Raw genomic sequence first — 114,800 nt, forward strand, 5'->3', positions numbered from 1 at the left:
GTTCTCGCTCCAGTGTCACGCCTCATGCCCAGGCGGTCTGCGCAGAGCATGCGTCAGCCTCCACGGCTTCCGAGGCATCAGCCGCGCCTGCCGCAGCAGCTGCATCAAGCGAGGTCTTCTCGCTGCTGGCGCGCATGGAGGTCGGCGAGCTGACCCCGGAGCAGCATGCCGAGGTCGCGCGTCGCTGTCGCTGGCCTGACTGGCAGTCGCGCCAGATGAGCGCCAGCCAGGCCGCCGAACTGATTCACGATGGCATGACGGTGGGCATGAGTGGCTTCACGCGGGCGGGGGAGGCCAAGGCTCTGCCGCTGGCGCTGGTCGAGAAGGCGCGCCGCGAGCCGTTCTCCATCACGCTGATGACCGGTGCCTCGCTGGGCAATGACCTCGACGGCCAGATGGCGGATGCCCACATGCTGGCACGGCGCATGCCGTTTCAGGTCGACCCGGTGCTGCGCCGTGCCATCAATGCCGGCGAAGTGATGTTCATGGACCAGCATCTGTCCGAGACGGTGGAGCTGTTGCGCAATCACCAGCTGAGCGACATGAATGTCGCGGTGATCGAGGCCAGCGCCATCACCGCCGATGGCGGCATCGTGCCGACCACCTCGGTGGGCAACTCGGCCAGCTATGCGATTCTCGCCGACAAGGTGATCATCGAGCTCAATCTCGAGTCGCCGGCGGCGCTTGAAGGGCTGCACGACATCTACATTCCGCAGATGCGCCCCAGCCGCCAGCCGATTCCGGTGGTCGCGCCGGATTCGCGCATCGGCACGCCGTATATCCCGATGGACCCCGCCAGAATCGCCGCCATCGTGCTGACCCGCGGCAGTGACAGCCCCTCGACCTGCACGCCGCCGGATGACGGCACCCAACGCATGGCGGGCCATCTGGTCGAACTGCTCAAGCAGGAAGTCGCGCTGGGGCGTCTGACACCGGCATTGCTGCCGCTGCAGGCGGGCATCGGCAGCATGGCCAACGCGGTGATGAGTGGCTTGAAGGAAGGGCCCTTCGAGCACCTGACCATGTACTCGGAGGTGCTGCAGGATTCCACCTTCGATCTGCTGGATGCCGGCAAGCTCGATTTCGCCTCCGGCTCCTCCATCACGGTCACCGAGGAGCGTGGCCGCACGCTGTGGAAGGACCTCGAGCGCTATCGTGATCGCCTGATCCTGCGCCCACAGGAATTGTCCAATCATCCGGGCATCGTGCGGCGCCTCGGCGTGATCGCGGTCAATACGGCGCTGGAATTCGACATCTATGGCAACGTCAATTCCACCCACGTCTGCGGCACGCGGATGATGAATGGTATCGGCGGTTCCGGCGATTTCGCGCGCAATGCCCAGCTGTCGGTGTTCATCACCAAGTCACTGGCCAAGGGCGGTGATATCTCGAGCGTGGTGCCGTTCGCCAGCCACGTGGACCACACCGAGCATGATGTCGATATCCTGGTCACCGAGCATGGGCTGGCGGATCTGCGCGGCCTGGCACCGCGCGAGCGGGCGGTGCAGGTGATCGAGAACTGCTCGGACCCGAGCTATCGCCCTGCGCTGCGCGCCTACTTCGAGGAGGCGTGCCAGCGTGGCGGCCACACCCCACATTGTCTGGAGCAGGCGCTGAGCTGGCATCGCGAGGTAGAGGTGAAAGGGCATATGCGCGCCATGCGCACGGCACCCGAGTCAAGTCTTGAAGAGGCGGCCCCGTCGCTGCCGGATGCCACTGCCTGATCGCACGCCAGGCAGGGCGCTCTCAGGCAGGGTGTTTGGGAGAAACAACCAGGACGAGCGCTGGAAGGCGGCCTACTGATCGAGGCCGTTTTCCAGGCGCTCGTCTTCGCATTCGGGGCTACCCATCTCGTAATCGCGGCACAGCTGCGGGCGGCGGTCGTAGATGGTGCACATCAGCGTCTCGCGGTCGACGGCGGCACACCAGCCATCGTCGAGGCGGCGCATGACTTCGCCGCCCCATTCATCCTCGTCGATCAGGTAGTCCGGCACGCCGGTATCGGTGAGCAGGATGACCTCAAGCCGGCAGCAGCAGGCCTGGCAGTTGCTGCAGGCGATCTCGTGATTGGCGGGTGTCGCAGCGCCGGCAGTGGCCGGCGAGACGTCGGTAATCGGAATATTCATCGGGTCAGGGTCAGCCACAGTGAGTCAGGCGCCAACATCGGCACGCTTCAGCCGGCAGTGAAACACACTCACGCACGGATTACTTGTAGACCTTGTCGATGCCTTCCCAGTAAGTCTCGGGATCACGATCGCGCGTCATGTCATACAGCTGATAACGGCGGTTGAGGCGTGCGCCACCATCACGGGTCAGCGGTGCCCAGGCAAAGCCGGTGCTGCCCTTGCTGGAGGCGGTGAAGAAGGCATCCAGCGGGATGCTGACGTAGAGCCCCTTGTCGAAGCTACCCTCGCCGTAGTCATCGCCGGCATCGGTCAGGGTCGCCCAGGCGCCGACGCTGACCCCGTTGGAGAAGCTGCGCGACAGGTCCAGCGTCGCGCCGACATCACCGGCCAGATAGCGCCCCACCGAGCCCTTGACCAGCACATCGTGCCAGCCGGACTGCCAGTAGGCGGTGGCGTGACCGGTGGTGACCGAGTAGTCACGCAGACCGAATTGCTGGTCGAACTCGCGCTGGCGGACGCGGTTGATGTCCAGCCCCAGCGCCAGCGAGCTGTTCATCGGGCGATAGAGCAGCTCGGCGCCGACCCCGGCATACATCATCTCGAGAATGCCGCCGTAGGCCTGGGCGTACCAGTCGCGCCCGAACTGGTGGGTGCGGTTGTACTGCAGGCTGGTGATGCCCAGGTCGGTTTCCTTGATGTATTCCCCGACGTAGGTACGTACGCGCGGCAGCTCGGAATCGGCGATGTACTCGTAGCTGTCGAAGTTGTCGGCGAGCTGATAGGTCGCCACGCCGGTGAACCAGCCATTGCGGTCGGTGCGCCACAGGGCATCCAGCTGCAGGTTGAGCTGATAGAGGTAGCCATCGGGGCCGCCGAAGTTCTGCTTGAGACTCGGCGAGAAGCCCCAGCTGAAGCCGAACGGCTTGCGTGCCAGCTTGACGCCATCCCCTGTCGCCTGGCGTGTCTCTTCGTCTGAGCTATGAGGCGAGGCGGCATGGGCGGTGATGGAGTGCTCGTATTCGGCGCCGAAGCGACGGTCATTGGCGGCGGCCACGAAGGGCTGGCGCGGATGCTCATCTTCACGCAGCGCCAGACCATTGCTGCTCAGGCGATAGCGGAAGGTGGTGATCTCGGCGGGCAGGCGGTTATGCAGCACGCGGTTGGCGCGGCCTTCGGCCTGCAGGTCATCACGGAAGCGCGTCGCCTCGGCCTCGACGATCAGGGTGTCGCCCTCGACCCGCAGCTGTGACACCTCAAGGCCGCTCTGGGCGCGCAGGGTATCGGCCAGCGCGTCCCAGTCGACGTCGGCAAGGCGCGGGAGATCTTCTGCCTCTGGGCCGTCAGTCGCGCCCGGCTCGAGCGGGGAGTCCGCGGGCGCGCCGCCGAACGAGTCGAGTGTCAGCAGACGGCCTTGCTGATCCTTATTCGCTGACGGCTTCTTACTTGCTGAAGGCTCTCCATGCGCTGATGGCTTTCTGTTCGCTGACGGCTCTTCATGGGCCGACGGCTCTGCAGCCACGCCTGCCGGTTGGGCCGTGCTGGCGGTGGAGGGCGCCGTGCCCGAGGAGGCGTCCGCATTGAGCGAGCGCACGCGGAAGGCCTCGGGTGTCTGGTCGTTGCGATAACGGCTGTGGGTGCTGGGGGCGACCGCTTCCGGCGTGCCGTCGTCCTTGGCCTGGGCGAGCCCGGCCAGATTGGTCGACAGTGACAGCCCCAGCATGGCGGTGTTGCCTCGCTCCCAGCCGCCATGCAGCGACAGGTTGTCATTGACCTTGACGGTCGCGCCCAGATTGACCGGCGAGTCCTGCTCGATCTCCACCGTCAGTGGCTCGTCGGAGTAGTCGTTGCCTTCGTATTCCAGCATCAGGGTCAGCGGGTCCCAGGGCGTCTGGTATTCGATGCCGCCGAAGACGGCCGGGCTGCCGCTGAACATGCTGCCGAGCTGGAAGTCGCCGCCGTCATCGCTGGTCGAGTCACTGCGCGTCTCGAGACTGCTTCTCACCACTGCCAGCGGATTGCTGAAGTCGCCACGCGTACCCAGATAGCCCCAGCCGAGGCCCAGGCTGAAGTCGAGGTCGCCGTAGCGCTTGCTGGCGACCAGATACTCGGAGCTGAACAGGCCCGTACCGCCGAGATCTCGCAGGCCCACCGCGACTTCGGGCTGATAGCGGCCTTCCTGCAGCAGGCGGAACTTGGTGTCGAAGGATTTATCCAGGTAGTCGCGGTCCGGGGCGGCCGCGCCATAGCTGACGGTTTCCACCGAGACATAGCGAAAGCCCAGCTCCATCCAGTCGAAGGGCGCCGCATTGACGCTGAAGCGCTTGTAGGGCTGGGTGCGGCTGTAGGTGAAGCTCAATTCGCCCTGGGGCGCAAAACGCGCCGTGGGCGTCTGCATCAGGCCCACACCACCGAAGTCGCTCTGGGATTCGCCGGTCGCCGCATGGGCGATCTGCGCGCCCAGCAATCCGCCCGCCATGCCGAGTGCCAGCCAGCCATTGCGTGCCAGGGCGGGGCGCTGCTCGGGGCGTGAGTGCGTAACGTGATTGGCAGGGCGAAAAGGACTCGACATGGGCGTCTCGCATGCACGCAAGCCAGCGGCTCACGTACGTGAATAAGGGATTGGGTTCGCGGTCAGGCGCAGTGTGCTGCGCCGGGGCAGCCTCGCCGGCTAGCGCGGGGACGTCGGCAGCTTTGCGGCGTCCAGCTGCCAGCTCTGGCAGGCATGGCCCGGCAGGCGGCTGGCAAGCCAGGCCGGTAGCGCCTCGTTCACCCACTGCTGCGCGGTGTCGATGCCCGGCGTGCTGATCACCACGCTGGCGCCGGGGGCAACGGGCAGGTCGGCATCGCCGCTGGTCAGACGATTCCAGCTCGCCACCGGGCGGGTCAGCACCTGGCCCTGTGGCGTCACCAGGCTGGCCTCGACGGCTGGCCCGATGCCGCCGGCAGCGGCGCGCTCATTGATCAGCGCGTCCAGACTGAGATTCGGCGTCCACTTGCGCTCGTGAACGCCGGTGGCGTCCAGAATCACCACGCTGCGCGGCGCCTGGCAGGCACCGACCACCATGCCCGGGGCGATGCGAATCGCTTGCGGGCCATCGCGCATGTCGCGGCGCGGGTCGAGCTGACCGGGCAGGCGTGCCACCACGGCGTCAGTGTCCGGCGCGCGGCCCTGCTCGACATAGGCCTGCCAGGCCTGCAATGCCTCGGCGTAACGCGCCTGAGGGCTGTCGTCCTTCGCGCCGACGGCGTAGCGCGCCGCGATCAGTTCGAGCTCGGCGCTGACGCGGTTGGCCCGCGCGGCCATCTGCTGGCGAATCAGCGGCGTGCTGACGAAGCTGTAACGCCAATCCAGCGCCTTTGACGGCGCCAGGCCATCCCATTGCGCCTGCAGTACCTGACTGGCCAGCGGCGTGCTCGCGGCACTGAACGGCAGCGGGGTGTCAGCAGCGCTCGCCAGGGGCGCGGCGCTCAGCCCGAGCGGCAGCAGGAGGGCGGCGCTGTTCAGACGGGCCAGTGATGACAGACGGGCCAGTGATGAGAAGACGGGGATCACCATGCCTTGGCGACCTCCCAACCGAACCGCGGACCATCGGGCCAGGCCGTCATGTCGGCCGCCCAGACGCGATTCTCGTCGCGCCACAGGTCATTGCGCGTGGTGCTGCCGTCGTCCCAGCTCAGAATCTCGCGGCAGTGCTGCAGCGGCAGTTCTGCCAGCGGCAGCGAATAGGGGGCGGCGGCCTCGCATTCGAGTCGCGCCGTGGCCTCGTGTATCTGCATCACGGCGACGTCGTCCTGGCGCTGGCTGCCGGTGGAGGCGGCGTCCTGACGTTCCAGCCGACGCGGGTAGGGGGACAACGCACTGACACTGACCTGATAGGTCGTGCCACTGGCCATCAACCAGGCCGGACGCGCCAGAGCGCGCCCGGTAGTACTTTGCTCACGCCTGTCTGCCACATCACGCGCAAAGCCTGAAGTGGCGGACAGGACGCCATCGCGCAATTCGAGGATGCCGCGGTCGCGACTCTCGAAACGCGCGATGCGCCCATTGCCTTCCAGCGTCGCCAGAACCACCAGCGCGGTGCTGTTGGCATGCTTCAGCTTGAGAGAGGCATAGGGCAGCTCGCTGGCACGTGTGGCGTCAAACTCGTCCTTGCCCATCACGTCACCGAGCGAGCTCGAGACGATCTGGGCACAGCCGGAAAGCGACACCAGGCACGCGAGGGTGCCGAATGCCGCCAACGACCTGCTGCGCAGAGCACGGGAGACCACCGAGGTAGCCGCCGCGCCCCACGCAGGGCTTGAGAACGTGAAGCGTTGCGTCGCACGTGCCGTCTTCATCAGCGAGTCCCGGTTGAACCAGTGGTGCCGGTTGTCCCGGTGGTACCGGTCGTGCCAGTGCCGCCGCCGACGGTGCCGGTGGCCGCACCTGCAGCGACGCTGCCGCTGCTGGCGCTCGGCGTCACGCTGCCGGTGGCATTCTGGCTGGCAGTGCCGGTGCCGGCTGCGCTACCTGTCGGCACAGTGCCGGTAGTCCCAGTGGTGCCAGTTGTACCGGTGGTACCAGTAGTCCCAGTCGTGCCGGTAGTCCCGGTGGTGCCGGTAGTGCCAGTCGTGCCGGTAGTCCCAGTCGTACCAGTCGTACCAGTTGTGCCGGTAGTCCCAGTCGTGCCGGTCGCACCCTGAGGCGCTTCTTCTTCCGCGATGGCATTGCCAGCGAGAAGCAGGGCACCTGTCAGGCCGATGATGGCTCCGAGATGTGTCTTGCGCATGGATAACTCTCCTTGATGAGCATTGTCGGCGGTCAGCCGACCAGGAAGGGATGTCAGACCACGACGTGATGACTCAAGGACTGAGGCATCGGCGTCGAGGCTGCCAGCAGATGCTGGCGATCATCCAACCTGCTGCTGAAGATATCGATAGAGGAGAAGAGCGCCGTCCCTGACACCATCCCTGGCATCCTCCGTGGCGCGACCTCGTCCTGAGGTGTTCCTGTCATGACCGTATTCCCTGGTCATGCGCTTGCCGAAATTCATCGTTGCGCCTTGCTGTCTGCGTCTGACAGTCCTGTCAGGTGTCAGCCGCTGAGCGGTTGATGCAGGAAGTCCTTCTCCGCACAGACACAAAGCCGATGAGTCGTGGCAAAGCGAGGCTCATGTTAACGAGAATATGTGAACTGTCTAGCGTGAAGCCTTGCGTATTATTCGCGTTGATCGCTTGAGGATTATTTATGTAAAAAAGAGTAATCGGGGTGTGGATGATTGGCGACGTGGCTGTCGATGTTCCACCGGGCGCTACGCCAGATGGGGCCCGCGTGGCGACTGGAATCCTGCGCTTGAGTGTGTCGCATTGCCGACGAAATGGGGCTTGGGGTGTCTGTAATCGGCAACGCGTCTTTCGTGGAAGTGGCGACATCGAGCGTACTTGCGGTGCTACAAACCAATGTTTTTATTGGATTTTTGTAACAGGGCGCTGATTGGCGGGAGACGTGTATCAGGTAAAATGCACGGCAGACAGGGTTTGGTCACCTTGCCAAAAACGCCACGAATGGCGTGATCCAATGCACGGCGATGCCACGGCATTGGCATTACTGATTCAGCGGCAAATCTTCTGGCAGCTCCATGGGTCGTGGGCTGCGGTCGAAAGAGGTGTGCCGCATTTCGGTAAAAAAACTACAGAAAGTTTGCTCTGCAATGGCGCTGAAGATATTGCCCGAATGACAGCAAGAGTGGCATGAAGGCCGCCATGCAGAGAGTGGTGTCAGAGCCGCAAGTGGAAAGCGCATTGAATGCACCTGCCGTCTGAGCATCGTCGGTTGCGGTTCAGGGTCGTGTTCTGAGCATCTTGAACGATACGCCTACATTCTGACTGGGGATGACGGCGGGATATGACAAGCCATGTGCATGATTCATATGGCGGAAATATCGCTGTAAGCGTTGCGGATCACACTGGCGCAGCGTGAATGAGATCGCAGCAGCCAGTCGAAAAACGCAAGACGCAAGACGCAAGACGCCGAGACCGCCAGGGTCCGGTACCTAAATGCACGAGGGCCCACCCTCGGCAGCCGCGTGACAGCCAGGCAAGGCCGGCGACACGCATGACGCAGCAGGAACTGAAGACGTTATCGAATCCATCCCGGCGGCCATGTGCGGCGGGGGAAGGCGCGATGATCATGGCACTGGGGTGCCGGGTCATCGGGCCTGTCGACTCAACGGACTTCAGATGAAAAATGCACTGATAGCACGACTTCTGGGCGCCAGCTTGAGCATCGGCGCCCTCACCGGGCTCGCCGGGTGCGTCTTCGCCCCCGGTGGCAACATCGACTACGACACCAGCGCTGCGCCGGTGGACGACATCGTCGATGTGGAACCGATCACCTTTGGCCTGATCAAGGCCCAGGCGCGCGCAGACGCCGAATCACGCCAGTCCAGTGGCGATGACAAGCAGCGTCGTGAGCTTGAAAAGGCGCTGGCCCAGGAGCTCAACAGCAGCACGCGCGCCAGTCTGGCACCGGACTATCAGTACCGTGTCGGCCCCGGCGACATCCTGACCATCATCGTCTATGACCATCCCGAGCTGACCTTGCCGACCGGTTCCGAGCGCAGTGCGCAGGAAGCCGGCAACGTCGTGCACGCCGATGGCACGCTGTTCTATCCCTATGTCGGTCGCGTCAAGGTCAGTGGCATGACGCTGGACCAGATTCGCCGTGATCTCGGCGAGAAGCTGCAGCCCTACCTCAATGCGCCGCAGATCGACGTCAAGGTCGCCGCCTTCCGCAGCCAGAAGGTGCGGATCACCGGCGAGGTCCAGTCTCCCGGCGTGCAACCGATCAGCGATGTGCCGCTGAGCCTGCTGGACGCCATCGCGGCGGCGGGCGGTCTGTCCGAAGACGCCGATTGGCACAACGTGGTGCTCAAGCGCAATGGCGAAGAGACCACCATCTCCCTCTATGAGCTGCTGGCCGAGCGCAATGGCGCCAACGACGAGGCAGGCAATGATCGACTGCTCAAGGATGGCGACACCCTCTACGTGCCGGACGTCGGTACCCAGAAGGTGTTCGTGATGGGCGAGGTGGACAAGTCCATCAGCCTGCCGCTGGGCAGAAGCCCGATCTCGCTGACCGATGCCATCGCGCGTGCCGGCGGCATCAAGGAAAACTCCGCCGATGCGTCGGGCATCTTCGTCATCCGTCGTGATCGTGAAGACCCCGAGAAGCTGGCCACCGTCTATCAGCTGGATGCGCGCAATTCCACGGCGCTGATTCTGGGCGCGGACTTCGGCCTCAAGCCGCAGGACGTCGTCTATGTCACCGCCGCACCGGTCTCGCGCTGGAACCGTGTGATTACCCAGCTGCTGCCGACGGTGAGTTCCATCTACTACAGCACCGAAATCCAGGACAACCTCGATACCCTCGGCCAGTAAGGCGAGGGGTCGTCAAGGCGTCCCTGCCCGGCACCGCCGTGGCCGGGCAGGACACCAGGAGAGTGACCCAACGATGTCGAACCGCAATTCCCACACCACGCGTCAGGCCTTGGCCAGCGAGTCGTCAAGCGTGCCCGCGCGCACCAGTCTTGATCTCGGCCGCATGCTGGGCCAGCTGTATGACAGCCGTCTGACGCTGGCGCTGATCACCGGCACCTTCACCGTGCTGGCGGTGCTCTACGCGCTGCTGGCCACTCCGATCTACAAGGCCGATGCGCTGGTGCAGGTCGAGGAGGGCGGCGGCAACATGAACCCGCTGCGTGATGTCTCCAGCCTGCTGCGTGGCGAGGCGCCGCCGTCCGAGTCCGAGATCCAGATCATCACCTCACGCCTGGTGCTGGGCGAGACGGTCAAGAAGGAGCAGCTGGATCTGGTGGTCAAGCCGTATCAGTACCCGCTGATCGGCACCTTCCTGCGCACCCACGAATTCGCGCGTCCGAGCTGGCTTGCCGGTTCCAGCATGGTCTGGGCAGGCGAGTCGATCGACGTGGCCAGCCTGGAGGTGCCGGCGGCCTGGGATGATGTGCCGCTGACGCTGGTGTCGCTGGGAGAGGGTGGTGAGTACGAATTGCAGTACGACGGCGATGCGCTGGGCACCGGTGTGGTCGGCGAAGCCTCACGCTTCGATGGCCCGCTGGGCGAGGTGACGCTCAAGGTCAGCGCACTGGACGCGGCCAGGGGCGCTGAATTCACGCTGATGCATCAGTCGACCCTGGAAGCGACCAACGCGCTGCGTTCGCGCTTCGCGGTGGCCGAGATGGGCAAGGAAACCGGGGTGCTGGGTCTGGCGCTGGTCGGCGAGGACCCGCTGCGCACCCAGCAGACCCTGCAGCGCATCACCGATACCTACCAGCAGCAGAACATCGAGCGTCAGTCCGCCGAAGCCGAGAAGTCGCTCGAGTTTCTCAAGAAGCAGGTGCCGACGGTGCGTGAGCGCCTCGAAGTGGCCGAGAACCGTCTCAATGCCTATCGCGGCAAGAGCGATAGTGTGAATCTGGATCTCGAGACCAAGTCGGTGCTCGAGCAGCTGGTCAATATCGACAATCAGATCAACGAGACCCAGCTGGAAGAAGCGGAGCTGTCCGGCAAGTTCAACCCCAGTCACCCCAACTACGTGGCGCTGCGCAAGAAGCGTGCGGACCTGCAGCGCACCCGCAAGGAGCTGGAGAAGCAGGTCGGTGATCTGCCGGACACCCAGCAGGAAATCCTGCGTCTGGAGCGTGAAGTCGAGGTCAATCAGCAGATCTACGTGCAGCTGCTCAACAAGACCCAGGAAATGAACATCGCCCAGGCCAGCACCATCGGCAATATCCGCATTCTGGACGAGGCTGTCGCACAGCCGCATCCGATCAGCCCGCGCAAGGCGATGATCGTGGTGATCGCGACTTTGCTGGGCGGCATGCTCGGAGTGGTCTTCGTGCTGCTGCGCTCCATGCTGCATCGCGGTATCGAGACGCCGTCGGAGCTTTCCGACCTGGGTCTCAATGTCCACGCGACCCTGCCGCTCTCCGAAGAGCAGGCCCGCCTCAACCGTCGTCTGGCGCGTGGCTTCAAGCGCTTCACCGGGCGCGGTGTCGCCGCAGCGGCCAATGACAACGTCGCGCCGGGTCTGCTGGCGATCCGCAATCCGGCGGATCTTTCCATCGAGGGCCTGCGCGGTCTGCGCACCAGCCTGCACTTCGCGATGATGGAAGCCCCCGACAATCGCCTGATGATCTGTGGCCCGAGCCCGGGCATCGGCAAGAGCTTCGTGTCCGCCAACCTGGCCGCCGTCTGTGCCCAGGCCGGCAACCGGGTGCTGGTCATCGATGCCGACATGCGCCGCGGCCATGTCCACCAGAGCATGGCGGGTGTCCAGCACAGCGACGCCGCACCGGGCCTGAGCGACTTCCTGCTCGGCAAGGCCGACCGCGACAGCATCGTGCGTGGCATCACTGATCCGAGTCTGGCGATGTCCGAGACCGCCGCTGCGGCGCTTGGCGAAGGGGTGGCCGCCAATGGCGCGCCGAGCAACCTGTGCTATGTGGCACGCGGCACCTCGCCCTCCAATCCGTCGGAGCTGCTGCTGCAGTCACGCTTCAGCGACCTGCTGACGTGGGCCAGCGCCAACTTCGACATGGTCATCGTTGATACGCCGCCGATCCTGGCCGTCACCGATGCCGCCATCGTCGGCAAGCAGTGCGGTGTCAGCGTGATGGTGACGCGCTTCATGCATAACTCGCCCAAGGAAATCGAAGCGGCGCTGGAGCGCTTCGCCTCCAGTGGCGTGCACGTCGATGGCGCGATTCTCAATGCGGTCGAGCGCAAGGCCACCACGACCTACAGCTACGGCTACAGCTATCACGATTATCAGTACCAGGGTGGCGCCAAGGGTTAGCGGCCACTTGTATTAGAGCCCGCGAACCCGATGTCTGAGACTGCGTGCCTCGTTGGCAGTGGGGATCGGCAGTCGAGGCGAGAGCCGAGGCAGTACGGGTGAAGCATCGGGTAGCACGCCGTCGAGCGACGGCACCAGCGGCTCCGAGCGTGATGAACGGAACCACAACACGAACGCAAGCCAAGGGGGTAACGGCATATGAATACCACGACGAACCATGCAAGCTCCGGGCTGGAAGGGCGTCAGCGCCACTCCCGCATGTACGAGCGACTGATGTTCAACTCGCTGTGTCAGGCCATCGTCGGTCTGATTCTGGCAGTGGGTGTCCCGCTGCTGCTGATCAATGGCCTGCGCCCGTGGGTCAGCGATATGCGCATGCACAGCGTCATCGCCGCCAGCGGCGGCTTCCTGCTCGCATTGCAGGCGATTCGTCACATGTCGCGCTACCCCGGCGCCAAGGCCTTCGCCTATGTGCTGCCGGCCATCACCATCAGCTATCTGCTGGCGATGAGCGTGCTGATCGCGCTGGATCTGCGCTTCAGCCGCATCGTGCTCGGCAGCTCCTGGCTGGCGGCGATGCTGATCTGCTCCATCGGCTTCTGGGCCGAGCAGCGCACCCGCATCCGCAAGCTGGCCGTGGTGCCCTTCGGTGACTATCGCAGCCTGTTCACCACCCGTGGGGCACGCTGGAACCTGATGCGCGCGCCGGATCTCGGCGAAGAACGCTACAACGGCGTGGTCGCCGATCTGGAAGCCGACATGCCGGCAGAATGGCAGCGTTTCCTGGCCAACTGCGTGCTGCATCGCATCCCGGTCTATGACGCCAGCGAAGTCCGCGAGTCGCTGACCGGCCGTGTGGAGCTGGATCAGGTGCGTGAGAACAGTTTCGGTCAGCTGGCCCCCAACAGTGAATATGAGCTGTTCAAGCGTCTGTTCGACATGCTGGCCGTGCTCGCCGTGGCACCGTTCGTGCTGCCGATCTGCCTGGTGACCGCCGTGCTGATCCGTCTCGATTCGCCGGGTGGCGTGTTCTTCGTCCAGGAACGTGTCGGCCAGGGCGGTCGTCCGTATCGCATGTTCAAGTTCCGCAGCATGTGCCACGACAGCGAGAAGACCGGCGCCCAGTTCGCCCAGGCCAATGACATGCGCGTGACCCGCATCGGTCGCGTGATCCGCAAGACCCGCATCGATGAGCTGCCGCAGTTCATCAACGTGCTCAAGGGCGAGATGAGCCTGATCGGCCCGCGTCCGGAGCAGGTCAAGTTCGTGAATGAATTCGCCGAACAGATTCCGTTCTACAACTACCGTCACGTGGTCCGTCCGGGCATCACCGGCTGGGCACAGGTCACTCAGGGCTATGCCTCTGACGCCGACGAGACCCGCGAGAAGCTCGAGCACGACTTCTACTACATCAAGCGCTTCTCCGTGTGGCTCGACCTGCTGATCGTCGGCCGTACCATCAAGACCATGCTGACCGGCTTCGGGGCACGCTGAGCATGCTGACCGTCAGTGGCTATTACGTCGGCTTCATGGCCCTGCTGGTGGCAATCCTGCCGCTGGCCGCCAACGAGCGCACCCGCATGGTGGGTGCCTGGTTGGCCGGTGGGCTGTGTCTGGCGTTCATGGCATTGCGTTACGACGCAGGGTACGACTACTTCTCGTACCGCCAGATGGCCACCTGGCAGGTCGACCTGAGCTTTCTCGAGCCCGCACCTGCTGCCCTGGCACGCATGGCGCGGGCCTGGGGCGAGCCGCAGCTGTTCTTTATCATTACCGCCATCCTCTACGTGTCCTGTTTCGTCTCGGCACTGGTGATGAGCCGTCGCAATCTGGCCTGGTGCCTGCTGTTCTTCGTCTGCCTGCCGCTGATCTATCTGTCGGCCTTCGGGTTCGTGAAGCAGCACGTGGCGATTGCGCTGTTCATGCTGGCGATGGCGTGTCTGGAGCGTGGCATGCGGCTGCCCGCGCTGGTGCTGATGCTCGTCGGCACCAGCTTCCACTACACCCTGGCACTCTATCTGCCCCTGCTGGTGATCTATCCGCTGCTGCGCCGTGCCTACCCGTTCTGGCTCTACCTGGGGCTGCTGCCACTGTGTTTCGTGGCCGGGCCGCTGGCCAAGAGCATTCTCAGTGCGCTGGGCCTCTATGCGCATTATTTCGAGGATTTCTCCGGCGGTGGCGAGAAGCTCTACGTCATCTACCTGTTGATCTGCCTGGGCACCCTGGTGCTGTGGAAGCACTTCCGCCTGTCACTGGACCCCTGGGCCTTCAACCTGATGTTCATCGGCGTGGCGCTCTACACCCTGTTCATCACCTACGGTGAGCATGTGGCACGTGCCAGCTATTATTTCCTGCCGTTCGCCATCTTCGTTATCTGTGACGTGATCGAGCATTTCCGCGACAAGCTGTTGCCCAGCCTGATCAGCGGCGTGCTGATGATGGCGCTGTTCTTCATGTCGCTGAAGGTGGCGGCCGGCAATCAGGACCACGATTTCTTGAACAACTACGAGTTCTATTTCCTCAGCGATGAAGCCCTGGTCGTCGGCAACGGAGGCCAGTCATGAGCGAAGCGCTGATCTTCTCGCTGTTCAATCTGATGGCGCGCGGCCTGTCCTCCGCCGCGGGCCTGCTGCTGGCGCGTGCCGTGGCGCCGGAGGCCTTCGGTGAATACGCGCTGGCCCTCAACTACGCGGTACTGCTGGGCGTACTGGCGCGCATGGGCGGCAACGAGGTGTTGCTGGTCACCCGCGACGGTGCCAGCGCGTCGGCACTGCGCCGCTGGATGGGCGTCGGCATCTCGATGTATGCCTTGCTGGCGATCGGCTTCGCCGTCGGCATCGCGCCGCTGCTGGGCCTGTCGGCCTTCATCTTCGCCTTCTGTGCGCTGCGCGCCGCGGCGGAGCAGGTCGGCCTGCAGATGATCAACTCGCGCCTGCAGCGTCAGGAGCGCCTGGGTCGCGTCAATCTGATGACGGTGCTGATCTCGCTGGCGGTGGCGATCGCCGTCGCCTGCGCCGCGGGCCCGGCGCTCTATCATCAGGGCGTCGAGCTTGTGACCGGCGCCGAGTTCAGCGCTGACCTGACCACCCCCGCCGGCATGTTCGGCCTGGCGCCGGTGCCGACCTTCGTGATGGTCAGCGCCATCGCGCTGGTCATCGTGATGGCGCTGGGCATGTGGCTGTCGCGTGATGCGCTGGCGGATGCCCGGGCCGAGGCCGACGCGGCGGCTGGCCAAGAGGGCGTGGGCCAAGAGGGCGCGGGCCAGCGTCGTCTGCCGAGCAAGGCCGATTTCGCACGCGGTCGCGGCTTTCTCTACAACAACCTGATGTCGTTCGCCTACCTGCAGGCGTGGGTGATTCTGGCCGGGCTGGCGTTTGCGCCCGCTCAGGTGGCCAGTGTCTCGGTGGTGACCTCCATCGTGTTCGCGCTCTATGTGTTCCCCACCAGCCTGTATCGCTACTACCTGCCCAAGCTGACCCACGGTGATGCGCGCCTCAAGGAGTACCTGGTCATCGCCAGTGGCTTCGCGCTGCCGGTGGCGGGAGGACTGGCGCTGATCGCGCCGTGGCTGGCGGAACACTTCCTGAGCGGCGCCTACCCGCGCCTGACCCTGACGCTGCGCGCCTTCGCGCTGGTCTATCTGGTGCACGCCTTCGTCACCTGCGCCTTCACGCGCCTGGCCGCGCTGCGCCTCAACGGCAAGCGCCTGCTGTGCCAGAGCACCGGCGCCACGTTGGTAGTCGGCGGGGGCCTTGCGATCGCGGCGCTCAACCACTCGCTGGGCAACGCGTCCGGTGACACCGGCAGCCTCCTGGGCGTCGATCTCTACAGCCTCTTCCTGTGTGTGCCGGTCGCCGCCGAAGTGGTGATGCTGGCGATGGCGATCCTCTTCCAGCCATCCCTCTCCCGCGGGGGCAAGGCACACGAAGACAACGCTGCGGCGAGTGCCTGAGCCTGACCGGGCTTCACGAGCGCAGCAGGAATCGGAAGGTCAGCATCTGTGCCTTCCGGTTGATGACATGACGGCGATGCCGGGCATGCAGACACAGCCCTCAGGCATCGCGCGTTCGAATCGCGACATTACGGACAGAAGGACGAACAGCATGGCCAAGATATGCATGACGCACGGATGGCATGACGACAACAAGGGCGACTCCGCCATCCTGATGGGCACCATCGACTTCCTCGATCAGCTGATCGATGCCGAACAGGGCCGCAGCGATGTCTCCGGCGCCGGTGTGGCCAAGGCCGAAGGCCACCGCATCGACATCCTGCCCATTGATGATCAGGTGTTCGCCACCGAGCGCGGCCCGTTCCGCCATATCCGTCGCCGCTACCGTGAGCGCGTCACCGTCGGCCAGCCGCTGATGCCGCCGATGCGTGACAAGCTGCGCTTCGTGACCTCGCTGCTTGGCCTGGGCGCCAAGATGATGTTCGGCAAGCAGGGCAAGAGTGGCAACGACATCATCGACGCCGCGGACCTGGTGGTCGTCAAGGGCGGTCATATCTTCCACAACGGCAGCTTCAAGAAGACGTTGTCCTCGTGGCTGGCGCTGATCGGCTATCTGGCGCCGGTGATGCTGGCCCGCAAGGCCGGCAAGCGCGTCTTGCTGCTGGGTCACTCCTTCGGCCCGTTCAAGACCCCGGCCCAGGAGCGCTTCTTCCTGCGCACCCTGAGCGATTGCCTGGTGGTGTCGCGTGAGGAAATCACCCACGCCATGACCCAGAAGGCCGACCCGAAGCTGCCGCACGCGCTGCTGGGCACCGACATGGCCTTCGCCATGGCCCCGCGCGCCAGCGACGAGCATGCCGCGGTCAAGGCGCCGAATGGCGTGGCCTCGCCGTACGCCGTGATCACCCTGCGCGACTGGTGGGGTCTGGATCAGCAAGCCTTCGCCGAGCGTGTCGAGGTGCTGTCGCGCTCACTGCTGGAATCCCGCGAGCGTCTGGGCATCGAGCGCCTGCTGGTGGTACCGCACGTGCTGGGCCCGACCGATATCGAGAATGACCAGCGCATCTCCCAGCTGGTGTTCGATCATCTGCAGAAGGCCTTGGCCTCGGCGGGCGGTGAAGACCTCGCCACGCGTATCGAGCTGGTGCAGGGCGACCCGAGCCCGGACGCGCTGGTCGATCTCTACCGCGATGCCCAGTTCCTGGTCGGCACCCGCTTCCACTCGGTCATCTTCGCGCTGATGTCCGGCACGCCGGTCTACGCGCTGTCCTACTGCGGTCCCAAGGCGCCGGGCATCATGCGTGACTTCGGTCTCGGCGACAGCGTGCAGGACATCGAGAACTTCGACCCGGCGCGCATCGTGGCCGATATCGAACAGCTGGTCGCCGACAAGGCCTTCCCGGCGCTGGCCGAGAAGGTCATCGCCGAGAAGCTGGCGATCACCGCCGATATCACGCGCGACTTCCTGCGTCGTGCACCGGGACGTGCCGGCGTCTGGGGCCAGCGTGAATTGAAGCTCAATGACGCTGCCTTCCCGGCACCGGTGGCACCCAAATCAGCCACTGCTGAGGCGGCGGCCGCTGCCGTGGCAGCGGATGCGCCTGCCGGCGACAACAGCGCAACTGCCGCTCATGACAGCGAGCCTGTCGTGCGAGGAGCCTGATATGGCACATGTCGCTCTGTTGATTCAGGACATCAGTGCCTGTGGTGGCGTCGAGAAGGTGATGCATGGTCTGGCGCGGGACCTGAGCGCCAGCCATCGGGTCACGCTGGTCTCGGTGCGCGAAGGCGAGCCCTACTGGGGGCGTCTGGAGGGTGTCGAATATCGCACCCTCGGGCTGCCGGCCACCGGCACGCGCCAGAACTTCCGCCATTGGGTGACGCATCTGCGTCGCCTGATGCTGGAGGAGCGGATCGAGGTGATGGTCAGCGGCTATTTCGCCTTCCATCTGGCGGCGCAGCTGGCGGCACGCGGTACCGGTGGCGTCGATGGCGAGGGGCGCCCGCGTCCGCGCACGCGCATCATCGCCCAGGAGCACAGCGCCTATCATCACGACCGCCGTGCCAAGCGCATCGTCAAGCAGCTGGCCTATCGCCACCTCGACGTGCTGCAGGTGCTCAATGAGGTCGATGCCGAATGCTGGCGTCGCCGCGGCCTCACGCCGACGGTGATTCCCAATTATCTGGATGACCAGCGGGCGGACGAGGCACGCAGCGGCTGCGAGCATCAGGTCGATGTGGTGATGGTCGGGCGTCTGGCGCCGATCAAGCGCCTCGATCTGGCGATTCGTGCCTTCGCGGATTCCGGCTATCGTCGCGGTCGCCTGGTGGTGGTCGGTGACGGCCCGGAGCGTGAACGTCTGCTGGTGCTGTGCAACGAGCTGGGCCTGCGCGTCTTCCAGGGCGCCAACGACAGCACGGTGCCTGCCGGCACTCAGGTGCTGTTCACCGGCGCGCTCAGGGATGTCTCCCACGAGCTGCGGCGTGCACGCCTGTTGCTGCTGACCTCGGAGCGCGAATGCCTGCCGATGAACGTGATCGAGGCCAAGCGTGAGGGGCTGCCGTGCCTGTCGCGCCCGGTACGTTCCGGCCCGCTGGCGCTGATCGAGCATGGCCGTGACGGGATGCTCAGCGCGGAAGCGGATGGCAGTGAGGATGCCGCCATCATCGCGGAGCTTGCCCACGAGCTGGCGCGCCTCGAGTTCGATGACGAGCTTCTGCTGCGTCTCTCGAACGGTGCCTGGCAGAGCTTTGACCGCTACAGCGCGCACGCGGTGCTGCCGCAATATCAGCGTCTGATCTCGCGTCTCGCGCCGCCGACGCCCGGCGATGCGGCGACTACCGAGCAAGCGCGTCAGGACTCATCCGCCGACACGCGCCCAGACACACACTCGCGTCGCGTTCAGCGACAGCCGCTTGAGGAGAAGGCCCATGGCTGATGTCTCCGTCATCATGCCCAACTACGGCTATGACCGCCGCCTGCACGCCGCCGTCGACTCGGTACTGGCCCAGAGCGAGCCGGTACGCGAGATCCTGATCAGCGACGATGCCTCGCCGGATGGTGCCGCCAGTCGTCTGCGTGACGACTTCGCGGCGCTGGACACCGCTGGCGTCGAGATCCGCGTGCTGGAAACCGACACCAACGGTGGCCCGGGCCGGGCACGCAACCGTGCCATCGCCGAGGCCAAGGGCCGCTACATCGCCTTTCTGGATGCCGACGATGCCTGGCTGCCCGAGAAGATCGAACGTCAGATCGCCTTCATGCAGGACACCGGCGCCGGGCTTTCCTACACCGGCTACGAGATGGTCGACGAGCAGGGCGAGCACGTCTCGTACTTCGCGCCGCCCGAGCGCCTGACGCGTGACGACATGCTGCGCTCCAACTCCATCGGCTGCCTGACCGCCATCTATGATGCCGGTCGCTACGGGCGCTTCTACATGCCGACGATCCGCAAGCGTCAGGACCTGGCGCTGTGGCTGATCATCATCGGTCAGCTGGGCCCGGCGCAGGGCATGCCGGAACCGCTGGCGCGCTATACGCGTCGCGAGAGCAGCGTGTCGTCCAACAAGTTCAAGGCCGCCGCCTATCAGTGGCGTCTGTATCGTGAGGTGCTGGGGATGGATGTGATCAGCGCCAGTCGCAACTTTGTCCATTACGCGGTGAACGGTTATGCAAAACATCGTTGAACAGGATGTCGCGGCGTCCGCGACACCTTCCACCGAGTCCACGGCGGCTTCCCGCCATGCCGATGCAAGCGCGCAGCCGACCCTCGATTCGCGCCCGCGCGTGCTGGTCGGGGCACGCCAGGTGGATGACAGCGCGCGTCGCCAGGTGCCGGAGCTGACCTTCCTGATCTCGACCCTGGATGACGGCCTCTACAGCGTGCCGCGTCATGATGCGCTGCCCGGGGCGCGCTTTCTGATCGTGCATCAGCTGTCAGACCCCGCGCGCCGCGAGCAATACCGCGAGTACGCGCTGGCCAATTTCGATAGCCGTTTCGAGTACCTGGCGATCGACGGGCGGGGCCTGTCGAAGAGTCGCAACACGGCACTGGCTGCCTGTGCCACGCGCTACGCCTATGTGCTGGATGACGACATCGAGCTGCATCCCCAGGCTGTCGCGCTGGTGATGGAAGCCTTCACCTGCACCGAAGCGGCCGCGATCAGCTTCCCCCACGTCAATGCCTTCCCGCTGCATGAGCGGGACCCGGATCGGCCCGCGCCGCCGGTGTCCTTCAAGACCCACAGCCTGATGTCACTGGCGCGCGTGCGCTCGGTCGACATGGCGCTGGATCTCTGCCAGTTCCATGCACGCTTCGATGAGCAGTTCGGCCTGGGCACCGATCAGCCCTCCGGCGAGGAGTTCATCGTGCTGAGCGATGCGCGTCGTCAGGGCGCGCGTCTGATGCGTGCCAATCTGGGCATCGTCGCCCATTCGGGGGTCACCTCCGGCAGCGACTTCTACAGCACGCCGGCCAAGGCGCGTACCAAGGGGCGCATGTTTGCCCGCGCCACCGGCAGTCGTTTCTCGCCGTTGTCATTGGCCTTTTTCCTGCGCAAGGCGCCGGTCGCCATGAAGCATGGCCACCTGGCGACCTTCGCGAAGCATTACTTTCGCTGATGGCTGCCGCGCCGCTGATGGCTCTCATTGACTGATGGCTCTGATTTGATGATGACTCTAGCGCGAAGGCATGGCCGCCCATGAGGTGGCCATTGCCGCCCGGGTAGTCAATTGATCAAGCGGCATATCAGAGAAGTTGCGACAGGCAGGATCAGAAAGATAAGTCACAAGTTATATAGGGTCATGTTTTGGATCATATTGCGCCCGACAGGATGACTTTTCACGAAGTTGCTTTATAACAGAGCCACACTTCGGGCAGCGATGATTGCCCGTCACTGACTCAAGCGGCGCGTCTTTTCCCTGCGAGCTACCTGCAGTCTACCTGCAATCACCTGCGAGCCTTCTGGCCCGTGGGTTGGGTAACCTCGCGCCGCTGTCACGAAATATCGCTGTTCAATGGGGGTGGATCCTCTTGCGCAGGACATTGTCGGCATTTCATTTTCGGCCAATGAAGGCGGGAAATTCCGCCTTGGAAGATATCTCTTGAGAGAGATCCTAGGCAGTCTCGAGGGAGTCATGAGGGAGTCTTGAGGGAACAGAACTTTACGGCGAAATGCCCTGGAGTCCGCCTCGATTGCCGCTGAAAAGCCGTCAGATGTGCACGAGATTCTGCCGCCATTGCCTCGTTTCACTTTGAGTATCACGACACGATCTGGCGACAAGGCCAGCAAGGATGACATCAATGAAGATCACGATTTTTGGAAGCGGTTATGTCGGTCTGGTCACGGGTACCTGCCTGGCCGACGTCGGCCACGACGTAGTGTGCATGGATGTGGACGCCGCCAAGATCGAGGGTCTCAAGCAGGGCGAGATTCCCATCTATGAGCCGGGCCTGGAAGGCATGTTGCTGCGCAACGTGGAAGCCGGTCGCCTGAGCTTCACCACCGACGCGCGTGAAGCCGTCGAGCATGGCGTGCTGCAGTTCATCGCCGTGGGCACGCCGCCGGATGAAGACGGCAGCGCCGACCTCAAGTACGTGCTGTCCGTCGCCACCACCATCGGCGAGCACATGAATGACTACAAGGTCATCATCGACAAGTCCACCGTGCCGGTGGGCACGGCGGACCGCGTCAAGGCGCGGGTCAAGGACGTGCTCAAGGACCGTGGTGCAAGCGTCGATTTCGATGTCTGTTCCAATCCGGAATTCCTCAAGGAAGGCGCGGCGCTGGACGACTTCACGCGTGGCGCGCGCATCGTGGTCGGCACCGATTCCGAAGCGGTGCGTGAGCGCATGCGCGAATGCTACGCCCCCTACAACCGCAACCATGAAAAGCTGATGTTCATGGATGTGCGCGCCGCCGAGCTGACCAAGTACGCCGCCAACGCCATGCTGGCGACCAAGATCAGCTTCATGAACGAGATCTCCAACCTGGCCGAGCGCCTGGGTGCGGACATCGAGGAAGTGCGTCGCGGCATCGGCAGTGATCCGCGCATCGGTTACCACTTCATCTATCCGGGCTGTGGCTATGGTGGCTCCTGCTTCCCGAAGGACGTCCAGGCGCTGGCACGTACTGCCAGCCAGATCGGCTATGAAGCCGAGCTGCTGACCGCCGTGGAATCCGTCAACAAGCGCCAGAAGGTCACGCTGTTCGACAAGCTGTCACGCGCCTTCGATGGCGACCTCAAGGGCAAGACCATCGCCGTCTGGGGTCTGGCCTTCAAACCCAATACCGATGACATGCGCGATGCGCCGAGCCGCACGCTGATGGAAGCGCTGTGGGCCGCTGGCGCGACCGTGCAGGCCTATGACCCGGAAGCGATGAAGGAATGCCGCCGCATCTACGGCGAGCGCGATGAGCTGGTACTGGTCGCGGACCGTCAGCAGGCGGTCAAGGGTGCCGATGCGCTGGTGATCTGCACCGAGTGGAAGGAATTCCGCACCCTGGATGGCGAGTGGCTGAAGTCCCAGCTCGGCTTCCCGGTAGTGGTCGATGGCCGCAACCTGTTCGAGCCCGCCGCCATGAAGGCCGCCGGCCTGATGTACTACGCGGTCGGTCGCGGTGACACCCTGCTGCTGAATCAGGCATGAGCTTGCGGCTTGGCACCACAGCCCAGTCGTCACTGCTCAAACGTCAATGCTCAAGCGTCAGTGCTCAGCCATCAAGGCTCCAGCAGGCATTGAACGTCACTGAAAGATTCAGCACGCGTACCTGATCTGCGTACGCACTCCCTGAAAGACATCCATTCAGTCGTGCCACGCTCTCCATGAGGGTGGCACGCAGTAGAGGAATTTCTCATGTGTGGCATCGTTGCCGGTCTGGCTCAGCGTGATATCAGCAAGATTCTGATCGAGGGGCTGCATCGCCTCGAATACCGCGGGTATGACTCCGCCGGCGTGGCGGTCATCGACCCTGCCGGAGAACTGCGTCGTGCGCGTGCCGTGGGCAAGGTGCGTGCGTTGGAAGACGAGCTGCGTGAGGCGCCGCTGTCCGGCGCCATCGGCGTGGCGCACACCCGTTGGGCGACCCACGGGCGGCCTGCCCAGCACAATGCGCACCCGCATCTCTCCAGTGAGCGGGTCGCCGTGGTGCACAACGGCATCATCGAGAACCACGAAGCGCTGCGTGGCGAGCTGGAAGCTGCCGGTTATGTCTTCACTTCCGAGACCGACACCGAGGTGGTCGCGCACCTGGTCGATCGCGAACTGTGCAGCGGTCTGGCACTGCCGGAAGCCGTCAACGCGGTCACCGCGCGTCTCGATGGCGCCTTCGCGCTGGCGGTCATGGAGCAGCGCAACCCCGAACTGCTGGTCGGCGCCCGTCAGGGCAGCCCGTTGGTGGTCGGCGTGGGGATCGATGAGCACTTCATCGCCTCTGACCCGCTGGCGCTGCTGCCGGTCACCGATCGCTTCATCTATCTCGATGAAGGCGACATGGTCGCCATCACGCCGGCAGGTATCCAGGTGCTGGAACGTACCGGCGACCGCGATGAGCTGACGCCGGTCACGCGTGAAGTGGTGCGTTACGAACACAGCGTCGAAGCCGCCGGCAAGGGCGAGTATCGCCACTTCATGATGAAGGAGATCATGGAGCAGCCGCGCGTGCTGTCGCGCACGTTGGCCGAGCGACTGGACCCGCAGGGCGTGCGTCTGGAGGCCTTCGATGTCTCGCGCCACTCCTTCCTCGCAGCAGACAATGGGGCTGAGAAAGGCAAGCAGGTCGTGGATGTGGCGCGCCTGACGCAGCTGTTCGCCGATGTGCGTCAGGTACAGATCATCGCCTGTGGTACCAGCTATCACGCCGGCATGGTGGCGCGTTATTGGCTGGAAGAGGTCGCGGGCATTCCGGCTCAGGTCGAGGTGGCCTCGGAATTCCGTTATCGCGAGCGGGTCGCGGCGCCGGGGACACTGTTCCTGACTCTGTCCCAGTCCGGCGAGACCGCCGATACGCTGGCGGCGCTGCGTGACATCCAGAAGCTCAACCGTGAAGGCCCGCAGGCCGGTCACTATCTGGCAAGCCTTGCCATCTGCAACGTGGCGGGCAGCTCGCTGGTGCGTGAATCCGACCTGTCACTGCTGACCCATGCCGGGCCGGAAATCGGGGTTGCCTCCACCAAGGCCTTCACCACCCAGCTGGTAGCGCTGATGCTGACCACCCTGGCGCTGCGTCAGGCCAAGGGCGATGGTCAGACGGATGACCTGCTGAGCCGTCAGCTGCTGATGCGTCTCAAGGACCTGCCGCACGTGATCGAGCAATCCCTGGCGCTGGATGGGGAAATCGCGCAGCTGGCGGAGAAGTTCATGCACCGTCACCACACCCTGTTCCTCGGGCGTGGCAGCCAGTATCCCATCGCCATGGAAGGGGCGCTCAAGCTCAAGGAAATCTCCTACATCCACGCCGAAGCCTACGCGGCCGGAGAGCTCAAGCACGGCCCGCTGGCGTTGATCGACGAAGACATGCCGGTGGTCGCGGTCGCGCCGATGGATGACCTGATGGAGAAGCTGAAATCCAACCTGCAGGAAGTTCGCGCCCGCGGCGGTCAGCTGTTCGTGTTCGCGGATCCGGAAGTCAGCCTCAAGGCCGGTGAGGGCGTTCACGTCGTCACCGTGCCGGGCGTGTGTCGCTTCCTCGCACCGATCGTCTACGCGGTGCCGCTGCAGCTGCTCTCCTATCACGTCGCCGTGCTCAAGGGCACCGACGTCGATCAGCCGCGCAATCTGGCCAAGAGTGTCACGGTGGAGTGATCGACTGCGCTTGAGGCCATGAAGCAAACGAAAGGGACTGCCCATGGGCAGTCCCTTTCTTGTTGCAGGCTATATGGAGGGCTTTATCGCGAGCTTTCTCGAGGGCTTGGCCTCGGGAAATCCCGTCAGCGCTTTACATGAGCCAGCAGACGCTGCCAGCAGCGAATCATCAGCGACTGGCGATGCATGTCAGCGTCTGGCTCGGGCGCGTCATCAGAGTCTTCATCAGTCTCTTCAACAAGGGTTGGGCCGGAATGACGAATGCAGAAGCGCTCCCCCGACGGTGCCATCATCTAGCGTGAGCTGCCCGCAGGAAGGCGTCCCGCCTGCACGTCCTCATCGAGCTTTCTGCCCGCTGCCTTGATGGCGTCAATCGTGCTCTTTGAGAGTTCGATGAAGCCTTCATCTCCCGTTGGATCAGCCGCGTCATGGGCTGGTGGGGGCTGAGACATCAGATCAGGCCCTTGATGATCAGATTGACGCTCGAGACCAGCAGAATGGCATAGGCGACCTGACGCAGACGATTGTCACTCAAGGGCGGTGGGAAGCGACGCGCCAGCTCGGTGAAGAGCATCACGACGAGGGCGCCCGACAGACCCACGAGCAGCAGCTGGGGCAGGGTGTCGCCGATACGCCCCGGGGCCGCGATGCTGAGGGCCATGCGCACGATGCCGGTGACGATGAAGACACCGAACAGCGTGCAGCGAATGGCGATCAGGGTCATCGGCTGACGATAGAGCACGACCACCAGAGGCGGGCCATTGGCCGCGAACAATCCCCCCATCAGGCCTGACAGCACACCGGCGGTATGAAAGTGCCAGCGTGGCGATGTCGTGGCACGCGGGCCCGGTTGAGCCAGCAGGGCGAGACAGGCGATCAGGATGACGATGCCCAGCAACATGCCCAGCAGAGGGGCTCTTTCACTGCCCAGCCAGATGGCCAGGAAATAGCCCACCGGCAACATTGGCAGGCTGGTGACCAGCAGGCGGCGTGCCAGGCGCGGATTGATCTCTCGCCAGTGCCCGCGCATGGCCATCCCGTTGTTGAACAGGCCCAGCAGAGTACACAGCAATGCGGCGCTCTCGATGGGCAGCACATCGAGGGTCGCCAGCAGGCCCATCACGATCAATCCGAAGGCGAAACCGGTCAGGGTCTGGATATAGCTGGCGAGTGCCAGACTCATCATGATGGCGATAAGTTGCCAAGGCTCCATGAAGTCTCCGTGGGCAAGGGGGGATAGAACAGAAAGGGCAGGGCGGCGCTGGCTTCAACATGCGCGAGGCCTGGCGATGGCAGGCAAGGGAGCTTGAGAGTGGGCGCCGTGCGCGTACGGGGAGGCCGACCAATGTCTGCCATCATAGCCTGCATCGCGCTCTGGCAGTATGACACTCGCGCAAAGTGCTCACGTTGATGTGCGTCACTAAGGCCGCGGGCATGATGGCTTTGATCGCGTTGGCTCAATTGGCTCAGTGGGCGGGGCGTATTTAAGTAGTCACTGATTCTCAGTATCTGGCATGAGTTGCCGGAGGATTGGCGCATAAACGCTCATGATTTCGGCTTTTGGCGACAGCGCAGCTTGTTTGGGCTGGGGGGGATTATTAGTCTGTGGTCAACGGCGGGGCAGGAAGTGTCGCCATTTGCTGCCACTTTCTGCCACTTTCTGCCACTTTCTGCCACTACCTTTCTCACGAGCGGACATCCCGCCAGTGTCCACTCCTCAGGGTGACGTCGCTCACCTGTCATCTTCAGTCCAGGATCAGCTTCTGGCGGATGAACGGGACTCAAGCACTAAAATATAAGAAATTGCGAATAAAAGTCAGTCGCAAGAACTGACCCACTCTTCAGTGCAGTGTGTGCTCTGCTTCGAGGGCGCTGGTCGGCTGTGCTGGTCAATGACAGTGAACAATAAAGAAGGCAGGGCATGGAACGCTATACAGGGAAGTCGCCTTACTTTTCCATCGTGACGCCAAATCACAATTCAGGGGATGGTCTTGCGCGCTGTATCAACAGCTTGCGTGACAACCAGGCATCCTATGAACACATCATCATTGATGATTGCTCGACGGATGATGGGTTCCTGTGGGCTGAGCGACAGGCGCAGCAGCAAATGGAGCAGCAATCCTCAATGTCCACACCGCCCGGCGAGACGCCTGACATCCCCGGGCGGCTGGTTCTGCGCCGCAACCCTCACAACATGGGGCCGGGTGGCACGCGCAATCATGGTCTGAGCCTGGTCAGTGGCCGCTATGTGCTGTTCTGTGACGCTGATGATCATTTCGCGCCCGGCGCGCTGGATATTCTGCAGGCCCGCATCGAGGCGTTCGACTCGCCCGAGGCGGTGGTCTTCCGCTACTGCCTGCAAGGCCCCAAGGGCGATCACGACAGCCTGGCATTCTGCCAGCAGGCCGAAGAGCGCCCGCTGGCCCGGGCCTTTCGTGACTTCATGCATGACACCATCGTGTCGTCTCCCTGGGGCAAGGCGATCCGCGCCGATCTGGCCTGCTCGCTGAGCTTCCCTGATCTGCCCGTGTCGCAGGATGGCCTCTATAACCTGGATCTGTTCGGACGCGCAGAGCGCGTACTGTATCTGCCCGAGGTGCTGTATTACTTCGACAAGCGCAGTGACGGCTCTCTGACGCGCAAGCCGTTCAGCAACCAGGAACTGGACAAGTTCCACCGCAGCTGGCGGGTCTTCGCGGAGCATTATCGTGAGCATTTCGCCGCGACGCACGGCATGGCCCTGCTGGAAATCCGCGGCCTGCGGTTCGTCGGTGTCAGCTTCATCATGCGCCAGGCGATCAACAAGACGGCGGATGATTCGCGGGTGCGCAAGGTCGTGCTCGACCAGGTGCGACAAGCGTCCTGGTCATCTCTGCGCCAGCTCTCGCTGAAGGAGCAGGCGCTGTTGATGAGCTATGCAGTGAGCCCGGCATTGTCCCGGCAACTTGTCCGCCGGAGCCAATACGCCTCATGAGTACTCATAAACATATCCTGTTCTATACAGGTGCCCAGTCACGCACCGGCGGCACCGAACGTGCCTGCGCCGATACCGCCAACATGCTGGCCGCCAGTGGCGATTATCAGGTCGAGATACTCAGCGAATATGGCCCGGCGGAGAGTCCCTATCCGCTACATGACGATATCGTGCACGAATCACTCTATCCCGAGCGCTCGCATCTGGGCGCCGTGCGTGGCCTGTGGTTGTTCATGCGACTGCTGTGGGTGGTGGTGCGCAAGCGCCCGGACGTGGTGGTGGTGGTCGAGAGCATCGGCTTCCTGCCCTTCCTGCTGCCGACGCTGCTCTGTCGCCGCACGCGCTATCTGTGCTGGGAGCACTTCAATGCCACCTCGGATCTCGGCATTGCTCGCCGTGATACGGCGCGGCGTCTGGCGGCGCATCGCGCCGACCGCATCGTGGTGCTGTCGCATGAAGACCGCCACTACTGGGAGCGTCTGCATCCAGCCGCGCGCGAGCGACTCAGCGTGGTCCCCAACCTCAATCCGCTGGAGCATGTCGTTGCCGAGCGTCAGGCGCATCAGAGCCGTGAGAGCAGTGCTGAGCAGGTGGCGGACTTGCGAGACGCCAGGTCGCCCAGGGTGGCGGTGGCCGTCGGCCGCCTCGAGCCGCAGAAGGGCTTCGATCTGCTGCTTGAGGCCTGGGCGGCGTTGCCTGAGGCGACCCGTGATGGCTGGGTCTTGCGCATCGTCGGCGAGGGTGCAGAGCGTGGCGCCCTGATGGCGCAGGCCGAGCGCCTGAAGATCACCCATCAGCTGCAGATGCCGGGCCAATGCCGGGACATTCGGCGCGAATACGCCGCGGCGGACCTGTTCGTGCTCTCGTCGCGCTTCGAGGGCTTTGGTCTGGTGCTGGTCGAGGCGCTGAGCTGTGGCGTGCCCTGTGTCAGCTTCGCGTGCCCGGCCGGGCCGGGCGAGATCATCAAGCATGGCGTCAATGGCTATCTGGTCGCGCAGGGCGATGTGGAAGCCATGACCCGTCAGCTTGATGAGGTGCTGGGGGATGAGGCGGTGCTCGACAGGTTGCGCGCCAATGTGGATTACGGTCTGGACCGCTTCTCGCGCAATACCGTCGAGGCCAGCTGGCGCACGATGCTTGAGGGACTGGAAGCCCCGGCGCTGTTGAAGGTGATCTGATCGGCATGGCGACCGCCTGGATGACGGTGGTAAGCAAGGCAAGACAGTTAGTGGACAGACAAGTGAGGGCAGCCGCCCTCACTTTTTTCATGAACGACAGCAGGAGGCTATCGCCGTGAGAATCATGCATGTCATCTCGACTCCCGCCTCTGGCGGCGCCGAGGTCTACGTCAAGGACCTGAGTCTGGCGATGGTGGCCGCTGGCCACAGTGTGCATATCACCTTTCTGGAAACCGCCGCGGAATGTGGCCGTGACCTCGAATACGAGCATCGCTTTCTGAGCCAGCTGAGTGCCGGCAATGTCAGCTACTCGTTTCTGGGCATCGAGACACGCCGCCGCCCGTGGCGAGGCGTGACGAGGCTGCGCAGGGAAGTGACGCGCTTCGCGCCGGATGTGGTGCACTGCCACCTGTATTACGCACTGATGTTCGCCTTTGGATTGCCGCGTCAGTTGCCGGTGATGATGACGGTGCACAGCATCGAGCTGGGCGCGCCGGCCTGGATGTTCCGGCTGTTTGATCGTCGCGTGACGGCCTACGTCGGTATCTGTCGCGCCTGCACCGACAAGCTGGCGCCGATTGCGGCGCGTCCGGTGGTACAGATCGACAACGCCGTCTCCGGCGCGCGTCTCAAGGCCAGTGGCTGGCGGGAGGCGAATCAGCAGGCCCCGGTACAGTTGGCGGCGATCGGTCGTCTGACCGATGCCAAGCAATACCCCCTGATGCTGGAAAGCTGCGCCAGACTCAAGGCGCAGGGCCTGGCGTTCACGCTCAGGATCGCCGGCGAGGGGCCGCACAAGGCACAGCTGATGGCGCAGATCGAGGCGCTCGGGCTCCATGATGAGGTCAGCTTGCTGGGCAATATCTCGGATGTGGCGGGGCTGCTGGCCAGCGCCGATGCCTTCATCATGTCATCCGCCTGGGAAGGGCTGCCGATCTCGCTGCTGGAGGCGACGCTCAGTGGCCTGCCGGTGCTGGTCACCGATGTCGGTGGCTGTGCCGAGGTGGTGCATCGGGTCGGCAACGGCCTGGTGGTTGATCAGCACACGCCTGAGCGCTACGCCGAGGCGTTGGGGCGACTGGTGGGGGATGCTGAATTGCGGCGTGCCTTCGCCCGGAACGCGCGTCGTTACGGGGCCAGTTACCACATCGATACCGCCCTGAGCGGGCATCTGGCGCTGTATGGCAGCCACCAACCGGCGCAGGACACCTCGGGGCTGGAGGTGACGCCCTGAGTGTCCGCGGCGGACACCGAAGTGACGGAAAGGCATGTTCAGGAAAGGCATGTTCAGGAAAGCCGGCCACGTCGCGTCGCTCATGATCGCCATTGGAAAGGCCAGGGGGTGTCGCTGACACTCCCTGGCCTTTTCGTCCTTGGGGCGTGTCCAGGCGTGGTAGAGGCATCTGCGCGGTATCTGCTAAACGTTTGCGGGGCGTATCCAGGGGTCTGCGGAGCGTATGTGGGGCCTGTGCAAAGTGCGATTGGGATTTCTCATTCTGCAAAGATGAGTCAGATGATGAGTTGTTGCTAAATTAAAGTAGTTTGATTTCGCAATTCGCATTAGATGCGCTAAGGGTAATCTGTCGTCTGTCAGGTACCTGACTGCCAATGATGAGGATTAGGGGAAGCAGCTTAAAGTTATCACCGCCAGTACAATCGTCTCGACGACCCGACAAGTCCTTGCTGTTGAAGTCAATTGATTTATTATCAGCCTTGTTGAAGAGGGGACAGTAATGTCGCTTATTGGCGAATCAGACGTCGCCGGTAAAGCGCCAGGTTCTCTTCGCTGCGACGTGCGTCATGTCACGGCCTATCGAGGTCGCCGGGCATGGCCGAGGCATGCAGACAGCATGCGCAGGAGTCGAGCGACACAAGCGCGATACAAGCACGAGACAAGAGCAGGCCGGGCCTCGCAGATGGGCAGTCAGGCGGGTAGAGGTACCGCTCCAGCGTGCGACACCGGGTACGGCGAAATGCCTCATGAGAAGGCATCAAGTCCCGGGGTCGAGTCTGGGGTCGGGGTCATTGCCGCCGGGTGGTCAGTCAGACCCGAGCTTGCCACAGACGTACAGGATAGTGCGTCAGCTCAGGCAGAGAATGTCAGTAACACATTGTATTAAATGGATTTGATATATTGGACGTGATTGACGAAGCCGTCGGTGCCTTACGCGCCAGCGGCTGTGTCCCTTGCCTTGCGGGGCATTGGGCGGTCGCCTCATTCGAGGCCGCGCCACCTGCCAGGTCGGGCAGATGGCGCAGGCGCAACCGGGCGATCGAGCGTTGCACCTCAATCATCGCACCTCTCCATGGAATGCATGCGGGCATGAATTCTCATCCCGTTCTGACGCTGCCGTGCCAGCTGACTCGCCAACGAGATCGTCAGGTCTCGCCTGCTTGAAGGGGCTGCACAAAGCTTCCGTCGACAGTGGTCCTGACAGGTTCAAGCAACGAGTCGCTTGAACAGAAATGTCAATAAAAGTGCAAGAAAGAAGTAATCAGTAATGTTGGCGCGATCAATCTTATAAGTATCGGTTAATCAAATGAGTCATGTTGTCTTGATCGATGAGAAAGTCGATCAATGCAATATGTTTCATGTGTTAGATGCCTGGTAGTGAATTACTAAAATACTAATAAACGTTCCATTTCGGAGTTCGGTCATGGGCATGTGTCATGGACACATGCCTGACGTGTGTCCGGGGATATCGCAGGGGTATCGAAGGGCAGGCGTGACCACTCCATGACAGATGACATGTACGCCAATAGGGCGCCGCTATCGGCAGCAGGGGAGAACGCCAGTTCCTCGGGGCGGTAGCGTGCCGAAACAGCGCCTGGCGGTATCGGTCAGGATCACAGGGGAAGAGACAGGATATGGATATACCGGTCAGAACGACGCTCCGGGCGTTCTCATTTGCCGCCGTGGTATTGGCGATGAGCGGGTGTGCCTTCGCGCCCGGTGGGCACATGGATTATGAAGCCGAGGTCGCGCCGCTGACCGACCAGGTGGAAGTCACGCCGATCACCCCCGGGCTGATCTCCAACTATCGCGCACGCCCCGCCCAGACCGCTCCCGCGCCGCCTGAGCTGGTCGATGACATCAAGCAGTACGTCTACCGCGTGGGCGGCGGCGACATCCTGGCCATCAACCTGAGCACGCCGCTGGACCTGGCTCAGGAAAGCGGTGTGCAGCGTCAGACGGTCGAGGCGCTGACCTACATCGTCCAGCCGGATGGCACGCTGTTCTACCCCTATGTCGGTCGCATCAACATTCGCGACATGACAGTGGATGAGGTGCGCGCCGCGCTGGTCGCGGGGCTGTCCCGTTACATCACCGAGCCGCAGGTCAATGTCTCGGTGGCGCAATTCCGCTCCAAACGCGTCTATCTGAGTGGCGCCGTGACCGAGCCAGGCTTCGTGCCGGTCACGGATGTTCCGCTGACCCTGATCGATGCCATCAGTGCCAGCGGTGGGGTCACGGCACTGGCCAACACCCACAACATCACGCTGACGCGCGACGGCCAGCAGGAGCATCTGAGTCTCTATCAGCTGCTGCAGCAGGGCGACATGCGTCAGAACCGTCTGCTCAAGGATGGCGACGTGATCAATATACCGGTGGCGGAAGACCAGAACGTCTTCGTGCTCGGTCAGGTACTCAAGCCCGGCAACATGCCGGTGGGCAATGAACGTCTGAGCCTCACCGATGCGCTGTCGCGAGCCGGCGGGGTCGATGAGGACCGCGCCAATCCGTCAGGCGTCTTCGTGGTGCGTGAAAATTCGCCGGAGTCCGACAAGCTGGCCACGGTCTTCATTCTCGATATCTCGGATGCGACCTCGCTGATGCTGGGCGCGCGCTTCCCGCTGCAACCGCGTGATGTGGTCTACGTGACCGCCGCACCGGTCAGCCGCTGGAACCGTGTGCTGAGCCAGCTGCTGCCGTCCGTGACCAGTACCGGGGCCTTCGTCTCGGTCATCGATGACATCGAGGATTGAGGTCATGTCCCACTCCCGCATGGCAGGTCGCGTCGCGACCTGCCGTATCACCTGCCTGCCGGGCCTGAATCGTTTACTCAAGGCGGCGTCATGAATCAGTACACCTCTCCCATGCCATCCTTTTCTGCACAGCCTGGCAAGGACACCACGCGCCGACTCGATTTCAGCACCATTCTCGCCTTGCTCTGGCATCGACGCTGGTGGCTGATCGGCAGCACGCTGCTGTTCACCCTCTTGGGCATCTATCTCGTCGGTAGCCAGCAACGCATCTACCTGGCCGATTCCCTGATCCAGATCGAGGACAAGGGCGGCAGCGCCAGCCTGCTGGGGCCGCTGGCCGGTCAGGCGACCGGCAGCGACGAGAGCAGCACCAGCGATGAGCTGGAAATTCTCGCCTCACGACTGGTATTGGGCCAGGCCGTAGACCGCGAGCGCCTCAATATCGTGGTCTCTCCGGTGCGTTACCCGGTCATCGGTGACTGGCTCTCCAACCGCCACCTGCGCCTGCCGGCCAGTCTCGGCGGGCAGGACTACGCCTGGGGCGATGACACCCTCAAGGTCACCACGCTCGAGCTGAGTGGCCCATGGCAACAGCAGACGCTGACCCTCGAGGCCCTGGGCGATGAGCGCTACCGCCTGCTGGATGCCGAGGGGCAGGTGATCGTCGATGGCAAGGTGGGCGAGAACGCGCTGGCGGAGGGCATCAAGGTCTTCGTGCGCGAGTTGTCAGCCGAGCCGGGGGCGCGCTTCACGCTGACCAGCATCTCGGACCTGAGCGCCATCAATTCGCTCAAGTCGCGCTTCACCGCCGTGCGCAATGGCACCGACACCGGGGTGGTCACGCTGAGCCTGTCCGGCAGTGACCAGACCGCCATCGTCAACACCCTGGACACCATCACCAATGTCTTCCTGCAGCAGAACATCGAGCGGGAATCCGCCGAGGCGGACAATCAGCTCGGCTTTCTGGGCGACCAGATCCCGACGCTGCGTGGCCAGCTCGATGAGGCCGAATCGGCACTCAACGACTATCGCCGTCGTCGCGACTCGGTCGATCTGACCGCCGAGAGTCAGCAGGTGATGGAGAATCTCGTCGGGCTGGACAATCAGCTGACCGAGATCAAGCTGCGCCTGGCCGAGCTGTCACGTGCCTACACCAGCGAGCACCCGGCCTATCGGGCGCTGGTGGCACGTCGTGATTCGCTCAATCAGGAGAAGGCGCGCGTGCAGAAGCAGGCCGAGCAACTGCCGGCCGCCCAGCGCGAAGCGCTCAACCTGAACCGCAATGTCACCGTCAGCCAGGAAATCTATGTCGCGCTGCTCAACAAGCGCGAGGAAGTGCGCCTCAAGAAGGCCGGCACCGTCGGCAATGTGCGTATCCTGGACCCCGCGGTGCTGCAGCCAGTGCCCATCTCGCCGAAAACGTCCCTGATGCTGGCCGTGTTCTGCATGATCGGCCTGATGCTGGGCACGCTGGCCGCGCTGCTGCGTCATGCGATGCGCAAGGGCATCGACACCGCCGAGCAGATCGAGGCGCTGGACCTGCCTGTCTACGCGACGGTGCCGCTGTCGCCGCAGCAGCACAACATGATGCGCCGCGTGCGCCTCAAGGGCGAGAAGGGCGGCCGCGAGATCTATCAGGGGGTGCTGGCCACCTCCCAGCCGTCGGACATCAGTATCGAGGCCCTGCGCAGCCTGCGTACCAGCCTGCACTTCGCCCTGCTCGACAATCGCCGCAAGTCGGTGATGTTCACCGGGCCGAGCCCGGGCATCGGCAAGAGCTTCGTCAGCCTCAATCTGGCGGCGGTGAGCGCCGAGGCCGGTCAGCGCGTGCTGCTGATCGATGCCGACATGCGCCGCGGCCACCTGCATCACGCCTTCCAGCGTACCTCCGAGCAGGGCGGTCTGTCGGATGTTCTCAGCGGTGCCAGTCCGCTGGACAGCGTGCTGTATCACTCGCGCATCGACAATCTTGATTTCCTGGGCCGTGGCGTCGCGCCGCCCAACCCGTCGGAGCTGTTGATGCAGCCCAATTTCGCCGAGCTGCTGGAGCAACTCGGTGAGCGTTACGACCTGATCATCATCGACACGCCGCCGGTACTGGCCGTGACCGAAGCGCTGATCATCGGTCGTCACGTCGGCGCCAGTCTGATGGTGGCGCGCTTTGGCATGAACCAGGTGCGCGAACTCGAGCATGCACGCAAGAAGCTCGAGAACAATGGCATTCACGTCAAGGGCGCCATCCTGAATGCCATCGAACCGCAAGCTGGCGACAAGCATGGCTACGGTTATTACAACTACAGCTACGCCTGACATCGTCTCGCTTGGCAGCTCTCATGACGCTTGAATCACGGAGGAGGTAAGCACGATGAGCGGTATACCCTTGTCGATGGAGCACCAGCGGCGTTACTCGCATCACTACGAGCGCTTGCTGGCCAGCAAGCGATTGCAGCTGATCTTCGGGATGCTGGTGGTGGTCATCGCGCCGGCACTGTACCAGGCAGGGTTGAACCAGCTGATGCAGGGGGACACCCACTGGTGGCTGACCAGCGATGATCAGTGGCATGCCCTGTTGGGCACCGGCGTGGCGTACACCCTGTCGGTGACGGCGGTCAATCGCCTGTCCCGCCTGCCGGGCACGCGCTCCTACCTCTATGTCGTGCCGGCGATCGTCATTTCCTATCTGACCTTGATGATGGTGCTGGGCGTGCTGGGGCTTGAGTATTCGCGTCACCAGGTCGGCCTGTCCTTCCTGCTCGCGGTGAGCCTGTGCACGGCCTACTACTACATCGATACCCGACTGCGCCGGATGCGCTTCGCGGTGGTGCCCTACGGCAAGGCGCCGAGTCTGTGCACCCGCCCGGGCGTCGAGTGGCTGTCGTTGCGCGGGCCTGATCTGGTCGGCCTGCCGCGTATCGATGGCGTGGTGGCGGACCTGCGCGGTGAGCTGCCCAGCGAGTGGGAGAGCTTCCTGGCCGACTGCACCATCCACCGTATTCCGGTCTATCACGCGACCCATGCCCACGAGATGATCACCGGTCGCGTGCTGCTGGATCACCTCTACGCCAACGAGTTCGGCTCGCTGACGCCGCGGGAGGACTATGAGGTCATCAAGCGCTGGATGGACTTCACCGTCGCCGCGCTCATGCTCCCGCTGCTGGCGCCGGTCATGTTGCTGACGGCGCTGGCGATCCGCCTCGACAGTCCCGGGCCGGTGATCTTCCGCCAGCCGCGCATGGGCTTTCACTGCCGCCCCTTCACCGTCTACAAGTTCCGCAGCATGTATGACGGCATGAAGGGCGCGGGCTTCACCCAGGAAGGCAGTGATCCGCGCATCACGCGAGTCGGGCGCTTCATCCGCAAGTGCCGTCTCGATGAGCTGCCCCAGCTGTTCAACGTGCTCAAGGGCGACATGAGCCTGATCGGCCCGCGCCCCGAGTCGATGAATCTGGCCGACTGGTATCGCAAGGACGTGCCGTTCTTCCACTACCGCCATGTCGTGCGCCCGGGCATCACCGGCTGGGCGCAGGTCGAGCAGGGTTACGCCGCTGAAGTGGAAGGCATGATCCGCAAGCTGGAATACGACTTCTTCTACATCAAGCACTTTTCCTTCTGGCTCGATCTGCTGGTGGTGATTCGCACCATCAAGATCGTGATCAGCGGCAACGGCTCGCGCTGAGCGGGCCTGCACTATCTATAGACGTCTGTAGACGAGTGTCTCCGCAGGCGAGTGTGCGGCACTTCTCTGAAACGTGTAGCGAGTCGCTGCCAGAGGAACCCGGCAGCGAACGCGCTGCACCGGCACTCGTCTGCTGTCAGAGCCAACCTTCATCTGATGTACGAAAGGAGTCGATATCATGATTACGGTGACGCGTCCCTACTTCCCGGAGCGGGAGAATTTCGACCGCTATGTGGATTCCATCTTCGAGGGGCGCTGGTTGACCAACCACGGCCCGCTCGAGCAGGAGCTCACTCGGCGTCTGGAAACCTACCTGGGCGTCGAGAACCTGCTGCTGGTCAGCAATGGCACCCTGGCGCTGCAGATCGCCTATCGCGCGCTGGGCATCGCCCAGATGCCGGGCCAGTACGAATCGGCGGAGGTCATCACCACGCCCTTCACCTTCATCGCCACCGCCAGCAGCCTGAAGTGGGAGGGCATGCAGCCGGTCTTCACGGATATTGACCCCGACACCCTGTGTCTGGACCCGGCGCGCATCGAGTCGGCCATCACGCCACGCACCCGTGCCATCGTGCCGGTGCACGTGTTCGGCAATGCCTGTGATGTCGAGGCCATCGATGCGCTGGGCGAGGCGCATGATCTGAAGGTCATCTATGACGGTGCCCACGCCTTCGGCGTGACCTATCGCGGCAACAGCCTGCTGTCACATGGCGATGCCAGCACCCTGAGCTTCCACGCCACCAAGCTGTTCCACAGCATTGAAGGCGGCGCGATCATCTTCAAGCGCAAGGAAGACCTGGAGCGCGCCCGCAAGTTGATCAACTTCGGCATCACCGGCCCGGAGTGCATCGAGGAGCTGGGCATCAACGCCAAGATGAACGAATTCCAGGCGGCGATGGGGCTGTGCGTGCTGGATGAGATCGAAGGCAATCTGGAGAGCCGGGCGCTGGTCTGGCATGCCTATGCCCAGGCGCTGCGCGGCAATGTCCAGCTGCAGACCCGCCAGACCGGCGCCAGCCTGAATTACGCCTACTTCCCGATCATTCTCGAAAGCGAAAGCATGCTGCTCGAGGTGATGCAGCGTCTGCAGCAGGAAGGCTATCTGGCACGACGTTACTTCTGCCCGTCGCTGGAATCGCTGTCCTTCCTCGGGCGACCCGCCGCCGAGTTGCAGGACGAGGATGTCATCACCCCGCAGATCGTGCATTCCACCGATATCGCCAGTCGTATCCTGTGTCTGCCGCTCTACTCGGGGCTTGAGGTCAGCGAGATCCTCGGGGCGGTGCGCATCATCGTCAATCGCCACGTCAAGGCCGCCTGATCATGAACATCGCGATCATGCAGCCCTATCTGTTCCCGCATATCGGCTATTTCCAGCTGATGCATGCCTGTGACGAGTTTCTCGTCTATGACGATGTCGCCTTCATTCCGCGTGGCTATATCCATCGCAACAATGTGCTGCTGGGCGGCAAGGCGCATCGCTTCACGCTGTCGGTACCCAAGGCATCGCCCAACCGCTTGATCAGCGAACTCGTCTTCGGCCCGACACCGGACAGCCTGCTGACCACGCTGCATCACGCTTATGCCAAGGCGCCGTATTACGCACAGGTCATGCCGCTGCTGCAGGCGGTGTTCCAGCATGAAGACCGCCGCATCGGGGCGCTGTGCAAGTACAGCTTCGAGCGGGTGTGTGACTACCTGGGGCTGGAGTGTCGCTTTCTGCTGACCAGTGAGCTTGAGCACGACCGCAGTCTCAAGGCCCAGGACCGTCTGATCGAGATGTCACTGATGCGCGGGGCCGAGGGTTACATCAACAGCATCGGCGGCCGCAAGCTCTACCAGGCGGCGCCCTTTGCGGCCAATGGCATCACGCTGTCATTCCTCGCAAGCCAGCCGAGTGACTACTGCCAGACACCGCTTGATTCGCGTCGCTCGGGGCGTAAGGCGGACTTCGTCGCCGGCCTGTCGATCATCGATATGCTGATGTGGTGCTCACCGGGCGAGGTACGCGACAGACTCGCCGAGTACCAGCTGCTGCCGGAAGACCTGGAGCTGCTGCGCGCCGCGGGCAATGTTGCGGGTGATACGGCGTCTGTGCCGGGGCCGCTGGCGCGCGATGTCTCGGCCCACCCGGTTCAGGGAGGCCTCGCCTCGTGTCACTGAGCAACAAGACCGCCATCGGCATTCTGTGGAATTTCTCCGATCAGCTATTGCGGCGTGGCATGGCCAGTCTGGTCACGCTGCTGCTGGCGCGGCTGCTGGTGCCGGAAGATTTCGGGTTGCTGGCGATGGTGCTGGTCTTTCTGACCATCGCCTCGGCCATGATGGACTCCGGTCTTCAGCAAGCCATTCTGCGCATGCCGACCCTCGGGCCGCGTGATGCCAGCACCGCCTTCTTCAGCAATATCGCCTTCGGGGTGCTGGCTTACGGCCTGCTCTATGCCAGCGCTCCCCTGATCGCCGACTTCTATGCCGAGCCACGCCTGATCGTGCTGGTGCGTATCGGCGGCATCGTGGTGCTGATCAACTCCTTCGAGGTCATTCAGGGCGCGATGCTCAACCGTGCGCTGGATTTTCGCACGCGCATGAAGGCTGGCATTCCCGGCAGCGTGGTGTCGGGCGGGGTGGCAGTGCTGCTGGGCTGGCTGGGCTTCGGGGTCTGGGCACTGGTGGGGCAGATGTTGACGGCGGCGCTGGTCACTACCGCCCTGATGTGGTGGTGGGGCAGCTGGCGGCCGCGGCTGGAATTCGACGTGGTGTCGTTCAAGGCGATGTTCCGCTTCGGCTACAAGATGTTCCTGTCACGCATGCTGGATGTGCTGTTCGTCAATCTCTATGTGCTGCTGATCGCCAAGCTGTTCTCCGCTTCGGTGGCGGGGCTGTTCTTCTTCGCCGAGCGTCTCAAGGAGCTGGTGATCAATCAGCTGGTGACGGCGGTGCAGAACGTGACCTTCCCGGCGCTGGCGAGCATCCAGGCGGATCCCGTACGCCTCAAGAGTGCCTATCGTCAGATCCTGCAGGTCATGGTCTATCTGCTGTTCCCGGCGATGCTGTTGCTGGCGGCGCTGGCCGAGCCGCTGTTCCTGACGCTATTGCCCGAGCGGTGGCTGGCGGCGGTGCCTTATCTGCAGCTGATGTGCATCGCGGCCGTCATGTATCCCCTGAGCACGCTCAATCTCAATGTGCTCAAGGTCAAGGGGCGCTCGGACCTGTTCCTCGGGCTCGAGATCGTCAAGAAGGTATTGATCTGTGCGGTGCTGGCGGTGACCTGGCGCCATGGCGTGATGGCGATCCTGATTGGGCAGATCGTGGTGGCGGTGGTGTCCTACATCCCCAATGCCTGGTTCTCGCGGGACTTGATCAACTACAGCATCCGCGAGCAGCTGGCCGACTTCCTGCCGGCTCTGCTGCTGGCCAGTGCGGTGGCGGGCACGACCTGGTGGGCCGTGCCTGCGCTGTTGGCCATCTGGCCGGCGCCGGTGGTGCTGGTGGTATCAGGCCTGCTGGCAGGGGCGGCCTATCTGTTGCTGTCCTGCTGGCTGCGCTTCGCGGCCTGGCAGTACGGCGCCGGCTGGATCCAGGAGCGTCTTTCACAACGGAAAGTGGGGAATACTGCATGTTAGAACTGAGTTATGCCCGGGCACTCGCGACGCCCCTCATGGATGGCACACCGCAGTCAGGCCCCTTGCCTGTACCGCCGGCGCCCGCCGAGGAAGCCGCCATCATGGCCGAGTGGGAGGGCGATCTCAGCGCCCCGCGCGTCTCGGTGATGTGCTTCGCCTTCAATCATGGCGACTACATTCGCATGGCGCTGGATGGCTTTCTGATGCAGCGCACGCGTTTTCCGTTCGAGATCGTCGTGCATGACGATGTCTCGACGGATGGCACGCGGGAAATCATCGAGGAATATGCGGCCCGTTATCCGAACATCGTGCGGCCGATCCTGCAGGACGTGAACCAGTACTCGCAACATATCTGGCCGATCACCTTCTGCATGCCGGTGATGCGTGGCGACATCATTGCCTATTGCGAAGGCGATGATTACTGGATCAAACCCGACAAGCTGGCCCGTCAGGTCGCCTTGTTCGACGCCTATCCCGAGGCGACGGTCTGCTTCCACCCGGCGCTGGAATTCAATGAAGCCACCGGCGAGCATTCGCTCATCTGCCGCTATGCCGATAGCGTGAAGAAGATCTCTGCCGAGGCGGTGATCGGGCTGCGCGGCGCCTCCATTCCGTCACCGGCCTTCAGCTTCCGACGCGTCGATGCCACCGTCGACGCGATGATGGCGTCCTATCGCGGCGCCCCGATCATGGACTTCTTCCTGCAGTCCTACATGGCACTGCAAGGCGAGACTCTCTATTACGAAGATGCTGCCTGTGTCTATCGCCGCAATGCCAAGGGTTCCTGGACATCGCAGCAGCAGGAAAGCGAGGCCGAACAGCGCTATCAACGCGACATGATCTCCGCCATCGACGTCTTTCATGCCAATACCCGGCATATGCCGCATTCCGACAGCCTGTATATCCCGCTCTATCACTACTTCAAGCAGTACGTGATGGCGCCCGCGAGCCCCATGCAGCGCCTGGCCAACTTCCGCCAGGGGGTCGCGCTGCTCTCGCACATGGACCGCAGTCGGCTGCTGCGCCTCGTGCGCCAGGATGTGATGACCAAATTGATAGGCACTCGTCGCCGTCGTGTGACATCCGACAGCGCAGTGCAGAAGCGTAAAAGCGCCTGAATGCCCCCGATTATCGGGGGGATGAGGGCGAGAGAAGCGTTTGATGACAGGACGTCGTCAATAACATCAAAAAAGCGCTGCAACACACAAAAGCGCGAAGGATATCGGCCTTGGGCCGTCGTGAGTCGCAAGGGGACCGCAACATGAATTATCGCAGTTACGCCGACCTGAGTTCGGATATCGCCAGACAGTTGTCGCGCCTGCAGGCCGGGAATTTCGATCTGATCGTCGGGATCCCGCGCAGTGGAATGGTGCCGGCCTACATGATCAGCGCCATGCTCAATCGGGCCTGCACGGATCTCGACACCTTCATCGCCAACGGCTCGCCCGGCAAGGGAATGACGCGCAAGGTCCGGGGGGCGGCGCAGAGCGCCTGGGAAAATCAGCGTGTGCTGCTGGTCGACGACAGTTTCAACAGTGGGGCCTCGCTCAAGGCCTCCCTGGCGCGCATTCCGCAAGAATGCCCCTGTGACATCACCACCTGCGTCATCTATGCCAACCCGGCTCCGGTGGTGGGGGTGGACATGTATCTGGTCGAGCTGGAGCACCCGCGTGCCTTCCAGTGGAATCTGTTCCATCACCCGGCGCTGGCCAATAGCTGCCTGGATATCGATGGCGTGCTGTGCCTCGATCCGACGCCTGAGCAGAACGATGACGGCCCGCGCTATCGCGACTTCCTGACCAACGCGGCGCCTCTGCATATCCCGACCTACCGAGTGCACTCGCTGGTCACCAATCGGCTGGAAAAATATCGTCCCGAGACGACCGCCTGGCTGGCCCGGCACGGTGTCGAGTATGACCACCTGATCATGCTCGACCTGCCCAGCAAGGAAGAGCGCCTGCGTCAGAATCGCCATTCGAGTCACAAGGCGGATTACTACCGTGACTCCGGCTGTCGCCTGTTCATCGAAAGCGAGGTGGGGCAGGCCACCAACATCACGCGCATGACCGGCAGGCCCGTCTATTGCGTGGACGCCCACCAGATGATGACTCCCGAGTGGGCCTCGATGTCAGCGCAGAAGAAGGGCCAGGTGCTGGTGTGCACGTTCAAGCGCATGGCGCGCCGGGTCGTGACCTGGTTGCCGGCGCCGCTGGCCCGCCAGGCGCGCAGTGTCTATCAGCGCCTGGCCTGAACGCACCGAAGGAAGTGGGGCTGACGATGACCACCATGCGCAGATGGCATGGCGGTCATCGTGAATTGACTCGATCAAGCCTGGCTCAAGGCTAACACTGGCGAAGGAGTGGCAATGAAGACGCATCGGATGGCGCTTTTGGTCGTGGCACGGCAGATGACCCTCGAGACTCGCCAGATGCTGGCGTTGGCGGCGGGGCTGACGCGCCTGGGTCACGAGGTGGACCTCATCGTGCCCCAGGCCCATGAGGAGTTGATCGAAGGTCTGGCACATGGGGTGCGGCTGGTAGAGCTGGGCGTGCACACTGAGTTGACGGGCGTGCTGGCCCTGACGCGCTATCTGGCGCGTCATCGCCCATGTGTCCTGTTGTCCAGTGGTCTGGAAGCCAACCTCAATGCGCTCAAGGCGCGCCGTCTGGATCGTTGGCGCGTGCCGGTGATTGCGCACCATGCCGTGACACCGGCCAGTGAACTGGTGGCGGCGGGCAGCAAGGCGCGGGGCCTGAGGCGCCGGATGGCGCTCAAGTATCCGCATGCGGCACTGGTGCTGGTCGAAAGCGATGAAGCCGGCTGCCAGGCACGCCACGAGGGCGGAATCGAGGCAGCGCGCGTCGTGACGTTGCCGTTGGCCCCTGATGAGGAGACGGGCGCGCTGAGCGAGCATCAATTGATGCAGTGCCTGTCGCTGATGCTGTCGGCAGCCGAGGTCGAGGGCGCGTCACCCTTCTCGTCCCGAAGCTGGCAGGTCAGCAGTGGGGGAGCTGCGGCTGGCCTCGCGCAGTCCTCGCCGTCCCTCGATACCTCTGGCGTGGTGAGTCGGCAGGCCACCAGCGCTGATACCGGCGCGTCCGCGCCCCTCATGTCATCCGCCAGTCTGCAGGCCGAACTGGCCAACAGCGGCGCACGAGAATAAGTCTTTCCATGGAACACATTCTGCTCGACCTGCCCAACCTGCTCGTCTGTCTGGTACTGGTGATGGTGGGCTTTCTGCGCGGTTGGGTGACGCGCAATGTCGCGATCATCCTGAGTCTGAGCAGTGCGGTGCCGTACCTGTTGAACAATGTGCTGTTCGATGCCGAGTACATGCCGGACCAGTTCCGCTACTGGGAGCAGGTATTGGCCATGCGCAGCATGGACTGGGGAGCGATGGACCACTCCCTGACCGTCTCGGTCTCGTCGGGATTTCTGGCGCTGTTGCCGTTGCCGCTGGCGGAAACCATCACCAGCCTGGGTTTCTTCAACAAGTTCCTCTATATCGGCGCGCTGATGGTGCTGATTCGCCGCGGCATCATCTCCCACGCGGTACTGCTGTTCGTGCTGTGCTACCCGAGCCTGGTGCTCTACAGCTCACTGAGCCTGCGCGACACCCTGGTCACCGGCTTCATGCTCGGCAGCTTCCTGCTGGCCATCGAACGTCGGCCGATGTGGGCGCTGATCTTCCTGTTGCCGTTATGGATCATCAAGTTCCAGAACGCTCTGATCATGCTGATCTTCCTCGGCATCTACCTCCTCTACGACGTCAGCCGTCAGGGCCTGTCGACCAAGCGATTCTGCTGGTTGCTGGTCGGGCTGGCCGCCAGTGTGCTGGTCATCTATCCGCTGGCGGTGGACCAGATCAACTTCTTCCGCGCGGCCATGTATCTGGAGGATGGCGGCAAGATCGAGGATGTAGAGGTCATTCAGGGCTTCGGGGACTTCGTGGTGACGGGGATCCAGGGCGCGCTCTATTTCCTGATCAAGCCATTGCCCTGGGAAGCCGCCAATGCGCTGCAGTTGATCCAGTCGGGAGAGAACCTGCTGGTGGTCGCCTTCCTTGTCTGGCTGACCCTCAAGTGCTGGCAGGTCCAGCGCGAGAAGACGCTCTTCTGGCTGCTGTATCTGATCGGCGCCTTCACCATCTATGGACTGGTCGTCTTCAACTACGGCACCGCGGTGCGCTATCGCTTCCCGTTCCTGGTCATCTATGTGGTGTGCATGGCGCATGACACAGGGCTGGTGCGGCTGTGGCAGCAGCAGCGCCGGCCTGCGTTGCTGGACTGAGCTGCTGGAACGAGTTTCTGGACTGGGTTTCTGGACTGGGTTTCTGGACTGGGTTTCTGGACCGAATTGCTGGACCGAGTTGCCGGCCCGAGCCGCGACGTCTTTCCTTTCGCGCTGGTGTCGCTTCTCGATCGTCTCTCTCGTCGATGGCTCCCCTTATTCAAGGTTTCTCTCCCGGATGCTTCCGGTCGCGCGGGCTCATGCTCGCGCATGTTCTTCTTCGCATGACACGCAAGGAATGCCCCATGCCAACACGTGACGCACAGCCCTCCACGGTGGTGCTGGTCTCCAACTCGTCGTTCTTTCTCTACAACTTCCATCGCGGCGTCATCGAAGGGCTGCGTGACTCGGGGTATCGCGTGGTGTGCCTTGCGCCCACCGATGCGCATAGCGCGTACCTGGTGGATGAGCTCAGGGTCGAGCATCGTGCGCTGGGCATGGAAGGCAAGGGCACCTCGCTGATCGGTGAGGGCAAGAGTCTGCTGGCACTGCTGGGGACATTGCTGAAACTCAAGCCACGCTATGTTCTCAACTTCACCATCAAGGCCAATGTCTATTCGGGACTGGCCTGTCGGCTGCTCAAGATTCCCTATACCAACAACGTCTCGGGGTTGGGCACCGCCTTCATACACGACAGCTGGCTGTTTCGTCGGGTACGGGCGCTGTATGGCTTCGCCAACCGTGGCGCGCGTTGCGTGTTCTTCGAGAACCGCGATGACCAACGCCTGTTCATGCGCCTCGGGCTGCAGAAGTCCACGCCGTCTGTCGTGCTGCCCGGCGCCGGTATCGACCCGCAACGCTTCGCCTTTGCGCCGCAACCGCAGACGCCACCGCTGACCTTCGTGATGGTCGCACGCCTGATCGGCGACAAGGGGGTGCGGGAATACGTGACGGCGGCCGAGCGTCTGCATGAGCGTTATCCGCAGGCACGCTTCTGGTTGATCGGCCCGTCGGGAATCAGCAATCGCACCGCGATCAGCGATGAGGAAATCGCTGCCTGGCGCGAGCGCGGCATATTGCACTACCTGGGCGAACAGCGGGATGTACGCCCCTTCCTGGCCGAGGCCAATGTGCTGGTGCTGCCGTCGTATCGGGAAGGCATGCCGCGCACGGTACTGGAGGCGGCCTCGATGGGGCGTCCGGCGATCGTCAGTGATGTGCCGGGCTGTCGCAGCTCGGTCAATCCCGGCGTCACGGGTTGGCTGTGCGAAGCGGCCAATGTCGAGTCTCTTGAGCAGCAGATGCAGGGCTGTCTGGACATGCCGCATGCGGCATTGATGGAGGCGGGGCAGGCGGCACGCGTGCGTATCGAGCGTGAATTTGATCAGCAGATCGTGGTGCGTGCCTATCTGGGCTGTCTGCAGCACACACTGGATATCGAGTTGCGTAAGTCAGTACTCGCTACCGCCTGAGGCGGGACGCTAACATATTGACACCGTTGGATTTTCGTCAGGAAGATGAAGAAAATCGTTCTCGACAGTTGGGCAAATATCAGGAACTGCTGCTGGATTTAACGCGCATAATGGCCCCGCGAGTGAGAGTGACAGGCGCCTGCCTGGAGAGCTCAATCGGTCGGGACAGTGCCTCTTCTGGCAATGACACACCGCGTGTCGCTGAACAGGCCGACTCGCTGGAACGCGATCGATCGTCATCAAAGGGAAGGATGCCCGTGAACACCATCAACAGAGAGCAGAATGTCGTCATGAGTGGATATCGTTTCTGCGCCCAATGCGGGGGCGCCAGCGTACATCGCGTAAAACGCCATTGGTGGCAGCGACTGGCCGGCAAGGCGCCGCTCTATCACTGTGAAGACTGCGGCATCATCCATCGCGTCTCGACTGAAGCCATCACTGCCAGCCGGACGAGCCAGCAGGACACTGAGTCGTCGCACCCGATGGCTGGCCGCTGATCCTGTCTTCAGGTGCCAGCATTGAGCTATTGAGCTATTGAGCTATTGAGCTGAGCATGGCGCGCCGGCATTGGATTTATCTTTTCATCACCCATGCCACGGCGCGCGTTGTACGCTCACCATGATTCAGGACAAGCGTGCTTCTTAGAAGGCGGGGGGCAAGACGCGTTTAGCTGGCATCTCGCATGATGCCTGGCAGTGTTCGTTCAGCGCTCAGGCCGCTTGCTACTCTTGCTTTTCGAACTCGCTTTTCGAACTCGCTTTCCGTACTAGCTCCCCGTGCCCGCTTACCGCACACGATCCTCTTGCCGTTCTGTCTTGCTGACGCGCTGTCTTGCTGGCGCGTTTTCTTTCTAAATGTGCTGTCTTTCTGACGTACCGTCCGTCTTTCCAAAAAATTGCCTGAGGCATTGTTCTTCATGAAGCGGTAAAGACGTGGTGGCCGCCGCTCGTCTTGCTGTCAGCCGTTTTGCGCGACCGTTCCTGCGCTAGCATTCTGCGCTAGATCGCACCGCTTCATGTCATACCCCCTATCTCCCGCCATCGACCCTCGTCGGTGGCGGGTTTTTTCTGCGCCGCAGTTGAGCATTTCGATCAAGCAAGGCGATATCTCGCCAGCGGTCGGGTGCCTCGCGGCGAGCATTTCCCTGTGGAGCGCATGAGCCAATGAAGATTCTGTTTGTCGTCGGTAATCTTTCCAGCGACGGAGGCACGGAACGTGTCACATGCGAAATCGCCAGCGGACTGGCGCGCACGGGTCATGAGGTGATGATCGCGAGTCTGTTCGGGCCAGCGACCAGCTCGTTTTCCCTGGAGGACAGCGTCACGACCTGTTGCCTGAATCTGAAGGAAGCCAGAGGCGGGGCCCGGCGTTCGCTGGGCATCAGTTCGGCGTTGCTGACCAAGGTCCGTCACCAACAGGCCGATGTGGTGGTACTGGTGGATTCGATCCTGTTTGCCTTCTGTGCGCCTTGGGCCCCATTCCAGCGCGCCCGGATCATCTGCTGGGAGCATTTCAATCTCGCCACCGATCATGGTTCACGCCTGCGTTCGGTGGGCCGCTCGACCGCCGTGCGCCTGGCCGACGCCATCGTGGTGCTCACCGAGCGGGATGCCGAGGCCTGGCGAGCGCGCTATCGCATCCGCGACAAGGTCGGCGCGATCTGGAATCCGGTGCCGCACTTCCCCAAGCCCAGCGAAGAGGACGCAGCGTCGCGTACCGTGCTTGCCGTCGGGCGCCTGACGGAGCAGAAGGGCTTCGATGTGCTGCTGAACGCCTGGCACAAGGTCGTGTCGGTCCACCCTGACTGGCGACTGCGCATCGTCGGCTGGGGCGAAGATGAAAATGACCTCAAGGCCCAGGCATGGACATTGGGCCTGAGTGACAGCGTCGTCTTCGTGGGCCGCACCTCACAGGTGGAAAAGGAGTATCAACGCGCGGCGTTGTACGTGATGAGCTCACGCTGGGAGGGACTGCCGATGACCCTGCTGGAAGCGCAATCCTTCGGCTTGCCGGTAGTCTCGACAGACTGTGAGACCGGGCCTGCCGAAATCCTGGCCGGCGGCAGCGGCGTGCTGGTGGATGTCGAGGACGATGAGGCACTGGCGCGCGAGATCCGTGACCTGATCACGGATGAAGCTCGCCGCAGCGAGATGTCCCTGCTGGCACGCGACAATGCCGCGCGCTTTGATGCGGACACCCTGTGCGGCGAGTGGCAGCAGCTGCTGGAGCGCCTGACCTCCGGTCGAACCCGCATCGCGGATGCCTCGTGAATCCTCCCAGAGTGTCAAAATCGAGCCGCAGAGCAGGGCGTGATCCACTCTGGTGAGCCTTTGGCTAAACATTCGCTGACCAGGCGCCCAGTCACGCCTGCCAGTGTCACCCCGATATGCTGATGGCCAAAGGCATGGATCACGCGTGGCTCATTGGGTGACGGGCCGATCACCGGTACGGAGTCGGGCAGGGTGGGGCGAAAGCCCAGCCAGCGCCGGGCCACCGGGGCATCAATGCCCAGCACCTTGCGCACCCGGCTTTCCAGATAGTCGAAACGGGCCGGGTTGGCCGGCCCCGCAAGCGAGCTCAGCTCCACGGTGCCGGCCACGCGCAGGCGCGCACCCTCGGCACTGTGCAGTGGCGTCATGTAGAAGGCGCTTTCCACCGGGCAGGTCGGGCGGTTGAGCGGTGATTGCTCGAGATCGAATTCGATGTGATAGCCACGCTCGGTATCCAGCGGAATCCTGTCGCCGATCTGGCGCGCCAGCTGTGCCGACCAGGCCCCGGCTGCCAGCACCACTCTGTCCGCCATGAGTCGCCGGCCATCGGCGTACTCCAGCAGCATGCCGGAGGCCTGACGGCTCAGGCGGGTGACCTCGGCGTTGACGATCCGGCCTTCTTCGCGCAGCGGGGTGGCCAGGGTGTCGATGAACACCTGCGGGTCATCGAGGTGACAGGAGGAGGGGAACAGCACGCCACCCGCGGTGTGGCCTTCCATGGCGGGTTCCAGCGCGATCAGCTCGTCCGCCGTCAGCACCTGCTGGTGGATGCCGAGCTGGTCGCGCAGTCGGATATCGCCCTGTGCGGCCTGCAGGTTCTCGGCCTTGCCGTAGGCATACAGACAGCCCTTGCGCTGAATCATCGCGGCGGCAGCGGGGGTATCGTCCAGCAGCGGCTGGTAGTCCGTGTAGGTATGGCTGAGCAGCTGGGCCAGCATCTCGCTGTTGGCGCGAAAGCGAGTGGCGTTGCACTGGCCCATGAAGCGCATCAACCAGGGCGAGAGCCTGGGCAGGCATTTCCAGTCGATGACGAAAGGCGAGTCAGGTGACAGCAGCAGCGACGGCATGCTGCGCCAGATTTCCGGACGGGCGATGGGCAGGCAGCCGTAATCCGCCAGGGTACTGGCATTGCCGAAGGAGGTGCCGCTGGCGATGCCTTCACGTTCGATCATCGTCACCTCGTGGCCGCTGCGCCGCAGCCACAGGGCGCAGGCGACTCCCACGGCGCCTGCACCGATCACCGCCACTTCCGTGTGTTCGCTATCACTCATTGATCACTCACCTTGTGGTCATCTTGTTGTTATCGAGGTGTTGTTATCGAGGTGTTGTTATCGAGGTGTTGCCATCCTGGCGTCGATATCGAAGCGTCGTCATCGAGGTATTCGCGCCGCAATGACGCACGCCCCGGGGGGAGGGCCGGGGCGCAGCAGGTGGCCTTTCGAGCATGCCTCGCGGGCGACAGCTCGGCAAGCGCGCTGTCACCGGGCGTGCGTGTCGTACTCAAGCGTTCCGGGCGTGGCGCAATCCAGGCCCTTCAAGACACGCGTTTCAAGATCGGCTCGGCTCCTCGAAGGGCAGCGGGATGTCATCACCGCGCCGGACGGCGAAGACATTCAGCGTCATCGCCACCAGGGCGTAATAGCCCAGCACCCCGATCAGCTCCACCACCACGGTTTCGCCGAACATCGCGACGGCCTCGCCGTACAGGCCATCATCGACGCGCCGCTCGGCGTAGAGGGCGCGGGTGACGCGATAGATCAGCCGCTCATCGTCTTGTTCAAACGCGGGTTCACGCTCCTCGCGCAGCGCCGTGATGACCTCTGGCGCGAGGCCGGCCTGCTCGGCAATCGGCGCGTGAATCTGCCATTCAGCCTGTGATTTCCACCACACCGCCGTGGTGAGAATCGCCAGCTCGCTGAGACGCAGCTCGAGGCCGGTGGCGTAGCGGCAGAAGGCACCGAGGCGCTGGGCATGACTGGCAAGCTCGGGGCTGTGGATCCAGGCCAGGAAAGGGCCGTCCAGATTGCCGCGCGGGCCGCTGAGAATCTCGGCCAGTACCTCGCGCTGAGCCGCGCTCATGCTGGCGTCATCCAGTTCGGTCAGGCGCGATGTGATCGCCATGAAAGTCACTCCATTCAAATCCATTCAAAGATCGTTAGGTAGGCAATGCGCCTGCAGCTGAGCCGTCACAGGCTGGCGAGGGTAGTGTCGATGGCACGCCCCAGCTTGGCGGTGATCTCGTCCAGATGCGACTCCTGCAGAATGAACGGCGGTGCCAGCAGGATGTGATCGCCCTGGCGGCCATCGAGGGTGCCGCCCATCGGATAGCACATCAGGCCTTCGGCCATGGCGGCCTTCTTGAGTCGCGCGTGCAGCTTGAGGGCCGGATCGAAGGGGCGCTTGCTGTCGCGGTCCGCCACCAGTTCCAGCCCCTGGAAGAGGCCACGACCGCGGATGTCGCCCACATGGGGATGCTGCGCGAAGCGCTCGTTCAGACGCGCCATGAGTCCCTCGCCGAGGACGTTGACACGCGTGAGCAGGTCGCGGGATTCGATGGTCCGCTGGACGGCAAGGGCCGCGGCGCAGGCAGTGGCATGGCCGATGTAGGTATGGCCGTGCTGGAAGAAACCGGAGCCATTGGCGATGGCATCACGGATGCGCTGGCTGACCAGGGTCGCGCCGATCGGCTGGTAGCCGGCGCCCAGTCCCTTGGCGATGGTGATCAGGTCCGCCGCGACACCTTCCTGTTCGGCGGCGAACAGGCTGCCGGTGCGCCCCATGCCGCACATCACCTCGTCGAGAATCAGCAGCACGCCGTAGCGGTCACAGACCTCACGGATGCGCGTGAAGTAGCCCGGCACCGCCGTGACGGCGCCCAGGGTGGCACCCACCACGGGTTCTGCCACGAAGGCCATCACGTTGTCGGCGCCCAGGCGCAGGATTTCCTCTTCAAGCTCGGCGGCGAGACGCACCCCCATCGCTTCGGGCGTCTCGCCGGGCTGCTGGTCCCGATAGGCGTAGCAGGGGCTGACGTGGCTGACGTTGATCAACAGCGGCTCGAACTGCTGACGGCGCCAGGCGTTGCCGCCGGTGGCCAGTGCGCCCAGGGTGTTGCCATGATAGCTCTGGCGCCGCGCGATCAGGTGCTTGCGCTGCGGCTGACCGATCTCGACGAAATACTGACGGGCCAGCTTGAGTGCTGCCTCGACCGCTTCCGAGCCGCCGGAGACTAAGTAGACGGAGTCGAGCCCTGCGGGGGCGCGTTCGATGAGGAAGTCGGCCAGCTGCTCCATCGGGTCGCTGGTGAAAAACGAGGTGTGCGCGTAGGCCAGTTGGCTGACCTGGTCCTTGATGGCCTGCGCCACCGCCTCGTCGCTGTGCCCCAGGCATGACACGGCTGCGCCACCGCTGGCATCCAGATAACGGCGACCCTCGCGATCGACGATGTAGGGGCCATCGCCCTTCACGGCGGTGGGATACTCCTGATTGAGGTTGCGATGCAGTACGTGGCTCATGCGGGCTCCGTGGCGGCAGGGGTGCGAAGGCGTAATGCAAATATGTAGTGCATTTTCAGTTTGTGCAATAAATAATTGCATATGGTCGCTTGTGCCTTCGGAATCGACCGGCCAGAGATGCTACCGTTGCCGCCATCTGTCCTGTCCCTTGCCAAGGAGGTATCCCATGCCCCCATCCTCCCGAGCCCCCGGGCCCGCATCCCCTGACTCGCCGCCGGAGACCCTGGAGGGGTTGAAGCAGTTGCTGGCGGCGATCGATCGTCGTGAGGTGGAGATTCGTCTCGGCGCGAGTTCCCGGCGCGTGCTGGCGGTGCTGATCGAGTCCCCGCAACGTACGGCGGTGTCTTCCATCAGCCAGCTGGCGGAGTTGACCGGCGTGAATGCCTCGACCTTCTCGCGTCTGGCCCGGCGGCTGGGCTACGAGGGCTTCAGCAGGTTTCAGGATGTCTTTCGCCAGGCGGTGACGGATGGCGAGCATTTCTACAGCCAGCAGGCCTCGCAGCTGCTGGCGCGAGACGCCGATAGCAGCGCCATGGCCCAGCTTGCGCGGCTGGGGCGTCAGGAGAGCGCCAACATCCTCAGCATGCTGGAGAGGGTGGACGCCGCGGCCTTCGAAGCCGCGACCACCTTGCTGGCCGAGGCGCCGCGCGTGCGCCTGCACGGCATGCGTCAGTTCAATTCCCTGGCACTGTTCATGGCCTATGGGCTGGGCATGCTGCGCCCGGACGTGGCACCGCTGGATGCCAGTCGTCAGGGCGTGGCCGATGCACTGGCCCAGCTGTCGGCCGGCGACGTACTGGTGGTGGCCAGTTGCTTCCCCTATACCCCAAGCGTGGTGGCCTGCGCCGAGGTGGCGGTCAAGCGTGGAGTCGAGGTGATCGCGCTGACCGATTCGGCCAGCTCTCCGCTGGAGCCGCTGGCGCGCTATAGCTTCCATGTGCCCAATCACAGCCTCTTCTACAGCAACAGCATGAGTGCCTTCATGTTTCTCGCCGAAGGCCTGCTCAGTGAGGTGGCCAGCAAGCTGGGCGATGCGGGTGTGGCTTCACTCAAGCAGCGCGAGGCGATCATCACGGAGTTGGGGGGCGCACGCGGCTGATGCCCGCGACGCACTGCACCGAGCGTGAACGCGGTCATGCACCACGGTGGTGCGGGCGCAGACCTACGTAATGCGGCTTCAAGGCGCATGCAGGACCAAAGAGGCATGGAGGGAGATTGGCGTGATTCCTGCAAAACGACTGATATGAAATGACATCCGTCAGGGCAAGGAATTTCCCATGAGCCGCGAGTACCGTTACACCCTGGGCAGTCAGGTCCATCGTTTTGCCAATCTGGCCGAGCTGATGGCCAAGGCGACGCCCGCCCGCTCCGGAGATCGTCTTGCTGGCGTGATCGCGGAAACCGCCGAGGAGCGAGTCGTCGCTCAGCTGTGTCTGGCGGAATTGCCCCTCAAGACCTTCCTCGAAGACGTGCTGATTCCCTACGAACAGGACGACATCACCCGCCTGATCATCGATGAGCATGATCCGGTGGCGTTCCTGCCGATCGCCCATCTCACCGTCGGCGACTTCCGCAACTGGCTGCTGAGTGACCTCGCGACCCCCGCGGTGCTGGCGCAGGTGCGCGCCGGCATCACCCCCGAAATGGCCGCCGCGGTCAGCAAGTTGATGCGCAATCAGGACCTGATTCTGGTCGCGAAGAAGTGCGAGGTGGTCACCGCCTTTCGCAATACCATCGGCAAGAGCGGCCATCTCTCGACCCGCCTGCAGCCCAACCATCCCACCGATGACGTCACCGGCATCGCGGCGAGCATTCTCGATGGCCTGCTCTACGGCAACGGCGACGCCGTGATCGGCATCAATCCGGCCACCGACAACGTGGCCCAGAGCATCAAGCTGATGCGTCTGATGGATGAGGTGATCCAGAAGTACGCGATCCCCACCCAGTCCTGCGTGCTGACCCACGTCACCAATACCCTCGAGTGCATCGAGCAGGGTGCCCCGGTGGATCTTGTCTTCCAGTCCATCGGCGGCACCCAGGCCACCAACGAGAGCTTCGGGGTCGAGCTTTCCGTGCTGGCGGAGGCGCAGCAGGCCGCGCTGTCGCTCAAGCGCGGCACGGTGGGCGACAACGTGATGTATTTCGAGACCGGCCAGGGCAGTGCGCTGTCCGCCGATGCCCATCACTGCCTGGACCAGCAGACCTGCGAGGCGCGCGCCTATGCGGTGGCGCGCAAGTACTCGCCGCTGCTGGTCAATACCGTGGTCGGCTTCATCGGCCCCGAGTACCTGTTCAATGGCAAGGAGATCATCCGTGCCGGCCTCGAGGACCACTTCTGCGGCAAGCTGCTGGGTCTGCCGATGGGCTGTGACATCTGCTACACCAATCATGCCGATGCCGATCAGAACGACATGGATACCCTGCTGACGCTGCTCGGGGTGGCGGGCTGCAACTTCATCATGGGCATCCCCGGGTCGGATGACATCATGCTCAATTATCAGACCACCTCCTTCCACGATGCTCTCTATGCACGGCGGGTGCTGGGCCTGGGGCCGGCACCGGAATTCGCCGCCTGGCTCGAGGAGATGCAGATCTTCACCGATGTCGCCACCCAGGCATTGCCAAGCGAAATGCCCGACCGCTTCGCCAATTCACTGCGTCAGGTGACAGGAGGTGACGCATGAACCCTGACCAGCCTTCTGCTGACGCGGTCTCGCGCAGCCTCGAACCCGATGCCATCGTCACGCCCAATCCCTGGCAGCGGCTTGGCCAGTTCACGGATGCGCGCATCGGCCTTGGCCGTGCCGGTATCAGCCTGCCGACCAATCGTTCGCTGGAATTCCAGCTGGCGCACGCCCGCGCCCAGGACGCCGTCCACCTGCCGCTGGAGATTCCTCGACTGATCGAGGACCTCAACCAGCTCGCGGCGCTCGAGCATGCTCCGCAGATCCAGCGACTGCACAGTCGCGCCGTGGATCGCACCACCTACCTGCAGCGCCCCGATTACGGCCGGCGCCTCGATGAGGATTCGCGTGAGCAGTTGTCCGCCCTCGACGCCCAGCCTGCCGATCTGGCCATCGTGGTCGTCGATGGGCTCTCGTCTCTGGCGGTGCAGAACAATGCCGCGCCCTTCATCGCGGCACTGCTGGAGACGCTTGCCGAAGACGGGCCGGATGCCTGGTCCTTGGCGCCGATCAGCGTGGTGGAGCAGGGGCGGGTCGCGATCGGCGATGAAGTCGGTGAGCTGCTCAAGGCCCGTGCAGTGCTGGTGATGGTCGGCGAGCGTCCCGGCCTCAGCTCTCCGGACAGCCTCGGGCTCTATCTGACCTGGCAGCCGCGCGTCGGCCTGAGCGATGCCAGCCGCAACTGCATCTCCAATGTGCGTCCGGCAGGGCTCGACTTCGCGATGGCCGCCCAGCGTCTGCACTACCTGCTGCGTGAGGCACGCAAGCTCGGCCTCACCGGCGTGGGTCTCAAGGACAGAAGCGGCGAGACGGCGCTGGAAGGCGGCACCGGTATCCAGAACTTTCTGCTGTCCTGATGGGACGGCAGCGCAGCAGCGGGTATCTCCCGATCCAACAATGACAAATGCCTGAGGCATACAAGGCGGCACCATGACTCGCGACACGAATCACGACACGAATGAACAGGACTATCTGGCCAGGCGCCAATTGAAGAAAGGGACGGCAGGTTGGGTCCTGCTGGCGGGCCTCGGGGTCTCCTACGTGATTTCCGGCGATTTCGCCGGCTGGAATTTCGGCATCGGCGAGGCGGGCTGGGGCGGCTTCGCGATCGCCGCTCTCTTGATGGGCATCATGTACCTGGCACTCGTGCTGTCGCTGGCGGAAATGTCAGCGGCCATTCCGGCTGCCGGCGGCGGTTACAGCTTCGCCCGCCAGGCGATGGGGCCGGCAGGCGGCTACCTCACCGGTCTTGCCGTGCTGATCGAATATGCGCTGGCCCCCGCGGCCATCGTCATCTTCATCGGCAGCGCGGTGTAATCGTTGCTGGGCATCAATGGCCCGATCATCTACGCCATCTTCTATCTGGTGTTCATCGGCATCCACTTGGCGGGGGTTGGCGAGGCGCTCAAGGTGATGATGGTGATCAGCGGCCTGGCCGTGTTCGCGATCATCGCCACCGCCGTCGCGCTGATCGGTGATTTCGACAGCAGTCGCCTGTTCGACATCGCTCCGACCGATGCCTGGGGGGCAAGCGACTTCATGCCCAATGGCTGGTATGGCATCTGGGCGGCGCTGCCCTTCGGCATGTGGCTGTTTCTGGCCGTGGAAGGGGTGCCGCTGGCGGCGGAGGAATCACGCAACCCGGCCCGTGATGTCCCGCGCGGCATCATCGGCGCCATGCTGTTTCTGATGTTCACCGCCGTGCTGGTCGTCTTCCTGCTGGCCGGCGCTGCGGGTGCCGAAGCAATCGGCAGCAGCGCCGTGCCGCTGGTGGATGCCCTCAAGGCCACCGGCAGCGAGGGGCTGGCGACACTGGTCAATGTGCTGGCTCTGGCGGGGCTGGTGGCGTCGTTCTTCTCGATCATCTATGGCTACAGCCGTCTGGTCTTCGCGCTGTCGCGGGCGGGGTATCTGCCCAAGACGCTGTCGCTGACCAGCAAGCGCAAGGCGCCGACCTGGGCGCTGGTGGTGCCGGGCATCTTCGGGTTCCTGGTCTCGCTGACCGGCGAGGGCGATCTGATCCTGGGCATGGCGGTGGTGGGGGCGACAGTCTCCTACGCGCTGATGGCGGCCAGCCATATCCTGCTGCGCCTGCGTCAACCGGCGCTGGCACGTCCCTATCGCACGCCGGGCGGCATCGTGACGTCCGCCATCGCGCTGGTGCTCTCGCTGATCGCGCTGACCGGGGTCTATGCCTTCGATCCGCGTGCCTTCAATTACACCCTGATGCTGTTCGTGGTGGGCATCGCCTACTACGCCATCTTCAGCCGTCATCGGCTGGTGGCGAAGACCGCCGAGGAGGAGTTCGCGCTGGTGGCGAATGCCGAGAGTGACCTTGCGACCAGCTGATCCGCTCAATCAGCTCAATCAGCGCAGTTAGCAAAGACGACAACGCCCGCCATGGCTGACCATGGCGGGCGTTGTCGTGACTGGCGGGCTCAGTTCAGTTCAGATCAGAAAGGATACTGCGCCAGGAATTGCTGGGCGGCCGCGGCGGGGTCTTCGGCACTGCACAGCGCCGAGACGACGGCGAGGCCGTCGGTGCCGCTGGTCATGACTTCGCCGGCATTGGCCAGCGAGATGCCGCCGATGGCGACCGTCGGCAGCGGGCTTGAGCGTACGAGTTGCGTAAGCCCCTCGATGCCCAGCGGCGCGGCATGATCCGGCTTGGTCGGGGTGGCATATACCGGGCCGAGGCCGAGGTAGTCGATGCGCTCGACATCGACGGCCTTGAGCTGCTCAAGCGTCTGTACCGACAGGCCGATCAAGGCGTCCTCGCCGAGACGGCGACGCGCCTCGACCGGGTCGCCATCGCTCTGACCGATGTGCAGGCCATCGGCGCCACTGGCCAGCGCGACCTCGATGCGGTCATTGATGATCAGCGGCACCTCGTACTCGTCCAGCAGCGCCTTGAGGCGGATGGCCTGGGCGATCATCTCCTCGTCGCTGGCATGCTTGTCGCGCAGCTGCACGACACTGACGCCGCCGCGCACGGCGGCCATCACGGTGGCTTCCAGGCCGCGCTCTGCGCACAGCGCGGGGTCGGTGACCAGGTAAAGGGATAGATCAAGTGACATCGGTCAGCTCCAGACGGGAGGCTAGCGGGGTGGAATCGGCGTCGAGAGTATACAGGGCATCCATGAAGCGTGGCACGAAGCTGCCCGGGCCTTGCGCCGACTGGCCCGCCGTCTCACCGGCCTCGGCGTAGCAGGCCAGCGCGGCGGCGGTGGCGTGCAGGGTGTCGTCATGCCCGGCGAGGGAGGCGGCGAGGAAGGCGGCGACCACACTGCTCAGCGCGCAGCCCATGGCAGTGACGCGGCCCATCAGCGCATGGCCGCCCTGAACCGTGATTTGCCGCTGGCCATCGGTGACGACATCGACACGGCCGGTCATCGCCACCACGCAGTTCTGCGTGCGCGCCAGCGCGACGGCGGCCCGACTGGCGCGCTCCAGCGCATCCTCACCGTCATCGCCGCTGTCCACGCCGCGTCCCTGATTCATCTCACCGGCCAGCGCCAGCACTTCGGAGGCATTGGCGCGAATCACGCTAGGGCGATATTCCAGCAGCGCGCGGCACGCATACTGGCGCAGGCTGGAGGCGCCGATGCCGACGGGGTCCAGCACCCAGGGTTTGCCATCGCGGTGGGCGCACATCGCGGCCAGTTGCATGGCCTCGATCCAGCTGGGTGACAGCGTGCCGATATTGATCGACAGCGCCGCACTGATGGCGGAGATCTCCTGGACTTCCTGCTGCGCATGCGCCATCAGCGGCGAGGCACCGATGGCCAGCAGGGTATTGGCGGTCGGCGTCATCGCGACATGATTGGTGATGTTGTGCACCAGCGGGGTGGTCTGGCGCAGGTGATTCAGCAGGCTGCCGGGAGAAAGGGGCGACGATGGGGTCATGGGAGCTCGTGACTGGAGAAAGGAAGCATCAGCGCTCGAGAGTAAAAGCTGGCGCTGAAAGGTCAAGTGGGAAGGTCCGGCGCTGACGGTGGCGTGACGCGCTAGCTCTCTGTCATCTATCAAGAGTCGCGCAAAGGGTAATAAATAATATCTTGGTTCTATAAACCTTGACGACAAGTCCATAAGATACAGTATCTTACGGTCTTTTGTGTACGAGTCATCAGTCAAGGGTCACGCAGTGATACGGATAGGTCAGCGCGGTAGCGTCAGCAATACGAGCAGTAGTCACCTGGATATCGCTGGCAACAGCAGCACAAGTAGCACGAGCTACAACAGCAAGCTCCCGCGCGGCCGGCAGCCATCTGGCGGTTCTCGACTTGAGCACATCGCCAGAAGGGTAGTGATGGCGCTGACAGTGCCCGTGCTGTTGGGCGCTGCGGCCAGCAGTCAGGCGGATGCGGTGATCGCCAGCTGGAATCTCAAGCATGCCGGCTGGAACAACGGCAAGCATCTCGAGCAGGTCGCGGCGGTGGCGAGCCATATGGACCTGATCGGCCTGCAGGAGGTGATGAAGGAGGAGGTCGTCAGCGAGCTCGAGCAGCAGCTTGAGGCCCTGACCGGCGATGAGTGGGACAGTCTGGTCAGCCATGCGGTCGGGCGCAGCACCTATACCGAGCGTTACGCCTATCTGTATCGCGACAAGACGATCGCCTATCAGGGCGGGGCTACCGTCTATCTCGACCCCGAGGATGTGTTCTCGCGTGAGCCGCTGCTGGCCACCTTCGTCGAGAAGGACAGCGGGCGGGCCTTCAGCGCCGCCAACGTGCATATCGTCTATGGCGACAGCAAGGCGGATCGCGCGCCGGAAATCCGTGCGCTGGCGGATATCTACGACCTGATGAAGGAAATCTCGCCCGGCACTCCGGCGATCATCATGGGCGACTTCAACATGGCACCGACCGAGCCTGCCTGGGGAGACCTGCGTACCCTCGGCCTGCGCCCGCTGATCACCGAAGGGGCGACGACGCTCTCCAAGACCGATGGCCGCTATGCCTCGCTCTACGACAATATCTGGTATGTGCCGAGCGAATGGCCCAGCGCCAGCGGCGATGTGTTCCGCTTCCCGGACTATCTGGGTATCAGTCATGAGGCGGCGCGTGCCGATGTCTCCGATCACGCCCCGATCTATCTGTCGGTGACCGGCGAGACACTGGCGTTGCTGCCGCTGGACGGCGGCCAGCCGCAGGCGGCGGGCACAGAGGTGGCCAGTCGTGTATCCAACGCCTCCAGTTCGGCGAGTCAGACCTGTATCGACCTCAATACCGCCAACGCCGATCAGCTGGATCGCCTGCCCAATATCGGGCCGGCACGCGCCGCCGATATCATTCGTCAGCGTCCGTGGAGTTCCAGCGGTCAACTGACCCGCATCAGCGGCATCGGCAAGGGCACGCTCAGCGAGATCGTCGCCAGCGGCATGCTGTGCAGCTGAGCTGTTTTTAGAGCGGGTCTGTTCAACAGGTCAGTCTGAACTGATCAGGCCTGAGCCTGAAGAGATCAGTCTCGGTCTCACTCGAAAATGACGAAGCCAGCCATCACGGGGATAGCGTGATGGCTGGCTTCGTTGCCTTGAGGCTGGCTGGCCGTCTTCCTGGTGCCGCCTGAGGTCAGCTCAGATACTTCTCGAACCAGGCAAGGGTTCTGTCCCAGGCGAGCTTGGCGGCCTCTTCGTCATAGCGCGGGGTGGAGTCGTTGTGGAAGCCGTGGTGGGTGTCCGGGTAGATGTAGGCCTCATAGACCTTGTCGTGTTCCTTCAGCGCGGCTTCATAGGCGGGCCAGCCGGCATTGACGCGCTCATCGTGCTCCGCATAGTGCAGCAACAGCGGGGCCTTGATGGCGGCGACTTCCTCGGCGCGCGGCTGGCGGCCATAGAAGGGCACGGCACAGGCAAGCTCCGGATAGGCCACGGCGGCGGCATTGGAGACGCCCCCGCCATAGCAGAAGCCGGTGATGCCGATCTTGCCGGTGGTGCGGTCCTCGCTCATCAGGTAATCGATGGCGGCGAAGAAGTCGTTCATCAGCTTTTCAGGGTCTACCTGTGCCTGCAGCTCCTTGCCCCTGGGGTCATTGCCCGGATAGCCGCCCACCGAGCTCAGCCCATCCGGGGCCAGCGCGATATAGCCGGCCTTGGCCACGCGGCGCGCCACGTCCTCGATATAGGGGTTGAGGCCACGATTCTCATGCACCACCACCACGCCCGGCAGCGGGCCGCTGGCCTTGGCGGGTTTCACCAGATAGGCGCGCACCTCGCCGTGGCCCTCGGGGGACGGGTAGGTGATGTATTCGGCGACGATGTCGGGGTCGGTGAACTCGACCTGGGAAGCCAGCGCGTAGTCGGGGCTCAGGCTTGCCAGAATCGAGGTGGCCGTCATGCCCGCAACGGCAAAGGCCGCCGCGCGATCCAGAAACTGGCGGCGAGTGATGTTGCCATGCACATATCCGTCGTACAGCTCCAGCAACTCGGGAGCAAAATCCTTTGCAGTGAGGCGGGCCATGTCAGACTCCTGGGCAAGAGAAGGGGCGAGCGAGTCTTGAACATAGCAACCCACCATGACGCTACCAAGTTTTTGCCGGCCTGTTCACCGAGTCTGTCATTTTCCGGGTATGACATTGGCTGTGTCAGGTATTTGCCGAGTCAGATATTTGCCGAAGCGTGCGTGAGCCGGACGTGAGCCGGACGTGAGCCGGACGTGAGCCGGACGTGAGCCGGATTTGAACAGGGCAGGCGTGAGCAGGGCGGGTGTGGGAAGCACTGGTGTAGGAAGGCCTGGCGGCGCCGCCTGGCTGGGTTGAATGGACGTGAGCCGGGGCGCGCCAGTCGCCAGTCGCGGCCGTGCGCATTGTGACTGCAGGCGTCAATCATTATCATCTGCGCATGATTCATGCTGATAGCCGAGCTGCCTGGCGGCTCCGGTGGGCCCTGATGCATGGAAGTTCACTTCCTCCTCCTAGTGGCAGACCTTGCTGGTGATTGAAAAAAGTCCGATGTCTCCCCCCGCGCACGCTCAGGCCTCAGCGCCTGAGTCGTCGCCTACGCTCGCCCAGCAATACCGGCGCTTCGCCTGGAAACGTGTGGTGATTCTCGCCGCGCTGGGCCTGGCTCTGCTGTTGGCCATCCTTGGCGACATCATGACCGGCCCTGCCGATCTCGCGCTGTCTGATCTGCTGGGCGAACTCATCAATCCCGGCTCGCACGGGCCGATCAATGAAGCCATCGTCTGGCAGATTCGTCTTCCGACGGCGGTGATGGCGGCGCTGGTCGGTGCAGCTCTGGGGCTTGCGGGCGCCGAGATGCAGACCGTGCTCAACAACGCCCTGGCCAGCCCCTTCACGCTGGGCGTGGGCGCCGCGGCGACGCTTGGTGCCTCGCTGGTCATCATCCTGGATGTCGCCTTGCCGGGGCTGCCGCCCAGCTACACCATCGCGCTGATGGCCTTCGTGTTCGCGGCGCTGTCGATTCTGGCCATTGATGCCGTGGCCTCGCTGTATGGCGCCAGTCGCGAGGTCATCGTGCTGTTCGGCATCGCGCTGGTCTTCGTGCTCAACGCCGTCAATGCGCTGGTGCAGTTCGTGGCCAGTCCCGATGCGCTGCAACAGCTGGTGTTCTGGACCATGGGCAGCCTGTCGGAAGCCTCATGGGAGCGAGTCGCGATCATCGCAAGCGTCTTGGTCGTCTGCCTGCCCTTCGCCATGCGGCGTGCCTGGGCGCTGACAGCGCTGCGTGCCGGGGAAGACCATGCGCGCAGCTTCGGCGTGCCGGTCACCCGCCTGCGCCGCACGGCGCTGTTGCGCGTCAGCCTGCTGGCGGCAGTGGCAGTGGCCTTTGTCGGCACCATCGGCTTCATCGGTCTGGTCGGGCCGCACATGGCGCGTCTGGCGCTGGGGGAAGACCATCGCTTCTATCTGCCCGGCAGTGCGCTGGCGGGGGCGCTGGTGCTGTCCCTGGCCGCGACGGCCAGTGAGTCGCTGGTACCCGGACTGGTGCTGCCGGTGGGGATCGTGACCTCGTTGATCGGTATCCCCTGTTTCCTCGCCTTGCTGCTCGGTCAGCGCAGGGGGCAGGGATGAGCCATCACGTCTTTGATTCGCAAGCATCCTTGAGGATCTCGCAGCTGACCACCGGCTATCAGCGGCGCATGATCTTCGATCAACTCGATCTGCCACCGCTGCCGGCGGGCTCACTGGTCGGTGTGCTCGGGCCGAATGCGGTCGGCAAGTCGACCTTCCTCAAGGCGATTGCCGGCATGCGTCCGGCCAAGGGCGACATCCACCTCGGCGAGCTGGCGCTGTCGTCGCTGCACGGGGCGAATCGCATGCGCCATGTCGGCTACCTGCCGCAGACGTTGCCGCAGCCGACCAGTCTGGTCGCCTATGAAGCCGTGGCCAGCGCCTGTCGTGCGGCGCGTGCCGAACTGAGCCGCGAGGCCACGGATTCGCTGGTCGAGCAGGTCTTCGCGCGCCTGTCGCTGCATTCGCTGGCCTTCCGGCGCATGGACACGCTCTCCGGTGGCCAGCGTCAGATGGTCGGTCTCGCCCAGGCGCTGGTGCGCCAGCCACAACTGCTGCTGCTGGATGAGCCGACCAGCGCGCTGGACCTGCGCTGGCAGCTGGCCTTGATCGAAGGCGTGCGCGGTGTGGTGCAGGAGCAGCAGGCCATCTGCCTGATCGCGCTGCATGACATCAATCTGGCGCTGCGTTTCTGTGATCAGATCATCCTGTTCGCGCCCTCCGGCCTGCTGGCCACCGGGGCCCCGCGGGAGGTGATCACTGCCGAGCATCTGCGTGAGGCCTATGGCATCGAGGCGCGTATCGAGAGCTGCTCGCTGGGCCATCCGGTGGTGCTCACCGACCGCGTCGCCGACTCGGCCCACGCCGACATTGGCCATATCACGCGCGATGTCGGAGCCAGACGATGATGGCGGTGCGCAAGACTGAGCCCAGAAGCGAGCCCAGAAGACTGGCAGGCGCTTGCCTGCTGGCACTCGCCACTGTCTTCGCTGGCGCCTTCTCGAACGCACCGGGCAACCTTGCCCATGCCGCCGAGCCGGTCGCCAAGGGGCAGACCCAGGCCAGCTTTCCGCGTCAGGTCACGGATCTCGCCGGGCGCGAGGTGACGCTTGCGGCCTCACCGCAGCGCATCTTCCTGGCCCAGCCGCGCCAGCTGTATGCGCTGCTGACGCTGCTGGATGCGCCGCTTGAGCGCATCGTCGGCTGGGCCTACCCCCTGGCGGTGTTTGATCCCGCGATGACCGAGCGTCTCGAGACGCGCTGGCCGCAACTTGCCACGCTGCCAGCGCTGAGTCGCGCCTCGACCCCGAGCCTTGAGGGCGAGGCCCTGCTGGCGCTGACGCCGGACCTGGTGCTGTTCGATCTCTCCCAGCGCTCGCGTATCGAAGGCTCGCCGCTGGCGGCGCTGCTGGACGAGGTCGGCACTCCCTATCTTTATGTCGAGTTCAATCACCATCCGCTGCAGGATGCTCCGGTCAGCGTGCGCCTGTTGGGCGAGGTGCTCGGTGTCGAGGCGCGTGCCCGCGAGGTGGATGACACCATCGCGGCGCATCTGGCGCTGATTGACGAACGTCTGGCGACGATTGCCGAGCGGCCGCGTGTGCTGATCAACATCGCACCGGGCGTGAAGGTGGATTGCTGTCGTACCAATCTGCACAACGGCGTGGCGGACCTGGTCACGCGGGCCGGCGGGCGCAATCTGGCCGCTGAACTGGCGCCGGTCAGCGGTGCCACCCTCAGCAAGGAGTGGGTGCTGGCACACCCGCCCGAGGCGATTCTCAATACCGGCGGCCAGTGGGCCAAGGGCGATGGACTGCGTGCCGGCATCGGCATCTCGGGGGAGGATATCCAGCACGACCTGGAACGCATGGTGCAGACACTGCCCGGCTGGCAGTCACTGGATGCCGTCAAGCAGGGCCGGGTGATGGCGCTGTGGCATGGCTTCCACCAGGGGCCCTATGCCATCGTCGCGCTGGAGGCCATCGCGCGCTGGTTGCACCCCGAGACCTTTGCCGATCTCGACCCCATGGCCACCTTTGGCTACCTGATGAATGACCCGACGCTGTCGCGCAGCAGCGGCCACTTCTGGGGCCAGCTGGCGCTTGAGGCGCCTGACACGCCCCAATGAGCTGATCGGGGCTGGTGCCTGCAGGTGCTCGGGGACGGAAGTCGTATTTTCTACTTGAGGCTTTCCTGAAACGATGGGGCGACGTTGTCATCGTCCCATGATGTTATCGCTCGGCTAGTCATCGTCCGACGATGGCATCGCCCGAGGGTGTCATCGCCTGATGAAGACATCGGGCCAGCGACGGGAGGCCGCATGTCAGAGCAGGATGACCGCAAGCCCACAGCGACGGTCAGTCCGGTGCGCAGTGCGCAGCTGGTGGCAATCGTCCTGGCGCTGATCGAGCTGTTCCAGGGAGATTGGCAGGGCGCCCTGCTGCTGGGCGGGATAGGTTGGGTGATCGGGCTTTTCAAGCATCCGCGCTGATAGGCGGCGCGAATGGTACGTCTTTTCCGTGACAGGAAATCAGGGGGTAATGTGGCCAAGACACGCATGGTGACCCAGTTCGGCATGGGCACCTCCATTCGCAGCCAGAGCTACACCGAGGCGGCGGCACGTGGCATCCGCGATGCCCTGTGGCACAACTCGCTCAACGTGGCGGACGCCTTCGGCTTCCCCAAGGAGGCGATGCTGATCGAGGTCGAGATCGGCGTGCAGCAGCCCGACAAGGTCGACAGTGACGCCCTGCTGGGCATCTTTCCCTACGGTCAGCCCAGTGTGCGCGTGGTCAAGGGCGGGCTGGACGTCGCCAAGCCGGATGGCAGCGGGGTCAGCGTGATCGCCAATGTCGCCATCATCGTGTCATTCGACATGGCGGCCGCCGGCGTGGCGCCCACTTCTTCCGCGTCCGGGCAGTCGGCAGGAGGTCAGGCATGAGCGAGCAACGCATCATTCTCGAGATGGGCACCGGCAATGACCTCTATGGCATGGACTACACCAAGGCCGCCTGCCGTGCGGTACATGATGCCCTGCATCATTCCTCCATCGTGATGTTCCAGTCACTCGGCATCGATCACCACCAGATGCGCGTCGAGGTCACCATCGCGGTGCAGGAGCCGGACGCCGTGGATGCAGACGCGGTGGCGCGCGAGCTTCCCCGTGGGCGCGCCGAGGTGACGGTGGTGCAGGGCGGTCTCAATGTGCATGACGAGGCCAGTGGCCAGACGCATGTCATCGCCTCGGCCGCCATCGCCGCCATGCTCGATATCGACCACGACGCCTGGCAGCTGTGTCAGTCGTAGGCGAGCGCGCTGACTGAGGTCGTGTCGGCCAACGAAGAAAGCCCCCGTGCGTCAGTGACGCACGGGGGCTTTGCGGTTCAGGCCAGGTGGCGCAGGCGCTGATTACAGCGAGCTGATGCGTAGTACCGGCTTGACGGTCAGACCTGATTTCGAATCCGCGAAGGCCTGTTCGATGTCATCGAAGTCATACATCTGGATCAGCTTGTCGAAGGGGAAGCGGCCTTCCTTGTAGTAGCCGACCAGGCGCGGGATGAAGACGCGCGGCACGGCGTCGCCTTCGATCACGCCGATCATCGACTTGCCTTCCGCCATCAGGTCGTGGTGCACGTCCAGGGTCACATCGTGGGTCAGGCCGACGATGGCAGAGGTGCCCAGCGGACGCAGCACCTGCAGGGAGCTGCGCACCAGCATCGGTACTCCGGTGGTCTCGAGGGAGAATTCGCTGCCGCCATCGGTGATGCGCTTGATCTCGCCGACCAGGTCCTCGGTCTTGCCGTTGACGCTGTGGGTCGCGCCCAGCTCATGGGCCAGCTCCAGACGGCTCTCGTGCAGGTCGACCGCGATGATGTTCTTGCAGCCGGCGATTTTGGCCGCCATCACGGCACTCAGGCCCACGGCGCCACAGCCGAACACGACGAGACTGTCACCGAAGCCCGGCTTGAGGCGATTGAGGATGGTGCCGGCGCCAGTCTGGATGCCGCAACCCAGCGGGCCCAGCAGGGCGAGATCGACATCGCTGTCGACCTTGACGGCATTGCGCTCGCTGACCACGGCGTGAGTGGCGAAGGACGACTGGCCGAAGAAGGTGGCGACGTCATGGCCGTCACAGCTCAGGCGCTTGCCGCCATCATCCATCACACCGCCGAAGTTGAGCTCACCGCCACGCTCGCAGACGGTCGGGTGTCCGGTCAGGCAGTGGCTGCAATGGCCACAGTGCGCGAAGGACAGCACCACATGGTCGCCCACTTCCATGTCGCGGACATTGTCACCGATCTGCTCGACCACACCGGCACCTTCATGGCCGAGCACGATCGGATAGGGGGCGATGCCCAGGTCGCGTGCGGCGGCATCGGTATGGCAGACCCCGGTGGCCACGACACGTACCAGAATCTCGTCACCCTTGGGGGACGCCAGTTCGACGTCCTTGAGGTCAAAGGGCTGGCCTTGGGTGGCGGTGACGGCGGCGCGAATTTTCATGGTGCTGATCCCTTTGATGATCGAGTGATGGCGTAGCGGCAACCTTCAGGGGCGTCGTTGGGCGGCGTGCCGTTCGGGGCTGCTCTCTTGACTGCTTCAGGGCTGTCGCAAGTCGTTCAGGACTGTCTAGCCTCGTTCAGGACTGTCTAGCCTCGTTCAGGACTGTCGCAAGGCGCTCAGGGCTGCTAGGTCGTGACATGGGCGATCACTGACATGCCGATGCGTACCTTGTCGAAGTCGGGCTGGTTCGGGTCGAACACGATCTTGACCGGCATGCGCTGGGTGATCTTGGTGAAGTTGCCGGTGGCGTTCTCGCTGGCCACGGCCGAGAAGGCGCTGCTGGAGGCCGGTGCGATGCTGTCGACATGGCCAGTGAAGGTCTTGCCCGGCAGGCTATCCAGCGTCATCTCGACCGGTTGGCCCGGCTCCATCTCGGCCATCTGGGTCTCGAGATAGTTGGCGACGACATAGGCTTCCTTGTGCGGCACGATGGCCAGCAGCGAATCACCCGGTTGCACGTAGGCGCCGACACGCAGTGAGCGCTGGGTGACGATGCCATCCTTCGGCGCACGAATGACGGTATAGCCGGTGTTCAGCTCCGCCTGCTCGAGCGCTGCACGTGAGCGTTCGACCTCGGCCAGGGCTTCCACGCGCTGGGCTTCAAGGACGCCGATCTGCTTTTCCGCCGAGCGCTGAGCCGCCTGGGCCTGCACGAGATTGGCTTCCCAGATGCCCTGCTGTTCATCGGCCTTTTCCTTGTCCTGCTGGGAGGCGGCGTTGGTCATGCGCAGGCTGCGGTAACGCTTGGCATCGTTGCGCGCATAACGCAGCGAGGCCTGGGTGGACTTCACTTCGGCGATGGACTGCTGCACGACGGCGTGCTGACGCTCGATGTTGGCATCCAGGTCACCGACCGCTGCCTGCTGGGCGGCGAGATCGGCCTGGGCGGAGTGCAGGGACGCCTGGTAATCGCGGTCATCCAGCGTGGCCAGGATCTGGCCTTCCTTGACCACTTCGTTGTCCTCCACCAGCACCTTGTCGATCTGGCCTGCGACGCGTGTGGTCACCATCACGCTATCGGCGCGCACATAGGCATTGTTGGTGGCTTCGCGGCCATCGTGGCCCTTCCAGTAGAGGCCCGCGTAGGTCGCGACCAGCAGGAGCGCCAGAACGCTCAACAGTAGGGTGGTACGTGTCTTGTTCATGTCGGTGTCGTATCTCGTCGTCTATGTCGAAGAAGGGGGGGAGTGGCTGAATCCTGGCTGGCGGGCAGCCGCCGGCTTTGTCTGTGTCTATGCCCCGGAGGGTTGTGCTTGAGGGAGCTGAGACTGAGGGGGCTGAGACTGAGGGGGCTGAGACTGAGAGCGCTGTGCTGGCTCTGGTTGAGGTGCCGGCGCCGGTTGGGGCGGATAGGCGCGGATCGGCAGCACCATGACCAGTATCAGCAGCGCCACCACGAAGGGGATGATGGCGAGGTAGGCATCCGCATAGCTCATCACGGAGGCCTGCTCGGAGATGCGCGTGGTGATATCGCTTGCCGCATCGACCTGGATGAGTCCGGCGGGCTGATTGCCCTGCAGGCCGAGTGCCTCGCCCAGGCGGGTGGTGTGCAGGGCTTCACGCGTGACGAGGAAGCTTCCGTAGACCGTGGAGGCCACCACCGTGAACAGGGCGCGCAGCGAGTTGACCATCGCGGTGGCGAACGGCCCTTCCAGCGGGCTGAGCGCCCCGGTGGCATTCATCAGCAGCGGTACCACCACCATCGGCTGGCCCAGGGTGTTGAGCACCTCGATGAGATAGAAGTTGTCGCGATTCCAGTCGCTGGTGAGCTGCGAGCCCAGCAGGCAGCTGATCAGGATCAACACCAGGCCCGTGGCCATCACGTAGCGGCTGTCGACGCTCTTGCGATTGATCAGCGCCGCCACCAACGGTGCCAGCAGCAGCTGCGGCAGGGCCATGGTCAACATGACCGGGAACAGCTGCATGGGGCGATAGCCTTGCACTTCCCCCAGGAAGGCGGCGGGAATGGTGCCGGCGGCCAGGGTCAGGAACATGAAGGTACACAGGGTGATGATGCCGAAGGCAAAGTTGCGGCGTGCCAGCAGCTGCAGCTTGTAGAGCGGCATCGGGTGGAACCACTCATGGATCAGGAAGGTCACGAAGACCAGCCCGCCCGTGGTCAGCAGGGCGACGATCAACGGCGAGTTGCCCCAGTCGAGTCGCTCACCCTGGGTCATGCCGGCGACCAGCGCGCACAGGGCGGTGACGCCCAGCAAGGCACCGAGCCAGTCGAACTGCTTGCAGCGTTCCAGCTTGAGCGGGTCCTGCGGCAGGCCCCAGGAGACCAGTGCGGCGGCGAGAAGGCATACCGGCGCGGTTTCCCAGAACACCAGATTCCAGTCGCCCAGGTCGCCATAGAGAGCGGCCAGCGGTGCCGACAGATAAGGGCCGAAGGTGGCCGTCATCGCATAGGCCGACAGACCATAGAGCTTGCTGTGCCACGGCAGGAAGCGCAGCGCCGACATCATCAGCAGCGGCAGGATGCTGCCGGAGGCCAGGCCCTGGGCAACGCGCAGCCCCGCCATCAGCGGGAAGCTGTCGGCCAGGGGCACCAGCAGAGAGAACAGGGCCAGTGACAGGCAGGCACCGATCGCGAAGCGGCGCAGGCTGAAGGTGACGGCCAGCCAGCCGGCGAGCAGCATCATCGAGACTTCCGCCGCGCTGTAGATCGTGGTCAGCCAGCTGCCCTCATCGTGGGAGAAACCGAAGTGTCCGACCACATCCGTCAGGACGGTCTGCGTGACACGCTCTCCCACACCGGACATCAGCGATGCGAGCAGAATGCCCACAAGACCGAGTGCGAGTCGTAGATTGAAGGGTTGAGGAGCGGCCACTGTAGAGTTCCCGTTTTGAGGTGAAGCGCTAGACACCTTGGGTGTCTCGTTATGCGGTACACTGTACCACTTGGTGGTTTCGTTAGGCAAGTAGTTAGCTTGTTAAGGAGTTGTGTCTGTGTCCACAAGAGAAGGTAGTGGCGTGCAGGTCGTGGCCAGGGTGGCGGCGATTCTCAAGAGTCTGGAAGGCAGTGAGCAGGGCATGAGCCTGGGGGAGATCGCCGCCAGGAACGATCTGCCGCGCTCGACCGTCAAGCGGCTGGTCGATGCGCTGGCCCAGGAAGACCTGCTGGAAATCCACGGCCATGGCGGGATACGGCTCGGCTCTGCGCTGATGCGGCTGGCGCGACATAGCCAGCTCGATATCACCACGCATGCCAAGTCGTTTCTGGAGGCATTGAGCGGCTCCACCGAGGAAACGGTGGTGCTCTGCAGTCTGAGCGGCAACGAGCTGCTGATACTGCACTCGGTGTTGTCGCCGCTGCCGCTGCGGGTATCACCGATGGCCGGCAACTTCCTGTCATTGCATGCGACAGCCAGCGGCAAGGTGTTGCTCTCGCATCTCGAGGATGAGCAGGTGGAGCGCTTGCTGGGCACGGAACTCACGGCCTACACGGACAACACCCTCGCGATGCCGGCGCTGCTGACGCAGCTGGCCGAGGTGCGTCGCACCGGCACCGGTCATGACTCGGATGAGCATATGCAGGGGGTTGGCGCGATCGCTATCGGCCTGGAGACCAGCCAGGGCCATTACTCCGTGTCCGTGGTCGGCCCCTCGTGGCGCATCAGCGAGCGCAAGGCGGAGATTCAGGCCGCGCTGCAGGCGACCCGTGACGAGATGCTCAAGGCCTTCCGTTCACTCAAGTGAGGGCTTCCCGCCAAGGCGGCAAGGCTGCCGTGTACGGCGGCTGATCGAACGGCGAGATGGTGGAGAGGGCGAACAGGAAGGCAGGCACAGCAACGCCGCTCACCCGAATGGGCGAGCGGCGTTTATTTACTAGGCAGCACTCAGAGACAGAGCCGAGAAACTCAGTTTGGAAAGAGAGTCTAGAAAGAGAGTCTAGAAAGAGAGTCTAGAAAGAGAGCTCAGAGGCCAGGGCTCGCTCAGGCCTCTCTGGCCGCGATCAGCTGGTCCGCCAGGGTCATCAGCTCCGCGGCGATGAAGTCCGGGGCCGGCACATTCTCGGCGGGCAGCACGGCATTGTGCGGGCGCGTCAGCAGGGCGCCCTGCATGCCGGCGGCCTGGGCGCCGATGGTGTCCCACACATGGCAGGCGATCATGCACATGTCGCCCAGTTCGACCTCGAGCTGCTCGGCGACATGCTGATAGGTGGCCGGCGCCGGCTTGAACTGCTTGACGCTGTCGACGCTGAAGTGCTGCTCGAAGGCCTCGCTGATACCGGCCTTCTCCAGCGGCGTCGGGGAGGCGCCTGCGGGGGAGTTGGTCAGCGTCACCAGACGAAAACCAGCCTGCTTGAGGCGCTCAAGCGCCGGGGCGACATCGGGATGGGCCGGCATCTCGGCCATGCGCGACTTGAGCTCCTCGATATCGTCATCCGCGAGTCTGACCTGATGGATGTCGGCGACCATCTTGAGGGCGCCCACGCCGAGCGCACCGAAGGGGGTGTAGCGTTGTGAGAGCGTCATGGTCTGCGAGTACAGCACCAGCTGTGCGAACCATTCGCGCAACACGCTTTCATCACCGAACACGCGTGAGAACAACGGCGAGAGAGTGGTGATGTCGAGCAGTGTCTCGTTGACGTCGAATACCAGTACGTCGGGAAAGGTCGTGTCAGACATGATGACTCCTGGGGTGATATTTCAGACATGCAGTGGACGCGAAGCGAGGTAGCAGGCCGAAGGGGAGCGTCAGGGGGTCAGTGCCAGCGGATCAGCGCCAAGGAATCAGCGCTGGCAAGCCCGCGTCACTTTCTTCATGACGCAAGACTACCCGTTGTTGAGCGATTGCTCAAATCATGGCCGTTGGCAGTGTGATGACGCCGGTCAGAGGTCTGGAATGGCACCGGCAGTCTCAGCGTCTGACGGCGGTCGATATTTTCATGATCAAATGTTGTACAAACATTGAATTTACGCCATATTGCGTCGCAGAAGGGCTGAAAAAACCAAGAAAACAGCAGGGGTAAGGGACAATGAGCAATATCGCTATCTGGATGGGGCTTGGCTTGGCCGTCACCTTTGTGCTGTTGGCGACTGGCGTCTTTGACAAGCTACTGACCCGTATCGAGCAGGATGATTCGGCGCGCAAGATGAAATGATCTGCTGGCGGTGACAGCCGAAGGGATTCACGTAAAACCCACCCTCCAGGGTGGGTTTTTTCATGCCCGTTTGGCGACAGAACCTGCAGGGCATGCGCGCCTTGCGGTTTCGCGAGTCTGAAGCCGGCATGTCATCGGTCAGCGAATGTAGTCTTGCGTATCGCTGTGTAATCATGGAGAAGTGATTTGCTATCGGGGTGTTCGTCGCGGTCATGGTGACTGGCGAGTCGCGATGAGATCAACGTGCTGAACACGCCAGCAAGTTACCACTGGTTAACGTTTCGAGAAATGTCGCCCACAAGTGAGAGTTGTACAGATATCACATCATGGATAGTGTGAGTTCAGCGGGTTTTACAGAGTATGAGGGATGTTCACACCCGTAATGGTTACCTGAACGCGTGTGATCATTGCCGTGAATTCAATCAGTGTGGCTCCAGGGAATCGAATCATGGATGAGAAAGCCAACGCCGTTCTGTCCTGCCCGGTATGTAACTGCCTGAGCATGGATTACCAATATCATGAGCGCTCTGATGATTACCTGGTGCACTGTGGTGAGTGTGCCGAGTTCATCGGCACCTGGTCGTTGTTGCAGCGTGAGCTTGCAGTGCAGAAGGCACGGATTGCCTTGCTCAGTCCGGAACTCGCCAGTCAGAGTCTTTACCGTCGTGTGCGCAGCATGCCCGTCATCCACTGAGGCGTGAGCGGGTGAGCTTTCGCTGAGCTCGCCCGACGAAAGTCATCGTGTGTTGCTCTCGAAATTCCTGTCGGGATGTCTCGAGCATGAATGTCAGATACAACAAGGCCCCGCCATGGCGGGGCCTTGCTGTATCTGACGTCTGTGGCCGTGTTCAGTTCTGGTAGGCACCGGCGGCGTAGGTCATTTCATAGCTGTGGCTATAGACCTCGAGGATATTGCCGAACGGGTCTTCCATGTAGACCATGCGGAACGGCTTCTCACCCGGGAAGTACTCGCGTACCGGCATGCGCTGCTTGCCGCCGGCGGCGACGATGCGCTCGGCCAGACCTTCGACGTCGGGGTCCTGGACGCAGAAGTGGAAGATGCCGGTCTTCCAGTACTCGAAGTTGTTTTCCGGCGTCTCGTGGTTCGGGAATTCGAAGATCTCGACACCGATACGGTCGCCGGTGGACAGGTGGGCGATGCGGAAGCTGCCCCAGCCCGGACCGAAGACATCGCTGCACATCACGCCGATGGCGGAGTCATCTTCGGTGATGGTGGTCGGCTCCATCACCACGTACCAGCCCAGCACTTCGGTGTAGAACTTGACCGCGGCTTCCACATCACCGACGGACAGGCCGATGTGGGAGAAGGTGCGCGGATACGGTGTGTTCTTTTCGTTGCTCATGAGTCACCTCGATATGTGAGTCGTGAAGGAAATGGCTCGGTCACTGCCTGCGTGACGTTGGAAGCCATCTTGGGCGTCATGAGCAATAATGAAAACTACGTAGCTGTTATGATAATGATAAGACTTTCTTATTGCGGTAGGGGTTCTCCGTCGCAGTCTTGCTGATGCTCCTCCTCTGACGCTGCCATCCTGATTCTGTCCACTGACTCTGCCCCCTGATTCTTCCAGCCCCCAGGAGCTTGAATGCTGCAACCCCAATGGCTACGCACCTTTCGCACCCTGGTGAGTGTCGGCAACTTCACGCGTACCGCGGAGCGGCTCGATCTGACCCAGGCCGCTGTCAGTCAGCATGTGCGCCAGCTGGAAACCCGACTTGGCACGCTGTTGATCCGTCATCCGCGCAAGATCGAACTGACGCCGGCCGGCCATGCACTGCTGGATTTCGCGCGTGAGATGGAAACCGCCGAGCAGCGCCTGACCCAGCGGCTGGCGGGCAATGAAGACAGTCATGGCGACATTCGGCTGATCACGCCGGGCAGCATTGGCCTGGCGATCTATCCGCGCTTGCTGGCGCTTCAGCAGGAGTCGCCGGGGCTCAATGTCCACCATCGCTTCGCACCGACGCGCGAGGTGGTGGAGGCCGTGCTGGAGAATCGCTTCGAGCTGGGGATCGTCACGCTCAAGCCGGATGACCCGCGCCTGAGCGTGACGGAGTGGGCGCGAGAGCCCCTTGAGCTGGTGGTGCCGGCGGGGGTCGAGATCCATGACTGGGAGGATCTCGAGACACTGGGCTTCATCGATCACCCGGATGGTCAGGACATGGCCTCGCGCCTGTTGAGTCGGCGCTTTCCGGGCAATCCGGGCATCAGCTCATTGCCGCGCAGTGGCTCTACCAACCAGATCAGCCTGATTCTGGAGCCGGTCGCCCGTGGGCTGGGCTTCAGCGTCGTGCCGCGCCATGCCCGCGAGGCCTTCCCTGATCATCAGGCCATCCGGGTGGTGCCACCGCCTGAGGGCAGCACGGAGGTGGTCGATACCCTGTGGTTGCTCACGCGAGCGGAATGGCCGCTCTCGGCGCGCGCCAGACGGGTGTTGGAGTATCTGAAGGTGTCGCTGTAGCGTGCCGAGGCCTAGACGCTCAGGCACCAGACCTCGACACTCAGGCATCAAACCTCGACACTCAGGCATCGACGCCGGGCATCAGCGCACTGATCAGCTTATGGAACAGTTCATGAAACAGTTCATGGAGCAGCTTACGGCTGGCTCAGCGCATAGACCTGTGCCGTCAGGGTGCTGCCATCTTCCAGCGTGATCGTGGCCGGCTGGCGAAGGTATTCGCTGCCTTCGAAATCATCCAGCGCCTGCCAGTGATCGGCCAGGTTGTCGGAGGAGAAGACGTGACCGCGGATGGTGTCGCCCGCCTCATCCAGTCTCAGCCCCGGAAAGCCCATCTCAGCCCCCCAGCCAGCTGCCTCCAGGCGGCCCTTGAGGGTGCCGGGTGTCCAGCTGCCGCCAATGTCGAGCATGACGTGTTCGTTGGGGCCGCCCGGGCCCAGGGTGCCGTAGATGAAAAGATGCTGCATGGGAGTCTCTGTCGTTCGTCGGGGGAGAAGCCTGTCTCGGCGGCGCGCGCCGGACGGAGCGAGGGCTTGCGGCCGTTCACGGCTGCCTTGAGGTAGGCCCTGGAATCTCGAGGCCGGAAAATTCGCGTGTCAGCCAGCGGGTGATGGGTTGGATCACGGCGCTGTTGGGATGGCGGACACTCATGCGATAGCCGTGGCGGTCCCGCGAGATATGCGGCGTCAGGGCGATCAGTGAGCCGTTGTCGAGCAGGTCCTGGATGACGTGGCTCCAGCCCAGCGCGACGCCCTGATGATTGACGGCAGCATTGAGCGTCAGCGGAAAGTTGTTGTAGGGGAAGGCCTTGTCGAGGCGCGGCACCGGCAGCCCCGCGTGGCGACACCAGGTGGCCCAGTCCAGCCAGCGGGTATCGCGCATGTCCAGATGCAGCAGGGTGATGCGCGACAGCGCTTCGGCATCCAGCCCCTTCTCGAGCCCATGACGTCGGGCGTAGTCCGGGGAGCAGACCGGGAAGGCGCGCTCCGCGACCACCAGCGTATCGCGATGATCGCCCGTCAGCGGCGGGCCGAAGCGGATCGCAATGTCGGCCTGCTGCATCTGCGGGTCTTCATCGCGATCGATCGGCAGCAGCGTGAAGTGGCAGTCGGGGAAGTCCTGCTCCAGCCGCTCCAAACGTGGGCGCAGCCAGACATGCGCAAAACCGGCGCCCGCGGCGATGGTGATGCGCGGCGTCGGCTTGTGCACCTTGCGACGTGCTTCCGTGACGGCGCTGCATACCTTGCCAAGTCCGCCTGCCAGTTCGGCATGGAAGCTCTCGCCGTAGTGGTTGAGGATCAGCCGGCCGCCCTGGCGATCGAACAGCGGATGGCCCAGGTGCTCCTCCAGCGCGCGGATGCGCTGGGAGATGGTGGGCTGGGTGGTATCCAGCTCACTGGCGGCGGCCGTCATCGACCCCAGGCGGACCGTCACGTCAAAGGCGACCAGCCCGCGCAGGGAGGGCAGGTCATCCAGAGGGCTTGCGCTTTCCAGCGGCGCTGGGGAGCTTGTCTTTCGGGCCGGCACGAGAGTCCTCACTGTGATGCGCTGTCGCGGCGCTCCTGTCGTACTGTTTTGGCCTGGATGATGGCCTGGCTGATGGCTCGGGAGATTGCCTGGATAAGACATGAGAAGGCATCAGCCAAGGATCACCGGATACAAACAGGAGTGCCGCCTTGTATAGGCGGCACTTATACGCGACGCAGCGAATGACATCAACGCTCAGCCCGGCGGATCAGGCCATGAGGTCGCAACGGATCCTGACCAGCGTCGCATCGGATCCTGATCGAGGAGTTGCTGGTCCTGATTGACGCGCCGCCGATATCAGTCGGTGTCGCGCTCGGCAATCCGCGCATGCCAGGCGGCAATGCTCTCTTCAGGATACTCGGCGTGATGAGCATCACGCGCTTCGTGCGCGACTTCCACCCAGTTGGCCTTGCTGTCGAGCATGATGTGGACATGCTCCGGCGGCACGGGCAGCGGGGTGTCGATCGCCCCTGCCTGAGGATGGATCAGCTCCGGCCAACGGGCATCGTAGAGCCACAGCGCACTGCCGCAGCGCTTGCAGAAGTGCCGTTCCGCCGGACTTTCGACCCCGTCAGTCACCGCGTGATAGATGGAGAGATTGTCCCGGCCTTCCACCTTCAGGGTGTTGGCATCGCCCGCCAGATTGATCGCGTAGCCACCGCTGCCCGCCGTCTTGCGACAGATCGAGCAATAACAGCGCTGATACGGATAGGGGTGCGGCGATTCGAGCTGGAATGTGACGGCCTTGCAGTGGCAGGAACCTTCAAGCTGCATGAGGAATCTCCCTTGTGATGCATGAATGAGGACGCTGGCGCTGACTGGCCATGCATCGCCCGAAGGGCAATGTTACTCCATCCGGGCGCAAGGCGGCGGGCCGTCATTCATCACTTGCCACGATCAATCCATCACTAGCCACGATCCATCCATCTCTTGCCACGAGCCAGCAATCGCTATCCGTGCCGCGCGTGAGTCTCACTGCGGCAGGGCGTAGACATAGGCCTCGAGTTCACGATTGTCATCGAGAATGACGGTAGTGACGGTGCGCTGATAGATGGGGCCCTCGAAGTCATCGAGAGCATCCCAATGCTCGGGCAAGTGCGCCGAGGAGAACACGTGGCCGCGTATCACCTGGCCCGTGTTGTCGACGACCAGCCCCGGGAAGTTGTGCTCATCGCCGTGATCGGTGTTTTCCAGTCGGCCGCGTAGATAGGCCGAGCTCCATTCGCCATCGATATTGGCGATGATATGTTCGTTGAGGCCGCCGGGGCCCAGTGGACCGTAGATGAAGAGATGTTCCATGCGTCTGCCTGTCGGGTTGGGGAAGGGGGGGTGATCCGCGAGGGAAAGACGGCCGTACCGGCACCGCCTTCATTGACGTTGACGTTAGCCAATGATGATGAAGGTTGAGTGGCGAGGTTCAACCCCTTGTTGACGTGAAGCACTCAACGCAACGCCCACAAACCAGATTGCCCCCACTGGGCGGGCCAGTGGGGGCAATGGTCAAGCGGGGGAGACGAGCAGGTCCGGCGCGTTTCACGCACCCGCCTTCACATACTCAGACGCGGCTGTCGAGACCGCCGGCCGGCTCTTCGCCGATCACGTCCGGATCGAAGGGCTTGCGCGCGAAGACGCGACGCAGTGCCGGTTCGAAGTGCTCCAGCGGCGGGGTCGGGTAGTCGGGATCGAAGGCCGCCTGATCATAACGCTCGCAGAAATCCACGCACTTCTGATACCAGGGGTGGTCCTTGTAGATCTCGCGCTCGTTGCGGTCCTCGCCGTAGAAGTGACCGTAGTAGAACTTCTGGAACAGGCCATGGTGATGGATGATCCAGGTCACTTCGGCACGCACGTACGGGCGAATGATGGCGGCGGCCAGCTGCGAGTGATTGTAGGGCGCCAGCTCATCGCCGAGATCATGCAGCAGGGTGGCGACGACCAGGTCGTCATCGGCGCCATCGGCCTCGGCGCGCGCCGCCGACTGCAGGGAATGCTCCAGACGGCTGACCTTGTAGCCGCTCAGGCCATCATCGAGCTTGCGCAGGGCAAGCTTGAGGCGCTCCACCAGCCCTTCATTGAACTGGTCTTCAAGACGCTCGAGCAACGCATAGTCTTCTGCGGTGCCGTCCTTCATCTGGGTGAATGAAACCTGATCCATTACGCCATTTCCTCACGGTTTTCTTGTTGTGCCTGCTGCTGACGCTGACGCATCAGGGTCGTGGCGAAGCGCTCACGCGGGCCGTCGCTATCCATGTAGCAGCCCTGCAGGTGGCGGTGCCCCTCATTGGTGTCGAACGCCGTACGGCCATGCAGCACGCGGGTGTTGTCGAACATCATCAGCTCTCCGGATTCGAGTTGGAAGCGAATCTCGTTGGCCGGGTCCTGGAACAGCTGCCCCAGACGCTGGCGGGCCTGATGGTAGCGGCGAGTGTTTTCCAGCGACATGTGCGGCAGGTGATCGAGGCGCGGGCTGTAGTTGACGCCGATGGGCTCACCATCGGAATTTTCGCGAATCACGCAGCGACGCGTGGTCAGCTCGGTACCGGCGTCCAGGAAGCGGAAGCCGACCGGCGTGGTGCGCAGCAGTTCATAGCCTTCCGGCATCTCGGCCTTGAGCTGCTTGAGCGCATTGAGGCTGTCGACCAGCGTGGACAGGCCACCGGTGGTCTCGTTGACCAGGCAATGCAGCATCTGGATGCCCGGCACCGGATCACGATACGGGTTGTCGGTGTGCGGCCCGAGCGCCACGCTGCGGTAGGCCAGGTCATTGCCCGTCGGGCGCGAGTACACCTCGAAGTAGCTGCCGAAGTTGGTGTCCTTCACGTAGCCGAAGTGACCGGCCACTTCCAGAATGCGCTCCGGATCGGTCGGTACGTTCTGCACGATGATGTAGCCAAAGCGCAGATAGGCCTTCAATGCCTTCTGGAAGTCCTCATTGTTGCCCATCTTCTCCCAGTCGACGCGCTGCGCCTGCTGATCGATGCTCGCATCCCAGCTCTCGGGCTTGGGGAACGGCGTGATGCCCTGCAGTTCATGCGCCAGCATGGTGAGGTCATACACCTCGCAATGCCCGTCACTGAAGGTGAATTCCACGTGCGTCTCATCGACCGGGCGCGCCGCGGTCAGCTCGAGGTTGACGTCGATGGCATGCGAATCGAACAGACGCTGGGTGGTCACCTCATCGAGCTGCTCCGGGTCCTGGGTGCGCTCGCGCAGCCACAGCGGGCTGACCGGCTCCAGGCCTTCGGCGGTGATCAGGTTCAGTGACAGCGGCGACTCGCTCAGGGTCAGCGGCAGCGCATCGGACAGGGCATTGGTCAGGGACATGCAGGCATCTCTCCATTAGCACGGTTGTATATCGTGGCCATTATGGGAGCGAGGCATGGGACCTAAGTAGGGGGTGAGTGTTATCGGAGGATATGCATTTTTCTTATGGGGTGACTGGTGGGGAGGGAGGTTCGCGCCCGCTACCCGAGCGCCATTGCGCGTGCCCAGGGCCTGCCCATATATGCTAAATAGATGATTTATAAATTGTTTTGTCTTTTTTGTTACCATCGTCGCGGACAAGGCGGATAGCGGTGGCGAATTGGCCCCAAACCTGCAGAGCGAAACGGTGATACCTGTCGTCAGTGAGTCAGTCGTGCTCTCGGGCGCGCGTGGCGCAAGGAGGATCACCGTTCTTGATAACTGGCATTTTGCATGCTCATTCAAATCGATAAATAACTGCTATCTCGCTTTGCTAAGCTAAGCAGGTTTCCGCTTCGGCATCTCAGCGACTTCGCTTGATGATATACCTGCCCTGACACCTGTGACGCCGGCTCAAGCCTGCCGTGCCGAACAGGACACAATAAAAGCAAGGAGATCCCGCTTGGAACTGATCCAGTATGCTCTGGACAATCTGGAGCTCTTGACCACACGCACGCTTGAGCACATCTCGCTGGTCGGGGTGGCGGTGGGAATCGCCACCCTGACGGGCGTGCCCATCGGTATCGCGATCACCAAGAACGAGCGAGCCGCCAAGACCGTGCTGTATATCGCCTCGATCATCGTGACGATCCCTTCCATCGCGCTGTTCGGCATCATGATTCCGATCCTGTCGTTGATCGGGCAGGGCATCGGCTATCTGCCGGCCGTGATCGCCGTACTGCTGTATTCGCAGCTGCCGATCATCCGTAACACCTATACCGCGATCAACAATGTCGACCCGGCGCTGCGCGAAGCCGCCAGAGGGGTGGGCATGAGCCAGAATCAGCGTCTGTGGATGGTGGAGATTCCGTTGGCCGTGCCGATCATCATGGCCGGTGTACGCACCGCCGTGGTGCTGAATATCGGGGTGATGGCGATTGCGGCCTATATCGGTGCCGGGGGGCTTGGCACCTTCATCAGTCGAGGGATTTCCCAGTCTGATCCTCGGCAATTGATTGTCGGGGCGGTGGCGGTCAGCGTGCTGGCCATCCTCGTCGACTATGCATTGTTGGCGCTGCAGAAGCGCCTGACGCCCAAGGGCATGGACCGCACCACAGCGGCCGCCGCCTGACGCGTCATTCGCGCGCCATTCTGCCAACACGACAAGGAACGCTTCATGATCGAACTCGACAACCTGACAAAAGTCTTCGATACCCCGAAGGGCGCCGTGACGGCGGCTGACAATATCAGCATGAAGGTCCCGAGCGGTGAGATCTGCATCCTGCTCGGCCCCTCCGGCTGCGGCAAGACCACCAGCCTCAAGATGATCAACCGCATCATTCGCCCGACCTCGGGGCGAGTGCTGATCAACGGGGAAGATACCACCAATCTCGATACCCAGGAGCTGCGCCGCAACATCGGCTACGTGATCCAGCAGATCGGTCTGTTCCCGAACATGACCATCGAGGAGAACATCACCGTGGTGCCCCGGCTGCTGGGCTGGGACAAAGCGCGCTATCGCGAGCGCGCCCGTGAGCTGATGCGCATGATCGCGCTCGAACCCGATGCCTTCCTCAAGCGCTATCCGAGCGAGCTGTCCGGTGGCCAGCAGCAGCGTATCGGCGTTGCGCGTGCCTTGGCGGCGGACCCGCCCGTGATGCTGATGGATGAGCCATTTGGCGCCATCGATCCCATCAACCGCGCGGTGATCCAGGATGAGTTCCTCAAGATGCAGCAGGACCTCAAGAAGACCATCATGTTCGTCAGCCACGATATCGATGAGGCGATCAAGATGGGCGATCGCATCGCTATCTTCCGCGGCGGCAAGCTGGTGCAGTATTCACCGCCCGATGAATTGCTGGCCGCGCCGAAGAACGAGTTCGTCGAATCCTTCCTGGGAGAAGACCGCGCTCTGAAGCGCCTCAATCTGGTCAAGGTGCGCGACCTGGCCAGTGAAGACATCGGCATGGTCACGCCGGATGACACCCTGACCACGGCGCTCGAGCGCATCGAGGCCTACGGCTACCAGAACAGCATCGTGATGGTGAACGACAAGCGTCAGCCGGTTGGCATCATCAGTGCCGCCATCGCTCGCACCTCCAAGGGCCATTGCCGTGATCACTTCCAGAGCGTGCCCGTCGTGGTCAGCCTGGAGGATGACCTGCGCAAGGTGGCCTCGCTGATGTTCGCCAATGACATGACCTGGATGCCGTGCGTCGATGACGAGGGGCGTATCGTCGGCCAGATCACCCAGCGCGCCATCACCCATCATCTGGGTTCGCGCTATCGGGCGCATGCGGGTGGCGGGGCTTCTGGCCAGCAGGGTGAGATGTCCGCGACCGCGCTGCACAAGGAGTAAGCCCATGCCGACACTGAAATTCACGGGCTTGCTGCGGCTGGTGGCCGTGGTCGCGATCTTCATGGCCGGGGTCTGGAGCCAGTCGAGCGGCGTGATCGAAGAGTTCCTCTTCTATATCACTGACATCCAGTTTCTGACGGTACAGCACCTGTGGTTGACGGCTCTGTCCGGCGGGCTGGCGATCCTGGTCGCGGTTCCGCTGGGTATCATCCTGTCGCGACCGAGCATGACGCGCTACGCCGAATCCGCCATGCAGGTGCTCAACGTGGGCACCACCATCCCGACGCTGGCGGTGCTGGCCCTGTCGATGAGCTTTCTGGGCATCGGCACCGTGCCGGCGGTCTTTGGGCTGTTCGTCGCGACCCTGCTGCCCATCACCCGCAATACCTACACGGGACTCAAGGGCGTGTCACCGGCCTTGAAGGAAGCGGCGGCCGGGATCGGCATGTCGCCCCTCCAGCGTCTGGTGCGGGTCGAGTTGCCCAATGCGCTGTATGTGATGTTCGCCGGGATTCGTACCGCCCTGGCGATCAATGTCGGCACGGTACCGCTGGCCTTCCTGATCGGCGCCGGTGGACTGGGGGAGCTGATCTTTACCGGGATCGACCTCTATGACCCCATCATGATGCTGTCCGGCGCCATCCCCACGGCGCTGCTGGCGATCGGGGTGGATGTGCTGGTGGCCTTCGTGGCCTTCCTCGTGGTGCCGCGAGGCGTCAACCCGGCGCGAGCATGAATGAAGACCCACGCGCCGACCCGCTCAGCGCGTGGTGACAGACTGCACGACCTGAACAACAACAACCGGCTGGACCGAAATTTCACAGGATAGGAGAACACCATGAAGACCTTGACGACTCTGCTGACCGGCGCGGCACTGGCCGCTTCACTTTCCACGGCGCAGGCTGAAGAGATTGTGGTGGGTGGCAAGAACTTCACCGAACAACAGATTCTCGCCAGCATGACGGGGCAGTATCTGGAAGGCCTGGGGTATGAGGTGGAAGAGCGCTCCGGCATGGGCTCCGCCGTTCTGCGTCAGGCGCAGGAAAACGGCCAGATCGATCTCTATTGGGAATACACCGGCACCTCACTGATCAACTACAACGATGTCAGTGAGCGCCTGAGCCCGGAAGACACCTATGCTCGCGTCAAGGAGCTGGACGCCGAGAAGGGCCTGGTGTGGCTGGAGCCGTCTGCGGCCAACAATACCTACGCACTGGCGATGCGTGAGGCGGACGCCCAGGAGCGCGGTATCGCCTCACTGTCCGACCTCTCGCAGGCGGTCAACGACGACAAGGGGCTGTCCTTCGCGCTGAACGCCGAATTCTACGCGCGTGATGATGGCTGGCGTCCGCTGCAGAAGGCCTATGACTTCCGTGTCGGGCGCGCCGACGTCAAGCGCATGGATTCCGGTCTGGTCTACCAGGCACTGCGTGATGGTCAGGTCGATGTCGGCCTGGTGTTCGCCACCGATGGCCGCATCCCGGCGTTTGATTTCACTGTGCTCGAGGACGACAAGGGCTACTTCCCGGCCTACGCCCTGACGCCGGTGGTGCGTGAGGAGTCGCTCAAGGCCAACCCGGAACTCGAGTCGCAGATGAATGCGCTGTCCGCCGAGCTCAATGACGACACCATGGCGAGCCTGAACGCGCAGGTCGATGTCGAGAAGAAGAGCATCGAGCAGGTCGCCGAGGACTTCCTGAAGGAACACGGCCTCAAGTGACCTTCAGGTACGCCTGATCCTCTGATAGCGAGGCTCAGGGGCTACGCTAGCACGACAAGGCCGCCTGCGGGCGGTCTTGTCGTCTCTGGCGGCCGCGTCTGCCTCGCTCGCATCTGCCGTCATCCCGTTGGTCATTTTCGTGTCTGCCAAATTGGAGAAGTCCCATGTCTGCTCCGGATTGTCTGCCTCACGCTATACCCACCTCTCATGCACTTGGCGAGGATCGCCTGGCGCCTGAGCCGCTGTCCCTGATCCATGAATATGACGACACCCGTCTCAGCGCAGAGCAGCTGCACCAGGCCAAGCGCTGCCTGTTGGACCTGCTGGGCGTCGCGGCAGGTGCGACGCGGACTCCCCTGGCCGCCAAGGCGGCTCGCTACGTCACGCGCCAGCACGGCGGCGACTTGCCGCTGTTGTTTGCCAGCGGCACGGCCTCTTCCAGTGGCGTCGCCCTGCAGGGTGGCTGGTTGATCGATGCGCTGGATGCCCACGATGGCCAGGTGCTGACCAAGGGGCATGCGGGGGTAGCCTTGTTGCCCGGCCTGCTGGCACTCCCGGAAACCCGGCAGCTCAGCGGGCACGCGTTTCTGGCGCTGCTGGCCTATGGCTATGAGATCGCCACGCGCGCGGGCATCGCCTTGCATGCCCAGAGCCCCGATTACCATACGTCGGGGGCCTGGAATGCGCTGGGCGTGGCCGCAGTGACTGCGCGTCTGCGCGGCTTTGATCGTGAGACGTTGCACCATGCGCTGGGCATCGCCGAGTTCTACGGGCCGCGTAGCCAGATGATGCGCTGCATCGATCACCCCACCATGCTCAAGGATGGCTCCGGCTGGGGCGCGATGACCGGCATCTCGGCGGCGCTGCTGGCGGAAGATGGCTTCACCGGAGCGCCGGCATTGACGGTCACGGCGCCGGAGGTCGCTGCGCTGTGGCAGGACCTCGGTCAGCGTCACTATCTGTTCGAGCAGTACTTCAAGGCCTATCCGGTGTGTCGCTGGGCGCAGCCGGCAGTGGAGGCGGTACTGTCATTGGCGGGCGCCGTGGCTGAGTCCGATGACATCACGCGTATCGAGATCATCACCTTCCATGAGGGCAAACGGCTGCATGTCACGCACCCCGACACCACGGAGCAGGCGCAATACAGTCTGCCGTGGTCGGTCGCCTGTGCCCTGGGGCGAGGCAGCGTGGATGTGGAGGGTGTCTGCGATGCCCTTGACGATGACGGGCTCAAGGCGCTGGCGAGCAAGGTGGTGATCGAGGAGGATGCCGCATTCAATGCCCGTTTCCCTGCCGAGCGCTGGGCTCGTGCGCGAATCGTGCTGAAAAGTGGTGAGGTGCTGGAAAGCGCAGACCATGAAGCATTGGGCAATCCGGACAAGCCGCTGACGGATGCTCAGGTGCTGGCCAAGTATCAGGCCCTGGCGGAGCCGGTGCTGGGAGATCGCGCGGCCAGGTTGCGTGATGTCGTGATGGACCTGGAGTCACGGCCGGTCTCCGAGCTGCTGGCGCTTCTGGGCGCACCGGCTTGAACATGGCGGCCGCGGCTGACATTCTGCGCGGCGCTTGATTCTCATTGGCCTGCTTGACCCTGACCCTGGCTTCTGCTGTTCGTTGCCTCCTCTTTTCATTACCGAGACTTGCCCATGCACCATCAAGATCACCTGCGCGTTGGCGCGGCCCAGATCAACGCCACCCTCGGCGATATTGAGGCCAACCTGGAACGTCATCTCGACATCATCCATCAGGCGCGGGATGTCGATCTGGACCTGCTGGTCTTCCCGGAGCTGTCGCTGACGGGCTATGGCATGGGCAGTCGGGTCATTGATCTGGCCTTTCCGCCGCATGACCCACGTTTGCTGATGCTCGCGCGTGCCGCGGGCGATATGCAGCTGGTGGTGGGCTTTGTCGAGGAGGCCAGTCCGGGGGAGTACTACAACGCCCTGGCGATTCTGCAGCACGGCGCGCTGCAGGCCGTGCATCGCAAGCTGAACCTGCCGACCTACGGCGGGCTGGAGGAGGGCAAGCTGTTCACCCACGGCAGCGACCTGACCCAGAACGATGTGCGTGAAGGCTGGTCGGCCACCTCACTGATCTGCGCGGACCTGTGGAATCCGGGCCTGGTGCACGCCGCCATGCTCGCGCGCCCCACCGTGCTGTGTGCGCCGATCAATTCGGCCTCAGGCATCGTCAGCGATGATTTCTCCAACGAGCAGAACTGGGCGATCAACCTCCAGTTCTACGCCATGACCTACGGCACGCCGGTCATCATGGCCAATCGCTTCGGGCCGGAAGGCGGCAGTCATTTCTGGGGCGGGTCGCGAATTCTTGGCCCGCGCGGGGAAACGCTGGCCCAGGCGGAAGACCGCGAGATGCTGATACATGCCGAGCTGTCGCGTACCGCGATCGCCAAGGCCCGTTTCGAGCTGCCGACGCACCGCGACGCCGATACGCCGCTGGTGCGTGACCTGATGCTGGGCTATCGCTGAGCGACAGGTGTTGATCAACAGGAGCTGAGCAAGACCAGCAGCAAGATATAAGCCTGTCGAACAACAAGACGCCCGCGCCAGAATTCTGGCGCGGGCGTCTTGTTTGCGGTCTTGTTTACGTTTTCAGCAATGCGGCTCAGGACGGGAAGCTGAACTGGGCGGCTTCCTGTGCACTGCGCTCAGGCCAGCGCTGTGACACGCTCTTGCGCCGGGTATAGAAGCGCACGGCGTCGGGGCCATAGGCGTGCAGGTCACCGAACAGCGAATCCTTCCAGCCGCCGAAGCTGTGGAAGGCTACCGGTACCGGCAAGGGCACGTTGATGCCGACCATGCCGACCTCGATCTGGTCGGCGAAGCGGCGTCCGGCCTCGCCATCGCGGGTGAAGAGGCAGGTGCCGTTGCCGTACTGGTGGTCATTGATCAGCGCGATGGCGTCTTCGAAGCTGGCCACGCGCACCACGCAGAGTACCGGGCCGAAGATCTCGTCACGATAGATGCTCATGTCCGGCGTGACGCGATCGAACAGCGTTGCGCCCATGAAGAAGCCGGGCGAGCTCTCGACCAGCGGGTGAGTGCGGCCATCCACGATCAGCTGGGCGCCAGCGCTGGCGCCTGCCTCGATATAGCCGGCGACCTTGTCGCGCTGCGAGGCATTGATCAGGGCGCCCATGTCGTGACCGGGTTCGGTACCCGGGCCGATGCTCATGGCGCGTGCCTGAGGGGCGAGACGTTCGATCAGGGCATCCGCGGTTTCATCCCCCACGCAGACGGCCACCGAGATGGCCATGCAGCGCTCGCCTGCGCTGCCGAAGGCGGCCCCGATCAAGGTGCTGGCGGCATTGTCGAGATCGGCGTCCGGCAATACCACGGCGTGATTCTTGGCGCCTCCCAGCGCCTGGATCCGCTTGCCCTGACGAGTGCCGCCTTCGTAGAGGCTCCGCGCCACGGGTGTCGAGCCGACGAAGCTCATCGCCTTGACCTCCGGGGCCGCGATCAGCGCCTCGACGGCTTCACGATCACCATGCACCACGCTGAAGAGCCCTGCGGGCAGTCCGGCTTCGTGCAGCAGGTGGGCCATCTTGTTGGCCGCCGACGGACTCTGTTCCGACGGTTTGAGGATGAAGGCATTGCCGCAGGCCAGCGCCATCGGGAACATCCAGAGCGGCACCATGGCCGGGAAGTTGAACGGCGTGACACCGGCCACGATGCCCAGCGGTTGATGGTTGGACCAGGTGTCGATGCTCGGCCCGGCATTGTGGGAATACTCGCCCTTGAGCAGCTCCGGCACGCCGCAGGCATATTCGACGTTCTCGATGCCGCGCTTGAGTTCGCCCATGGCGTCGTCGAGCACCTTGCCGTGCTCTTCACTGATCAGGGCGCAGATTTCCTGAGCATCCCGTTCCAGCAATGCCTTGAAGCGATACATGACCTGAGCGCGCTTGGCGGGCGGCATGGCGCGCCAGGCGGGCAGGGCATCCCTGGCGGTCTCTATCGCGCGTTGCACGATGGCGGCATCGGCCAGTGGCAGACGGCGCACGGCTTGCGCGGTGGCCGGATTGAGCACATCCAGGGTGCGTTCGCCAGTCACGGCGTCACCGCCAATCAGGTGAGTCAGGGTATCCATCGGTCAGTTTTCAGCCTTGTGTTCAGTCGCAGAGAATGGGGCAGGGAAAGTCGCTGTCTTGTGCTGTCTTGTGCTGAGGTTGCTTGAGCCTGGATTGACCAGTACTCAGAATTGACGCCCCAGCAGTGCCTCATCGAAGGGATAGCGCGAGATCTTCTCGATGCCGGTCTCGGTGATCAGCACCTCTTCCTCCAGCTTGACGCCATCGGCCGCACCGACTTCGCCGATATAGCTTTCCACCGACACCACCATGCCGGGTTCCAGCACGCCATCCTTGGAGAAGCGATCAAAGTCCATGTGGTGCGCGACCAGTGGCGTCTCGCCATGCATGCCGACGCCGTGGATGATCGAGGGGTAACGGCGGTCGAGGAAACGCTCGGGAATCTTCCAGGCGCTCTCGGCGATCTCGCGATAGCTGATGCCGGGCTTGAGGATCGACATGTTGTGGTGCACCTGCTCGTGCGCCATCTGGTACAGACTCTGCTGATAGGCGGTCGGTTGGCCCGGTCCGACATGGAAGGTGCGTGAGAAGTCGGAGTAGTAGCCGTGGCAGCCGATGGTGTCGGTATCCAGCGCGACCAGCTCGCCGGGGCGTATCACGCGGTCGCTGGCCTCGTTGAACCACGGATTGGTGCGCGGCCCGGACGACAGCAGGCGCGTCTCGATGAACTCACCGCCCTGGCGGATGACATCGCCGTACATGATGGCGAACAGCTCATTCTCGGTGACGCCGGGCTTGATGGCGGCTTCCACGGCGGCAACCGCAGCCTCGCTTCCGGCCATCGACTGGGCCAGACAGGCAATTTCCTCAGGCGTCTTGAGGCGACGGCAGTGCAGGGTGTCCTGCATGCAGTCGAAGACTTCCAGCCCCTGCGCTTCCAGCGAGCGCGCCAGATTCAGGGTGCAGCGATCCAGCCCGACCTTGCGATTGCCGCCACCATGTTCCTCGACCAGCTGGGCAATCTCGATGCCGAACGGGTCGCTCGAGAGGTTGTCGCGCTGGTTGACGGCGGACCACACCACCTTGGACGTGCGCGCCTCATCGATGGTTTCAAGCCAGGTCGAGACATGGGCGCTGCCGGGGTATTCGAACAGGATCACCGGCCCCTCGAGGGGCACGTAGATGTAGCGGGTGGAGTTGCGCAGGAAGTAGCCGAACATGTTGCGCGAGCCGGTGGCATAACGCTGGTTGTTGGGATCAAACAGCACCACGGCGGCGTAGCCCTGCTCCGCCATCATGGCGCGCAGGCGGGCCAGACGACCGCCGCGGAGCTGCACAGGGTCAAAGGCCGTGGGAATGCTGTCGCCATTGGCCATTGGCGCGGACGGCACGATCGGGAAGCTTGCGGGTTCACTGTCGGTCAGGCGTTCAAAGTCGACGATGCTCATGGTTGGTCTCGGCTCACGGTCTGGTGAAAAGGTCAGGAAAGGCGCTGGAAAAAGGATTGGCACAGGCGCTGGTACAAGAGCTGGTACAAGCGCTTGTACGAGACAGGGCGCGCCGGGCTCGGGCATGTCAGTCCGCCAGGTTGTCGCTGCGCTGCATGCCTTCCTTGAGCAGGCGCTCGTGGATAGGTGCCATGCGGCCGAAGATTCGCTGGGCGCGCTCAGGGCGACCGATGAAGCCGGGCTCCTTGGCGTACGCGAAGATCACGGTATGGCGTTCTCGCTCACCGCGAACCGGGGTGACGCGATGCAGGGAGTAGCGACCGAAGAAGATCTGCAGGTCGCCCGGCTTCAGATCGATGGCGGTCAGGCGCGAGCGGTCTCCGTCGAGCACCTTCTCGACACCCTCGAAGTTCTCGCCCTCGGGACTGCGGATACCGGCGGCGTATTCGAAGCGGCCACCCGCATCGGACTTGCGGGTCATCATGGTGACGATGAATTCGTTCGTGTCGTAGTGCCAGGGATGCTGGCAGCCATCGCGCAGCACGTTGACGACCAGATCCGCGAGCGGGTCGGCATATTGGTGAATGTCGTCCATGCCGACGACGCTGGCGATGAAGTGCTGGAAATCGGGATGCGAGTAGACCTGGCGAATCAAGGTGTCCGAGCCGATGCGGTCGCCCGCCACGAAACCGTTGGTGCGATCATCGAAGCGATTGCGCGGATGCGATGCGGGCAGTGAGTCATCACCGTCGCTGTTGTAGGGGTTGGTGACGGTCTGGTTGTAGTGCGCCAGCGGTGAAAGTCGCTCCGTTTCCTGCTCCAGTCGTGCCAGCGCTTCCTGCGGCACGAAGCCCTCCAGCACGACGCAGCCATCCTGCGCGAGCTGTTCGCGACATTGGCGCATCAGTTCGCGACCCCGCGCTTCTGTCAGGCGATGGATGGGGTAGTGTTCAAGATCTATCAGCCCATCGAGAGAGGTATCACTGTCCTGCTGCTGGATTGCGTTCATGCCCGGCCTCCTGTTCCCTGATCGCTAAATAACGTAGGAATAGGTTAGATGGCGTGTTTTGATAATAGAAATGAATGGTCAAGATCAAATGCATTGCGAGGGCTCATAGATCATGGATACCGACCTGCTTCGTGCCTTTGTCACGGTGGCCGAATGTGAAGGGTTCAGCGCCGCCGGCAAGGTACTGCATCGCACCCAGTCTGCCGTCAGTCTGCAGATCAAGCGGCTGGAGGATCAGATGGGCGGGGCGCTGCTGTCCCGCACCAGCCGTCGGGTAGAACTCACGGCATCGGGAGGGCGGTTGCTGCCCTATGCGCGGCACATTCTCAAGCTGCAGGATGAGGCGCGGCAGGTGCTCGGGGTCGATCGCAAGAATGAGCTCATCCGGCTGGGCACGTCGGAAGAACAGGCCAGTACCTACCTGCCCGAATTGCTGTCGCGCTTCGCCGCGGATCACCCTGAAGTGCGCCTGGAGGTGACCTGCAAGATCAGCGCGTCGCTGGTGCATGATTTTCAGGAAGGCTTGCTGGACGCCGTGCTGGTGGTGCGTCACGGGCCGACCCAGACCGGGCGGCTATTGGGGCGCGAGCGCATGGTGTGGGTGGTCGCCGAGGACCAATCGCTTGCAGACTGGGAGGTACTGCCGCTCGCGCTCAATCCGGAAGGCTGCATCTTCCGCGCGCATGCCTTCGCCGCCTTGGGGCGGGATGATCGACAATGGGATGTGCGTTACTCAAGCCAGTCGCCAACGGGCATCAATCTGCCGGTGAAGGCCGGGCTGGCATTGACCGTCAAGACACCGCGCAGCGTGCCCTCCGGCTGTCGAATCGTCGGCGATGACGAAGGCTTGCCGCCGCTTGGCCATGTGGAAATCGAGCTTCATCGCTCGCCGGGCCATGTCAGCGATGCGCTGAGTGACTTCTGCGATCACCTGGAGGCCATCGTCACCGGCAAGGGCAAGCTTGAAGAGGTTGGGGCGCTGGAGGCGAGCGCTGAGGTTGGCACTGAGGTGAGCCCTGAGGTTGGCGCCGATTCAGATGTCACGACAGCGCGTGAGGCAGCGACCGCTGGGTGAGCAGTACTACCCGTGTTGCGAGCAGGTTGAGCTGGTGAGCCTGGCGGGATAGCGATTCATGGATTAGACCCGGAGACATATCAGCCAATGGGCGGTGTAGCGCCCAGCGGGGCTTGCGGCGTGTACGGCCTACGCGCCCCCAGAATGCCCGCGCGCTGGATGATCTCGGGCACGAAGGCTTCCTGACGATGCGCCATGATATGCACGCCGCTGACGCCCTCGATCTCACGCAGCTGCTGGATCATCTCGATGCAGATGTCACGGCCCTCCGCCTTCTGATCCTGGGCTCCCTTCAAGCGCTTGAGCACGTCATCCGGGATATGTACGCCAGGAACATGGCGGCGCATCCACTCGGCGGTGCGTGCCGAGGCCAGCGGGCCGACGCCGGGGAGGATGAAGCATTTCTCCAGCAGCCCCAGATCACGGGCGCGATGCATGAAGTCCTGAAAGCGCGGCAGGTCGAAGCAGTACTGTGTCTGGATGAACTGGGCGCCGGCGGCAATCTTCTTGACCAGACGGTGAGGGCGAAACGCGAAGGGCGGGGCGAAGGGATTGGCGGCTGCGCCCAGAAATACCTGGGGCGCTGAGGTCAGTGTCCGGCCGCTGGCAAAGGCGTGCTTGTCACGCAATCCGGCGACGATTTCCAGCAGCGACAGGGAGTCGAGATCGAACACCGGCTTGGCCTCGGGGTGATCCCCGCCTGCACGCCATCCCCGGTCAGACACAGCAGGTTGCGGATGCCCAGCGCCGCAGCCCCCAGCACATCGCCCTGAATGGCGATGCGGTTTCTGTCACGACACGAGATCTGCATCACCGTCTCATGGCCTTCACGGGCCAGCAGGGCACACATCGCCACGCTCGACATATGACAGTTGGCACCCGAGCCATCGGTGGCGTTCATGGCATCCACATGGCCGGCAAACAACTGCGCGCGCGCATGCACCTCCTGTGGGTCGGCCGAGTCGGGCGGCGCCAGCTCGGCGGTGACGGCAAACTGACCGCTGCGAAGCACTCGCTCAAGGTGACCGACGTTGCCAGCGTCTTCGGCAGGTGGCAGTTGGGTGTTGTCGGAGATAGTGAGTCTGGAGGTCATTTCAGGCTCTCTCGACGCTCAGCAGCTTGCCGGGCCACGCGCAGCCAGGATGAGGTGCCTTGCAGGCGATGGTCCACCGGCAACTGCACGATCTGGATCGCGTCGCTGTCCTTCATCCGCTGGCTGCCTTCCCAGGCTTCCACCCACACGCAGCGCGTGTCCGGTTCGACTTCACAGTTGCCATTCTGCATGACACCGCCGCAGGGGCCGTTGCGCAGGTGCTTGGGGCAGTTCATTGAGCAGGACATGCCGGTCGAACTCAGAATGCACTGGCCACACATCTGGCAATCAAACAGCAAGCCCTTGCAGGCTTGCTCCAGTCTGGCGACGGGCTTCTCGGCGCGTGCGTAACCGACGGACCTCCACAACGGCTGCAGTTTGATGATCACCGGCTCGACGGCCTGATAGGTGAGCTCCAGCAGTCGCGCGTGACGTGCGGCCCACAGACGAATCGAATACACGCATGCCTCCTGTCAAAACCTGGCGAGGGTAACGCCCTGGGCGTTTCGGAGCGCTATCTTCGCATGGTCGCTACCCGGGCCGACATCCCGTGGGCGACAGCGTCACTATCGAAAGGCGCAGGATAAGCGGGGAAAGGCCTCGTTGCTTGGATTGAAGCCAAAAAAGCCCCCAAAACCCATAAAGACGCCGGAGCATTCGCTGCTCCGGCGTCTTTTTTTGCCTACGTCATGTCTTCTTTAGCTGCTGTCAGGGCGTAAGGCCCGCGGCCTGCATGAAGCGACGCAGTGCCAGAGAGACGAGTCCCAGCGCGCTGACACTGCCTCCCCAGATCACCACCAGCCAGCCGATCTTGCTGAGCCAGCTGGCCGGGCGCGCGGGTGTCTCGGATAGCTCGTCGTCGAGTGTGGCTGTGGGGGCATGCAGTGGCGCTGAATGTGTCTCGCGTGTCGGAGATGTCATGTCAGCACCTCTCAATGGTAGCCATCGGTATGACGGACCTTGCCCTTGAACACGAAGTAGCTCCACGCCGTGTACACCAGGATGATCGGCAGGATGAAGAGCGTGCCGACGAGGGCAAAGCCCTGGCTTTGGGGCGGAGAGGCCGCTTCCCAGATCGTCACATGACCGGGAATGATGTCAGGCCACATGCTGATGCCGAAACCGCTGTAGCCCAGGAAGATCAAGGCCAGCACCAGCAGGAAAGGCTGGGCATGAGATTCAAAGGCGACGGCGCGGATCAGCGCATAACCGGCCAGCACTACCAGCACTGGCACCGGCAGGAACCAGAACAGCTGCGGCAGCGTGAACCAGCGCTCGGCGATGGCGGGGTGTGCCAGCGGAGTCCACAGACTGACGGCCGCGATCATGATCAATACCCACAGCGTCAGCGGGCGCGTCAGGGCAAACATGCGCGCCTGGAGAATGCCTTCGGTCTTCATGATCAGCCAGGTGCTGCCGAGCAATGCATAGGTGAACAGCAGCGCCACACCGCAGAACAGCGGGAAGGGTGACAGCCAGTCCAGCGAACCGCCGCTGAAGTGAACCCCATCGAAGGCGATGCCCTGGATGTAGCCTCCCAGTGCGACGCCTTGACTGAAGGTGGCCAGCACCGAGCCGCCCACGAAGGCCTTGTCCCACCAGTGGCGGCTCGCGTCCGAGGCCTTGAAGCGAAATTCGAAGGCGACACCGCGGAAGATGAGGCCGATCAACATGGCGACAAGAGGAATGCTCAGGGCTTCCAGCAAGACGGCGTAGGCCAGCGGGAAGGCCGCGAACAGCCCGGCGCCGCCCAGCACCAGCCATGTCTCGTTGCCATCCCACACGGGGGCCACGGTATTCATCATCACATCGCGGTCCACCTTTTCCTCCACCCACGGGAAGAGAATGCCGATGCCCAGATCAAAGCCGTCCATGATCACGTACATCATCAGGCCGAACAGGATGATGCCCGCCCAGATGACAGAAAGGTCGATACCCATAGCGTTCATCGCTCCGGTCAGTGAGTGGTGCCGTCGAGAGATTCCTCGATGGCCGACAGTGGGCGGGAAGGTGTGCGTGGCTTGCCGGGGCCGCCGCTGGGGGCGTGGCTGTCATCACCCGCAGGCCCTGTCTTGATCAGCTTGAAGATGTAGTTGATCCCCGTGCCGAAGACGATGAAGTAGACCGTGACAAAGGCCGTTAGGCTGATGCTGAGGTGAACGGCGCTGTGGGCAGAGACGGCATCTTCCGTTCTCATCAAGCCGTAGATCACCCACGGCTGGCGGCCGACTTCGGTGGTGAACCAGCCCGCGAGTATCGCGATCAGACCGGCCGGCCCCATGGCGACGGCCAGCCTCAGCCAGCGCCGCGAGGTGAAGAGCCTGCCCTTGCGGGCCAGATAGACACCCGAGAGGCCGAGCAGAATCATCGCAAGGCCCAGGCCGACCATCAGGCGGAAGCTCCAGAACACGACGGTCGAATTGGGGCGGTCGGCGGCGGGGAAGTCCTTGAGTGCCGGTACCTGCTTGTCGATGTCATGCATCAACAGCAGGCTGCCGAGGGCCGGAATCTCGAGTGCGAAGCGCGTCTCTTCGCGCTGCATGTCGGGCACACCGAACAGGATCAACGGCGTCGGTTCCCCATTGCTGTTGTCCCAATGGCCTTCGATGGCCGCGATCTTGGCCGGCTGGTGCTTGAGCGTATTCAGGCCATGCATGTCGCCGACGAAAGCCTGCAGCGGGGCGGTCACCATCAACATCAGCACCGCCATGACCAGCATCTTGCGCACTTCCGGGGTGTCGCGTTTCTTGAGCAGCAACCAGGCGGCGGAGGCAGCGACGAACAGCGAGGTGCTCAGGAAGGAGGCCAGTGCCATGTGGGCCAGGCGATAGGGGAAGGAGGGATTGAAGACGATCGCGAACCAGTCGACCGGCACGACGATGCCATCGATGACCTCGTGTCCCTGTGGGGCCTGCATCCAGCTGTTGGACGACAGGATCCAGAACATCGAGACCAGGGTGCCGAGCGCCACCATGCAGGTCGAGAAGAAGTGCAGGCCGCGACCGACGCGATTCCAGCCAAACAGCATCACGCCGAGGAAGCCGGCTTCGAGGAAGAAGGCGGTCAGCACTTCATAGGTCAGCAGTGGTCCGGTCACGCTGCCGGCAAAGGCCGAGAAACCGCTCCAATGCGTGCCGAACTGGTAGGCCATGACCAGTCCTGACACCACACCCATCGCGAAGTTGACCGCGAATATCTTCGACCAGAAATGATAGAGGTTGCGGTAGACCTGTGTGCCCGTCTTCAACCACATGCCTTCCAGCACCGCCAGATAACTGGCGAGGCCAATGGTGATGGCCGGGAAGATGATGTGAAACGAGATGGTGAAGGCGAACTGTATCCTGGCCAGGTCGATGGCCTCGGTGCCGAACATGGCAATGTCTCCTGAGTAGGCGGCAAGGGGGACGGCCCTGCCTGAATCTTCGCCGCTACTCTAGGGAGCCGCCGGAAGCCATAACAGGCTCAGTTGTGCGAGAAAAAACCATATCAGTTGCGAGCTGAATCTTGGTCATTCGTTAAATGCCCGTGAGCCAGTCAGGTGGCCAGCGAGGTGGTATGGCGAGAAGCCAGCAAGGCGAGCCGAGCAGGGGGGCACACTCTGACTCACGTCAGCACCATGTCAGTGTCAGGTGCTTGTCGTATCGCCCTTGGCGGCAGGCCCCGCCATGGCGGGCTATGGCGCATCCTGCAGTGGCACGCGTGCGGCATCCGGGTATGCAATCAAGGTACGCAACAAGGTGCGACATCCAGGCGTGGCAAGCGGCCGGCGCGCGAGTGACATGCGCCGAAAAGGGCTGTTTTCGCCCTCGCGGATAGCGCGTGGCGACTGTGTGGCAAGGCGGCCGCAAGGGCTGCGGCATTTGCGCGCATTCGTGCACACTCGTGCGCGCACATACTCAAGTCGCTCTTCGTAACTCGTATCTCGCATCTCGCACCTCGCATATCGTCTGAGCGGTCCGCGTTTCAGGCTGCCTTGAGCAGTTCACCCAATGTCTGCATGGCGCGCTCTGACGCCGCATCCCACGGGTGGCCGTAGCTCAAGCGAATGCAATGCTTGAAGCCCTGGGTGGCCGAGAAGATGGGCCCCGGCGCCAGGCTGATGCCGTGGGCCAGCGCCTGCTGAAACAGGGCCAGCGAGTCGATGTGCTCAGGAAGCTCGCACCACAGGAAATAGCCCCCGTGGGGATGGGTCACGCGGGTGTCTGCGGGGAAGTAGCGATCAATGGCTGCCAGCATGGCCGTCTGCTGGGTCTCGAGCGCCAGGCGTAGCTTGCGCAGGTGGCGGTCGTAGCCGCCGTGCTGAAGGTAGTCGGCCAGGGCCACCTGGGCAGGCAGCGATGGCGAGATGGTCGTCATCAGCTTGAGGCGCGATATCTCCCGGGTATGCCGCCCCGCGGATATCCAGCCCACCCGATAGCCCGGCGCCAGGCACTTGGAGAACGACCCGCAGTGCATCACCAGACCCTCGACATCCAGCGCCTTGACGGGTTGCGGGGGCGACACCTCGGCACGTTGATCGAAATACAGTTCCGCGTAGACATCATCCTCCAGCATCGGCAGCTGATGACGGCAGAGCAGCGCGTACAGTTGGGCCTTGCGCGCATCGCTCAGGCTGGCCCCCAGCGGATTCTGCAGATGGCTCATGAACCAGCAGGCCTTGATGGGCAGCGTCTCCAGACGATTCTCGAGCACCTCGAGATCGATCCCGTCGCGCGGGTGTACCGGAATTTCCACCGCGCGCAGCTTGAGCCGCTCAAGCACCTGAAGCTTGGCATAGAAGGCCGGCGCCTCGATGGCGACCAGGTCCCCGGGCTGGGTGACACATTGCAGACCGAGGTTGAGCGCCTCCATGGCGCCATTGGTGATCACCAGCTCCTCCGTCGGCAGCTGCATGCCATTGACCATGTAGCGCTGAGCGATCTGTCGGCACAGGTCAGGATGGCCTGTGGTTATGTCGGAGATCACGGCATGCGATGACAGCTGGCGCAGCCCGCGCGTCATGCTGGTCGCAAGCCGCGCGAGCGGGAAGAGCTCCGGGCTCGGGAAGGCAGAGCCGAAGGGGACGGTGTCGTTGTCACGCAGTGAGCCCAGCACCGAGAACACCAGTTCACTGACGGCGACATCGGAAGGGGCTTGCTGCTGCAGGGCGACATGCGGCTCATCGAGTATCCGTGAGGCATTGTCACGTACGAAATACCCCGAGCGCGGCCGCGCACGGATCAGGCCCTGATTCTCCAGCAGGTAATACGCCTAGAAGACGGTGGAGGGGCTGATGCCATGCGCCTTGCTGGCCTGACGCACCGACGGCACGCGCTCACCCGGTGCGAGAATGCCGGTATGAATCAGGTTGGAGATCTCGGCGGCAAAGCGTTCATAACGCTTCATGGGGGATTTCCTGACGGGGAGAGAGAAAGAGAGAGGGCAAGGATACCGCAGTGTCGATAGACAGTGACGTATTGGCGTCGTAGTGGATGCACCAATGTCATTAGCTTCCATCGCTCTCGCTCGGCCTGATGGGAGGCCCTGTCAGCGGCGAGTGCCACGTCCTGCGCCACGCAAGGGTTCTTCTCACCTGTATGGTGCAAGGTGAGGCGAGGGCTGGTGATGGGCGCATCATCCTGGTGCAGCGCTGCGCTTGAACAGTGTCGCTGTGCTTCGCTCGCTCTCATCATGTCTCCAGCGTCTCTTCATCCTTTCTCGGTCTTTCCACTGTTTTTGCCCAGACTTTCTCCCTGTCTTTCCCTCTGTCTTTCTGCCTGTCTCTCTTCTATCTCACCGCTGTCGCTTTCTTGTCTGGCCGTTGGCCGGCGGCGTCAGTGTGCGGCTGGCACATCGATTGCACTACCTCAGTCGGGATAACAAGTACAACAAGACACGAGGGAATGTCGTGAACAAGAAAATCGCTGCCGCAATGCTATCCGCCTGTGTCGGTTTCTCGCTGGCCAATGTCGCCCAGGCAGAAGAGGGGCCGATCAAGGTCGGCATCCTGCATTCACTGTCCGGCACCATGGCGATCAGTGAATCGACACTGAAAGACACCATGCTGATGCTGATCGAGAAGCAGAACGAGCAGGGCGGGCTGCTGGGACGCAAGCTGGAGCCTGTCGTGGTCGACCCGGCCTCCAACTGGCCGCTGTTCGCCGAGAAGGCGCGTGAGCTGCTGGCGCAGGACAAGGTCGACGTGATCTTCGGCAACTGGACGTCCGTCTCGCGCAAGTCGGTGCTGCCGGTGGTCGAGGAGCTCAACGGCCTGCTGTTCTATCCGGTGCAGTATGAGGGCGAGGAGTCCTCGGAGAACGTCTTCTACACCGGAGCGGCGCCCAATCAGCAGGCGATTCCGGCAGTGGATTACCTGATGAACGACGTGGGCGTGGAGCGCTGGGTGCTGGCGGGCACGGATTATGTCTATCCGCGTACCACCAACAAGATCCTGGCCGCCTACCTCAAGTCGAAGGGCGTGGCGGACGCGGATGTGATGGTCAATTACACCCCCTTCGGCCATTCCAACTGGCAGTCCATCGTCTCGGACATCAAGTCCTTCGGCAGTGCCGGCAAGAAGACGGCCGTGGTGTCCACCATCAATGGCGATGCCAACGTGCCGTTCTATCGTGAGCTGGCCAACCAGGGCATCAATGCCGAGGACATCCCGGTGGTGGCCTTCTCGGTGGGCGAGCAGGAGCTCTCGGGCATCGATACCGCGCCGCTGGTCGGCCACCTGGCCGCCTGGAACTACTTCATGAGCGTGGACAGCGACACCAACTACGACTTCATCGATGAGTGGATCGATTACACCGGCAAGGAAGATGCGGTCACCAACGACCCGATGGAAGCCCACTACATCGGCTTCAACATGTGGATGGAAGCCGCGCGCAAGGCCGGCAGTGTCGAGGTCGATGCGGTCAAGGACGCCATCATCGGTGTCTCGGTGCCCAACCTGACCGGCGGCTACGCCACCATGATGCCCAACCATCACATCACCAAGCCGGTGCTGATCGGCGAGATCCAGGACAACGGCCAGTTCTCCGTCGTCTGGCAGACCCCGTCCACCGTGGCAGGCGATGCCTGGTCTGACTATCTGGAAGGTTCCAAGGACCTGATCAGTGACTGGCGCAAGCCGATGGAATGCGGCAACTACAATGTCGTGACCCATTCCTGTGGGGCTCAACAGAGCGTGGCGGCGCAATGATGCGTAGCACGTTCTGAGAGCGAGGCGGCGTGCAGGTGAGCCTGCATGCCGCCTCGTAGAGTGTCAGCTTCGAGGCCGCGATGCCCTCGGAGACTGATGACGCCTTTGCGCGTTCACCATGGATGGCCTTCTTGATGTCTATCTCCGTTGCAACGATGTTCCGCGGGTGCTGGCAGTGGATGCTGCTGGTCTGTCTTCTGTCATTCCCCCTGTTTGCCGCTGCCCAGTCCGAGTCCGCGACTGGCCAGTCTGCGCGCCTGTCCGATGGCGCCGCACAATCCCTGTTGACCCGGCTTGCCGAGGCACGCAACCCGGCCAAGCCGGCCGTGATCGATGAGATCGCCATGAGCGGCGATGCACGTGCACGTGGCTGGCTGGAAGCCTTTTCCGCCAGCAAGCTGGCTCGCCTCAAGGACGCCGAGCGCTTCTTGATCATCGACAACAATCGCGGCCGCGAATGGGCCGTCTCTGACGCCCTGTCGGGAGAATCGGCGGGCAAGGTCTCGCGCCGCGACCTCAAGACACTGCGCAGCAACAACTCGCTGCGTGGGCATATCGATGGCGTGCTGTCGATGATCGACCTGTCTTCGCCGGATGCCGAGGTCAGACTCGCGGCGGCGCGCGGCCTGCGCGGCAGCGTCGATGAGGCCATGGCCGAGCGGTTGCCGAGCCTGATCGAGCAGGAGGGTGATGACGCGATCCGCGCCACTCTCGAGGAAGCGCTCGCCATCCAGCAGCTGGAAGCCACTGGCGACCCCGCAGCGCTGGAGACGCTCTCCGGCAGCCTGAACGCCGCCGCGATCGCTGCCATCAATGGCGCCGCGGCGAGTGAGGATCCGAAGCTGGCCCAGGCCGCCAAGGTGGCGCTGGCCGGTATCGAGCAGAAGCTTCAGCTCAACAGCGGGCTCGAGACGCTCTACTTCGGCCTCTCGCTGGGCTCGGTACTGGTGCTGGCCGCCATCGGACTTGCCATCACCTTCGGTGTCATGGGCGTGATCAACATGGCGCATGGCGAACTGATCATGCTGGGCGCCTACACCACCTGGGGCATGCAGCAGCTATTGCCGGGGCAACCGGGGCTGGCGCTGTTGCTGTCGATTCCGGCGGGATTTCTGGTCGCGGCGGCGGTGGGAATCGTCATCGAGCGCAGCGTCATCCAGCACCTCAAGGGGCGTCCGCTGGAGACCTTGCTGGCCACCTTCGGCATCAGTCTGATCCTGCAGCAGCTGGTGCGTACCACCATCTCGCCCTTGAATCGCATCGTGGTCACGCCGGAGTGGATGAGTGGCTCGCTGATGATCAACGAGGCGCTGTCACTGACGCTCAATCGCCTCTACATCATCGGCTTCGCGCTGTTCGTGTTCGCCGGCCTGATGCTGATCATGCGCCGCACCCGTCTCGGCCTCGAAGTACGCGCGGTGACCCAGAACCGTGCCATGGCGCGCTCGATGGGCATCAAGGCGACCCGTGTCGACATCATGACCTTCGCGCTGGGCTCGGGCGTTGCCGGTCTTGCCGGTGTCGCGCTCTCCCAGATCACCAACGTCGGGCCGAACCTGGGTCAGAACTACATCATCGATTCCTTCATGGTCGTGGTGTTCGGCGGGGTCGGCAATCTGTGGGGCACGCTGGTGGCCGGCATGTCGCTGGGGCTGCTCAATCAGTTCCTCGAGCCCTGGGCGGGCGCGGTTCTCGCCAAGATCGTGGTGCTGGTCTTCATCATCCTGTTCATTCAAAAGCGCCCGCGGGGACTCTTCCCGCAGAAGGGCCGCGCCGCGGAGGGTTGATCCATGCCTGATTCACGTTCCTGGCTGGCGCGCCCCTTCACGGAGCGCTCCACCCAGATATTCCTCGCGGTGCTGACGCTGTCTGTGCTCGCCATCACGCTGCTGCATGTGCTGCTGCCCGAGGGGCATCCGCTGCATGTCAGCACCTTCACCGTCACCCTGCTGGGCAAGTACCTGTGCTATGCGCTGCTGGCGGTCGCGGTGGATCTCGTCTGGGGCTACCTGGGCATTCTCAGCCTGGGCCATGGCGCCTTCTTCGCGCTGGGCGGTTACGCCATGGGCATGTACCTGATGCGCGAGATCGGTGACCGCGGCGTCTATGGCAATCCGGAGCTGCCGGACTTCATGGTCTTCCTCAACTGGCAGGAGCTGCCGTGGTTCTGGCAGGGCTTCGACATGCCGGCCTTCGCCTTCCTGATGGTGCTGTTGGCGCCGGGGCTGCTGGCGCTGGTGTTCGGCTTCCTGGCCTTCCGCTCCCGCGTCACCGGCGTCTATCTCTCGATCATCACCCAGGCGCTGACCTTCGCCTTGATGCTGGCGTTCTTCCGCAACGAGATGGGCTTCGGAGGCAACAACGGCCTGACCGACTTCAAGGACATTCTCGGCTTCGATCTGCGCACGGATGCGGTGCGCATCGCGCTGTTCATCGCCAGTGGTGTGGCGCTGGGGCTCGGCTATCTGCTGTGTCGTGGCATCGTCGGCTCCAAGCTGGGGCGGCTGAGCATCGCCTGTCGCGACGCCGAGGCGCGCACGCGCTTCCTGGGCTACCGCGTCGAACGTGTCCAGCTGTTCATCTTCGTGGTCTCGGCGATGCTGGCCGGGGTCGCGGGGGCGCTGTACGTGCCGCAGGTCGGCATCATCAATCCCGGCGAGTTCTCGCCGCTGTTCTCCATCGAGGTGGTGGTGTGGGTGGCGCTCGGCGGCCGCGCGACGCTCTACGGTGCCGTGCTGGGCGCGCTGATCGTCAACTACGCCAAGACGGTATTCACCGGCATCATGCCGGATGCCTGGCTGTTCGCCCTTGGCGGTCTGTTCGTGCTTGTCACCGTGCTGTTGCCCAAGGGCATCGCCGGCCTGTTCGCCCAGCGTGGCTGGGGCAGGCGTTCGCAGTCCTCCAGCGCGAAGAGCGAACCGCCGTCCGAATCGACATCCGGTTCCCGTCCCATCGAGGAGGCCACCGCATGAGCCTGTTGAAAGAGATGGCCACGCGTGACCGCGTGTTCGACTTCCTGACCCCGCGCATCTCGCCGGTGGACGTGACCCACGGGCCGATCCTCTATCTGGAAGATGTCAGTGTCAGCTTCGATGGCTTCAAGGCGATCAATGACCTCAACCTGACCATCGACGATGGCGAACTGCGTTGCATCATCGGCCCCAACGGCGCGGGCAAGACCACGATGATGGACATCATCACCGGCAAGACGCGCCCCGACAGTGGCTCGGTGTGGTTCGGCAGCCGGCACGATCTGCTGCGCATGAGTGAGCCCGAGATCGCCACCCTGGGCATCGGGCGCAAGTTCCAGAAGCCCACCGTCTTCGAGGCGCTCAGCGTGTTCGAGAATCTCGAACTGGCCATGGCCACCGACAAGCGCATCTTTCCGACGCTGGCCGCGCGCATGAGCGGCGAGACCCGCGCCAGGATCGAGGAGGTGCTCGAGACGATTCACCTCAAGGAGTGGCATGCGCGCGAGGCGGGCATCCTGTCCCACGGCCAGAAGCAGTGGCTGGAGATCGGCATGCTGTTGATGCAGAAGCCGCGGCTGCTGCTGGTCGATGAACCGGTGGCCGGCATGACCGAGCAGGAGATGGAGCGCACCGCGGAGCTGCTGACCAGTCTGGCGGGGCGCCAGTCGGTGGTGGTGGTCGAGCATGACATGGGCTTCGTGCGCTCCATCGCGCGCAAGGTCACGGTGTTGCATCAGGGCGCGGTATTGGCGGAAGGCAGCATGGATGCGGTATCGAGCGACCCGAAAGTCGTCGAGGTCTACCTGGGAGAGAGTGACGGATGACGCAAGCGCTGAACACCAAGGCACCGATGCCGAGCGGCGAGCCGCCGCTGCTGACCATCGACACGCTCAACCAGTTCTATGGGGAAAGCCACACGCTGTGGGACCTGACGCTGGAGATTCCCGTTGGGCAATGCACCTGCGTGATGGGCCGCAACGGCGTCGGCAAGACCACGCTGATGAAATGCATCATGGGCGAGGAGAGCGTCCGTGACGGCAAGCTCCTGTACCGCGCCGATGCCAGTGGCAGCGATTCCGGTCGCGATGCCAGTAGCAATGAGCCGCTTGATCTGACGCGGCGCAAGCTCGAGGAACGCGCCCGCCTGGGGGTCGGCTACGTCCCCCAGGGGCGGCAGATCTTCCCGATGATGACGGTGGAAGAGAATCTGCGCACCGGGCTTGCCGTGCGTCGCGATGGCCTGCGCCAGATTCCCGAGCGCATCTATGAGCTGTTTCCCGTGCTCAAGGAGATGCGTCACCGGCGCGGGGGTGATCTGTCAGGCGGCCAGCAGCAACAGCTCGCCATCGGCCGCGCGCTGGTGATCGAGCCTCGTCTTCTGATCCTCGATGAGCCCGGTGAGGGCATCCAGCCCAATATCGTCGCCCAGATCGGCGAGGTCATCCGCCGCCTGATCAAGGAAGACGGCCTGACGGTACTGCTGGTCGAGCAGAAGCTGCCCTTCGCGCGCAAGTACGCCGATCGCTTCGTGATCATGGATCGCGGCCGGCGGGTGGCCGAAGGCGATATCGCAGCGCTGTCCGATGAACTCATCAAGCAGCACCTGACCGTATGACGATCCGGTGCGTGATTCCCGCTGACTGCGCGACGGATGCCGTGCGCAGTGAGGCCAATGCCTCCGGCCACCGCTTCGATGACCAGCGCCAGTGGCAGGCCGCGCTGGCGCTGCGTTTCGAGGCTGATGCGCGAGACACCAGTGATGGCGGGCGCGCCATCACCCGCCTGACGCGCAGACGCCATCACGGCCCGCTGCGCGTGCAGCGGCCGTTCTACCCCGAGGGTCGCCACGGCTGCTGCCACGTCTATCTGCTGCACCCTCCGGGTGGGCTGGTCAGCGGCGATGCGCTGCAGATCGAGGCCGAGGTGGAGGAGGGCGCGCATGTGCTGTTGACCACACCGGCGGCGGCCAAGCTCTACAAGGCGGACCGCAACGGCGTGGCCTGGGGCCAGCATACCCATCTCAAGGTCGCCGACGGGGCCACCCTGGAATGGCTGCCTCAGGAAACGCTGGCCTTCAATGGCTCGCGCGGCGAGCAGACCACCACCCTCGAGCTTGCCGGCTCTGCGCGCTGCCTGGGCTGGGAAGTGCTGGCGCTGGGGCGCCCGGTCGGCGAGCTGCCCTTCGTCAGCGGCCATCTCGAACAACGCTTTCGCCTGACCCGCGACGGCAAGCCAGTGTGGATCGAGCGCCAGTCGCTGGACCCGCTGCATCCGCGCTTCACCGGGCGCTGGGGGCAGGGCGGTTGCAGTGTGCAGGCTACGCTGTGGGCGGTCGGACTCGAGGATGAGGCGGCGGCCATCGAGGCCCTGCGTGAGGCGTTGCCGGCTTCCCCGCGCTGGGCGGTGACATGCCGCGAAGGCGTATTGCTGCTGCGCTATCTGGGCCATGAACGCAACGAGGCCTGGACGCTGTGCCAGCAGGCATGGCAGCTCCTGCGCCCCCTGATGACGGGGCTTGAGGCACAGGTGCCACGTATCTGGCTGACCTGATCTCGAAAGCCCTCACTGAATGACAACCACAAGAGCCACGACATGGAACTGACGCCAAGAGACAAGGACAAGCTGTTGCTGTTCACCGCAGCGCTGCTGGCGGAACGCCGCAAGGCCAAGGGCCTCAAGCTCAACTACCCGGAATCCATCGCCTTGATCAGCGCCGAGATTCTGGAAGGCGCCCGCGAAGGCTTGAGCGTGGCCGAGCTGATGGGGCGCGGCGCGGAGGTGCTGACCCGTGACGACGTGATGGAAGGCATCGCCGAGATGATTCCCGAAGTGCAGGTCGAGGCGACCTTCCCGGACGGCACCAAGCTGGTGACCGTTCACAACCCCATCGTGTGAGGCGAGCAATCATGATTCCCGGTGAATACCTGGTGGCGGACGGCGAGATCTCTCTTTGCGAAGACCGTCTGCGCACCACGCTCTCGGTCGGCAATACCGGCGACCGACCGATCCAGATCGGCTCGCACTATCACTTTGCCGAGGCCAATCCGGCGCTGGTGTTTGATCGCGAGGCCGCCCTCGGGCAGCGCCTGGACATCGCCGCCGGCACGGCGATTCGCTTCGAACCGGGGCAGACGCGTGATGTCACGCTGATTCCCTTCGCCGGCAGTCGTCATATCTATGGCTTCCGCGGCGAGGTGATGGGGCAACTCAAGGATGATGGCAGTGTCGAGCGCTGAGCGAGCGATGCCTCTTACGACAAGGCGTCAGGCAATGGCGCTGACAGGCATTCAGTTCGGCGCTCACTTGGCGACTGCAGTTCAGAAATTGCGGCTTAGCAACTGCAGCTCAAAAGCGTTGGCTTAGAAGCTGTGGCTCAGGGATCAAGAGGCAACCCATGAAGATAACGCGACAGGCCTATGCCGACATGTACGGCCCGACCACCGGGGACCGCGTGCGTCTGGGCGATACGGCGCTGTGGATCGAGGTGGAGAAGGATTTCACCCATTACGGGGAAGAAGTGAAGTTCGGCGGTGGCAAGGTGATCCGCGATGGCATGGGTCAGAGCCAGCGCGCCGATGACAGCGTGATGGATACCGTGATCACCAATGCGCTGATTCTGGACTGGTGGGGCATCGTCAAGGCGGATGTCGGCCTCAAGGCCGGGCGCATCGCGGCCATCGGCAAGGCGGGCAACCCCGACACCCAGCCTGATGTGGACATCGTGATCGGCCCGGGCACCGAGATCATTGCCGGTGAGGGCAAGATTCTCACCGCCGGTGGTGTAGACCCGCACATCCACTTCATCTGCCCCCAGCAGGTGGAAGAGGCGCTGATGAGCGGCATCACCACCATGCTCGGCGGCGGCACCGGGCCGGCCACCGGCACCAATGCCACCACCTGTACGCCGGGGCCGTGGCATATCGGCAAGATGCTGCAGGCGGTGGACAGCCTGCCGATGAACATCGGCTTTCTCGGCAAGGGCAATGCCTCGCTGCCACAGGGGCTGGAGCAGCAGATCGAGGCCGGCGTGATCGGCCTCAAGCTTCATGAGGACTGGGGCACGTCGCCGGCCTCCATCGACAACTGTCTGACCGTCGCCGATGCCTATGACGTGCAGGTGGCGATCCATACCGACACCCTGAACGAGTCGGGCTTCGTCGAGGACACCCTGGCGGCCTTCAAGGACCGCTGCATCCACACCTTCCACACCGAAGGTGCCGGTGGCGGCCATGCCCCGGACATCATCACCGCCTGCTCGCGGCCCAACGTGTTGCCGTCCTCCACCAACCCGACGCGCCCCTACACCATCAACACGGTGGACGAGCACCTCGACATGCTGATGGTCTGCCACCACCTGGACCCGAGCATTCCCGAGGACGTCGCCTTCGCCGATTCGCGCATTCGCCGCGAGACCATCGCCGCCGAGGACATCCTGCACGATCTGGGTGTCATCTCGATGATGTCCTCGGATTCCCAGGCGATGGGCCGCGTGGGCGAGGTGATCTGTCGCACCTGGCAGACGGCGCACAAGATGCGCGAACAGCGCGGCCTGCTGGCAGAGGACAGCGAGCGCGGCACCGACAACTTCCGTGCGCGCCGCTATATCGCCAAGTACACCATCAACTCGGCCATCACCCACGGCATCGCCCACGAGGTCGGCTCAATTGAAGTCGGCAAGCTGGCGGACCTGGTGCTGTGGTCACCGGCGTTCTTCGGCGTCAAACCGGCGTGCATCCTCAAGGGCGGCATGATCGCCGCCGCACCCATGGGCGACCCGAATGCCTCGATTCCCACGCCGCAGCCGGTGCATTACCGCCCGATGTTCGGTGCCTTCGGCAAGGCAGCCAGCGCCACGCGCCTGACATTCGTCTCCCAGGCGGCGCTCAAGGCTGGTGTCGGGGAGGCGCTCGGGCTCGACAGCCCGCTGTCCGCCTGCCGCGACGTGCGTCAGGTGCGCAAGTGCGACATGAAACTCAATGACGCCTGCCCGGAGCTCAAGGTCGACCCCGAGACCTACGAAGTCTTCGCCGACGGTGAGCTGCTGACCTGTGAGCCCGCCAGCGAGCTGCCGCTGGCCCAGCGCTATCACCTGTTCTGAAGGCCTGTTTCAAGTGCCTGTTCTGATTCCCTATTCGAGATTGACGCCATGATGGAACTGATACATCGCCTGCCAGACGCCAGTGGTTCAGGCGACCCAGCGAGCGCTCACACCGATGCCGAGCCCCTTGACACCCTGACCCTGCCGCTGGAGCTGCGCATCCGCGGGCGCCTGCGAGCCACCACCGACGGCGGGCGCGAGGTCGGCCTGTTTCTGGATCGCGGCCCGGTACTGCGTGACGGCGATCGGCTGGCCTCGCGCGAGGGTGAGGTGATCCGCATCCGCGCCGCGGATGAGCCGGTAGTGACTGCCCACATCGCCGCCGGGCGCCCGATGGCCGCGCTCTGCTATCACCTGGGCAATCGCCATGTGCAGCTCGCCATCGGCATGCAGACGCCTGACGCTGATGCTGAAGGAAAGGGCGAAGCAAGGGGCGAAGCAGCGAGCGCAATCGGCTGGGTGCGCTTCCCGCCAGATCACGTGCTGGAAGAGCTGGCCGAGCGACTGGGCGCGACCCTCACCCATCACGAGGCGCCCTTTGACCCTGAGCCGGGCGCCTATGCCCAGGCGGGGCAGGGGCATGCTCACTCACACGGTCATGGCCACGGCCACTCACATGCTCACGACCATGCCCATGCCCATGAGCACAGCCACGGCCATTCTCACAGCCACGCCCATGAGCACACGCATGAGCACTGATGCTATGGCGGGCCTGCCGGCGCAGGAGGATCTGGCGCTGCTGGGGCTGTTGCAGCTGGTGAGTCCGGCCTTGCCCATCGGCGCCTTTGCCTGGTCTCAGGGGCTGGAGAGTGCCTTCGAGCTTGGCTGGGTCACTCAGGAGCAGGAGCTTGGCGAGTGGATCGACGGCGTGCTGGAAGACGGGCTTGGCCGTTGCGAGCTGCCATTGTTGGTGCGCCTGCAGCAGGCGTGGGCCGAGGGGGATGCGGCGGCGCTCGACGAGTGGGATGGCTGGCTCAAGGCGACGCGTGAAACCGCCGAACTCAGCGATGAGGACGCGCGACTCGGGGCGGCGCTGCTGCGCCTGCTCAGAAGTCTCGAGCTCGAACCGCCAAGCGCGCTGATGCCGCAGGCGCCCGGCTACGTCACGGTGTTTGCCTGGGTGGCGCACCAGCGTGGGGTACCACCGCGTCAGACCTTGATCGGCTTTGCCTGGGCCTGGCTCGAGAATCAACTGGCAGTGGCCTGCAAGGCCATGCCGCTGGGGCACACCGCTGCCCAACGTCTGACCGAGCAGTTGCGCCCCCGCGTGGTGGAGGTCGTCTCACAGGCGCTTGCGCGTCTGGATGATGAGCTTGGCCCGATATTGCCGGGACTGGCGCTCGCCTCCGCCCAGCACGAAACCCAATATTCCCGTCTGTTCAGGAGTTGAGCCAAGGCCGCCTGTCTTGAGGCGGCGGCGCCTGAACCGACCGACATGAACGTCTGATATCTCACGAGAAAGGAAGCTGCCATGAAGCATTGTCTACGCGTAGGAGTGGGTGGGCCGGTGGGCTCCGGCAAGACGGCGCTGCTGCGCCAGCTGTGTCTGGCCCTGCGGGATCATTACGACATCGGGGTGGTCACCAATGACATCTACACCCGCGAAGATGCCGATTTCCTGCTGCGCCATGAAGCGCTGGACGCGGACCGCATCCTCGGGGTCGAGACCGGTGGCTGTCCGCATACCGCGATTCGCGAGGATGCCTCGATGAATCTGGCCGCCATCGATGATCTGCAGGCGCGACACCCGGACATGGAGCTGGTGCTGGTGGAATCCGGCGGCGACAACCTGTCCGCGACCTTCAGCCCCGAGCTTTCCGATCTCACCCTCTATGTGATCGATGTCTCTGCAGGCGACAAGATTCCGCGCAAGGGTGGGCCGGGCATCACCAAGTCGGATCTTCTGATCATCAACAAGATCGACATCGCCGAGCAGGTGCATGCCTCGCTCGAGGTGATGGATCGCGATTCGCGCAAGATGCGCGGCGAGCGTCCCTTCGTGTTCGCCAATCTGTATGACGGTGTCGGGCTGGAGGAGATCATCGCCTTCATTCTGGATCGCGGCATGCTGCCGGAGCGTCGCCCGCAAAAGCTGGCGGCACAGGACTGATGGCGCCGCGTTTTCTGCCGCTGGCTTAGGATTCATTGTCTCCCGGCATTCGTCTCACCACGGGGGGCGGGGGGATTCATCATCATCTTGTTCAGGAATGACACATGAAGCGTTCTCACTCCGCACTGCTGGCCACCTCTCTGTTGCTGGTGGCGACCTCGGCTTCTGCCCACCCCGGTCATGATGCCCAGGGACTGATGGCCGGCCTGACGCATCCCTTCACCGGGCTGGATCACCTGCTGGCCATGCTGGCCATCGGCATCTGGAGTGCGCGTCAGTCGCGAGCCTTGACGCTTGCCACGCCGCTGTTGATGGTCGTCGGCATGCTGGCGGGGGCGGGCATCGCGCTGCTCAGCGGTGGGCAGGCGCTGCATGCGCTGATCGCCGAGCAGGGCATTCTGCTCTCGATGCTGGCCTCCGGTGCGCTGGTGGCGCTGCTGCTGCGTCTGCCGACCCTGGCTGGCGCCGTGATGGTCGCCGGCTTCATGGCCTGCCACGGCTTCGCCCATGCGCTGGAAATGCCGGCGGCTGGCAGCGCCGCGGGCTACATGGCGGGCTTTGTTGTCGCGACGCTGGCTCTGGCGTTGCTGGGCCGTGCTATCGGCCAGCGCCTGATGGGGGTGCCTGCCATCGCTTCCCGTCTGGTGGGTGGGGCGGTGATGGCCTCTGCCGTCATGATGGCGGTCTGATCGTCATCTGAGAGTTGCACGCGGCCAAAAACGCACCGCTGATTACACCACTTCACGCCCCGCTGGCTTGCCAGCGGGGCGTTTTTGTCTTCTGGAAGAAGGGGGTAAGGGATTGCCTTGTAGAAATGTTATAACGTATCATTTTAGGGTCGGGTGGATGATGGCGCATTCCTCGACCGGCCGCGCAATCGTGCTTGCTGATGCAAGCCCTCTGACAAGGGCTCTGTGAGACAAGCCCTCATGGACCTCATGCAGCACCTGATTCGGCGTGATGCCCCCTCATGAATCCAAGGCAAAGACTGATGACAACTCTGCAATCGACTTCCTCTCCTGACAGGCCCGCTTCACTGCCTCCGGCCCTGCCAGTCACTGTGCTGTCCGGCTTTCTGGGCGCCGGCAAGACGACGCTGCTCAATCACATCCTTGCCAACCGCGAAGGGCGTCGAGTGGCGGTGATCGTCAATGACATGAGCGAAGTCAACATCGATGCCGCCATGGTGCGTGGCGCGCCGGGTGCGGACAACGAGGTGACGCTCAATCGTGCCGAGGAGCAGCTGGTCGAGATGAGCAATGGCTGCATCTGCTGCACGCTGCGTGAGGACCTGCTCATCGAGGTACGGCGACTGGCCGAGGAAGGGCGCTTCGATTGCCTGGTGATCGAATCCACCGGCATTTCCGAGCCGCTGCCGGTGGCGGAAACCTTCACCTTCGAGGACGAGGACGGCCAGTGCCTCTCCAGTGTCGCGCGTCTCGACACCATGGTCACCGTCGTGGATGGCGCCAACTTCCTGACCCAGTATCGCGAGGCGCAGTCACTGGCGGAAGCGGGGGAAAGTCTCGGCGAAGACGATGAGCGCAATGTCGCCGACCTGCTGGTCGATCAGATCGAATTCTGTGATGTGCTGTTGATCAGCAAGACGGACCTGCTCGATGCCTCACAGCTTGCCGAGCTGAGCGCGGTGCTGCGCTCGCTCAACCCGGAGGCCGAGATTCTGCCCATGACGAAAGGCGCCGTGCCGCTCTCCAAGGTGCTGGACACTGGCCGCTTCAGTTTCGATCGCGCGCAACAGGCACCAGGCTGGCTGAAAGAGATGCGCGGTGAGCATGTGCCGGAGACCGAGGAATATGGCATCTCGAGCTTCTCCTACCATGCGCGCGTGCCGTTCCATCCCGAGAAATTCCACCAGTTGCTCCACGGAGACTGGTTCGGTGGCAAGCTGCTGCGCTCCAAGGGCTTCTTCTGGCTGGCCACGCGGCCGCAGTTTGCCGGGCAGTGGAACCAGGCCGGCGGCATCGCGCACTACGGGTTCGGCGGCATGTTCTGGAAGGCAGTCCCGGAGGTCGAATGGCCAGAAGACCCCGAGTACCTAGAGTCGATCCGGGAAAAGTGGCAGGAGCCGTTCGGTGACATGCGCCAGGAGCTGGTATTCATCGGTCAGAACCTGGATGAAGCCCGTATCCGCCAGGCGCTGGATGAGTGCCTGCTCGATGACGCCACGCTGCTGGCGGGCAAGGAAGCCTGGCGTGACCTGCCAGACCCGTTCCCCGCCTGGGAATGAACGACGGCGCGTGAGTTCCTGATCTGCTGACACTCGCCAGACACCCCACTGATCCGCGATCAGTGGGGGGTTCTGTTTCTAAGTTCATTGCTCGATGCCCCTGCTCTACGTTCCTTGCAGGGATGGCTTGTCCGTTCAAGGCCGGCTGCCCATGCACGTTGGATTGCCCCGGTGGGTCATCGAGTCAACTCATGACGGCTTGGCTGAGCGCTACGTCGCTTGAGCGATACCCAGAGGGGGAATGTCAGGGCAGAAGCGATGCAGAAAGTGCCAAGCCATTGAAGGGGCCCGAATGACTCGCCCATCCACACAAAGCCCAGCACCGTTGCCGTCAGCGGGCTGAAGATACCCAGCAGTGATGCCGAAAAGGCGGGCAATCGCTGGATGCCGGCAAACCAGAGGCCATAGCCGAGCACTCCACCCGGCAGGATCAGGTAGCCATAGCCCAGCAGATGTTGCAGCTCGAGATTGGTCGGTATGCCTTCCGACCAGGCGGCCAGGGGCAGCAACAACAGTCCACCGAAGATCAATTGCCAACCCGTCAGGCTCAATTGACCGACGTCGGGCGGACGTTGCCAGCGCTTGCTGAGTACGATGCCGGCGGCCATCGAGACAGCACCGAGCAGCGCGATCCCGACCCCTGTCATGTCCAGCCCACCTTGGCCGGGATTGAGCAGCAGCACCACTCCGACCATGCCCAGTCCACACTGCATTGCGGCTGTCATGCTGAAGCCTGTCCCCAGCCACCAGCGGCTGAGCAGTAGAACCCACACCGACTGACTTGCCAGCAGCAAGGCGGCCATGCTGCCGGGGATGCGGTAGGCAGCGGCAAACAGGCAGGTAAAGAAGAGTCCGATATTGAGAGTGCCCAGCACCATGGCCTTCACCCACCACCCTCCCGACAAGGTCTGTCGAGTCCAGAGCAGAATCAGCAGTCCCGCGGGCAGGGCGCGAATGGTGGCTGCGGTGAATGGGGTGTCGGCAGGGAGAAGGGTCTGTGTCACAAGGTAAGTACTTCCCCATATGATCGGGGCCGTGGCGGTCATGGCGAGAACCTTCAGGCGTGGAGATGGCATATTTGTCTCTCCTTAAAGTATCTTTCTAAAAAGATAGATGTGAGAGTACTCGCAAACCCGCCGTCATCAAAGTATCTTTTTGGAAAGATAACTGGGAGGTTTCATGATGACGGATGCCGTGGATCGCATTCTTGCGCAGTGGGAGAAGGCTCGCCCCGATCTGGATTGCCGGCCGATGGGCATATTCGGGCGTATCAGTCGGGCAGGTCGCGTGTTTGGCTCGAGAATGGAGCAGGTATTCGAGAAGGAGGGCCTGTCGACTGTCGAGTTCGACATCCTGGCGACGCTGCGACGTTCACAGGCGCCATTGACCCCGACTCAGCTGTATCAGACGTTGATGCTCTCTTCCGGTGCCATGAGCACGCGGATAGATCAGCTGGTGAAGCGAGGGTTGTTGCAGCGCCAGGCCAGTGATGAGGATCGGCGCAGCAATCGCGTCGCGCTGACGGAAGCAGGGCGTCATCTGATCGACACCACTCTGGAAGCGCATGTCGAGAATCAGCACCGGATGGCGAGTGCGCTGGACAGTGATGAGCAACATCAGCTTGCCTGTCTGCTGCGCAAGCTGATGACTGATGAACAACGCTAGCTATCGTGCAGCACCCATCGGGCCTCTGTATGGGCATGCACCAGCTCACCCTCGAGCAGACGCTTCGCTGCCCCTCTGAGAGACGAGGCGTGAGATGCGTGCCGCTGCAGTGCTCAGGGCAAACAGCAGGGTGGCGAGGCACACGATGGTGGGGCCGGTGGGGGTATCCAGCCAGTAAGCCGCCTGCAGTCCGCCGGTGGTGGAGGCTCCGCCGATGATGGCGGCGGCGATCGCCATCAGCTCAGGGGTGTGACAGAAGCGGCGCGCAGTGGCGGCCGGGATGATCAGCAGCGCGGTGATCAACAGCGCACCGACCACCTTCAATGCAACCGCGACCACCACGGCCAGCGACAGTGTCAGCACCAGCTGCTCGCGTCGCGGGTTGATGCCGCTGGCACGCGCCAGGTCCTCATTCAGGGTGGCGGTGAGCAGTGCCGACCAGCGCCAGTAGATGAGGCCGATGACCAGCACGCCACCTGCGGCGATGATTGCGAGGTCTGTCTTGCTGACCGCCAGAATATCGCCGAACAGATAGGCCATCAGGTCAATGCGCACGCCGGGCAGGAAGGAGACGGCCACCAGGCCGAAGGCGAGTGCGGAGTGCGCCATCACGCCAAGCAGGGTGTCCATGGCGTAGCCGCGTCCGCTGAGCAGAGTGACCAGTGTCGCCATGATCAGCGAGACGACGAGCACGCCGGCCAGAATCGAGGTGGACATCAAGAGCGACAGCGCCACGCCCAGAATCGCGGCATGGGCCGTGGCGTCGCCGAAATAGGCCATGCGTCGCCAGACGACGAAACAACCCAGCGGCGCTGCCGCAAGCGCCACGAATATCCCGGCCAGGGCGGCGCGGAGCATGAAGTCATCCAGTATCAGTCTCTCAAACATCAGTGACACCCCTCTGCGGTCGGTGCGATGAGCTGGAGCGCTGGCTCCCGACTCTGCGTTGTCTGCTTGAGCACAGGCTTGGCTGCAGGCGCGGGTGCAGGCGCAGGTCTGGATGCGGGCCGACAGGTGGGCGCAGCGTCAGCGGGCGAGTGGGTGCGAGAGTCAGAGTGATCGTGAGAGTAAGCAGGAGAGTGAGGGTGAGCAGAAGAATGCTCATGGCGATAGAAGGCCAGGGCGTCAGCGGTATCGAGCCCGAACAGATCCTGGTAGGCCGGTGAGGCCATGACGCGCTCAGGCGTGCCCTGACAGCAGACGTGGCCATGCAGGCAGACGACACGATCGGAGGCGCGCATCACCACATGCAGCTCATGACTGACCATCAGTACCCCGCAGCCGAGGGTGTGGCGGACGCGATCGATCTGACGGTAGAAATCCGCGATGCCACGGTGATCCAGCCCCTGGGTCGCCTCATCGA

101 protein-coding genes and 1 pseudogene (2 of these 102 only partly in view) are annotated in these 114,800 nt (G+C 63.3%); 65 read left to right on the forward strand and 37 right to left on the reverse strand.

The features are described from left to right. Positions 1 to 1,724: the 3' portion of an acetyl-CoA hydrolase/transferase family protein gene (locus QD280_RS05535; protein ID WP_279838549.1), read on the forward strand. 13 nt of this gene lie to the left of the window's left edge; only the last 1,724 of its 1,737 coding nucleotides appear in the window; its start codon lies off the left edge, out of view; its stop codon occupies positions 1,722 to 1,724. Between the two features lie 72 nt (positions 1,725 to 1,796). Here the strand turns inward: QD280_RS05535 and QD280_RS05540 are convergent, their stop codons facing one another. The 5 genes from QD280_RS05540 to QD280_RS05560 form a co-directional block, all read right to left on the reverse strand. After that, complete coding sequence (locus tag QD280_RS05540) at positions 1,797 to 2,126, reverse strand: YkgJ family cysteine cluster protein (RefSeq protein ID WP_054556269.1); 330 nt, start codon at positions 2,124 to 2,126, stop codon at positions 1,797 to 1,799. A 79-nt stretch (positions 2,127 to 2,205) separates the two neighbouring features. Next, complete coding sequence (locus tag QD280_RS05545; RefSeq protein ID WP_279838550.1) at positions 2,206 to 4,695, reverse strand: YjbH domain-containing protein; 2,490 nt, start codon at positions 4,693 to 4,695, stop codon at positions 2,206 to 2,208. Positions 4,696 to 4,794: 99 nt separating this feature from the next. Then, positions 4,795 to 5,682: a hypothetical protein gene (locus QD280_RS05550; protein WP_279838551.1), complete on the reverse strand. Its 888-nt coding sequence runs from the start codon at positions 5,680 to 5,682 to the stop codon at positions 4,795 to 4,797. Then, positions 5,676 to 6,464 carry a YjbF family lipoprotein gene (locus tag QD280_RS05555; RefSeq protein WP_279832741.1) on the reverse strand — a complete coding sequence of 263 codons (789 nt, stop codon included), beginning with the start codon at positions 6,462 to 6,464 and terminating at the stop codon, positions 5,676 to 5,678. The genes QD280_RS05550 and QD280_RS05555 overlap by 7 nt, the downstream gene beginning before the upstream one ends. Beyond that, entirely contained in the window at positions 6,464 to 6,895 is a 432-nt protein-coding gene (locus QD280_RS05560; RefSeq protein WP_192837659.1) for a hypothetical protein, read from the reverse strand. Before QD280_RS05560 ends, QD280_RS05555 begins: the two co-directional genes overlap by 1 nt. Before the next feature lie 1,450 nt (positions 6,896 to 8,345). Between QD280_RS05560 and QD280_RS05565 the strand changes: the two genes are divergently transcribed. The 11 genes from QD280_RS05565 to glmS all read left to right on the forward strand — a co-directional run bounded on the left by QD280_RS05565 (position 8,346) and on the right by glmS (position 24,738). Beyond that, entirely contained in the window at positions 8,346 to 9,545 is a 1,200-nt protein-coding gene (locus tag QD280_RS05565; RefSeq protein ID WP_192837660.1) for a polysaccharide export protein, read from the forward strand. Between the two features lie 73 nt (positions 9,546 to 9,618). After that, positions 9,619 to 11,982: a GNVR domain-containing protein gene (locus QD280_RS05570; protein WP_279838552.1), complete on the forward strand. Its 2,364-nt coding sequence runs from the start codon at positions 9,619 to 9,621 to the stop codon at positions 11,980 to 11,982. 198 nt (positions 11,983 to 12,180) lie between these two features. Then, on the forward strand, positions 12,181 to 13,476 hold the full coding sequence (locus QD280_RS05575) for a sugar transferase (RefSeq protein ID WP_225996326.1): 1,296 nt from the start codon (positions 12,181 to 12,183) through the stop codon (positions 13,474 to 13,476). 2 nt (positions 13,477 to 13,478) lie between these two features. Then, positions 13,479 to 14,546 (forward strand): EpsG family protein, encoded by a 1,068-nt coding sequence (locus QD280_RS05580; RefSeq protein ID WP_107336356.1) that lies wholly within the window; start codon positions 13,479 to 13,481, stop codon positions 14,544 to 14,546. Then, positions 14,543 to 15,934, forward strand: a complete 1,392-nt coding sequence (locus QD280_RS05585; protein ID WP_279838553.1) for a hypothetical protein — start codon at positions 14,543 to 14,545, stop codon at positions 15,932 to 15,934. Before QD280_RS05580 ends, QD280_RS05585 begins: the two co-directional genes overlap by 4 nt. Positions 15,935 to 16,085: 151 nt before the next feature. Beyond that, complete coding sequence (locus tag QD280_RS05590; protein ID WP_192837662.1) at positions 16,086 to 17,597, forward strand: polysaccharide pyruvyl transferase family protein; 1,512 nt, start codon at positions 16,086 to 16,088, stop codon at positions 17,595 to 17,597. A gap of 1 nt (position 17,598) precedes the next feature. Next, complete coding sequence (locus QD280_RS05595) at positions 17,599 to 18,873, forward strand: glycosyltransferase (RefSeq protein ID WP_192837663.1); 1,275 nt, start codon at positions 17,599 to 17,601, stop codon at positions 18,871 to 18,873. After that, a complete protein-coding gene (locus QD280_RS05600) occupies positions 18,866 to 19,621 on the forward strand; it encodes a glycosyltransferase family 2 protein (RefSeq protein WP_043334128.1) in 756 nt (251 codons plus the stop codon). Before QD280_RS05595 ends, QD280_RS05600 begins: the two co-directional genes overlap by 8 nt. Next, the gene (locus QD280_RS05605; RefSeq protein ID WP_279838554.1) at positions 19,605 to 20,555 is read left to right on the forward strand and encodes a glycosyltransferase family A protein; all 951 of its coding nucleotides are present in this window, start codon (positions 19,605 to 19,607) and stop codon (positions 20,553 to 20,555) included. Before QD280_RS05600 ends, QD280_RS05605 begins: the two co-directional genes overlap by 17 nt. A gap of 682 nt (positions 20,556 to 21,237) precedes the next feature. Further along, complete coding sequence (locus QD280_RS05610; protein ID WP_153636201.1) at positions 21,238 to 22,584, forward strand: UDP-glucose/GDP-mannose dehydrogenase family protein; 1,347 nt, start codon at positions 21,238 to 21,240, stop codon at positions 22,582 to 22,584. Between the two features lie 207 nt (positions 22,585 to 22,791). Then, positions 22,792 to 24,738, forward strand: a complete 1,947-nt coding sequence (glmS, locus tag QD280_RS05615) for a glutamine--fructose-6-phosphate transaminase (isomerizing) (RefSeq protein WP_279838555.1) — start codon at positions 22,792 to 22,794, stop codon at positions 24,736 to 24,738. Positions 24,739 to 25,189: 451 nt separating this feature from the next. Here the strand turns inward: glmS and QD280_RS05620 are convergent, their stop codons facing one another. Further along, the gene (locus tag QD280_RS05620) at positions 25,190 to 25,951 is read right to left on the reverse strand and encodes a sulfite exporter TauE/SafE family protein (RefSeq protein ID WP_279838556.1); all 762 of its coding nucleotides are present in this window, start codon (positions 25,949 to 25,951) and stop codon (positions 25,190 to 25,192) included. A 708-nt stretch (positions 25,952 to 26,659) separates the two neighbouring features. Here QD280_RS05620 and QD280_RS05625 point away from each other — a divergent pair. The 16 genes from QD280_RS05625 (at position 26,660) to QD280_RS05700 (ending at position 48,148) form a co-directional block, all read left to right on the forward strand. Next, entirely contained in the window at positions 26,660 to 27,712 is a 1,053-nt protein-coding gene (locus tag QD280_RS05625) for a glycosyltransferase family 2 protein (protein WP_043336949.1), read from the forward strand. Continuing rightward, positions 27,709 to 28,890 carry a glycosyltransferase family 4 protein gene (locus QD280_RS05630; RefSeq protein WP_279838557.1) on the forward strand — a complete coding sequence of 394 codons (1,182 nt, stop codon included), beginning with the start codon at positions 27,709 to 27,711 and terminating at the stop codon, positions 28,888 to 28,890. The genes QD280_RS05625 and QD280_RS05630 overlap by 4 nt, the downstream gene beginning before the upstream one ends. 124 nt (positions 28,891 to 29,014) lie before the next feature. Then, positions 29,015 to 30,124, forward strand: a complete 1,110-nt coding sequence (locus tag QD280_RS05635) for a glycosyltransferase family 4 protein (RefSeq protein WP_279838803.1) — start codon at positions 29,015 to 29,017, stop codon at positions 30,122 to 30,124. Positions 30,125 to 31,758: 1,634 nt separating this feature from the next. Continuing rightward, positions 31,759 to 32,877 carry a polysaccharide export protein gene (locus QD280_RS05640; RefSeq protein ID WP_279838559.1) on the forward strand — a complete coding sequence of 373 codons (1,119 nt, stop codon included), beginning with the start codon at positions 31,759 to 31,761 and terminating at the stop codon, positions 32,875 to 32,877. 90 nt (positions 32,878 to 32,967) lie between these two features. After that, positions 32,968 to 35,187 carry a polysaccharide biosynthesis tyrosine autokinase gene (locus tag QD280_RS05645; protein ID WP_279838560.1) on the forward strand — a complete coding sequence of 740 codons (2,220 nt, stop codon included), beginning with the start codon at positions 32,968 to 32,970 and terminating at the stop codon, positions 35,185 to 35,187. A gap of 55 nt (positions 35,188 to 35,242) precedes the next feature. Continuing rightward, positions 35,243 to 36,553, forward strand: a complete 1,311-nt coding sequence (locus QD280_RS05650; protein WP_225996327.1) for an exopolysaccharide biosynthesis polyprenyl glycosylphosphotransferase — start codon at positions 35,243 to 35,245, stop codon at positions 36,551 to 36,553. A 178-nt stretch (positions 36,554 to 36,731) separates the two neighbouring features. After that, entirely contained in the window at positions 36,732 to 37,874 is a 1,143-nt protein-coding gene (locus QD280_RS05655; RefSeq protein WP_054556247.1) for a DegT/DnrJ/EryC1/StrS family aminotransferase, read from the forward strand. 2 nt (positions 37,875 to 37,876) lie between these two features. Further along, positions 37,877 to 38,716, forward strand: coding sequence for a WbqC family protein (locus QD280_RS05660; protein WP_279838561.1), 840 nt, complete (start codon positions 37,877 to 37,879; stop codon positions 38,714 to 38,716). Then, on the forward strand, positions 38,707 to 40,176 hold the full coding sequence (locus QD280_RS05665) for a lipopolysaccharide biosynthesis protein (protein ID WP_084589649.1): 1,470 nt from the start codon (positions 38,707 to 38,709) through the stop codon (positions 40,174 to 40,176). Before QD280_RS05660 ends, QD280_RS05665 begins: the two co-directional genes overlap by 10 nt. Continuing rightward, a complete protein-coding gene (locus QD280_RS05670; RefSeq protein ID WP_279838562.1) occupies positions 40,170 to 41,294 on the forward strand; it encodes a glycosyltransferase in 1,125 nt (374 codons plus the stop codon). The genes QD280_RS05665 and QD280_RS05670 overlap by 7 nt, the downstream gene beginning before the upstream one ends. A 143-nt stretch (positions 41,295 to 41,437) precedes the next feature. After that, on the forward strand, positions 41,438 to 42,427 hold the full coding sequence (locus QD280_RS05675) for a phosphoribosyltransferase family protein (RefSeq protein ID WP_279838563.1): 990 nt from the start codon (positions 41,438 to 41,440) through the stop codon (positions 42,425 to 42,427). A 114-nt stretch (positions 42,428 to 42,541) separates the two neighbouring features. Continuing rightward, positions 42,542 to 43,339: a glycosyltransferase family 4 protein gene (locus QD280_RS05680; RefSeq protein WP_279838564.1), complete on the forward strand. Its 798-nt coding sequence runs from the start codon at positions 42,542 to 42,544 to the stop codon at positions 43,337 to 43,339. A gap of 8 nt (positions 43,340 to 43,347) precedes the next feature. Next, positions 43,348 to 44,466, forward strand: a complete 1,119-nt coding sequence (locus QD280_RS05685; RefSeq protein WP_052384903.1) for a hypothetical protein — start codon at positions 43,348 to 43,350, stop codon at positions 44,464 to 44,466. A gap of 245 nt (positions 44,467 to 44,711) precedes the next feature. After that, complete coding sequence (locus QD280_RS05690; protein ID WP_153636192.1) at positions 44,712 to 45,878, forward strand: glycosyltransferase family 4 protein; 1,167 nt, start codon at positions 44,712 to 44,714, stop codon at positions 45,876 to 45,878. 17 nt (positions 45,879 to 45,895) lie between these two features. Next, the gene (locus tag QD280_RS05695) at positions 45,896 to 46,375 is read left to right on the forward strand and encodes a hypothetical protein (protein WP_279838565.1); all 480 of its coding nucleotides are present in this window, start codon (positions 45,896 to 45,898) and stop codon (positions 46,373 to 46,375) included. A 666-nt stretch (positions 46,376 to 47,041) separates the two neighbouring features. Next, the gene (locus QD280_RS05700) at positions 47,042 to 48,148 is read left to right on the forward strand and encodes a glycosyltransferase family 4 protein (RefSeq protein WP_279838566.1); all 1,107 of its coding nucleotides are present in this window, start codon (positions 47,042 to 47,044) and stop codon (positions 48,146 to 48,148) included. 14 nt (positions 48,149 to 48,162) lie between these two features. Here the strand turns inward: QD280_RS05700 and QD280_RS05705 are convergent, their stop codons facing one another. The 3 genes from QD280_RS05705 to QD280_RS05715 all read right to left on the reverse strand — a co-directional run bounded on the left by QD280_RS05705 (position 48,163) and on the right by QD280_RS05715 (position 51,663). Beyond that, the gene (locus QD280_RS05705) at positions 48,163 to 49,419 is read right to left on the reverse strand and encodes an FAD-dependent oxidoreductase (RefSeq protein ID WP_279838567.1); all 1,257 of its coding nucleotides are present in this window, start codon (positions 49,417 to 49,419) and stop codon (positions 48,163 to 48,165) included. A gap of 277 nt (positions 49,420 to 49,696) precedes the next feature. Continuing rightward, complete coding sequence (locus QD280_RS05710; RefSeq protein ID WP_279838568.1) at positions 49,697 to 50,269, reverse strand: carboxymuconolactone decarboxylase family protein; 573 nt, start codon at positions 50,267 to 50,269, stop codon at positions 49,697 to 49,699. 65 nt (positions 50,270 to 50,334) lie between these two features. Next, positions 50,335 to 51,663, reverse strand: a complete 1,329-nt coding sequence (locus QD280_RS05715; RefSeq protein WP_279838569.1) for an aspartate aminotransferase family protein — start codon at positions 51,661 to 51,663, stop codon at positions 50,335 to 50,337. A 166-nt stretch (positions 51,664 to 51,829) separates the two neighbouring features. Here QD280_RS05715 and QD280_RS05720 point away from each other — a divergent pair, with 166 nt between their 5' ends. The 4 genes and pseudogenes from QD280_RS05720 (at position 51,830) to eat (ending at position 56,696) form a co-directional block, all read left to right on the forward strand. Then, a complete protein-coding gene (locus QD280_RS05720; protein ID WP_279838570.1) occupies positions 51,830 to 52,762 on the forward strand; it encodes a MurR/RpiR family transcriptional regulator in 933 nt (310 codons plus the stop codon). 178 nt (positions 52,763 to 52,940) lie between these two features. Further along, positions 52,941 to 54,347: an ethanolamine ammonia-lyase subunit EutB gene (locus QD280_RS05725; RefSeq protein WP_279838571.1), complete on the forward strand. Its 1,407-nt coding sequence runs from the start codon at positions 52,941 to 52,943 to the stop codon at positions 54,345 to 54,347. Continuing rightward, positions 54,344 to 55,204 (forward strand): ethanolamine ammonia-lyase subunit EutC, encoded by an 861-nt coding sequence (gene eutC / locus QD280_RS05730; RefSeq protein ID WP_279838572.1) that lies wholly within the window; start codon positions 54,344 to 54,346, stop codon positions 55,202 to 55,204. The genes QD280_RS05725 and eutC overlap by 4 nt, the downstream gene beginning before the upstream one ends. A 73-nt stretch (positions 55,205 to 55,277) precedes the next feature. Then, positions 55,278 to 56,696 (forward strand): annotated as a pseudogene (gene eat, locus QD280_RS05735) (ethanolamine permease). Between the two features lie 104 nt (positions 56,697 to 56,800). On the opposite strand, the gene thiE reads toward eat, so the two are convergent. Together thiE and thiM are read right to left on the reverse strand one after the other, a co-directional pair. Next, the gene (gene thiE, locus QD280_RS05740) at positions 56,801 to 57,424 is read right to left on the reverse strand and encodes a thiamine phosphate synthase (protein WP_024952615.1); all 624 of its coding nucleotides are present in this window, start codon (positions 57,422 to 57,424) and stop codon (positions 56,801 to 56,803) included. Continuing rightward, complete coding sequence (gene thiM / locus QD280_RS05745; RefSeq protein ID WP_279838573.1) at positions 57,414 to 58,253, reverse strand: hydroxyethylthiazole kinase; 840 nt, start codon at positions 58,251 to 58,253, stop codon at positions 57,414 to 57,416. The genes thiE and thiM overlap by 11 nt, the downstream gene beginning before the upstream one ends. Before the next feature lie 403 nt (positions 58,254 to 58,656). Between thiM and QD280_RS05750 the strand changes: the two genes are divergently transcribed. Further along, positions 58,657 to 59,742 (forward strand): endonuclease/exonuclease/phosphatase family protein, encoded by a 1,086-nt coding sequence (locus QD280_RS05750; protein WP_279838574.1) that lies wholly within the window; start codon positions 58,657 to 58,659, stop codon positions 59,740 to 59,742. Positions 59,743 to 59,917: 175 nt separating this feature from the next. Here QD280_RS05750 and yghX read toward each other — a convergent pair whose 3' ends face one another. Then, positions 59,918 to 60,805 carry a YghX family hydrolase gene (gene yghX / locus QD280_RS05755; RefSeq protein ID WP_279838575.1) on the reverse strand — a complete coding sequence of 296 codons (888 nt, stop codon included), beginning with the start codon at positions 60,803 to 60,805 and terminating at the stop codon, positions 59,918 to 59,920. Between the two features lie 490 nt (positions 60,806 to 61,295). On the opposite strand from yghX, the gene QD280_RS05760 reads away from it, so the two are divergent. The 6 genes from QD280_RS05760 to QD280_RS05785 all read left to right on the forward strand — a co-directional run bounded on the left by QD280_RS05760 (position 61,296) and on the right by QD280_RS05785 (position 65,624). Continuing rightward, complete coding sequence (locus QD280_RS05760) at positions 61,296 to 62,378, forward strand: iron ABC transporter permease (protein ID WP_084589434.1); 1,083 nt, start codon at positions 61,296 to 61,298, stop codon at positions 62,376 to 62,378. Beyond that, positions 62,375 to 63,226, forward strand: coding sequence for an ABC transporter ATP-binding protein (locus tag QD280_RS05765; RefSeq protein ID WP_054556228.1), 852 nt, complete (start codon positions 62,375 to 62,377; stop codon positions 63,224 to 63,226). Before QD280_RS05760 ends, QD280_RS05765 begins: the two co-directional genes overlap by 4 nt. Then, positions 63,223 to 64,446: an ABC transporter substrate-binding protein gene (locus QD280_RS05770; RefSeq protein WP_279838577.1), complete on the forward strand. Its 1,224-nt coding sequence runs from the start codon at positions 63,223 to 63,225 to the stop codon at positions 64,444 to 64,446. Before QD280_RS05765 ends, QD280_RS05770 begins: the two co-directional genes overlap by 4 nt. Before the next feature lie 192 nt (positions 64,447 to 64,638). Next, positions 64,639 to 64,809: a hypothetical protein gene (locus tag QD280_RS05775; protein WP_160317865.1), complete on the forward strand. Its 171-nt coding sequence runs from the start codon at positions 64,639 to 64,641 to the stop codon at positions 64,807 to 64,809. A gap of 51 nt (positions 64,810 to 64,860) precedes the next feature. Further along, on the forward strand, positions 64,861 to 65,259 hold the full coding sequence (locus QD280_RS05780; RefSeq protein WP_279838578.1) for a Lin0512 family protein: 399 nt from the start codon (positions 64,861 to 64,863) through the stop codon (positions 65,257 to 65,259). Then, positions 65,256 to 65,624 (forward strand): Lin0512 family protein, encoded by a 369-nt coding sequence (locus QD280_RS05785; protein WP_176677416.1) that lies wholly within the window; start codon positions 65,256 to 65,258, stop codon positions 65,622 to 65,624. Before QD280_RS05780 ends, QD280_RS05785 begins: the two co-directional genes overlap by 4 nt. Before the next feature lie 102 nt (positions 65,625 to 65,726). On the opposite strand, the gene QD280_RS05790 is transcribed toward QD280_RS05785, so the two are convergent. The 3 genes from QD280_RS05790 to QD280_RS05800 all read right to left on the reverse strand — a co-directional run bounded on the left by QD280_RS05790 (position 65,727) and on the right by QD280_RS05800 (position 69,715). Beyond that, positions 65,727 to 66,821 carry an NAD(P)-dependent alcohol dehydrogenase gene (locus tag QD280_RS05790; protein ID WP_279837317.1) on the reverse strand — a complete coding sequence of 365 codons (1,095 nt, stop codon included), beginning with the start codon at positions 66,819 to 66,821 and terminating at the stop codon, positions 65,727 to 65,729. A 185-nt stretch (positions 66,822 to 67,006) separates the two neighbouring features. Beyond that, complete coding sequence (locus tag QD280_RS05795; RefSeq protein WP_279838579.1) at positions 67,007 to 68,026, reverse strand: HlyD family secretion protein; 1,020 nt, start codon at positions 68,024 to 68,026, stop codon at positions 67,007 to 67,009. 87 nt (positions 68,027 to 68,113) lie between these two features. Next, positions 68,114 to 69,715: an MFS transporter gene (locus tag QD280_RS05800; RefSeq protein WP_279838580.1), complete on the reverse strand. Its 1,602-nt coding sequence runs from the start codon at positions 69,713 to 69,715 to the stop codon at positions 68,114 to 68,116. A gap of 118 nt (positions 69,716 to 69,833) precedes the next feature. Here QD280_RS05800 and QD280_RS05805 point away from each other — a divergent pair, with 118 nt between their 5' ends. Next, on the forward strand, positions 69,834 to 70,583 hold the full coding sequence (locus tag QD280_RS05805) for an IclR family transcriptional regulator (protein ID WP_279838581.1): 750 nt from the start codon (positions 69,834 to 69,836) through the stop codon (positions 70,581 to 70,583). Between the two features lie 236 nt (positions 70,584 to 70,819). On the opposite strand, the gene QD280_RS05810 is transcribed toward QD280_RS05805, so the two are convergent. After that, entirely contained in the window at positions 70,820 to 71,515 is a 696-nt protein-coding gene (locus QD280_RS05810; RefSeq protein ID WP_213114751.1) for a haloacid dehalogenase type II, read from the reverse strand. A 350-nt stretch (positions 71,516 to 71,865) separates the two neighbouring features. Between QD280_RS05810 and QD280_RS05815 the strand changes: the two genes are divergently transcribed. Together QD280_RS05815 and QD280_RS05820 are read left to right on the forward strand one after the other, a co-directional pair. After that, positions 71,866 to 71,991, forward strand: a complete 126-nt coding sequence (locus QD280_RS05815) for a hypothetical protein (RefSeq protein ID WP_263643033.1) — start codon at positions 71,866 to 71,868, stop codon at positions 71,989 to 71,991. A 448-nt stretch (positions 71,992 to 72,439) separates the two neighbouring features. Then, the gene (locus tag QD280_RS05820; RefSeq protein ID WP_043333917.1) at positions 72,440 to 72,685 is read left to right on the forward strand and encodes a hypothetical protein; all 246 of its coding nucleotides are present in this window, start codon (positions 72,440 to 72,442) and stop codon (positions 72,683 to 72,685) included. A 154-nt stretch (positions 72,686 to 72,839) separates the two neighbouring features. On the opposite strand, the gene QD280_RS05825 is transcribed toward QD280_RS05820, so the two are convergent. After that, entirely contained in the window at positions 72,840 to 73,355 is a 516-nt protein-coding gene (locus QD280_RS05825; protein ID WP_043333918.1) for a lactoylglutathione lyase family protein, read from the reverse strand. A gap of 243 nt (positions 73,356 to 73,598) precedes the next feature. Between QD280_RS05825 and QD280_RS05830 the strand changes: the two genes are divergently transcribed. After that, positions 73,599 to 74,474, forward strand: coding sequence for a LysR family transcriptional regulator (locus QD280_RS05830; protein ID WP_279838582.1), 876 nt, complete (start codon positions 73,599 to 73,601; stop codon positions 74,472 to 74,474). Positions 74,475 to 74,608: 134 nt separating this feature from the next. Here QD280_RS05830 and QD280_RS05835 read toward each other — a convergent pair whose 3' ends face one another. The 6 genes from QD280_RS05835 to QD280_RS05860 all read right to left on the reverse strand — a co-directional run bounded on the left by QD280_RS05835 (position 74,609) and on the right by QD280_RS05860 (position 79,322). Further along, positions 74,609 to 74,938 carry a gamma-glutamylcyclotransferase family protein gene (locus QD280_RS05835; RefSeq protein WP_153636169.1) on the reverse strand — a complete coding sequence of 110 codons (330 nt, stop codon included), beginning with the start codon at positions 74,936 to 74,938 and terminating at the stop codon, positions 74,609 to 74,611. A gap of 76 nt (positions 74,939 to 75,014) precedes the next feature. Next, complete coding sequence (locus QD280_RS05840; protein ID WP_165873978.1) at positions 75,015 to 75,998, reverse strand: LysR substrate-binding domain-containing protein; 984 nt, start codon at positions 75,996 to 75,998, stop codon at positions 75,015 to 75,017. A 297-nt stretch (positions 75,999 to 76,295) separates the two neighbouring features. Further along, the gene (locus tag QD280_RS05845) at positions 76,296 to 76,772 is read right to left on the reverse strand and encodes a GFA family protein (RefSeq protein WP_054556217.1); all 477 of its coding nucleotides are present in this window, start codon (positions 76,770 to 76,772) and stop codon (positions 76,296 to 76,298) included. A gap of 198 nt (positions 76,773 to 76,970) precedes the next feature. Beyond that, complete coding sequence (locus tag QD280_RS05850) at positions 76,971 to 77,297, reverse strand: gamma-glutamylcyclotransferase (RefSeq protein ID WP_279832832.1); 327 nt, start codon at positions 77,295 to 77,297, stop codon at positions 76,971 to 76,973. Between the two features lie 256 nt (positions 77,298 to 77,553). Then, a complete protein-coding gene (locus QD280_RS05855; RefSeq protein ID WP_279838583.1) occupies positions 77,554 to 78,153 on the reverse strand; it encodes an HD domain-containing protein in 600 nt (199 codons plus the stop codon). Then, on the reverse strand, positions 78,153 to 79,322 hold the full coding sequence (locus tag QD280_RS05860; protein WP_054556214.1) for a TauD/TfdA family dioxygenase: 1,170 nt from the start codon (positions 79,320 to 79,322) through the stop codon (positions 78,153 to 78,155). The genes QD280_RS05855 and QD280_RS05860 overlap by 1 nt, the downstream gene beginning before the upstream one ends. A 541-nt stretch (positions 79,323 to 79,863) precedes the next feature. Here QD280_RS05860 and QD280_RS05865 point away from each other — a divergent pair. The 6 genes from QD280_RS05865 to QD280_RS05890 all read left to right on the forward strand — a co-directional run bounded on the left by QD280_RS05865 (position 79,864) and on the right by QD280_RS05890 (position 85,968). Next, positions 79,864 to 80,532: an ABC transporter permease gene (locus tag QD280_RS05865; protein ID WP_176677398.1), complete on the forward strand. Its 669-nt coding sequence runs from the start codon at positions 79,864 to 79,866 to the stop codon at positions 80,530 to 80,532. Positions 80,533 to 80,577: 45 nt separating this feature from the next. Further along, positions 80,578 to 81,759 (forward strand): ABC transporter ATP-binding protein, encoded by a 1,182-nt coding sequence (locus QD280_RS05870; RefSeq protein WP_248377406.1) that lies wholly within the window; start codon positions 80,578 to 80,580, stop codon positions 81,757 to 81,759. A gap of 4 nt (positions 81,760 to 81,763) precedes the next feature. Continuing rightward, on the forward strand, positions 81,764 to 82,495 hold the full coding sequence (locus tag QD280_RS05875; protein ID WP_279838584.1) for an ABC transporter permease: 732 nt from the start codon (positions 81,764 to 81,766) through the stop codon (positions 82,493 to 82,495). A 102-nt stretch (positions 82,496 to 82,597) separates the two neighbouring features. Continuing rightward, entirely contained in the window at positions 82,598 to 83,479 is an 882-nt protein-coding gene (locus QD280_RS05880) for a glycine betaine ABC transporter substrate-binding protein (RefSeq protein ID WP_279838585.1), read from the forward strand. Between the two features lie 164 nt (positions 83,480 to 83,643). After that, positions 83,644 to 85,011, forward strand: coding sequence for an MmgE/PrpD family protein (locus tag QD280_RS05885; protein WP_279838586.1), 1,368 nt, complete (start codon positions 83,644 to 83,646; stop codon positions 85,009 to 85,011). A gap of 114 nt (positions 85,012 to 85,125) precedes the next feature. Next, on the forward strand, positions 85,126 to 85,968 hold the full coding sequence (locus tag QD280_RS05890; RefSeq protein ID WP_131432377.1) for a nitrilase-related carbon-nitrogen hydrolase: 843 nt from the start codon (positions 85,126 to 85,128) through the stop codon (positions 85,966 to 85,968). Positions 85,969 to 86,104: 136 nt separating this feature from the next. Here QD280_RS05890 and QD280_RS05895 read toward each other — a convergent pair whose 3' ends face one another. The 3 genes from QD280_RS05895 to QD280_RS05905 form a co-directional block, all read right to left on the reverse strand. Beyond that, positions 86,105 to 87,592 carry a CoA-acylating methylmalonate-semialdehyde dehydrogenase gene (locus QD280_RS05895; protein WP_279838587.1) on the reverse strand — a complete coding sequence of 496 codons (1,488 nt, stop codon included), beginning with the start codon at positions 87,590 to 87,592 and terminating at the stop codon, positions 86,105 to 86,107. A gap of 105 nt (positions 87,593 to 87,697) precedes the next feature. Beyond that, a complete protein-coding gene (locus QD280_RS05900; RefSeq protein ID WP_279838588.1) occupies positions 87,698 to 88,981 on the reverse strand; it encodes a Xaa-Pro peptidase family protein in 1,284 nt (427 codons plus the stop codon). Between the two features lie 127 nt (positions 88,982 to 89,108). Next, positions 89,109 to 89,990, reverse strand: a complete 882-nt coding sequence (locus QD280_RS05905) for a phytanoyl-CoA dioxygenase family protein (RefSeq protein WP_216060384.1) — start codon at positions 89,988 to 89,990, stop codon at positions 89,109 to 89,111. Positions 89,991 to 90,102: 112 nt separating this feature from the next. On the opposite strand from QD280_RS05905, the gene QD280_RS05910 reads away from it, so the two are divergent. After that, positions 90,103 to 91,065: a LysR family transcriptional regulator gene (locus QD280_RS05910; protein ID WP_279832902.1), complete on the forward strand. Its 963-nt coding sequence runs from the start codon at positions 90,103 to 90,105 to the stop codon at positions 91,063 to 91,065. Between the two features lie 80 nt (positions 91,066 to 91,145). Here QD280_RS05910 and QD280_RS05915 read toward each other — a convergent pair whose 3' ends face one another. From QD280_RS05915 to QD280_RS05950, 8 genes are all read right to left on the reverse strand, one after another. Next, positions 91,146 to 91,739 carry a methylenetetrahydrofolate reductase gene (locus tag QD280_RS05915; RefSeq protein WP_279838589.1) on the reverse strand — a complete coding sequence of 198 codons (594 nt, stop codon included), beginning with the start codon at positions 91,737 to 91,739 and terminating at the stop codon, positions 91,146 to 91,148. Next, positions 91,655 to 92,158 carry a methylenetetrahydrofolate reductase gene (locus QD280_RS05920; protein WP_279838590.1) on the reverse strand — a complete coding sequence of 168 codons (504 nt, stop codon included), beginning with the start codon at positions 92,156 to 92,158 and terminating at the stop codon, positions 91,655 to 91,657. The genes QD280_RS05915 and QD280_RS05920 overlap by 85 nt, the downstream gene beginning before the upstream one ends. Then, a complete protein-coding gene (locus QD280_RS05925; RefSeq protein WP_279838592.1) occupies positions 92,155 to 92,619 on the reverse strand; it encodes a methylenetetrahydrofolate reductase C-terminal domain-containing protein in 465 nt (154 codons plus the stop codon). Before QD280_RS05925 ends, QD280_RS05920 begins: the two co-directional genes overlap by 4 nt. 247 nt (positions 92,620 to 92,866) lie before the next feature. Further along, a complete protein-coding gene (locus QD280_RS05930) occupies positions 92,867 to 93,079 on the reverse strand; it encodes a DUF2474 domain-containing protein (protein WP_279838593.1) in 213 nt (70 codons plus the stop codon). Positions 93,080 to 93,090: 11 nt separating this feature from the next. Continuing rightward, entirely contained in the window at positions 93,091 to 94,098 is a 1,008-nt protein-coding gene (cydB, locus tag QD280_RS05935; RefSeq protein WP_279838804.1) for a cytochrome d ubiquinol oxidase subunit II, read from the reverse strand. A 17-nt stretch (positions 94,099 to 94,115) separates the two neighbouring features. After that, positions 94,116 to 95,531 (reverse strand): cytochrome ubiquinol oxidase subunit I, encoded by a 1,416-nt coding sequence (locus QD280_RS05940; RefSeq protein WP_279838594.1) that lies wholly within the window; start codon positions 95,529 to 95,531, stop codon positions 94,116 to 94,118. Positions 95,532 to 96,121: 590 nt separating this feature from the next. After that, entirely contained in the window at positions 96,122 to 97,252 is a 1,131-nt protein-coding gene (locus QD280_RS05945) for a PLP-dependent aminotransferase family protein (RefSeq protein WP_279838595.1), read from the reverse strand. A gap of 156 nt (positions 97,253 to 97,408) precedes the next feature. Continuing rightward, positions 97,409 to 97,543, reverse strand: a complete 135-nt coding sequence (locus tag QD280_RS05950; RefSeq protein ID WP_279838596.1) for a GntR family transcriptional regulator — start codon at positions 97,541 to 97,543, stop codon at positions 97,409 to 97,411. A 526-nt stretch (positions 97,544 to 98,069) separates the two neighbouring features. Between QD280_RS05950 and urtA the strand changes: the two genes are divergently transcribed. The 14 genes from urtA to zigA all read left to right on the forward strand — a co-directional run bounded on the left by urtA (position 98,070) and on the right by zigA (position 111,772). Beyond that, positions 98,070 to 99,344: an urea ABC transporter substrate-binding protein gene (gene urtA / locus QD280_RS05955; protein WP_192837858.1), complete on the forward strand. Its 1,275-nt coding sequence runs from the start codon at positions 98,070 to 98,072 to the stop codon at positions 99,342 to 99,344. 134 nt (positions 99,345 to 99,478) lie between these two features. Then, a complete protein-coding gene (gene urtB, locus QD280_RS05960; RefSeq protein ID WP_279838597.1) occupies positions 99,479 to 101,131 on the forward strand; it encodes an urea ABC transporter permease subunit UrtB in 1,653 nt (550 codons plus the stop codon). 3 nt (positions 101,132 to 101,134) lie between these two features. Next, positions 101,135 to 102,316: an urea ABC transporter permease subunit UrtC gene (gene urtC / locus QD280_RS05965; RefSeq protein ID WP_279838598.1), complete on the forward strand. Its 1,182-nt coding sequence runs from the start codon at positions 101,135 to 101,137 to the stop codon at positions 102,314 to 102,316. Further along, positions 102,313 to 103,140 carry an urea ABC transporter ATP-binding protein UrtD gene (urtD, locus tag QD280_RS05970; protein ID WP_175089551.1) on the forward strand — a complete coding sequence of 276 codons (828 nt, stop codon included), beginning with the start codon at positions 102,313 to 102,315 and terminating at the stop codon, positions 103,138 to 103,140. Before urtC ends, urtD begins: the two co-directional genes overlap by 4 nt. Positions 103,141 to 103,187: 47 nt before the next feature. Further along, positions 103,188 to 103,931: an urea ABC transporter ATP-binding subunit UrtE gene (urtE, locus tag QD280_RS05975; protein WP_279838805.1), complete on the forward strand. Its 744-nt coding sequence runs from the start codon at positions 103,188 to 103,190 to the stop codon at positions 103,929 to 103,931. 11 nt (positions 103,932 to 103,942) lie between these two features. Then, on the forward strand, positions 103,943 to 104,866 hold the full coding sequence (locus tag QD280_RS05980; RefSeq protein ID WP_279838599.1) for an urease accessory protein UreD: 924 nt from the start codon (positions 103,943 to 103,945) through the stop codon (positions 104,864 to 104,866). A 42-nt stretch (positions 104,867 to 104,908) separates the two neighbouring features. Continuing rightward, the gene (ureA, locus tag QD280_RS05985) at positions 104,909 to 105,211 is read left to right on the forward strand and encodes an urease subunit gamma (RefSeq protein WP_024952521.1); all 303 of its coding nucleotides are present in this window, start codon (positions 104,909 to 104,911) and stop codon (positions 105,209 to 105,211) included. Positions 105,212 to 105,222: 11 nt separating this feature from the next. After that, positions 105,223 to 105,552 carry an urease subunit beta gene (locus tag QD280_RS05990; protein WP_107336426.1) on the forward strand — a complete coding sequence of 110 codons (330 nt, stop codon included), beginning with the start codon at positions 105,223 to 105,225 and terminating at the stop codon, positions 105,550 to 105,552. 158 nt (positions 105,553 to 105,710) lie between these two features. Next, complete coding sequence (ureC, locus tag QD280_RS05995) at positions 105,711 to 107,414, forward strand: urease subunit alpha (protein ID WP_215823114.1); 1,704 nt, start codon at positions 105,711 to 105,713, stop codon at positions 107,412 to 107,414. A gap of 48 nt (positions 107,415 to 107,462) precedes the next feature. Beyond that, a complete protein-coding gene (locus QD280_RS06000; RefSeq protein ID WP_279838600.1) occupies positions 107,463 to 108,113 on the forward strand; it encodes an urease accessory protein UreE in 651 nt (216 codons plus the stop codon). Next, positions 108,103 to 108,804, forward strand: a complete 702-nt coding sequence (locus tag QD280_RS06005) for an urease accessory UreF family protein (protein WP_279838601.1) — start codon at positions 108,103 to 108,105, stop codon at positions 108,802 to 108,804. The genes QD280_RS06000 and QD280_RS06005 overlap by 11 nt, the downstream gene beginning before the upstream one ends. Before the next feature lie 81 nt (positions 108,805 to 108,885). Then, complete coding sequence (gene ureG / locus QD280_RS06010; protein ID WP_279838602.1) at positions 108,886 to 109,524, forward strand: urease accessory protein UreG; 639 nt, start codon at positions 108,886 to 108,888, stop codon at positions 109,522 to 109,524. A 104-nt stretch (positions 109,525 to 109,628) separates the two neighbouring features. Then, entirely contained in the window at positions 109,629 to 110,213 is a 585-nt protein-coding gene (locus tag QD280_RS06015) for a HupE/UreJ family protein (RefSeq protein WP_279838603.1), read from the forward strand. 302 nt (positions 110,214 to 110,515) lie between these two features. Then, the gene (zigA, locus tag QD280_RS06020; protein WP_279838604.1) at positions 110,516 to 111,772 is read left to right on the forward strand and encodes a zinc metallochaperone GTPase ZigA; all 1,257 of its coding nucleotides are present in this window, start codon (positions 110,516 to 110,518) and stop codon (positions 111,770 to 111,772) included. Between the two features lie 176 nt (positions 111,773 to 111,948). On the opposite strand, the gene QD280_RS06025 is transcribed toward zigA, so the two are convergent. Further along, the gene (locus tag QD280_RS06025) at positions 111,949 to 112,848 is read right to left on the reverse strand and encodes an EamA family transporter (protein WP_279838605.1); all 900 of its coding nucleotides are present in this window, start codon (positions 112,846 to 112,848) and stop codon (positions 111,949 to 111,951) included. Between the two features lie 103 nt (positions 112,849 to 112,951). Between QD280_RS06025 and QD280_RS06030 the strand changes: the two genes are divergently transcribed. Then, the gene (locus QD280_RS06030) at positions 112,952 to 113,437 is read left to right on the forward strand and encodes a MarR family transcriptional regulator (protein ID WP_279838606.1); all 486 of its coding nucleotides are present in this window, start codon (positions 112,952 to 112,954) and stop codon (positions 113,435 to 113,437) included. A 45-nt stretch (positions 113,438 to 113,482) separates the two neighbouring features. Here QD280_RS06030 and QD280_RS06035 read toward each other — a convergent pair whose 3' ends face one another. Next, positions 113,483 to 114,295 (reverse strand): metal ABC transporter permease, encoded by an 813-nt coding sequence (locus QD280_RS06035; protein WP_279838607.1) that lies wholly within the window; start codon positions 114,293 to 114,295, stop codon positions 113,483 to 113,485. A gap of 29 nt (positions 114,296 to 114,324) precedes the next feature. Continuing rightward, positions 114,325 to 114,800, reverse strand: partial view of a metal ABC transporter ATP-binding protein gene (locus QD280_RS06040; RefSeq protein WP_347881954.1) — the 3' portion only. Its footprint extends 427 nt past the window's final position; only the last 476 of its 903 coding nucleotides appear in the window; its start codon lies beyond the right edge, outside the window — the gene reads right to left on this strand; the stop codon is at positions 114,325 to 114,327.

Source organism: Cobetia sp. 1AS1 (assembly GCF_029846435.1).
GTDB classification, from domain to species: domain Bacteria; phylum Pseudomonadota; class Gammaproteobacteria; order Pseudomonadales; family Halomonadaceae; genus Cobetia; species Cobetia amphilecti.

What these genes read in the sequence shown, in the direction of transcription:
- QD280_RS05680 (WP_279838564.1), top strand. Translation starts at nt 42,542, where the DNA reads ATGAAGACGCATCGGATGGCGCTTTTGGTCGTGGCACGGCAGATGACC.
- QD280_RS06035 (WP_279838607.1), bottom strand. Translation starts at nt 114,295, where the DNA reads ATGCTCCGCGCCGCCCTGGCCGGGATATTCGTGGCGCTTGCGGCAGCG.
- QD280_RS05545 (WP_279838550.1), bottom strand. Translation starts at nt 4,695, where the DNA reads ATGTCGAGTCCTTTTCGCCCTGCCAATCACGTTACGCACTCACGCCCC.
- QD280_RS05895 (WP_279838587.1), bottom strand. Translation starts at nt 87,592, where the DNA reads ATGGATACCCTGACTCACCTGATTGGCGGTGACGCCGTGACTGGCGAA.
- urtA (WP_192837858.1), top strand. Translation starts at nt 98,070, where the DNA reads ATGCTATCCGCCTGTGTCGGTTTCTCGCTGGCCAATGTCGCCCAGGCA.
- QD280_RS06030 (WP_279838606.1), top strand. Translation starts at nt 112,952, where the DNA reads ATGATGACGGATGCCGTGGATCGCATTCTTGCGCAGTGGGAGAAGGCT.
- QD280_RS05810 (WP_213114751.1), bottom strand. Translation starts at nt 71,515, where the DNA reads ATGTCTGACACGACCTTTCCCGACGTACTGGTATTCGACGTCAACGAG.
- ureC (WP_215823114.1), top strand. Translation starts at nt 105,711, where the DNA reads ATGAAGATAACGCGACAGGCCTATGCCGACATGTACGGCCCGACCACC.
- QD280_RS05660 (WP_279838561.1), top strand. Translation starts at nt 37,877, where the DNA reads ATGAACATCGCGATCATGCAGCCCTATCTGTTCCCGCATATCGGCTAT.
- zigA (WP_279838604.1), top strand. Translation starts at nt 110,516, where the DNA reads ATGACAACTCTGCAATCGACTTCCTCTCCTGACAGGCCCGCTTCACTG.
- QD280_RS05830 (WP_279838582.1), top strand. Translation starts at nt 73,599, where the DNA reads ATGCTGCAACCCCAATGGCTACGCACCTTTCGCACCCTGGTGAGTGTC.
- QD280_RS05550 (WP_279838551.1), bottom strand. Translation starts at nt 5,682, where the DNA reads ATGGTGATCCCCGTCTTCTCATCACTGGCCCGTCTGTCATCACTGGCC.
- QD280_RS05885 (WP_279838586.1), top strand. Translation starts at nt 83,644, where the DNA reads ATGTCTGCTCCGGATTGTCTGCCTCACGCTATACCCACCTCTCATGCA.
- yghX (WP_279838575.1), bottom strand. Translation starts at nt 60,805, where the DNA reads ATGGCCCGCCTCACTGCAAAGGATTTTGCTCCCGAGTTGCTGGAGCTG.
- QD280_RS05650 (WP_225996327.1), top strand. Translation starts at nt 35,243, where the DNA reads ATGAGCGGTATACCCTTGTCGATGGAGCACCAGCGGCGTTACTCGCAT.
- QD280_RS05835 (WP_153636169.1), bottom strand. Translation starts at nt 74,938, where the DNA reads ATGCAGCATCTTTTCATCTACGGCACCCTGGGCCCGGGCGGCCCCAAC.
- QD280_RS05725 (WP_279838571.1), top strand. Translation starts at nt 52,941, where the DNA reads ATGAGCCGCGAGTACCGTTACACCCTGGGCAGTCAGGTCCATCGTTTT.
- QD280_RS05625 (WP_043336949.1), top strand. Translation starts at nt 26,660, where the DNA reads ATGGAACGCTATACAGGGAAGTCGCCTTACTTTTCCATCGTGACGCCA.
- urtD (WP_175089551.1), top strand. Translation starts at nt 102,313, where the DNA reads ATGAGCCTGTTGAAAGAGATGGCCACGCGTGACCGCGTGTTCGACTTC.
- QD280_RS05760 (WP_084589434.1), top strand. Translation starts at nt 61,296, where the DNA reads ATGTCTCCCCCCGCGCACGCTCAGGCCTCAGCGCCTGAGTCGTCGCCT.
- cydB (WP_279838804.1), bottom strand. Translation starts at nt 94,098, where the DNA reads ATGGGTATCGACCTTTCTGTCATCTGGGCGGGCATCATCCTGTTCGGC.
- QD280_RS05765 (WP_054556228.1), top strand. Translation starts at nt 62,375, where the DNA reads ATGAGCCATCACGTCTTTGATTCGCAAGCATCCTTGAGGATCTCGCAG.
- QD280_RS05750 (WP_279838574.1), top strand. Translation starts at nt 58,657, where the DNA reads ATGGCGCTGACAGTGCCCGTGCTGTTGGGCGCTGCGGCCAGCAGTCAG.
- thiM (WP_279838573.1), bottom strand. Translation starts at nt 58,253, where the DNA reads ATGACCCCATCGTCGCCCCTTTCTCCCGGCAGCCTGCTGAATCACCTG.
- QD280_RS05705 (WP_279838567.1), bottom strand. Translation starts at nt 49,419, where the DNA reads ATGAGTGATAGCGAACACACGGAAGTGGCGGTGATCGGTGCAGGCGCC.
- QD280_RS05710 (WP_279838568.1), bottom strand. Translation starts at nt 50,269, where the DNA reads ATGGCGATCACATCGCGCCTGACCGAACTGGATGACGCCAGCATGAGC.
- QD280_RS05940 (WP_279838594.1), bottom strand. Translation starts at nt 95,531, where the DNA reads ATGTTCGGCACCGAGGCCATCGACCTGGCCAGGATACAGTTCGCCTTC.
- QD280_RS05565 (WP_192837660.1), top strand. Translation starts at nt 8,346, where the DNA reads ATGAAAAATGCACTGATAGCACGACTTCTGGGCGCCAGCTTGAGCATC.
- QD280_RS05720 (WP_279838570.1), top strand. Translation starts at nt 51,830, where the DNA reads ATGCCCCCATCCTCCCGAGCCCCCGGGCCCGCATCCCCTGACTCGCCG.
- QD280_RS05845 (WP_054556217.1), bottom strand. Translation starts at nt 76,772, where the DNA reads ATGCAGCTTGAAGGTTCCTGCCACTGCAAGGCCGTCACATTCCAGCTC.
- QD280_RS05930 (WP_279838593.1), bottom strand. Translation starts at nt 93,079, where the DNA reads ATGACATCTCCGACACGCGAGACACATTCAGCGCCACTGCATGCCCCC.
- QD280_RS05950 (WP_279838596.1), bottom strand. Translation starts at nt 97,543, where the DNA reads ATGAAGCGTTATGAACGCTTTGCCGCCGAGATCTCCAACCTGATTCAT.
- eutC (WP_279838572.1), top strand. Translation starts at nt 54,344, where the DNA reads ATGAACCCTGACCAGCCTTCTGCTGACGCGGTCTCGCGCAGCCTCGAA.
- QD280_RS05655 (WP_054556247.1), top strand. Translation starts at nt 36,732, where the DNA reads ATGATTACGGTGACGCGTCCCTACTTCCCGGAGCGGGAGAATTTCGAC.
- QD280_RS05795 (WP_279838579.1), bottom strand. Translation starts at nt 68,026, where the DNA reads ATGAACAAGACACGTACCACCCTACTGTTGAGCGTTCTGGCGCTCCTG.
- QD280_RS05775 (WP_160317865.1), top strand. Translation starts at nt 64,639, where the DNA reads ATGTCAGAGCAGGATGACCGCAAGCCCACAGCGACGGTCAGTCCGGTG.
- QD280_RS06005 (WP_279838601.1), top strand. Translation starts at nt 108,103, where the DNA reads ATGAGCACTGATGCTATGGCGGGCCTGCCGGCGCAGGAGGATCTGGCG.
- QD280_RS05605 (WP_279838554.1), top strand. Translation starts at nt 19,605, where the DNA reads ATGCAAAACATCGTTGAACAGGATGTCGCGGCGTCCGCGACACCTTCC.
- QD280_RS05560 (WP_192837659.1), bottom strand. Translation starts at nt 6,895, where the DNA reads ATGCGCAAGACACATCTCGGAGCCATCATCGGCCTGACAGGTGCCCTG.
- QD280_RS05870 (WP_248377406.1), top strand. Translation starts at nt 80,578, where the DNA reads ATGATCGAACTCGACAACCTGACAAAAGTCTTCGATACCCCGAAGGGC.
- QD280_RS05590 (WP_192837662.1), top strand. Translation starts at nt 16,086, where the DNA reads ATGGCCAAGATATGCATGACGCACGGATGGCATGACGACAACAAGGGC.
- QD280_RS05890 (WP_131432377.1), top strand. Translation starts at nt 85,126, where the DNA reads ATGCACCATCAAGATCACCTGCGCGTTGGCGCGGCCCAGATCAACGCC.
- QD280_RS05880 (WP_279838585.1), top strand. Translation starts at nt 82,598, where the DNA reads ATGAAGACCTTGACGACTCTGCTGACCGGCGCGGCACTGGCCGCTTCA.
- QD280_RS05585 (WP_279838553.1), top strand. Translation starts at nt 14,543, where the DNA reads ATGAGCGAAGCGCTGATCTTCTCGCTGTTCAATCTGATGGCGCGCGGC.
- QD280_RS05595 (WP_192837663.1), top strand. Translation starts at nt 17,599, where the DNA reads ATGGCACATGTCGCTCTGTTGATTCAGGACATCAGTGCCTGTGGTGGC.
- QD280_RS05785 (WP_176677416.1), top strand. Translation starts at nt 65,256, where the DNA reads ATGAGCGAGCAACGCATCATTCTCGAGATGGGCACCGGCAATGACCTC.
- QD280_RS05850 (WP_279832832.1), bottom strand. Translation starts at nt 77,297, where the DNA reads ATGGAACATCTCTTCATCTACGGTCCACTGGGCCCCGGCGGCCTCAAC.
- QD280_RS05770 (WP_279838577.1), top strand. Translation starts at nt 63,223, where the DNA reads ATGATGGCGGTGCGCAAGACTGAGCCCAGAAGCGAGCCCAGAAGACTG.
- QD280_RS05715 (WP_279838569.1), bottom strand. Translation starts at nt 51,663, where the DNA reads ATGAGCCACGTACTGCATCGCAACCTCAATCAGGAGTATCCCACCGCC.
- QD280_RS05675 (WP_279838563.1), top strand. Translation starts at nt 41,438, where the DNA reads ATGAATTATCGCAGTTACGCCGACCTGAGTTCGGATATCGCCAGACAG.
- QD280_RS06000 (WP_279838600.1), top strand. Translation starts at nt 107,463, where the DNA reads ATGATGGAACTGATACATCGCCTGCCAGACGCCAGTGGTTCAGGCGAC.
- QD280_RS05910 (WP_279832902.1), top strand. Translation starts at nt 90,103, where the DNA reads ATGGATACCGACCTGCTTCGTGCCTTTGTCACGGTGGCCGAATGTGAA.
- QD280_RS05790 (WP_279837317.1), bottom strand. Translation starts at nt 66,821, where the DNA reads ATGAAAATTCGCGCCGCCGTCACCGCCACCCAAGGCCAGCCCTTTGAC.
- glmS (WP_279838555.1), top strand. Translation starts at nt 22,792, where the DNA reads ATGTGTGGCATCGTTGCCGGTCTGGCTCAGCGTGATATCAGCAAGATT.
- QD280_RS05875 (WP_279838584.1), top strand. Translation starts at nt 81,764, where the DNA reads ATGCCGACACTGAAATTCACGGGCTTGCTGCGGCTGGTGGCCGTGGTC.
- QD280_RS05905 (WP_216060384.1), bottom strand. Translation starts at nt 89,990, where the DNA reads ATGAACGCAATCCAGCAGCAGGACAGTGATACCTCTCTCGATGGGCTG.
- QD280_RS05640 (WP_279838559.1), top strand. Translation starts at nt 31,759, where the DNA reads ATGGATATACCGGTCAGAACGACGCTCCGGGCGTTCTCATTTGCCGCC.
- QD280_RS05645 (WP_279838560.1), top strand. Translation starts at nt 32,968, where the DNA reads ATGAATCAGTACACCTCTCCCATGCCATCCTTTTCTGCACAGCCTGGC.
- urtB (WP_279838597.1), top strand. Translation starts at nt 99,479, where the DNA reads ATGTCTATCTCCGTTGCAACGATGTTCCGCGGGTGCTGGCAGTGGATG.
- QD280_RS05825 (WP_043333918.1), bottom strand. Translation starts at nt 73,355, where the DNA reads ATGAGCAACGAAAAGAACACACCGTATCCGCGCACCTTCTCCCACATC.
- QD280_RS05815 (WP_263643033.1), top strand. Translation starts at nt 71,866, where the DNA reads ATGAGCAATATCGCTATCTGGATGGGGCTTGGCTTGGCCGTCACCTTT.
- QD280_RS05855 (WP_279838583.1), bottom strand. Translation starts at nt 78,153, where the DNA reads ATGGATCAGGTTTCATTCACCCAGATGAAGGACGGCACCGCAGAAGAC.
- QD280_RS05990 (WP_107336426.1), top strand. Translation starts at nt 105,223, where the DNA reads ATGATTCCCGGTGAATACCTGGTGGCGGACGGCGAGATCTCTCTTTGC.
- QD280_RS05690 (WP_153636192.1), top strand. Translation starts at nt 44,712, where the DNA reads ATGCCAACACGTGACGCACAGCCCTCCACGGTGGTGCTGGTCTCCAAC.
- QD280_RS05630 (WP_279838557.1), top strand. Translation starts at nt 27,709, where the DNA reads ATGAGTACTCATAAACATATCCTGTTCTATACAGGTGCCCAGTCACGC.
- QD280_RS05635 (WP_279838803.1), top strand. Translation starts at nt 29,015, where the DNA reads ATGCATGTCATCTCGACTCCCGCCTCTGGCGGCGCCGAGGTCTACGTC.
- QD280_RS05685 (WP_052384903.1), top strand. Translation starts at nt 43,348, where the DNA reads ATGGAACACATTCTGCTCGACCTGCCCAACCTGCTCGTCTGTCTGGTA.
- QD280_RS05920 (WP_279838590.1), bottom strand. Translation starts at nt 92,158, where the DNA reads ATGACCTCCAGACTCACTATCTCCGACAACACCCAACTGCCACCTGCC.
- QD280_RS06025 (WP_279838605.1), bottom strand. Translation starts at nt 112,848, where the DNA reads ATGCCATCTCCACGCCTGAAGGTTCTCGCCATGACCGCCACGGCCCCG.
- QD280_RS05700 (WP_279838566.1), top strand. Translation starts at nt 47,042, where the DNA reads ATGAAGATTCTGTTTGTCGTCGGTAATCTTTCCAGCGACGGAGGCACG.
- QD280_RS05610 (WP_153636201.1), top strand. Translation starts at nt 21,238, where the DNA reads ATGAAGATCACGATTTTTGGAAGCGGTTATGTCGGTCTGGTCACGGGT.
- QD280_RS05600 (WP_043334128.1), top strand. Translation starts at nt 18,866, where the DNA reads ATGGCTGATGTCTCCGTCATCATGCCCAACTACGGCTATGACCGCCGC.
- QD280_RS05620 (WP_279838556.1), bottom strand. Translation starts at nt 25,951, where the DNA reads ATGGAGCCTTGGCAACTTATCGCCATCATGATGAGTCTGGCACTCGCC.
- urtC (WP_279838598.1), top strand. Translation starts at nt 101,135, where the DNA reads ATGCCTGATTCACGTTCCTGGCTGGCGCGCCCCTTCACGGAGCGCTCC.
- QD280_RS06015 (WP_279838603.1), top strand. Translation starts at nt 109,629, where the DNA reads ATGAAGCGTTCTCACTCCGCACTGCTGGCCACCTCTCTGTTGCTGGTG.
- QD280_RS05570 (WP_279838552.1), top strand. Translation starts at nt 9,619, where the DNA reads ATGTCGAACCGCAATTCCCACACCACGCGTCAGGCCTTGGCCAGCGAG.
- QD280_RS05860 (WP_054556214.1), bottom strand. Translation starts at nt 79,322, where the DNA reads ATGTCCCTGACCAATGCCCTGTCCGATGCGCTGCCGCTGACCCTGAGC.
- QD280_RS05575 (WP_225996326.1), top strand. Translation starts at nt 12,181, where the DNA reads ATGAATACCACGACGAACCATGCAAGCTCCGGGCTGGAAGGGCGTCAG.
- QD280_RS05900 (WP_279838588.1), bottom strand. Translation starts at nt 88,981, where the DNA reads ATGAGCATCGTCGACTTTGAACGCCTGACCGACAGTGAACCCGCAAGC.
- QD280_RS05540 (WP_054556269.1), bottom strand. Translation starts at nt 2,126, where the DNA reads ATGAATATTCCGATTACCGACGTCTCGCCGGCCACTGCCGGCGCTGCG.
- ureA (WP_024952521.1), top strand. Translation starts at nt 104,909, where the DNA reads ATGGAACTGACGCCAAGAGACAAGGACAAGCTGTTGCTGTTCACCGCA.
- QD280_RS05820 (WP_043333917.1), top strand. Translation starts at nt 72,440, where the DNA reads ATGGATGAGAAAGCCAACGCCGTTCTGTCCTGCCCGGTATGTAACTGC.
- QD280_RS05555 (WP_279832741.1), bottom strand. Translation starts at nt 6,464, where the DNA reads ATGAAGACGGCACGTGCGACGCAACGCTTCACGTTCTCAAGCCCTGCG.
- QD280_RS05670 (WP_279838562.1), top strand. Translation starts at nt 40,170, where the DNA reads ATGTTAGAACTGAGTTATGCCCGGGCACTCGCGACGCCCCTCATGGAT.
- QD280_RS05580 (WP_107336356.1), top strand. Translation starts at nt 13,479, where the DNA reads ATGCTGACCGTCAGTGGCTATTACGTCGGCTTCATGGCCCTGCTGGTG.
- thiE (WP_024952615.1), bottom strand. Translation starts at nt 57,424, where the DNA reads ATGTCACTTGATCTATCCCTTTACCTGGTCACCGACCCCGCGCTGTGC.
- ureG (WP_279838602.1), top strand. Translation starts at nt 108,886, where the DNA reads ATGAAGCATTGTCTACGCGTAGGAGTGGGTGGGCCGGTGGGCTCCGGC.